The organism is Vibrio phycocola (assembly GCF_053850235.1).
In genome coordinates this window covers 1-115,343 of sequence record NZ_JBSQDJ010000012.1, presented here as the reverse complement: position 1 = coordinate 115,343, position 115,343 = coordinate 1, and the positions used below count along the sequence as shown (strand labels likewise).

The 115,343-nt window shown below is 41.9% G+C and carries 98 protein-coding genes, 1 other RNA gene and 1 pseudogene (1 of these 100 running past the window's edge); 58 read left to right on the top strand and 42 right to left on the bottom strand.

The window, feature by feature from the left end; translation table 11 throughout:
• The 13 genes from hscA to ACWU4D_RS15965 form a co-directional block, all read left to right on the top strand.
• Nucleotides 1-1,506: the 3' portion of a Fe-S protein assembly chaperone HscA gene (gene hscA, locus ACWU4D_RS16025; protein WP_456052453.1), read on the top strand. Its footprint begins 351 nt before the window's first position; the window shows 1,506 of its 1,857 coding nt (coding positions 352-1,857); its start codon lies off the left edge, out of view; its stop codon occupies nucleotides 1,504-1,506.
• 9 nt (nucleotides 1,507-1,515) lie between these two features.
• Entirely contained in the window at nucleotides 1,516-1,854 is a 339-nt protein-coding gene (gene fdx, locus ACWU4D_RS16020; protein ID WP_456052452.1) for an ISC system 2Fe-2S type ferredoxin, read from the top strand.
• A 60-nt stretch (nucleotides 1,855-1,914) separates the two neighbouring features.
• Nucleotides 1,915-2,109: a Fe-S cluster assembly protein IscX gene (iscX, locus tag ACWU4D_RS16015; protein WP_456052451.1), complete on the top strand. Its 195-nt coding sequence runs from the start codon at nucleotides 1,915-1,917 to the stop codon at nucleotides 2,107-2,109.
• A gap of 172 nt (nucleotides 2,110-2,281) precedes the next feature.
• Nucleotides 2,282-3,577, top strand: coding sequence for an aminopeptidase PepB (gene pepB / locus ACWU4D_RS16010; RefSeq protein WP_456052450.1), 1,296 nt, complete (start codon nucleotides 2,282-2,284; stop codon nucleotides 3,575-3,577).
• Nucleotides 3,578-3,646: 69 nt separating this feature from the next.
• Nucleotides 3,647-4,075: a nucleoside-diphosphate kinase gene (gene ndk / locus ACWU4D_RS16005; RefSeq protein ID WP_456052449.1), complete on the top strand. Its 429-nt coding sequence runs from the start codon at nucleotides 3,647-3,649 to the stop codon at nucleotides 4,073-4,075.
• Nucleotides 4,076-4,271: 196 nt separating this feature from the next.
• The gene (locus ACWU4D_RS16000) at nucleotides 4,272-5,393 is read left to right on the top strand and encodes a bifunctional tRNA (adenosine(37)-C2)-methyltransferase TrmG/ribosomal RNA large subunit methyltransferase RlmN (protein ID WP_456052448.1); all 1,122 of its coding nucleotides are present in this window, start codon (nucleotides 4,272-4,274) and stop codon (nucleotides 5,391-5,393) included.
• 301 nt (nucleotides 5,394-5,694) lie between these two features.
• Complete coding sequence (locus tag ACWU4D_RS15995) at nucleotides 5,695-6,657, top strand: RodZ domain-containing protein (protein ID WP_456052447.1); 963 nt, start codon at nucleotides 5,695-5,697, stop codon at nucleotides 6,655-6,657.
• 8 nt (nucleotides 6,658-6,665) lie between these two features.
• On the top strand, nucleotides 6,666-7,790 hold the full coding sequence (gene ispG, locus ACWU4D_RS15990) for a flavodoxin-dependent (E)-4-hydroxy-3-methylbut-2-enyl-diphosphate synthase (protein ID WP_456052446.1): 1,125 nt from the start codon (nucleotides 6,666-6,668) through the stop codon (nucleotides 7,788-7,790).
• 25 nt (nucleotides 7,791-7,815) lie between these two features.
• Nucleotides 7,816-9,084 carry a histidine--tRNA ligase gene (hisS, locus tag ACWU4D_RS15985; RefSeq protein ID WP_456052445.1) on the top strand — a complete coding sequence of 423 codons (1,269 nt, stop codon included), beginning with the start codon at nucleotides 7,816-7,818 and terminating at the stop codon, nucleotides 9,082-9,084.
• A gap of 56 nt (nucleotides 9,085-9,140) precedes the next feature.
• A complete protein-coding gene (locus ACWU4D_RS15980) occupies nucleotides 9,141-9,755 on the top strand; it encodes a YfgM family protein (RefSeq protein ID WP_456052444.1) in 615 nt (204 codons plus the stop codon).
• Nucleotides 9,756-9,764: 9 nt separating this feature from the next.
• Nucleotides 9,765-10,922 (top strand): outer membrane protein assembly factor BamB, encoded by a 1,158-nt coding sequence (gene bamB / locus ACWU4D_RS15975; protein ID WP_456052443.1) that lies wholly within the window; start codon nucleotides 9,765-9,767, stop codon nucleotides 10,920-10,922.
• Between the two features lie 210 nt (nucleotides 10,923-11,132).
• The gene (gene der, locus ACWU4D_RS15970; protein ID WP_456052442.1) at nucleotides 11,133-12,617 is read left to right on the top strand and encodes a ribosome biogenesis GTPase Der; all 1,485 of its coding nucleotides are present in this window, start codon (nucleotides 11,133-11,135) and stop codon (nucleotides 12,615-12,617) included.
• 414 nt (nucleotides 12,618-13,031) lie between these two features.
• Nucleotides 13,032-13,256, top strand: a complete 225-nt coding sequence (locus tag ACWU4D_RS15965) for a zinc ribbon domain-containing protein (RefSeq protein WP_456052441.1) — start codon at nucleotides 13,032-13,034, stop codon at nucleotides 13,254-13,256.
• A 2-nt stretch (nucleotides 13,257-13,258) separates the two neighbouring features.
• On the opposite strand, the gene xseA is transcribed toward ACWU4D_RS15965, so the two are convergent.
• Entirely contained in the window at nucleotides 13,259-14,590 is a 1,332-nt protein-coding gene (gene xseA / locus ACWU4D_RS15960) for an exodeoxyribonuclease VII large subunit (protein ID WP_456052493.1), read from the bottom strand.
• A gap of 212 nt (nucleotides 14,591-14,802) precedes the next feature.
• Between xseA and guaB the strand changes: the two genes are divergently transcribed.
• Nucleotides 14,803-16,266, top strand: a complete 1,464-nt coding sequence (gene guaB, locus ACWU4D_RS15955) for an IMP dehydrogenase (protein ID WP_456052440.1) — start codon at nucleotides 14,803-14,805, stop codon at nucleotides 16,264-16,266.
• A 107-nt stretch (nucleotides 16,267-16,373) separates the two neighbouring features.
• Entirely contained in the window at nucleotides 16,374-17,951 is a 1,578-nt protein-coding gene (gene guaA, locus ACWU4D_RS15950) for a glutamine-hydrolyzing GMP synthase (protein WP_456052439.1), read from the top strand.
• 188 nt (nucleotides 17,952-18,139) lie between these two features.
• Here the strand turns inward: guaA and ACWU4D_RS15945 are convergent, their stop codons facing one another.
• Together ACWU4D_RS15945 and ACWU4D_RS15940 are read right to left on the bottom strand one after the other, a co-directional pair.
• On the bottom strand, nucleotides 18,140-18,679 hold the full coding sequence (locus ACWU4D_RS15945) for a hypothetical protein (protein ID WP_456052438.1): 540 nt from the start codon (nucleotides 18,677-18,679) through the stop codon (nucleotides 18,140-18,142).
• A gap of 383 nt (nucleotides 18,680-19,062) precedes the next feature.
• Complete coding sequence (locus ACWU4D_RS15940; protein WP_456052437.1) at nucleotides 19,063-21,621, bottom strand: DUF294 nucleotidyltransferase-like domain-containing protein; 2,559 nt, start codon at nucleotides 21,619-21,621, stop codon at nucleotides 19,063-19,065.
• 366 nt (nucleotides 21,622-21,987) lie between these two features.
• Between ACWU4D_RS15940 and ACWU4D_RS15935 the strand changes: the two genes are divergently transcribed.
• Together ACWU4D_RS15935 and ACWU4D_RS15930 are read left to right on the top strand one after the other, a co-directional pair.
• Nucleotides 21,988-23,448, top strand: coding sequence for a DUF3360 family protein (locus tag ACWU4D_RS15935; protein ID WP_456052436.1), 1,461 nt, complete (start codon nucleotides 21,988-21,990; stop codon nucleotides 23,446-23,448).
• A gap of 563 nt (nucleotides 23,449-24,011) precedes the next feature.
• Nucleotides 24,012-24,608: an acetate uptake transporter gene (locus ACWU4D_RS15930; protein WP_456052435.1), complete on the top strand. Its 597-nt coding sequence runs from the start codon at nucleotides 24,012-24,014 to the stop codon at nucleotides 24,606-24,608.
• Between the two features lie 108 nt (nucleotides 24,609-24,716).
• Here the strand turns inward: ACWU4D_RS15930 and ACWU4D_RS15925 are convergent, their stop codons facing one another.
• On the bottom strand, nucleotides 24,717-26,237 hold the full coding sequence (locus ACWU4D_RS15925; protein WP_456052434.1) for an alanine/glycine:cation symporter family protein: 1,521 nt from the start codon (nucleotides 26,235-26,237) through the stop codon (nucleotides 24,717-24,719).
• A 587-nt stretch (nucleotides 26,238-26,824) separates the two neighbouring features.
• Between ACWU4D_RS15925 and ACWU4D_RS15920 the strand changes: the two genes are divergently transcribed.
• Nucleotides 26,825-27,598 (top strand): class II glutamine amidotransferase, encoded by a 774-nt coding sequence (locus ACWU4D_RS15920; protein ID WP_456052433.1) that lies wholly within the window; start codon nucleotides 26,825-26,827, stop codon nucleotides 27,596-27,598.
• A gap of 98 nt (nucleotides 27,599-27,696) precedes the next feature.
• Here ACWU4D_RS15920 and ACWU4D_RS15915 read toward each other — a convergent pair whose 3' ends face one another.
• Nucleotides 27,697-28,056 carry a rhodanese-like domain-containing protein gene (locus ACWU4D_RS15915; protein WP_456052432.1) on the bottom strand — a complete coding sequence of 120 codons (360 nt, stop codon included), beginning with the start codon at nucleotides 28,054-28,056 and terminating at the stop codon, nucleotides 27,697-27,699.
• A gap of 192 nt (nucleotides 28,057-28,248) precedes the next feature.
• Between ACWU4D_RS15915 and ACWU4D_RS15910 the strand changes: the two genes are divergently transcribed.
• On the top strand, nucleotides 28,249-28,611 hold the full coding sequence (locus ACWU4D_RS15910) for a PilZ domain-containing protein (RefSeq protein WP_456052431.1): 363 nt from the start codon (nucleotides 28,249-28,251) through the stop codon (nucleotides 28,609-28,611).
• Nucleotides 28,612-28,674: 63 nt separating this feature from the next.
• On the opposite strand, the gene ACWU4D_RS15905 is transcribed toward ACWU4D_RS15910, so the two are convergent.
• The 4 genes from ACWU4D_RS15905 to ACWU4D_RS15890 all read right to left on the bottom strand — a co-directional run bounded on the left by ACWU4D_RS15905 (nucleotide 28,675) and on the right by ACWU4D_RS15890 (nucleotide 31,957).
• Nucleotides 28,675-29,991 carry an MFS transporter gene (locus tag ACWU4D_RS15905; RefSeq protein ID WP_456052430.1) on the bottom strand — a complete coding sequence of 439 codons (1,317 nt, stop codon included), beginning with the start codon at nucleotides 29,989-29,991 and terminating at the stop codon, nucleotides 28,675-28,677.
• Nucleotides 29,992-30,071: 80 nt separating this feature from the next.
• On the bottom strand, nucleotides 30,072-30,485 hold the full coding sequence (gene arfB, locus ACWU4D_RS15900) for an alternative ribosome rescue aminoacyl-tRNA hydrolase ArfB (RefSeq protein ID WP_456052429.1): 414 nt from the start codon (nucleotides 30,483-30,485) through the stop codon (nucleotides 30,072-30,074).
• On the bottom strand, nucleotides 30,485-31,396 hold the full coding sequence (locus ACWU4D_RS15895; protein WP_456052428.1) for a DMT family transporter: 912 nt from the start codon (nucleotides 31,394-31,396) through the stop codon (nucleotides 30,485-30,487). The genes arfB and ACWU4D_RS15895 overlap by 1 nt, the downstream gene beginning before the upstream one ends.
• Nucleotides 31,397-31,516: 120 nt before the next feature.
• The gene (locus tag ACWU4D_RS15890; RefSeq protein ID WP_456052492.1) at nucleotides 31,517-31,957 is read right to left on the bottom strand and encodes an Lrp/AsnC family transcriptional regulator; all 441 of its coding nucleotides are present in this window, start codon (nucleotides 31,955-31,957) and stop codon (nucleotides 31,517-31,519) included.
• A 109-nt stretch (nucleotides 31,958-32,066) separates the two neighbouring features.
• Here ACWU4D_RS15890 and ACWU4D_RS15885 point away from each other — a divergent pair, with 109 nt between their 5' ends.
• From ACWU4D_RS15885 to ACWU4D_RS15865, 5 genes are all read left to right on the top strand, one after another.
• Nucleotides 32,067-32,654, top strand: a complete 588-nt coding sequence (locus ACWU4D_RS15885; protein ID WP_456052491.1) for a LysE family translocator — start codon at nucleotides 32,067-32,069, stop codon at nucleotides 32,652-32,654.
• A gap of 384 nt (nucleotides 32,655-33,038) precedes the next feature.
• Nucleotides 33,039-34,406, top strand: a complete 1,368-nt coding sequence (locus ACWU4D_RS15880; RefSeq protein WP_456052427.1) for a short-chain fatty acid transporter — start codon at nucleotides 33,039-33,041, stop codon at nucleotides 34,404-34,406.
• Between the two features lie 291 nt (nucleotides 34,407-34,697).
• Nucleotides 34,698-35,948: a hypothetical protein gene (locus tag ACWU4D_RS15875; RefSeq protein WP_456052426.1), complete on the top strand. Its 1,251-nt coding sequence runs from the start codon at nucleotides 34,698-34,700 to the stop codon at nucleotides 35,946-35,948.
• Between the two features lie 74 nt (nucleotides 35,949-36,022).
• A complete protein-coding gene (locus tag ACWU4D_RS15870) occupies nucleotides 36,023-36,373 on the top strand; it encodes a hypothetical protein (protein WP_456052425.1) in 351 nt (116 codons plus the stop codon).
• Nucleotides 36,363-37,964, top strand: coding sequence for a diguanylate cyclase domain-containing protein (locus tag ACWU4D_RS15865; RefSeq protein ID WP_456052424.1), 1,602 nt, complete (start codon nucleotides 36,363-36,365; stop codon nucleotides 37,962-37,964). The genes ACWU4D_RS15870 and ACWU4D_RS15865 overlap by 11 nt, the downstream gene beginning before the upstream one ends.
• Nucleotide 37,965: 1 nt before the next feature.
• On the opposite strand, the gene cuyB is transcribed toward ACWU4D_RS15865, so the two are convergent.
• On the bottom strand, nucleotides 37,966-38,679 hold the full coding sequence (cuyB, locus tag ACWU4D_RS15860; RefSeq protein WP_456052423.1) for a cysteate racemase: 714 nt from the start codon (nucleotides 38,677-38,679) through the stop codon (nucleotides 37,966-37,968).
• 97 nt (nucleotides 38,680-38,776) lie between these two features.
• Between cuyB and ACWU4D_RS15855 the strand changes: the two genes are divergently transcribed.
• Nucleotides 38,777-39,676, top strand: coding sequence for a LysR substrate-binding domain-containing protein (locus ACWU4D_RS15855; RefSeq protein ID WP_456052422.1), 900 nt, complete (start codon nucleotides 38,777-38,779; stop codon nucleotides 39,674-39,676).
• A 60-nt stretch (nucleotides 39,677-39,736) separates the two neighbouring features.
• Here ACWU4D_RS15855 and ACWU4D_RS15850 read toward each other — a convergent pair whose 3' ends face one another.
• The 3 genes from ACWU4D_RS15850 to ACWU4D_RS15840 all read right to left on the bottom strand — a co-directional run bounded on the left by ACWU4D_RS15850 (nucleotide 39,737) and on the right by ACWU4D_RS15840 (nucleotide 44,376).
• Entirely contained in the window at nucleotides 39,737-41,020 is a 1,284-nt protein-coding gene (locus ACWU4D_RS15850; protein WP_456052421.1) for a dicarboxylate/amino acid:cation symporter, read from the bottom strand.
• A gap of 274 nt (nucleotides 41,021-41,294) precedes the next feature.
• Entirely contained in the window at nucleotides 41,295-42,698 is a 1,404-nt protein-coding gene (locus ACWU4D_RS15845) for a sigma-54-dependent transcriptional regulator (protein ID WP_456052420.1), read from the bottom strand.
• 13 nt (nucleotides 42,699-42,711) lie between these two features.
• Complete coding sequence (locus tag ACWU4D_RS15840) at nucleotides 42,712-44,376, bottom strand: transporter substrate-binding domain-containing protein (RefSeq protein WP_456052419.1); 1,665 nt, start codon at nucleotides 44,374-44,376, stop codon at nucleotides 42,712-42,714.
• A 308-nt stretch (nucleotides 44,377-44,684) separates the two neighbouring features.
• On the opposite strand from ACWU4D_RS15840, the gene ACWU4D_RS15835 reads away from it, so the two are divergent.
• A complete protein-coding gene (locus tag ACWU4D_RS15835; protein ID WP_456052418.1) occupies nucleotides 44,685-46,634 on the top strand; it encodes a DUF2264 domain-containing protein in 1,950 nt (649 codons plus the stop codon).
• Between the two features lie 115 nt (nucleotides 46,635-46,749).
• Here ACWU4D_RS15835 and ACWU4D_RS15830 read toward each other — a convergent pair whose 3' ends face one another.
• The 4 genes from ACWU4D_RS15830 to hipB all read right to left on the bottom strand — a co-directional run bounded on the left by ACWU4D_RS15830 (nucleotide 46,750) and on the right by hipB (nucleotide 50,505).
• Nucleotides 46,750-47,634, bottom strand: a complete 885-nt coding sequence (locus ACWU4D_RS15830) for a glycosyltransferase family 2 protein (protein ID WP_456052417.1) — start codon at nucleotides 47,632-47,634, stop codon at nucleotides 46,750-46,752.
• A gap of 332 nt (nucleotides 47,635-47,966) precedes the next feature.
• Entirely contained in the window at nucleotides 47,967-48,680 is a 714-nt protein-coding gene (locus ACWU4D_RS15825) for a DUF1223 domain-containing protein (protein ID WP_456052416.1), read from the bottom strand.
• 275 nt (nucleotides 48,681-48,955) lie between these two features.
• The gene (locus ACWU4D_RS15820; RefSeq protein ID WP_456052415.1) at nucleotides 48,956-50,257 is read right to left on the bottom strand and encodes a type II toxin-antitoxin system HipA family toxin; all 1,302 of its coding nucleotides are present in this window, start codon (nucleotides 50,255-50,257) and stop codon (nucleotides 48,956-48,958) included.
• Entirely contained in the window at nucleotides 50,257-50,505 is a 249-nt protein-coding gene (gene hipB, locus ACWU4D_RS15815) for a type II toxin-antitoxin system antitoxin HipB (RefSeq protein ID WP_456052414.1), read from the bottom strand. Before hipB ends, ACWU4D_RS15820 begins: the two co-directional genes overlap by 1 nt.
• 306 nt (nucleotides 50,506-50,811) lie before the next feature.
• Here hipB and ACWU4D_RS15810 point away from each other — a divergent pair, with 306 nt between their 5' ends.
• From ACWU4D_RS15810 to ACWU4D_RS15795, 4 genes are read left to right on the top strand one after another with little or no spacing between them, the layout of a single operon-like run.
• Nucleotides 50,812-52,389: an N-6 DNA methylase gene (locus ACWU4D_RS15810; RefSeq protein WP_456052413.1), complete on the top strand. Its 1,578-nt coding sequence runs from the start codon at nucleotides 50,812-50,814 to the stop codon at nucleotides 52,387-52,389.
• Entirely contained in the window at nucleotides 52,373-53,623 is a 1,251-nt protein-coding gene (locus tag ACWU4D_RS15805) for a restriction endonuclease subunit S (protein WP_456052412.1), read from the top strand. The genes ACWU4D_RS15810 and ACWU4D_RS15805 overlap by 17 nt, the downstream gene beginning before the upstream one ends.
• A gap of 3 nt (nucleotides 53,624-53,626) precedes the next feature.
• On the top strand, nucleotides 53,627-57,424 hold the full coding sequence (locus tag ACWU4D_RS15800; protein ID WP_456052411.1) for a type I restriction endonuclease subunit R: 3,798 nt from the start codon (nucleotides 53,627-53,629) through the stop codon (nucleotides 57,422-57,424).
• 12 nt (nucleotides 57,425-57,436) lie between these two features.
• On the top strand, nucleotides 57,437-58,345 hold the full coding sequence (locus tag ACWU4D_RS15795) for a restriction endonuclease (protein ID WP_456052410.1): 909 nt from the start codon (nucleotides 57,437-57,439) through the stop codon (nucleotides 58,343-58,345).
• Between the two features lie 299 nt (nucleotides 58,346-58,644).
• Here the strand turns inward: ACWU4D_RS15795 and ssrA are convergent.
• Nucleotides 58,645-59,012, bottom strand: a transfer-messenger RNA (tmRNA) gene (gene ssrA, locus ACWU4D_RS15790).
• Between the two features lie 67 nt (nucleotides 59,013-59,079).
• Nucleotides 59,080-59,565: an SsrA-binding protein SmpB gene (smpB, locus tag ACWU4D_RS15785; protein ID WP_456052409.1), complete on the bottom strand. Its 486-nt coding sequence runs from the start codon at nucleotides 59,563-59,565 to the stop codon at nucleotides 59,080-59,082.
• 173 nt (nucleotides 59,566-59,738) lie between these two features.
• Between smpB and ACWU4D_RS15780 the strand changes: the two genes are divergently transcribed.
• The gene (locus tag ACWU4D_RS15780) at nucleotides 59,739-60,167 is read left to right on the top strand and encodes an SRPBCC family protein (protein WP_456052408.1); all 429 of its coding nucleotides are present in this window, start codon (nucleotides 59,739-59,741) and stop codon (nucleotides 60,165-60,167) included.
• A 4-nt stretch (nucleotides 60,168-60,171) separates the two neighbouring features.
• The gene (locus ACWU4D_RS15775) at nucleotides 60,172-60,483 is read left to right on the top strand and encodes an RnfH family protein (RefSeq protein WP_456052407.1); all 312 of its coding nucleotides are present in this window, start codon (nucleotides 60,172-60,174) and stop codon (nucleotides 60,481-60,483) included.
• 94 nt (nucleotides 60,484-60,577) lie between these two features.
• On the opposite strand, the gene bamE is transcribed toward ACWU4D_RS15775, so the two are convergent.
• The 3 genes from bamE to nadK all read right to left on the bottom strand — a co-directional run bounded on the left by bamE (nucleotide 60,578) and on the right by nadK (nucleotide 63,751).
• A complete protein-coding gene (gene bamE / locus ACWU4D_RS15770) occupies nucleotides 60,578-60,937 on the bottom strand; it encodes an outer membrane protein assembly factor BamE (protein WP_456052406.1) in 360 nt (119 codons plus the stop codon).
• Nucleotides 60,938-61,078: 141 nt separating this feature from the next.
• Nucleotides 61,079-62,746 carry a DNA repair protein RecN gene (gene recN / locus ACWU4D_RS15765; RefSeq protein WP_456052405.1) on the bottom strand — a complete coding sequence of 556 codons (1,668 nt, stop codon included), beginning with the start codon at nucleotides 62,744-62,746 and terminating at the stop codon, nucleotides 61,079-61,081.
• A gap of 120 nt (nucleotides 62,747-62,866) precedes the next feature.
• Nucleotides 62,867-63,751: an NAD(+) kinase gene (gene nadK / locus ACWU4D_RS15760; protein WP_456052404.1), complete on the bottom strand. Its 885-nt coding sequence runs from the start codon at nucleotides 63,749-63,751 to the stop codon at nucleotides 62,867-62,869.
• Between the two features lie 146 nt (nucleotides 63,752-63,897).
• Here nadK and grpE point away from each other — a divergent pair, with 146 nt between their 5' ends.
• The gene (gene grpE, locus ACWU4D_RS15755; RefSeq protein ID WP_456052403.1) at nucleotides 63,898-64,512 is read left to right on the top strand and encodes a nucleotide exchange factor GrpE; all 615 of its coding nucleotides are present in this window, start codon (nucleotides 63,898-63,900) and stop codon (nucleotides 64,510-64,512) included.
• Between the two features lie 112 nt (nucleotides 64,513-64,624).
• On the opposite strand, the gene ACWU4D_RS15750 is transcribed toward grpE, so the two are convergent.
• Entirely contained in the window at nucleotides 64,625-65,125 is a 501-nt protein-coding gene (locus tag ACWU4D_RS15750; RefSeq protein WP_456052402.1) for a MarR family winged helix-turn-helix transcriptional regulator, read from the bottom strand.
• A gap of 397 nt (nucleotides 65,126-65,522) precedes the next feature.
• On the opposite strand from ACWU4D_RS15750, the gene ACWU4D_RS15745 reads away from it, so the two are divergent.
• On the top strand, nucleotides 65,523-66,728 hold the full coding sequence (locus ACWU4D_RS15745; RefSeq protein WP_456052401.1) for an amidohydrolase family protein: 1,206 nt from the start codon (nucleotides 65,523-65,525) through the stop codon (nucleotides 66,726-66,728).
• 60 nt (nucleotides 66,729-66,788) lie between these two features.
• Here the strand turns inward: ACWU4D_RS15745 and ACWU4D_RS15740 are convergent, their stop codons facing one another.
• Both ACWU4D_RS15740 and ACWU4D_RS15735 read right to left on the bottom strand, forming a co-directional pair.
• Complete coding sequence (locus ACWU4D_RS15740) at nucleotides 66,789-68,687, bottom strand: TRAP transporter permease (protein ID WP_456052400.1); 1,899 nt, start codon at nucleotides 68,685-68,687, stop codon at nucleotides 66,789-66,791.
• Nucleotides 68,688-68,851: 164 nt separating this feature from the next.
• The gene (locus ACWU4D_RS15735; protein ID WP_456052399.1) at nucleotides 68,852-69,787 is read right to left on the bottom strand and encodes a TAXI family TRAP transporter solute-binding subunit; all 936 of its coding nucleotides are present in this window, start codon (nucleotides 69,785-69,787) and stop codon (nucleotides 68,852-68,854) included.
• Nucleotides 69,788-70,430: 643 nt separating this feature from the next.
• Here ACWU4D_RS15735 and dnaK point away from each other — a divergent pair.
• From dnaK to tadA, 7 genes are all read left to right on the top strand, one after another.
• Nucleotides 70,431-72,347: a molecular chaperone DnaK gene (gene dnaK, locus ACWU4D_RS15730; protein ID WP_456052398.1), complete on the top strand. Its 1,917-nt coding sequence runs from the start codon at nucleotides 70,431-70,433 to the stop codon at nucleotides 72,345-72,347.
• A gap of 208 nt (nucleotides 72,348-72,555) precedes the next feature.
• Nucleotides 72,556-73,695 (top strand): molecular chaperone DnaJ, encoded by a 1,140-nt coding sequence (dnaJ, locus tag ACWU4D_RS15725; RefSeq protein ID WP_456052397.1) that lies wholly within the window; start codon nucleotides 72,556-72,558, stop codon nucleotides 73,693-73,695.
• Between the two features lie 235 nt (nucleotides 73,696-73,930).
• Nucleotides 73,931-74,503 carry a pilus assembly FimT family protein gene (locus ACWU4D_RS15720; RefSeq protein WP_456052490.1) on the top strand — a complete coding sequence of 191 codons (573 nt, stop codon included), beginning with the start codon at nucleotides 73,931-73,933 and terminating at the stop codon, nucleotides 74,501-74,503.
• A complete protein-coding gene (locus tag ACWU4D_RS15715; protein WP_456052396.1) occupies nucleotides 74,484-75,113 on the top strand; it encodes a prepilin-type N-terminal cleavage/methylation domain-containing protein in 630 nt (209 codons plus the stop codon). Before ACWU4D_RS15720 ends, ACWU4D_RS15715 begins: the two co-directional genes overlap by 20 nt.
• Nucleotides 75,110-76,411 (top strand): hypothetical protein, encoded by a 1,302-nt coding sequence (locus ACWU4D_RS15710; RefSeq protein WP_456052395.1) that lies wholly within the window; start codon nucleotides 75,110-75,112, stop codon nucleotides 76,409-76,411. The genes ACWU4D_RS15715 and ACWU4D_RS15710 overlap by 4 nt, the downstream gene beginning before the upstream one ends.
• Nucleotides 76,395-76,829, top strand: coding sequence for a hypothetical protein (locus ACWU4D_RS15705; RefSeq protein ID WP_456052394.1), 435 nt, complete (start codon nucleotides 76,395-76,397; stop codon nucleotides 76,827-76,829). Before ACWU4D_RS15710 ends, ACWU4D_RS15705 begins: the two co-directional genes overlap by 17 nt.
• A 102-nt stretch (nucleotides 76,830-76,931) precedes the next feature.
• Nucleotides 76,932-77,468, top strand: coding sequence for a tRNA adenosine(34) deaminase TadA (gene tadA, locus ACWU4D_RS15700; RefSeq protein WP_456052393.1), 537 nt, complete (start codon nucleotides 76,932-76,934; stop codon nucleotides 77,466-77,468).
• 462 nt (nucleotides 77,469-77,930) lie between these two features.
• Here tadA and mltF read toward each other — a convergent pair.
• A pseudogene (gene mltF, locus ACWU4D_RS15695) lies at nucleotides 77,931-79,332 on the bottom strand (membrane-bound lytic murein transglycosylase MltF); the annotation flags it as partial.
• Nucleotides 79,333-79,618: 286 nt separating this feature from the next.
• Here mltF and purL point away from each other — a divergent pair.
• On the top strand, nucleotides 79,619-83,512 hold the full coding sequence (gene purL, locus ACWU4D_RS15690) for a phosphoribosylformylglycinamidine synthase (protein ID WP_456052392.1): 3,894 nt from the start codon (nucleotides 79,619-79,621) through the stop codon (nucleotides 83,510-83,512).
• A 122-nt stretch (nucleotides 83,513-83,634) separates the two neighbouring features.
• Here purL and ACWU4D_RS15685 read toward each other — a convergent pair whose 3' ends face one another.
• Nucleotides 83,635-83,826 carry a DUF4250 domain-containing protein gene (locus ACWU4D_RS15685; protein WP_456052489.1) on the bottom strand — a complete coding sequence of 64 codons (192 nt, stop codon included), beginning with the start codon at nucleotides 83,824-83,826 and terminating at the stop codon, nucleotides 83,635-83,637.
• 2 nt (nucleotides 83,827-83,828) lie between these two features.
• Nucleotides 83,829-84,032 carry a YaeP family protein gene (locus ACWU4D_RS15680; protein ID WP_456052391.1) on the bottom strand — a complete coding sequence of 68 codons (204 nt, stop codon included), beginning with the start codon at nucleotides 84,030-84,032 and terminating at the stop codon, nucleotides 83,829-83,831.
• Nucleotides 84,033-84,303: 271 nt separating this feature from the next.
• Here ACWU4D_RS15680 and ACWU4D_RS15675 point away from each other — a divergent pair, with 271 nt between their 5' ends.
• From ACWU4D_RS15675 to ACWU4D_RS15655, 5 genes are all read left to right on the top strand, one after another.
• A complete protein-coding gene (locus tag ACWU4D_RS15675; protein WP_456052390.1) occupies nucleotides 84,304-86,016 on the top strand; it encodes an ArnT family glycosyltransferase in 1,713 nt (570 codons plus the stop codon).
• A 35-nt stretch (nucleotides 86,017-86,051) separates the two neighbouring features.
• Nucleotides 86,052-87,047, top strand: a complete 996-nt coding sequence (locus ACWU4D_RS15670) for a glycosyltransferase family 2 protein (RefSeq protein WP_456052389.1) — start codon at nucleotides 86,052-86,054, stop codon at nucleotides 87,045-87,047.
• A 226-nt stretch (nucleotides 87,048-87,273) separates the two neighbouring features.
• A complete protein-coding gene (locus tag ACWU4D_RS15665) occupies nucleotides 87,274-88,383 on the top strand; it encodes a Coenzyme F420 hydrogenase/dehydrogenase, beta subunit C-terminal domain (protein WP_456052388.1) in 1,110 nt (369 codons plus the stop codon).
• On the top strand, nucleotides 88,380-89,633 hold the full coding sequence (locus tag ACWU4D_RS15660; RefSeq protein WP_456052387.1) for a polysaccharide pyruvyl transferase family protein: 1,254 nt from the start codon (nucleotides 88,380-88,382) through the stop codon (nucleotides 89,631-89,633). The genes ACWU4D_RS15665 and ACWU4D_RS15660 overlap by 4 nt, the downstream gene beginning before the upstream one ends.
• Before the next feature lie 14 nt (nucleotides 89,634-89,647).
• A complete protein-coding gene (locus ACWU4D_RS15655) occupies nucleotides 89,648-90,553 on the top strand; it encodes a lysylphosphatidylglycerol synthase domain-containing protein (RefSeq protein WP_456052386.1) in 906 nt (301 codons plus the stop codon).
• 135 nt (nucleotides 90,554-90,688) lie between these two features.
• Here the strand turns inward: ACWU4D_RS15655 and ACWU4D_RS15650 are convergent, their stop codons facing one another.
• The 6 genes from ACWU4D_RS15650 to ACWU4D_RS15625 all read right to left on the bottom strand — a co-directional run bounded on the left by ACWU4D_RS15650 (nucleotide 90,689) and on the right by ACWU4D_RS15625 (nucleotide 95,408).
• Complete coding sequence (locus tag ACWU4D_RS15650) at nucleotides 90,689-92,404, bottom strand: proline--tRNA ligase (protein WP_456052385.1); 1,716 nt, start codon at nucleotides 92,402-92,404, stop codon at nucleotides 90,689-90,691.
• 109 nt (nucleotides 92,405-92,513) lie between these two features.
• Nucleotides 92,514-93,212, bottom strand: a complete 699-nt coding sequence (tsaA, locus tag ACWU4D_RS15645; protein ID WP_456052384.1) for a tRNA (N6-threonylcarbamoyladenosine(37)-N6)-methyltransferase TrmO — start codon at nucleotides 93,210-93,212, stop codon at nucleotides 92,514-92,516.
• A 3-nt stretch (nucleotides 93,213-93,215) separates the two neighbouring features.
• Complete coding sequence (locus tag ACWU4D_RS15640; protein ID WP_456052383.1) at nucleotides 93,216-93,665, bottom strand: YaiI/YqxD family protein; 450 nt, start codon at nucleotides 93,663-93,665, stop codon at nucleotides 93,216-93,218.
• On the bottom strand, nucleotides 93,665-93,958 hold the full coding sequence (locus ACWU4D_RS15635) for a hypothetical protein (RefSeq protein WP_456052382.1): 294 nt from the start codon (nucleotides 93,956-93,958) through the stop codon (nucleotides 93,665-93,667). Before ACWU4D_RS15635 ends, ACWU4D_RS15640 begins: the two co-directional genes overlap by 1 nt.
• A gap of 95 nt (nucleotides 93,959-94,053) precedes the next feature.
• Entirely contained in the window at nucleotides 94,054-94,365 is a 312-nt protein-coding gene (locus ACWU4D_RS15630; RefSeq protein ID WP_456052381.1) for a DUF3301 domain-containing protein, read from the bottom strand.
• Nucleotides 94,362-95,408, bottom strand: coding sequence for a DUF3549 family protein (locus ACWU4D_RS15625; RefSeq protein WP_456052380.1), 1,047 nt, complete (start codon nucleotides 95,406-95,408; stop codon nucleotides 94,362-94,364). Before ACWU4D_RS15625 ends, ACWU4D_RS15630 begins: the two co-directional genes overlap by 4 nt.
• A gap of 168 nt (nucleotides 95,409-95,576) precedes the next feature.
• On the opposite strand from ACWU4D_RS15625, the gene ACWU4D_RS15620 reads away from it, so the two are divergent.
• Both ACWU4D_RS15620 and truC read left to right on the top strand, forming a co-directional pair.
• The gene (locus tag ACWU4D_RS15620) at nucleotides 95,577-95,888 is read left to right on the top strand and encodes a YqcC family protein (protein ID WP_456052379.1); all 312 of its coding nucleotides are present in this window, start codon (nucleotides 95,577-95,579) and stop codon (nucleotides 95,886-95,888) included.
• Nucleotides 95,888-96,616: a tRNA pseudouridine(65) synthase TruC gene (truC, locus tag ACWU4D_RS15615; protein WP_456052378.1), complete on the top strand. Its 729-nt coding sequence runs from the start codon at nucleotides 95,888-95,890 to the stop codon at nucleotides 96,614-96,616. Before ACWU4D_RS15620 ends, truC begins: the two co-directional genes overlap by 1 nt.
• A 106-nt stretch (nucleotides 96,617-96,722) precedes the next feature.
• On the opposite strand, the gene dxs is transcribed toward truC, so the two are convergent.
• Genes dxs through xseB form a run of 3 tightly spaced genes read right to left on the bottom strand, consistent with a single transcriptional unit; the run spans nucleotide 96,723 to nucleotide 99,758 of the window.
• Nucleotides 96,723-98,588 carry a 1-deoxy-D-xylulose-5-phosphate synthase gene (dxs, locus tag ACWU4D_RS15610; RefSeq protein ID WP_456052377.1) on the bottom strand — a complete coding sequence of 622 codons (1,866 nt, stop codon included), beginning with the start codon at nucleotides 98,586-98,588 and terminating at the stop codon, nucleotides 96,723-96,725.
• 23 nt (nucleotides 98,589-98,611) lie between these two features.
• A complete protein-coding gene (gene ispA, locus ACWU4D_RS15605) occupies nucleotides 98,612-99,496 on the bottom strand; it encodes a (2E,6E)-farnesyl diphosphate synthase (protein WP_456052376.1) in 885 nt (294 codons plus the stop codon).
• A 7-nt stretch (nucleotides 99,497-99,503) separates the two neighbouring features.
• The gene (gene xseB / locus ACWU4D_RS15600; RefSeq protein WP_456052375.1) at nucleotides 99,504-99,758 is read right to left on the bottom strand and encodes an exodeoxyribonuclease VII small subunit; all 255 of its coding nucleotides are present in this window, start codon (nucleotides 99,756-99,758) and stop codon (nucleotides 99,504-99,506) included.
• A 313-nt stretch (nucleotides 99,759-100,071) separates the two neighbouring features.
• Between xseB and pomA the strand changes: the two genes are divergently transcribed.
• From pomA to rlmM, 6 genes are all read left to right on the top strand, one after another.
• Nucleotides 100,072-100,836, top strand: coding sequence for a flagellar motor protein PomA (gene pomA, locus ACWU4D_RS15595; protein WP_456052374.1), 765 nt, complete (start codon nucleotides 100,072-100,074; stop codon nucleotides 100,834-100,836).
• Between the two features lie 41 nt (nucleotides 100,837-100,877).
• Entirely contained in the window at nucleotides 100,878-101,831 is a 954-nt protein-coding gene (locus ACWU4D_RS15590) for a flagellar motor protein MotB (RefSeq protein WP_456052373.1), read from the top strand.
• A 160-nt stretch (nucleotides 101,832-101,991) separates the two neighbouring features.
• Entirely contained in the window at nucleotides 101,992-103,440 is a 1,449-nt protein-coding gene (gene thiI / locus ACWU4D_RS15585) for a tRNA uracil 4-sulfurtransferase ThiI (RefSeq protein ID WP_456052372.1), read from the top strand.
• Between the two features lie 171 nt (nucleotides 103,441-103,611).
• Nucleotides 103,612-104,238: an alpha/beta family hydrolase gene (locus tag ACWU4D_RS15580; protein ID WP_456052371.1), complete on the top strand. Its 627-nt coding sequence runs from the start codon at nucleotides 103,612-103,614 to the stop codon at nucleotides 104,236-104,238.
• Nucleotides 104,228-104,626, top strand: a complete 399-nt coding sequence (locus tag ACWU4D_RS15575) for a DUF423 domain-containing protein (RefSeq protein WP_456052370.1) — start codon at nucleotides 104,228-104,230, stop codon at nucleotides 104,624-104,626. Before ACWU4D_RS15580 ends, ACWU4D_RS15575 begins: the two co-directional genes overlap by 11 nt.
• Nucleotides 104,623-105,714: a 23S rRNA (cytidine(2498)-2'-O)-methyltransferase RlmM gene (rlmM, locus tag ACWU4D_RS15570; RefSeq protein ID WP_456052369.1), complete on the top strand. Its 1,092-nt coding sequence runs from the start codon at nucleotides 104,623-104,625 to the stop codon at nucleotides 105,712-105,714. The genes ACWU4D_RS15575 and rlmM overlap by 4 nt, the downstream gene beginning before the upstream one ends.
• A gap of 29 nt (nucleotides 105,715-105,743) precedes the next feature.
• Here rlmM and xni read toward each other — a convergent pair whose 3' ends face one another.
• The 5 genes from xni to queF form a co-directional block, all read right to left on the bottom strand.
• On the bottom strand, nucleotides 105,744-106,526 hold the full coding sequence (xni, locus tag ACWU4D_RS15565) for a flap endonuclease Xni (protein ID WP_456052368.1): 783 nt from the start codon (nucleotides 106,524-106,526) through the stop codon (nucleotides 105,744-105,746).
• 71 nt (nucleotides 106,527-106,597) lie between these two features.
• Nucleotides 106,598-107,965: a nucleotide 5'-monophosphate nucleosidase PpnN gene (gene ppnN, locus ACWU4D_RS15560; protein WP_456052367.1), complete on the bottom strand. Its 1,368-nt coding sequence runs from the start codon at nucleotides 107,963-107,965 to the stop codon at nucleotides 106,598-106,600.
• A gap of 291 nt (nucleotides 107,966-108,256) precedes the next feature.
• Complete coding sequence (locus ACWU4D_RS15555; RefSeq protein WP_456052366.1) at nucleotides 108,257-109,837, bottom strand: diguanylate cyclase; 1,581 nt, start codon at nucleotides 109,835-109,837, stop codon at nucleotides 108,257-108,259.
• A 114-nt stretch (nucleotides 109,838-109,951) separates the two neighbouring features.
• Nucleotides 109,952-112,279: a tetratricopeptide repeat protein gene (locus ACWU4D_RS15550; protein WP_456052365.1), complete on the bottom strand. Its 2,328-nt coding sequence runs from the start codon at nucleotides 112,277-112,279 to the stop codon at nucleotides 109,952-109,954.
• Nucleotides 112,276-113,121 carry an NADPH-dependent 7-cyano-7-deazaguanine reductase QueF gene (queF, locus tag ACWU4D_RS15545; protein WP_456052364.1) on the bottom strand — a complete coding sequence of 282 codons (846 nt, stop codon included), beginning with the start codon at nucleotides 113,119-113,121 and terminating at the stop codon, nucleotides 112,276-112,278. Before queF ends, ACWU4D_RS15550 begins: the two co-directional genes overlap by 4 nt.
• A gap of 92 nt (nucleotides 113,122-113,213) precedes the next feature.
• On the opposite strand from queF, the gene syd reads away from it, so the two are divergent.
• The 3 genes from syd to gmhB all read left to right on the top strand — a co-directional run bounded on the left by syd (nucleotide 113,214) and on the right by gmhB (nucleotide 115,175).
• Nucleotides 113,214-113,759, top strand: coding sequence for a SecY-interacting protein (syd, locus tag ACWU4D_RS15540; protein WP_456052363.1), 546 nt, complete (start codon nucleotides 113,214-113,216; stop codon nucleotides 113,757-113,759).
• Nucleotides 113,760-113,763: 4 nt separating this feature from the next.
• Complete coding sequence (locus tag ACWU4D_RS15535) at nucleotides 113,764-114,540, top strand: Zn-ribbon-containing protein (protein ID WP_456052362.1); 777 nt, start codon at nucleotides 113,764-113,766, stop codon at nucleotides 114,538-114,540.
• Between the two features lie 86 nt (nucleotides 114,541-114,626).
• On the top strand, nucleotides 114,627-115,175 hold the full coding sequence (gmhB, locus tag ACWU4D_RS15530; RefSeq protein ID WP_456052361.1) for a D-glycero-beta-D-manno-heptose 1,7-bisphosphate 7-phosphatase: 549 nt from the start codon (nucleotides 114,627-114,629) through the stop codon (nucleotides 115,173-115,175).
• Nucleotides 115,176-115,343 lie beyond the last annotated feature (168 nt).

The window sequence follows — 115,343 nt, the reverse complement described above, 5'->3', positions numbered from 1 at the left end:
CAAACACCAGCCGGAGATAAGAATCCAGTTCAAGTCTCTGCCGATATATTAAGGGCGCTTGGCCAACGAGCTGAACGTGCGCTAGATGGTGAACTTGCTGGCGTTGTAATCACGGTTCCTGCGTATTTCGATGATGCTCAGCGTGCGAGTACCAAAGACGCGGCAACACTTGCTGGGCTGCATGTTTTACGTTTACTCAATGAACCAACGGCAGCCGCTATTGCTTACGGTCTCGATTCTGGTCAAGAAGGTGTTATTGCCGTTTACGATTTAGGTGGTGGTACCTTTGATATCTCGATTCTTCGATTATCCAAAGGGGTATTTGAAGTTTTAGCGACCGGTGGTGACTCGGCTTTAGGCGGAGATGACTTTGACCAACTTATTGCTGATCATATTAAAGAACAAGCTGGCCTCAGTGGTAAACTCGGTGCCAGTGAGTATCGAGCACTTGTTGATGCGGCAAATGAAGCTAAAGTGGCACTTTCAAGTGACACTTCCACTTCTGTTTCGGTATTGGGATGGAACGGTACGATTACTCGCGATCAAATGAATGAACTGATTACACCATTAGTGAAGAAGACACTACTTTCTTGTCGTCGTGCACTAAAAGATGCTGATGTAAGCAGTGATGATGTTCTTCAAGTGGTTATGGTCGGTGGTTCGACTCGTACTCTGTTGGTACGTGAAATGGTCGGAGATTTCTTCGGTCGAGAGCCACTTACTAGCATCAACCCAGATGAAGTGGTTGCGATTGGTGCTGGCATTCAAGCCGACATTTTGGTTGGCAATAAGCCCGATTCTGAAATGCTATTACTCGATGTTATCCCATTGTCACTTGGTATTGAAACCATGGGCGGTCTTGTTGAAAAGATCATCCCTCGTAATACCACGATTCCAGTTGCACGTGCCCAAGAATTTACCACATTCAAAGATGGTCAAACGGCAATGACGGTGCACACAGTGCAAGGCGAACGGGAGATGGTTGATGATTGTCGTTCATTAGCTCGCTTTGCTCTGAAAGGTATCCCACCAATGACGGCTGGTGCTGCTCATATTCGAGTGACCTACCAAGTGGATGCTGATGGGTTATTGTCGGTAACCGCGATGGAAAAAAGCACGGGCGTTCACGCAGAAATCCAAGTGAAACCTTCTTATGGTTTGAGTGACGATGAAGTGGCAAATATGCTCACCGACTCTATGACATTCGCTGAGCAAGACATGCAGCTTCGAGCACTAACTGAGCAGAGAGTTGAATCTGATCGGGTTATCGAAGGGTTGATCGCGGCGATGCAAGCAGATGGAGATGAGTTGCTCTCAGAACAAGAACGAAATGTCATTCTTGAATCCATCGAGTCCTTAATCGTCTTACGTAATGGTGAAGATGCCGATGCCATTGAGCAAGGTATCAAAGACATAGATAAAGTGAGCCAAGATTTTGCATCGCGTCGAATGGATAAATCTATTCGTGCTGCGCTCGCTGGCCAATCTGTAAATGAATTAGAGTAGAGAAAAAAGATGCCAAAGATTATTGTTCTACCTCATGAAGAACTTTGCCCAGAAGGTGCGGTACTTGAAGCAAAGACCGGTGAAACCGTACTAGATGTTGCCTTGAAAAACGGCATTGCTATTGAACACGCTTGCGAGAAATCGTGCGCTTGTACGACCTGTCATGTGATTGTTCGTGAGGGGTTTGACTCATTGCCTGAAAGTGATGAGTTGGAAGATGATATGCTCGACAAAGCATGGGGACTGGAGCCTGAATCTCGCCTTGGTTGTCAAGCTTCTGTCACTAATGAAGACTTGGTGGTTGAAATTCCGAAGTACACGTTAAACCACGCGTCTGAAGATCATTAATTCATTTACCCACGCGAGCGTTATTCGTGTAGGCGATATGCTGATAGATAGGATAAGACTATGAAATGGACAGATTCCCGAGACATAGCCATTGAGCTGTGCGAGCTATACCCAGATCTTGAACCAAAGAATGTACGCTTTACCGATTTACATCAATGGATTCTGGATTTAGAAGATTTCGATGATGAGCCAGAGCGATCAAATGAAAAAATTTTAGAAGCCGTCATTTTGTGTTGGATGGATGAGATGGATTAGGCCGCCAACATGGTGTTTTAAATCACAAATTAATGATTATTTAGAGAAAAAGCGGACGTTTGTTCGCTTTTTTTTATTCAGTTGACATATTTGTCGTTGATAATGCAACATCATTAAGTAATGGTATGAATCTAATGGTGAAAATAACACCACCTATGGACAAGGAGAAACCATGTCTCAACAAATGTCAGTGTATTTATCTCGTAAATCAGCCCCGACTCAATGGGGTGAAAAGGCAATCGTCTCATATTCAGAAAATGGCACCACTATTCACCTTAGCTCCATGCAACCAAGCCTTCAAACTATTCAGCGAGCAGCAAGAAAAATTGACTCTCAGGGACTACGCAATGTCATATTGGCAGGGGAAGGGTGGGATCTTGAATCGATTTGGTCTTTTTACCTAGGTTACCGGGAAGCAAAGAAACTAAATAAGCTTGAGTGGAGTGATCTTGACGCCAATGCAACGGTTGAACTTGAGTCTCGCATTAAAGCCGCAAATTGGACATGTGACATTATTAATCGCAGTGCTGAAGAAGTTGGGCCAAGGCAGCTCGCCACTATGGCAGCAGAATTTATTAAGAGTCTCGCGCCTGAGCATGTTTCGTTTAAAGTGGTGAAAGACAAAGATTTGTTGACCGAAGGTTGGGCTGGGATATTTGCAGTTGGACGTGGTTCAGAGCGCACGTCTGCGATGTTACAGCTGGATTACAACCCAACAGGTGATGAGAATGCTCCCGTTGCCGCATGTTTGGTTGGGAAAGGAATTACGTTTGATTCTGGTGGTTATAGCCTTAAACCGTCCAATATGATGACCGCAATGAAAACCGATATGGGAGGAGCTGCAACTGTAACCGGTGGTCTTGCACTAGCCATTATGCGCGGTCTGAATCAACGGGTGAAACTCGTTCTATGTTGTGCTGAAAATATGGTGTCTGGTCATGCGTTGAAATTGGGCGACATTATTACGTATAAAAACGGGAAAACCGTTGAAATAATGAATACAGATGCAGAAGGGCGTCTAGTTTTGGCAGATGGATTAATTTATGCGAGTGAGCAAAATCCAAAACTGATCATCGATTGCGCGACTTTGACGGGCTCTGCAAAACATGCATTAGGCAATGATTATCACGCGTTGTTTAGCTTCGATGAAAAGCTTTCATCGACTGCGCTAAAAGTCGCGAAATCAGAGAACGAAGGATTATGGCCTTTGCCACTAGAGCCATTCCATCGTGATATGCTGCCTTCGAATTTTGCCGACCTATCAAATATCAGTTCCGGTGACTATTCACCAGGAGCGACGACCGCTGCCGCATTTTTGTCATACTTTGTGGACAACTACCAACAAGGTTGGCTACATTTTGATTGTGCAGCGACTTACCGTAAGTCAGCTTCTGAGCGTTGGGCTGCAGGTGCTACGGGTACAGGGATACGAACTTTGGCTGGTATTCTCAACACCCTAGCTAAGTAAATTGGATAGATAAAAAAGAATAATCAAATAGTTAGCATTAAATAATAACGATAAAAAGGATAGAATAATATGGCTCTAGAAAGAACATTTTCAATTGTAAAACCTGATGCTGTAAAGCGTAATTTAGTCGGTGAAATTTATAACCGTATAGAAAAAGCTGGCTTGCAAATCATTGCGGCTAAAATGGTTCAACTTACTGAAGAGCAAGCGAGTAGCTTTTATGCTGAACATGAAGGAAAACCATTTTTTGAAGGTCTAAAAGAGCTGATGACATCTGGACCAATAATGGTTCAAGTGCTTGAAGGTGAAAATGCTATCAGCCGCTATCGTGAACTTATGGGTAAAACTAATCCAGAAGAAGCGGCTTGCGGTACTATCCGAGCTGATTATGCGATAAGCATGCGCTTAAATTCCGTTCATGGTAGTGACAGTACTGCTTCAGCAGCTCGTGAAATCGAGTTCTTTTTTCCACAATCTGAAATCTGTCCTCGCCAGTAACTCCTAAATCTTTACCTCGATTGAATGGGCTTTTGCTAGAAAAAGCAGAAGCCTATTTCTTCCTAAATTCACGTTTCTAATGAATTTATAGTTAAATCAATATCATGTTAATTCTCACCCAATCGAGCGCTTGTTGTCGGTGTTTAAAGGCTGTACAATTCGCGCCCTAATTTTGTGTTTGGTGTAGTGAGGTTTCATGACTATTCGTAAAGTCAATTTGCTTGATTTTGATCGAGAAGGAATGCGTACGTTTTTTTCTGAAGAGCTAGGAGAAAAGGCATTTCGTGCTGATCAAGTGATGAAGTGGATCTACCATTTTGGCTACGATGACTTTGAGCTGATGAGTAACATCAACAAAAAGTTACGTGAAAAACTGATGCGTCACTGCGAAATAATCGCTCCTACTGTTTCTGAAGCACAGCACTCCACAGATGGCACGATAAAATGGGCAATGAAAGTTGGCGACCAAGACGTGGAGACGGTTTACATTCCCGATGAAGATCGTGCCACACTCTGTGTTTCGTCACAGGTTGGGTGTGCGTTGGAATGTAAGTTTTGCTCGACGGCACAACAGGGATTTAATCGCAACCTTAGAGTGTCTGAAATTATTGGACAGGTTTGGCGAGCTGCCCGTGAAATTGGTCTACAGAAAGAAACAGGGCGTCGACCTATTACCAACATTGTAATGATGGGCATGGGTGAACCATTACTTAATATGAAAAACCTCATTCCGTCATTAGAAATAATGCTCGATGACTTGGGGTTTGGTTTATCAAAACGTCGCATTACCGTGTCGACATCGGGTGTGGTGTCGGGTCTTGACCAAATGACTGACCGTATCGATGTCGCGTTGGCAATCTCATTGCATGCACCGAATGACAAACTCCGTAGTGAGATTATGCCAATTAATGATCGTTGGGATATCGAAGACTTTTTAAGTTCTGTGCGCCGCTATATTGCAACGTCCAATGCTAATCGAGGCAAAGTAACGGTAGAATATGTACTACTCGATCATATTAATGATGGAACAGAGCATGCTCATGAGTTAGCAGAACTCATGAAAGATACACCATGTAAGATTAATCTTATTCCGTTTAATCCTTATCCAGGATCCCCTTATAAAAAGCCAAGCAATTCTAGAATTGACCGTTTTATGAAAGCATTGATGAGTCACGATTATACTGTCACAGTGAGAAAAACACGTGGAGATGATATTGATGCGGCTTGTGGTCAGTTAGTAGGAGATGTCATCGATCGGACAAAACGTACTAAAACACAGGTATCTGGTAGCGATATTTCAGTCAAAACTGTATATTAATCAATTAAATCCAGATTTAGACTTGGGTATTGCATAATCTAGGCAGTTGTTTAAATATACAACTGTCAATATAGTGAAAAAGATCTAATTCACCGACTTGTAAATGTCGGTATTCCTGTTGTGTAACGCTAATTAATCTTTAGAATAACCAAATATATTAAATTCAGCTATATTTAAAAGGTTGAAGCATAAACAGTTTAAGAAATTAATATTTTGAACTCATAAATATTCTCCGCATAAAAAAAATAAATAATCGATACAGAATACTTATGACGTCACCAATAAGAGATAGAAACTGCGAATGAATAATGAATTGCTAGATATGCAACCTGAGGTTATAAAGCCACATATTCATGTGGTTGAGAAACCGGGCACATTGCTTTTGCAAAAACGAGAGTCACAAAACTTAACTCGAAAACATGTGGCTGAAAAGTTACGTCTAAGAGAAGCGGTTATTCAATCGTTAGATGACAGTGACTTTGATAGTATTGGTAAAGAGAAGACGTTTATTCGTGGTTACCTGAGATCGTATGCGCGTGTTGTTGGTGCTGATGAAAATGTGATTTTAGCGGCGTACGATTCTTATTGTGGAGAAGTTCCACAAGAAGTAGACATGAAAATGAAAAGCTTTTCTGAACGTACTAAACATGAAGCCAACAATAACCGACTTAACTACATTACATTCGGAGTCATATTCGTTGTTATTGGGATCTCTTCAATTTGGTGGTATCAAAATCAGTCCAACGATTCTCTATTATCTGATACCAATGCCACTCAAACGGCCCAAGTTGAATTACCAGCCGTAGAAGAAGTAGATAACATTGTAAAAACGACGAATACCGAAGTATTAAACCCAGCAGTAGAATCTCAAGCTGTTACTGTTGAACAAACAGAAGGTAGTTTTGAAGGTCCTGTCCGAGATGAGTCATCGAATCCTCCGGAATCTGTTATTTCAGAACAAGCGACAGAAAGCCTTTCTACAGAAGCGTCAAATGATGCAGTTTTAAAGGAACTCACTGAAGCAAGTGATTCACGCATTGTGATGACATTTAGCGCCGATTGCTGGATTCAGATAATCGATGCGACAGGAAAAACGTTGACTGTTGGCACTAAAAAGCCGAACCAAGTGGTTAGCTTAGATGGTCAGGCACCATTTAAAGTGATTTTAGGTGCGCCAGAAACCGTTTCTATGACATATTCAAGTGAACCTGTTGACCTTTCTCGGTATACTTCTGGTAAAGTAGCAAGATTCACCTTACCCTAGATAAAATTATGTCACATAACTCTCCTATAAAACGTCGCCAATCGACACGTATATACGTGGGTGACGTGCCGATCGGTGATGGTGCTCCCATTGCCGTTCAATCGATGACCAATACTCGAACAACTGATGTTGATGCTACGGTTGCTCAAATTCGTGCTCTAGAAAAAGTAGGCGCTGACATCGTTCGTGTTTCCGTTCCGACGATGGATGCAGCTGAAGCATTCAAACAAATCAAGCAGCAAATTTCTATCCCGCTCATCGCTGATATTCATTTCGATTATCGAATCGCCCTTCAGGTTGCTGAATATGGCGTGGATTGTCTGCGGATTAACCCAGGAAATATTGGCAACGAATCTCGGATCCGTTCAGTGGTTGATTGTGCCCGCGATAAAGGCATTCCAATTCGCATCGGGGTTAATGGCGGTTCTCTTGAGAAAGAGATTCAAGTCAAATACGGTGAACCAACTCCTGAAGCACTCGTTGAATCGGCAATGCGACACGTTGATATTTTAGATCGACTTAACTTCGACCAATTTAAAGTCAGTGTCAAAGCCTCCGATGTCTTTCTCGCAGTCGACTCGTATCGTTTACTCGCTCAGAAAATTGATCAACCTTTACACTTGGGTATTACAGAAGCGGGCGGGGCACGAGCAGGATCGGTCAAATCAGCCGTTGGTCTTGGAATGTTACTTTCTGAAGGCATTGGTGATACGTTACGAGTTTCGCTCGCAGCCGATCCAGTGGAAGAGATTAAAGTGGGCTTTGATATTTTGAAATCATTGCGAATCCGTTCGCGTGGTATCAATTTTATTGCTTGCCCAAGTTGTTCTCGTCAAGAATTTGATGTAATAGCAACAGTAAATGCATTGGAAGAGCGACTTGAAGATATCGTGACGCCAATGGATGTTTCGATTATCGGTTGTGTTGTAAATGGCCCTGGTGAAGCAGAAGTCTCTCATCTTGGTCTAGCTGGTGGTAATCGAAAAAGTGCATTTTATAGCGATGGTGTGCGTCAAAAAGAGCGATTTGATAATAACGATCTGATCTCGAACCTCGAGGCAAAAATTCGCGCAAAAGCCGCGATGATGGATCAATCCAATCAAATTCCAGTTGACCAGATCGACGACAATTAACTCATTAATTTTACGGTAACTTTACGTGGCTAAAACTATTCAAGCAATTCGAGGCATGAACGATTGCCTCCCATCTCAATCGCCACTTTGGCAAAAAGTAGAAAATGTCGTTAAAGGCGTGATTGCGTCTTACGGTTACAGTGAAATGCGGATGCCAATTGTCGAAATGACAAACCTATTCTGCCGAGCGATCGGTGAAGTCACTGATGTGGTTGAAAAGGAAATGTATACCTTTGATGATCGCAATGGTGATAGCTTGTCCCTTCGTCCAGAAGGTACGGCTGGGTGTATTCGCGCAGGTATCGAAAACGGCCTTCTGTATAATCAAGAACAGCGAGTTTGGTATATTGGACCTATGTTCCGCCACGAGCGCCCGCAGAAAGGTCGCTACCGTCAATTTCATCAATGTGGCGCAGAAGTCTTTGGCGTAGAAAGCCCAGATATTGATGCTGAACTGATTATGCTAACCGCTCGAATTTGGAAAGAGCTTGGCGTTGCGGAACACGTTCGTCTTGAACTCAACTCGATTGGGTCCTCAGAAGCACGTCAAGAATATCGTGTCGCGTTAATTGCCTATTTAGAGCAACATATGGATGTTCTGGATGAAGACTGTAAGCGACGCATGTATACCAATCCACTACGCGTTTTAGACAGTAAGAACCCGGATGTTCAAGCCATATTAGGTGATGCTCCGCAATTGTGTGATTACCTTGATGCGGATTCTCGCCAGCATTTTTCTGATTTATGTGAACTTCTAGACTCTGCTGGTATCGAATACACAGTAAATCAACGTCTCGTTCGTGGTTTGGATTACTATAACCGTACCGTATTTGAGTGGATCACTGAAAGTTTAGGTTCACAAGGAACAGTATGTGGTGGCGGGCGTTACGACGGATTGGTAGAACAACTCGGTGGTAAAGCAACCCCAGGAATTGGTTTTGCAATGGGGTTGGAACGTTTGGTTCTCCTTATGGAAACGTTGAACCAAGCCAGTGTTCGTCGTCAAGTTGATGTTTATATGGTTACCGCGGGCGAAGGAACAACAGCGGCTGGGTTTAAACTGGCGGAAGAGCTGCGCAGTACGATTCCTGGCATTCGTATTATGAATCACTGTGGTGGTGGCAACTTTAAGAAGCAATTTAAACGTGCCGATAAAGTTGGATCAGCCGTAGCATTGGTTTTAGGTGAAAATGAAGTCGCCGATAATACAGTTGTGTATAAAGACTTGGTTGGTGGCCAACAAGAGACGATGCAACAAGCTGAGATCATCGTTAAGCTACAATCCATTATTTAATTTTCTGTTGTGGACAATAAGGTTCACAATAATCATTTGCGTAAAGAGGGCACCAAGTGGAACTCTACGATACCGAAGAACAACAAGTAGAAGCGATTAAAAGCTGGTGGGAAGAAAACGGCAAAGCCGTGATTATTGGCACTGTAGTCGGTTTAAGTGCGATTGGCGGTTGGAACTTTTATCAATCATCAACACAAGATGCGAGAGAAGCTGCGTCAAAGAGCTACGAATCTACAATTGCTGAATTAGGCAAAAATGGCGCGTCCGCACAGGAAAGTGTTCAGACATTTATTAACTCGAACAGTGATTCTGAATATGCGTCATTGGCTGCGATTCAGTTGGCTAAGGCTCAAATCGAAGCAAAAGAGCTCGATCAAGCATTGGTTCAACTAGAGTGGGTTAAATCAAACAGCGGTGATGAAGCATTGAAAACCATTGCTGGTTATCGTATCGCTCGTATTTCTGCTGAGCAAACTAATTACGATAAAGCGTTAGCAGAGCTTAAAGCAATAACTCATGAGGGATGGCAAGGACGAGTCTTAGAATTAAAAGGCGATGTCGTGTTGGCTCAAGGGGATAAAGACGCTGCGTATATTGCTTATACACAAGCACAGCAAGAAAATGATGCGAGTCAGTTGCTAAAACTAAAACTAGATGATCTCGCTAAATAAGGGCAAAGCATGACTAGATGGTTGAAACATCTATTCGTCGTCGCGACGATTACTGGCGCTGTAGTTGGATGTTCTAGTGAAACGGACACCGTTGTTATGGTTCCAGTACCAGAGGTTAATAGCAAGTTTTTGCCAACTGAGCTTTGGCACACTAGCATTAGTGACGGTGTCGAACACTACTATTCCAAATTGAAGCCAGTTTACGCCTATGAAAGAATTTATTTGGCAAGTAGAAACGGTGAGGTGAAAGCTATTTCACCAAGCGACGGTAAGACAATTTGGAAGACTAAGATCGATTCAGAGAGCGTCCCTCGGTTATCCGGCGGAATCAGTGTTTCCAGTAATACTTTATATATTGGAAGCGAAAACGGCGTGGTTTACGCCATTAACGCTCTGACTGGAGAGGCGACGTGGAAGAGTAAAGTTTCCGGCGAAGTTCTTTCTACTCCTGCAATTGACGCAGGTTTAGTTATTGTGAATACCAGTGAAGGTACGTTAATAGCTCTTGACCAAACGACGGGTGCTCAGCGTTGGACTATCGCATCTGAAGTGCCTAATCTGACTTTACGTGGTGACAGTTCACCTCTTGCTTTATCCGGTGGGATTTTCTGGGGAACACCAAATGGACGTTTAGCTGCTGCCATTTCATCGCACGGTCAAATGATTTGGCAACAAACGGTGGGAACACCAAAAGGTGCGACAGAAATTGAACGTTTAGTCGATGTAGACTCAAGCCCATTGGCTATTGGCGGAATATTATACTCTATTGGATACAACGGGCAGTTAGTTGCGGTTGATCTACGAAGTAGTAAAGTGTCTTGGAAACGTCCATATTCATCAGCATCCGATATGGCAACCGATGGCGGCAGACTTTTCATTGTGGCCGACCACGATCATCTAGTCGCGGTTGATTCGCGCAGTGGTGCTGAACTTTGGACGAATAAAGAGTTAGAAAACCGTTTATTGACCAATCCTGTTGTCCTCAACGATTATTTAGTTGTTGGTGATAGTGAAGGTTATCTATATTGGTTGGAGCGTTCGACCGGGAATTTTGTTGCTCGCCAGTTTATCGACGAAAGTGGATTAGCCGTGGCACCAATTGAATTGCCAGATGGTTACTTAGTGATTACCCGAAATGGTGATGTTAAGAAACTGACGATCGAATAATATTTCGTGATATACTCCCGATCTAGGCTCCTGGCTGTTAACAGTTAGGGGCCATTTTATTGATATGTATTTATCATTTATCATGTTGTTAAAAATTTAATTAGCATCACAGAGTATTATCTTATACCTGCGTCTGGTCCATTGATGGAATATAGCCGCATAGTTTAGGTCTAAGACATATTCAGATTTATAGATTTTCTAGAGGTTATTATGGTTCCTGTTATCGCACTCGTTGGTCGACCCAATGTTGGTAAATCAACACTTTTTAACCGATTAACTCGGACACGAGATGCATTGGTAGCAGACTTTCCTGGACTGACGCGAGATCGTAAGTACGGTCAAGCGAAGTTGGAAGAGCAAGACTATATTGTCATTGATACTGGTGGTATTGATGGTGATGAAGTGGGCGTTGAATCGGAAATGGCCAAACAATCGCTTCTTGCAATGGAAGAAGCGGATATCGTGTTATTTCTTGTTGATGGCCGAGCTGGTTTAACCGCCTCCGATCAAGCTATCGCACAACATCTTCGTCAAACCGACAAACCTTCTTTTCTTGTTATCAATAAAGTTGATGGTATCGATGCTGATCAGGCTGGTGCTGATTTTTGGCAATTGGGTATGGACCAGATGTATCATATTGCGGCCGCTCATGGACGCGGTGTTACGGCACTCATCGAACATGTACTAAACCCATTTATACAAGCATCACGTGCTGAAGAGCTTCAAGATTTAACCGGAATCGAAGACAGCGAATTCGATGATAGCCATGAATATACTGAAGAAGAAGCCGAAGCTGAGCATAAACGCCTACAAGATCAACCAATTAAGCTCGCTATTATTGGTCGTCCAAATGTGGGCAAATCAACACTAACCAACCGTATTCTCGGTGAAGAACGTGTCATTGTTTATGATATGCCGGGTACAACCCGTGATTCGATTTATATTCCTATGCAACGGAATGAGCGCGAATATGTCCTGATTGATACCGCAGGTGTTCGCCGTCGTAAGCGTATTAATGAAACGGTAGAAAAGTTCTCAGTGGTAAAAACGCTGAAAGCTATTGAAGATGCTAACGTTGTTTTATTGATTATTGATGCGCGAGAAAATATCTCTGATCAAGATTTGAGCCTGCTTGGGTTTACGTTAAACGCAGGGCGCTCAATAGTGATTGCTGTTAATAAATGGGATGGATTAGATACTGACGTAAAAGATAATGTGAAAAAAGAATTGGATCGCCGACTTGGTTTTGTCGATTTTTCTAGAATTCATTTTATCTCAGCACTACATGGTACTGGTGTTGGTCACTTATTTGAATCGGTTGAAGAAGCCTATAAATCTGCGACAACACGAGTCAGTACTTCGATCTTGACTCGAATTTTAACGATGGCCAAAGATGATCACCAACCACCAATGGTTCGTGGACGCCGAGTAAAGCTGAAATATGCTCACGCTGGTGGATACAATCCTCCTATTATCGTTGTTCATGGAAACTTAGTGAAAGAGCTACCTGACTCGTATAAGCGATATTTAATGAACTACTATCGTAAATCTCTGGAAATCATGGGTACTCCAATTCAGATTCGTTTCCAAAGCAGCGAGAATCCTTACGAAATGAAAACTGAGAAGAAGACATTATCGCAAGAGAGAAAGCGCAAAAAGCTGATGTCGATGATGCAGAATCGGAACAAAAAATAGTGAGAAAACCCAGACCAATTAGTCTGGGTTTTTTATTTTTAGGCTACTTTAGGAAGCATAATTCTGCTCTATCCAAGTTACATTGTTATGTTTTTTGATTGTGATCTATTTATAAAATATCGTTAAGTGTATATTTAAATAACCATTTAGGTTTTTATACCATGTAAAATACAAATACAGCACATGTAACTTATGCTTTCGGTATGTGGTTATATAAATGTTCTTTTTAGGGTAGATCGCTGATCAGTTGGTTGAAAGCAGAAGATCAGATTAGGATCTTATTTTATCACAATCCGATCTTTTTCTTCAATTTACTGATTAAACTGAGACCAACTGATAGAGATCATATTGGCTATTTTTCCGATGCAATAATATAAATACAGTTTTCAAAGGTAAAAGAGTAAAGGATAAAAAATGAGTGAGAATCATTGTCCTAGTTGTAACAAGGAACTTGAGTGGGATGGTGAATATCATTGCTCGAGCTGTGACAGCCACTTCAAGAAAATTGGTTATTGCCCTAAATGCGATGCTGAACTTGAGAAATTACAAGCGTGTGGTGCCGCTGGCTACTTTTGCAATAGTTGTAATGAATTGAAATCAAGATCAAAAATACATTTTAAGTTCAATAAGTTGGATTAAGCTTAATCTATGGTTGAATGAATTTCACCATCAATTAATCGTGTAATCAGTTTATCACCAGAAGAGACTTGGCTAGCTTGGGTAACGAGTTGGCCTTTTTCATTTTGGGTGATTGAATAGCCGCGTTTTAAGGTTGCAAGTGGGCTAACCGCATCTAAGGTTTCTACCGAAAGAGCGAGTTGATGTTTTGCATTGATAAGCTGAGTGTTCATCGAATCAATCAAGCGTTGTTCACGTTGAGTAAGTGAGTGGCTTTCTTGGTTCAAGCGCTTTTGCGGAGATTGAATTTTTAACTGATAGTTTAATCGATCTAAGCTTTGAGAATGTCGATTAAGGATCCGCTCGATAGCGCGACGTATACGTAGGCTAAGTTCGTCGAGCTGTTGCACTTGACGCTGTAAACGATATTTAGGGTGTTGTCGATCTAGTGTTGCTTGTAGACGCTGAGATTGGCGTAGTCGATTACTTAGGTAGTGGCGAACGGCAGAATTCAATTTCTGCTGATAATGCGTAAAGTTCGCATACTTGTGACTGTTGTCTCGGCTTACAAGTTCGGCAGCTGCAGAGGGTGTTGGCGCTCTAACGTCGGCAACAAAATCAGAAATGGTTACATCGACCTCATGTCCCACAGCACTAACGATAGGAATCTGGCTTGAAGCAATCGTGCGTGCAACAATTTCATGGTTAAAACACCACAAATCCTCTAAAGAGCCGCCACCACGCCCAACGATCAATACATCACATTCATTGCGCTCATTTGCTCTGCCTATGGTTTGCGCAATCGAAAAGGCGGCTTGCTCTCCTTGTACCATTGTTGGATAGATAATAACGGGAAGAGAAGGGTCGCGTCGTTTGAGCACATCGAGGATATCGTAGAGCGCCGCGCCGGTTTTCGACGTAATGAGACCAACACAATTTGGGTTCTCTGGTAATGGCTGCTTATTACCTTGAGCAAACAACCCTTCGGCTGCAAGCTTCATTTTTAACTCATCAAATTGCTGTTGTAATAAACCATCGCCTTCTGGTTGCATACTTTCGATGATCAGTTGGTAATCACCTCTTGGTTCATATAGCGATAACCGAGCTCTAACTAAAACTTGTTGTCCATTTTTAGGTTTTATAGTGACTGAGCGGTTATTCCCACGAAACATCGCACATTTCACTTGAGCACGAGAGTCTTTTAGAGTGAGGTACCAATGGCCAGAAACGGGAGCGGAAAAATTAGAAATTTCACCTATCAACCAGACGATGCCCATTTCATTTTCAAGGAGCAAACGCACTTCTGCATTGAGGCGAGAGACAGTAAAAATATTTTCGTTTCTTGAAGAAAGCACAGCGAGTATTGAGGCCGAAAGGATGGAAAGTAGCGGCAATATAATACATATCAAGGGGGGTAATGCAAATAAAAATTTAAAATATGTGTAGTAAAACTGATATTGCAAATGTATAATCCGTCCGCAATATCAAATCCAAAACGTATCGTTACTTTAGCGACATAGATTGGATTTTTGTTCTTTTTAACCCCCTTGGTTGTGAGATATTGCAAATGTTACGAATCGCCAAAGAAGCTCTTACTTTTGATGACGTGTTACTCGTCCCCGCTCATTCTACGGTACTTCCTAATACCGCGGAACTTCGCACACAGTTAACAAAAACCATTACGTTAAATATCCCAATGATTTCTGCATCGATGGATACAGTGACAGAGGCTCGTTTAGCGATCGCATTAGCTCAAGAAGGCGGTATCGGCTTTATTCATAAGAATATGTCGATTGAAGAGCAAGCTCATCAAGTTCACCAAGTGAAGATTTTCGAAGCTGGTATGGTGACCTCCCCAATTACCGTTAACCCTGAAGCAACTATTGCCGACGTTATCGCGTTAACTGAGAAAAATGGCTTTGCTGGTTTCCCTGTTGTTAATCAAAGCCAAGAACTTGTTGGTATTATTACGGGTCGTGATATTCGCTTTGTAACCGAACTGCAGAAAAAAGTTGCCGACGTTATGACGCCAAAAAAAGACTTGGTTACGGTAACGGTTGGTGCATCTCCAGAAGAAGTACAAGAGAAAATGCACGACGCTCGTGTTGAAAAAGTTCTTGTTGTGAATGAAGACTTCAAACTTGCCGGTATGATTACCGCGAAAGATTTCCATAAAGCAGAACGTAAGCCTAATGCATGTAAAGATGAGCAAGGTCGCCTTCGAGTTGGCGCTGCAGTTGGCGCTGCTGCTGGAAATGAAGAGCGAGTTGCTGCTCTTGCTGAAGCGGGCGTTGATGTTTTACTTATCGACTCTTCACACGGTCATTCAGAAGGCGTTTTACAACGAATTCGTGAAACTCGCGCAGCCTACCCAGATTTGCAAATTATCGGTGGTAACGTTGCGACAGGTGAAGGTGCTCGTGCACTGATCGAAGCTGGCGTAAGTGCTGTTAAAGTAGGTATTGGCCCTGGCTCAATCTGTACAACTCGTATTGTTACCGGTGTTGGTGTTCCACAAATTACTGCGATTTCAGATGCCGCAGAAGTGGCGAATGAATATGGCGTTCCTGTTATTGCCGATGGTGGTATCCGTTTCTCTGGTGATATCAGTAAAGCGATTGCAGCAGGTGCTTCGTGTGTCATGGTTGGTTCAATGTTCGCCGGTACTGAAGAAGCACCGGGTGAAGTGATTCTGTTCCAAGGCCGTTCTTACAAATCTTATCGTGGAATGGGCTCTTTAGGCGCGATGTCTAAAGGATCGTCAGATCGCTATTTCCAAACTGATAATGCAGCAGACAAATTGGTTCCTGAAGGAATCGAAGGTCGCATCGCATACAAAGGCCGCTTGAAAGAAATTATTCACCAGCAAATGGGTGGGCTACGCTCATGTATGGGCTTAACTGGCTCGGCTACGGTTGAAGATTTACGTACTAAAGCAGAGTTTGTTCGAATCTCTGGTGCAGGTATTCAAGAATCTCACGTTCATGATGTACAAATCACTAAAGAAGCACCTAACTACCAACGCGGCTAAGCAAGTAGCAAACGTTTGCTTTTTTGCTTGATGATGAATAATGAGGCGGGTAGACTCGCCTCAGATTTTATTTCTTTCCTTCTATCACTATTTAAAGATGGCCTCAAATGACTAAGAACATTCATGACCAACGAATTCTTATCCTAGATTTCGGTTCTCAATATACTCAACTCGTTGCTCGCCGTGTACGTGAGATCGGGGTTTACTGTGAACTTTGGAGCTGGGATGTTGAAGAAGCGGATATCCGCGAATTTAACCCAGACGGGATCATTCTTTCAGGTGGCCCAGAAAGTGTTACTGAGCAGAACTCACCACGTGCACCACAATATGTGTTCGATTCAGGTGTACCACTACTAGGTGTCTGTTACGGCATGCAAACCATGGCTGAGCAGCTAGGTGGCAAAGTTTCTGGTTCTGATGAGCGTGAGTTTGGCTATGCTCAAGTCGAAGTGGTTACTGAATCTTCTTTGTTGAAAGGCCTTCAAGACGCATTGACGGAGGAGAATTCTCCACTGCTCGATGTTTGGATGAGCCATGGTGATAAAGTTGTCGCAATTCCTGAAGACTTTTCTGTTGTTGGTCAGACAGACAGCTGTCCATTTGCGATTATCGCGAATGAAGAGAAGAAATATTATGGCGTTCAATTTCACCCAGAAGTCACACACACTAAGCAAGGTTTAGGATTATTAGAGAACTTTGTTCTTAGCATTTGTGGTTGTGATCGTTTATGGACACCAAGTTCTATTATTGAAGATGCCGTTGCTCGCATAAAAGAGCAAGTGGGCGATGATGAAGTCATTCTTGGTTTGTCTGGTGGTGTGGATTCATCGGTTGTTGCGATGTTGGTTCACCAAGCTATCGGTCCAAAACTGACGTGTGTTTTTGTTGATAATGGTTTGCTTCGCTTGAATGAAGGTGAGCAAGTGATGGATATGTTCGGCGATAAGTTTGGGCTGAATATTATCAAAGTCGAAGCTGAAGACCGATTCTTATCTGAGCTTAAAGGCGAAGATGAACCTGAAGCAAAACGTAAGATCATTGGTCGCGTTTTTGTTGAAGTATTCGATGAAGAGTCTAAAAAATTAGAGAATGCTAAGTGGCTTGCTCAAGGCACTATCTACCCTGATGTGATCGAATCAGCGGCATCTAAGACCGGCAAAGCGCATGTAATCAAATCTCACCATAACGTTGGTGGGCTTCCAGATGATATGGAAATGGGTTTGGTTGAACCGTTACGTGAATTATTTAAAGATGAAGTACGTAAGATTGGGTTAGAGCTTGGTTTGCCATATAACATGCTTTACCGCCACCCATTCCCAGGGCCAGGTCTAGGGGTGCGTGTTCTTGGTGAAGTGAAGAAAGAGTACTGCGATTTACTACGTCGTGCCGATGCTATCTTTATTGAAGAGCTGCACGCAGCTGATTTGTACAACAAAGTCTCTCAAGCCTTTACCGTATTCTTACCAGTACGTTCGGTTGGCGTTATGGGCGACGGTCGTAAATACGATTGGGTTGTCTCATTACGTGCTGTTGAAACCATCGACTTTATGACCGCTCATTGGGCGCACCTACCGTATGATTTCCTTGGTAAAGTGTCCAACCGCATCATCAATGAAATCGATGGTATTTCTCGTGTGGTTTACGATATTTCAGGCAAACCACCGGCAACGATTGAGTGGGAGTAGGGCTAGCGATAAATAGCTAATCCGCTTTTTCAGCTAAATAGAATGCCAGTCAGTTTTAAAATCTGACTGGCATTTTTTATGTTTTTTCTGATCATGATGAAGCTGTAACATTTTTCTGGACAGAAGCGAGCTTGGTTATGACAATGATTCTGAAAAACTAAAAAGTATCTTGAAATCTTAATCTCTTATTATGCATTTTGACTCGACTCAGAAGTCTTAGTTCCAATGTTCGGTTGCTTCATAACCTCAGCTAGAAACTCGAGTCTCATCTCAGGCTTACCTGAAGCGATGTTAATTTTACCAAAATACCTGTTTTGCCAATGCCAAAACTCTACTTCAAAGTATTTTGCTATATATTTAGAATCAGCTTCCTTTATGCTAACCATGAAATTTAACTTTTTATAGAAATGTTCAATTTTTGAAATTTTTTGCCACTCTTCTGTTGATAAATTGTGGTAAAGATTATCCCAAGAAGGACTCTCAATATCATTAAATGCTTTTCTTAACGCCTGCCCCGCATCGTTCCGAATTTGAATATAGTCTGGTGATGTATATTCTTGAATTAAATCAAGAGCTCTATTTTTCCTCTCTCGATTTGTTTCATGGAGAACAATAAGTGTTGCAGAAATTCCGGCACCTATTGCTGCACCTAATAATGCAGCACCAACACTTCCTGAAAGTGCACCGATTATTGCGCTAAAAACACTTGTAATTGTTATTGTTTCCATTTTCTTTCCATAAATTAATTGTGAACATTGTGCTATTGCATAACAGTTGTTATATGGACATTGTCCACGTGACAATGTCCATATAATTAAAAAACAGATCCACTAAAGTTCAGTATCACAACAATTTAGTGGGTCTGAATACCGAAAAATGACGACAATGCCCTTATAAATAAGAATGGTATTCTATTTCGATTAACTGTGCATCAAAATACTAGACTTAATGCATATTCTTAGACGTGTGTTAATTTGAGTAATGTGAGAATTAACACACAATGGGGCAAAAACCAGTTAGATTTAATGGTCACAAAGTTATTCAGTCGAGGATGTATTTAGCGATGAAACCTGCCACTGTCTCTCGGGCTTCATCATTCTCACCGCCTTGATTACAAAAAATCATCCTCAACTTTTTTATGAAACTGCGAAATACGCTTAAGTACATTGATAAGGTTATCGCGTTCTAAATGAGTTAAATCCTCAATCGCTAAAATATCATTCACTTGTCGAAGGTCGGTATATTCGATGATTTGATTCATAAATCGAAGGTGCCAAACGTGATCAAATATGTAGACCATTTCGCGGAAAGTCTTCTGGTCAATCTCCTTGAAGGCGAGCATCTGCTTTAACCTCGTCATGGTGTTGATTTCTCGAATATCATGTTTTAGTGCGTAGATACGACAAAATATCTCCATTGGTCGTAAACAGTCTTTTAAGTTTAACGATGCTCTACCTTCATATAACTCGGTGATTATCTGATTTTCGCTGTCCAATGGAATCTCATAAGACAAGCAGTTCTGCGCGTAAGTAGCGAGAAATTCGGGGTGTGTTGCGAGGCAAGTCTGTATGTGAGATTGAAGATTATCAACGAGCGCATCTTGACCATATGTAGAGCGAATATCGAAAAACACATTGAGCTCTAGAATAGAATCAGGGGAAGCTTGCTCTATCCAAAGGCTAAAGTTCTCCTCCCACTCCTTTTGGCTCAGGCACCATTGATGATTGGAAGCCATGATAAGCCCTTCGCAATAGCTGTATCCGGCTTGATCTAACATTGCGCAGACTTTCTCAGCAAGGTGTAAGAAGTAGCGCCTGATCGATTTGAGATCCGCTTGATCGGGTGTATCGAACACAATCGCATTATCTTGGTCGGAAAATAAGGTCATGTCGTGTCGAGCGTTACTGCCAAAAGAAATAAATGAAAAGGCGACGGGTGGCTCGCCAATATCGGCGATAGTCAATTCAATGAAACGACAAATAGCGGCGTCGTAGGTGCTTCCGATTAGGCGGCGAAGATAATCGGGGCGTGTGCCGAGTTCGATCATTTCACGAATCATATCCGGTAGCTGATTTAATGATTCAACGACATTACCGTGGCTATTCCCTTGCTGAATGTCTTCAACGATGTTCGCTCCCATTTTTTGGTAATTGGTCACTTGGTTTGCTGGGCCAAAGCTACTGCCATAAATCTTGCGCACGATGGGCCTAAAGGAAATCACATGACCAAGTTTTTCAGATAAAAATATTCGTGAAGTACTTAAGATAATATCAAGGGGTTTCCCCCCTTTGCTTTTCAGTTGGGCTTCAAATTCACCTGGCTCACAGGCGTGATTGAATAGCTCTAAAAGGTGATTGAGCACTTTGGTATTCTGTGGATGCTCAGTGAAGAGGTTCTTCCAGATAGAATGAGATTTAAGTTCGGTGTCGGAGTAGCCTAATAGTTGATGTAGGCGACTATTAGAGAAGACTATCTTGCCATCGGCTTCAAGAATATACCCTTCGTTTGAGGACTCAACGAGAGCTCGATAGCGGTCTTTCGCTTCATGTAAGGCTACTTCTGCCCGTTTTTTCCTAGTCTCAATGACTCTAGATTGATAGATAACATATCCCATCACGCCCACTAGACCGAGTGTAATCACTAGAAATACTCGATATAGCATGTTTTCAAAGCGCTTGATCCCTTGTTGTACATCTTCAAAATATACACCGGTGCCCACAATCCAATGCCACTCTTCGATGCCTTCAACGTACGTGATTTTGGGCGCTGTTGTGTTGGGTTCATCTTTCCACTGCCATTGATACTCAAGGTATCCATGTTGCTGTGCTTTAACCAACTTTGTTATTTCTAAAAATACAGGGAACCCAGTGGTATTTTCACTATCTCGATAATGGGTTAAATCCTGGCCAGTTAAATCGTTGCGGTAGGGGTGCATGACCATTTTTGGGTGCATATCTGTAATAAAGAAATAGTCTTTATTTTCAGGACCATAGCGCATCGCTTTAATGTCTGTTGCGGCTTGAGATTGCGCTTCTTCTAAGGTTAACAATCCTCTTTGCTCTAAGGCGACGTAGCTGTCAATGATGCTTACTGCGGTTGAGGTTAACTCTTCTAGCATTTGACGTTTTTGGTTCACCATCGACTCTTCTAGGAGAGGGACGATAATATAAATAACTGAGGTTATGAATAGGATGATCGCTGCGATGGTAGGGAATACAATCCGAAAACTGAAACTGCGAAATGAAGATTGGCTCTCCTGTTGAGATGCATGTAAACCACTGAAATAGTCCGCAAGCTCTTTAGCATCAAGCACTTCGCTTAGAGCCTGAGTATGAGTGGCATCATGGTATTTTGAGGTGAATGTGCCATTTCTGAAATCTGCTCGAGAAGGTAGATACCCTTCATAGTCATCGCGTATATGGGTTTCGAAAACATTCTTTATTTGTTGCGTTGTGTAACGGTCACCAAATTCTCTAACCGCTTCACCCAGAGCTTCCTTACAGTGGCGAAATTGGCGGTGGTCGTATGGGTCGTAATCCATATCCTCTGCCATTCTTAATGAGTGATCGTTTCCTTCATGATCGAAAAAACTGTCAATCCATTTGTGAATGTCTTCGCCGCGAATACCAAAGAGTTGTTCGGTACGATCTGCATGTTCAGTGATTTTCATAACGATTATTCATCTCAAATCTATTATTGATAAAACTCTCAAAAATGTGCGCTAGGTAACAACTCAAATCAAAATGTTAACACTACACCGATAGTTTTTTGATTAGTTATCCTAAATCAATAAGTCATATGAATGATTTAATAAGCTAGCCATGATTTTTTGAAAATCATTACTTGTGTGGAAGGTATTTCTTCCTGTTATTCATATTCGTGAAAAGCCAACCGTTCTTTTCCCTCTTTATTTTTTGATAGAGATGCTTGGTAGCGTCTGGGATGTCGCTTCTTACTGATCGAAGGTTAGTATACCAAGCTTAAGTGGAGAGTGAGCGTGTTAGGTTTGTTCCGTAATTCCAAAAGGAATGTTTAGATGTCTAAAAAAAGTAAGACTTTTTATAGAGATATGCGCCGTAAGGCAAAAGAGTTTGAGAGTCGAGAAGAGTTTCTCAATCATGACCTGAAAATTATGAACTTTCGCCGTTGGGGAGTACACCTTCCTTCACGCGATTACAGTATTGAAATAGAAGACTGGGTACCAGCACTTGCTGCAACAATCGGTAAAGTGGTTATGGTAACGGCAATGGTCGCAGTATTTGCCGCTCAATTTGGTTTATCGCCGGAATTCGTTGCTGAAAACGTACGTTACGAGCTACTCATTGCGGGTGTGCTCTTTGTTATTTTATTCTCTGCCATTTTAAACCCTAACGCTAACCTCGCGGGAACGCATGGGCCAATGATTCCACTAATTCCGTTGATTGCGGCTGCTGGTGGGCACCCATTGGCTCTCGGGGTTATGGTGTGTCTATTTGGTTTGATTCTGGCGTGGACCAAAGGTGGTTCGAAGCTCATGACACTAACGGGTGTTGGGGTGAGAGGCGGCCTATTGATTTACTTAGGCGCTGTCGGGTTAATTAGCCAAATTAATAAAACAGAAGCTTGGGCTTCGAGCAGTGATCAAGGTTATATTTCATTCGCTGTAATCGGAGTTACAGTGTTGATTTATGCGTATCTAGCAAAGGTTAATAAGCGTTGGTTAGCAATTCCACTGTGTTCATTAATTGCCGGAATTGTTGCGTATGTTATGGGCGCTGAATTTGCCTTTACCACAGAGCCTGGTCTACCACACTTCAGTCCATTTTATTGGTGGGGTGAAGATACAGGTTGGCAGTTAGGCTGGCCTAATCTAGAGCACTTCATTGCTGTGACACCATTCGCGATACTTGCTGTTGCTATGTGGTCTCCAGATTATCTTGGTCACCGAGTGTTCCAAGAGCTTAACTACCCGAAAGATGCTAAAGGTGTATTGATGGACGTAGACGATACCATGATGGTTGCATCGGTTCGTCAAGGTGTTGGTACACTGTTAGGTGGTGGTAACTTAGCGTCATCTTGGGGGACTTATATGATCCCAGCTGCGATTGCTAAACGTCCAATTCCAGGTGGGGCAATCCTGACGGGTATTATGTGTATTCTTGCTTCGGTGATTGGTTACCCAATGGATTTAGCAATGTGGGAACCTGTTCTTCGTGTAGCTCTAATTGTTGGTGTTTTCTTGCCGTTATTGGAAGCAGGCATGCAGATGATTCATAAACACAAAGACTCGCTAAGTGCCGGTATTTGTATCTTTGCGTGTGCTTTTGTGAACCCTGTGTTTGGTTGGGCAACGACTATGCTGCTTGATAATATGGGGCTGATTGGTGATCACGAGCGAGCAAAAACGCTGTCGGCGAAAGATAAGTATTTAATCCCTGGCTTAGCTTTTGTGATTTGTGTTGGTTCACTTGCCATTGTTGGACAGTTACCTGGCATCCCAGCACTAATAGGAAATTAAGTGCGGTGAATTTGTAAATAAAAGGGCGCCAAGATCGTATTGGTGCCCTTGTTAATTTAAGGGCTAAATAGTCGAGTATCTCTTAAATGTTATAGCCTTAACTTGCTTTAGTTATCCACTCTTCTCTAATCCATAAACAAAAACTGATTTCTTACAAATGCTTTGTTTCGAATACTTTGGCCATTTGCCCAAAGGTACTTTTGATCGACATAGCGGTTGATCACCATTCACTTATTCTCACCTAGATGTGCAATCTGTTTCTATAAACCCTTTATCTATCAATATATTATTTTTGCTTCGATGCAAGGTGGTAAATTCCGCTGCGGACTCTGCTATGTAATAAATATCAACGTATAAGCCACTCGGCTATATTGAGTCATTGCATAATATGAAACCGAATGGTTAAAAAATACTATTTGAGCAAAAATAACGCTAGCGCACATAACATATTGTCTTTATAATCCCGCCCGATTTTCAAATATACTTTAGTTTATTAAAAATTTTTTGCTTTCTGATGATGAGAGCATTCACTTAGGCTCTTTAACTTTTATAGGTAATTTACGATGTCGACTAATCTAGCCAATCCAGCTCCACTAGGTCTTTTGGGTTTCGGTATGACCACCGTTCTGCTTAACATCCACAATGCAGGCTTTTTTCCAATTGATTCTATGATCTTAGCTATGGGTATTTTCTATGGTGGCTTAGGACAAATTTTAGTTGGCATGATGTGTTTCAAACGTGGTGATACATTTGGTACCACGGCGTTTACATCTTACGGCCTATTTTGGTTAACGCTTGTTGGTTTAATCGTAATGCCTAAAATGGGTTTAGCAGCGCCAAGTTCTGCTAGCTTTATGGGATGCTACTTAGCACTATGGGGCATTTTTACAGGTTTCCTATTTATTGGTTCACTTCGTTACGCATTTGCAAAACAAGTTGTATTTGGTTCGCTAACTGTTCTTTTTGCTTTACTTGCTATTCGCGATTTCACCGGTAACGAAGAGATTGGTGTTATTGCTGGTTTTGAAGGTATTTTCTGTGGTTTGAGCGCAATGTATTTTGGTTTGGCTCAAGTACTTAACGCTGAGTACGGTCGTACTATTCTTCCGATTGGCGAAAAGAAAAAATTAGCTAAAGAAGTAGAAGCTGTTATTGCGTAATCCCCCTAATTCTTAGACCTTGCGTTAATTCTGAATAGAAAGGCTAGGGCGGGTAAAAACTAAAAAGGTTAGCGAATTCGCTAACCTTTTTTGATCGTGTGACCTTAGTTAATAGTAAAGATGTTTTTTATTTTTCTTACTCGCTTTGGATTTTTTAAGTCGCTCTTCCCAGTAAGTTGCACCTTTAATACCTAATTTTTGAGGATCAAAGGTGTACTCTTCAACCCCTCGGTTTTTCTGATCTTCATAATCCTTCAATGCAGACATTGCTGGTTTATTTAGGAAGAAGATAATCAGAATGCCAATAATATTAAGCCATGCCATTAAACCAACACCAACGTCACCCATTGCCCATGCAAGGTTAGCCGTTTTAATTGCACCGTAAAATACAGCGATTAACATAATGACTTTAAGGATAAAGGTTAATCCATCAATTTTAAATGTACGACGAATGTAGGCGATATTGGTTTCGGCAATGTAGTAATAGGCCAGTATCGTGGTAAATGAAAAGAAAAACAGTGCGACAGCAACAAATGTTTTCCCCACACCCGGTAATGCACTTTCGATAGCATATTGGGTAAAGATAGGGCTATTTGCTGCAATATCTGCTGGCAAGTGCTGAATTAAGAAGCTGCCTTCAGGACCATGTACGTTATATGAACCGGTAATGATGATCATAAATGCGGTTGCAGAACAGACCAGCAAAGTATCAATATAGATTGAAAATGCTTGGACTAGCCCTTGCTGAGCTGGGTGATCGACTTGAGCTGCTGCGGCGGCATGTGGCCCTGTACCTTGACCTGCTTCATTTGAATAGACTCCTCGTTTTACACCCCAACCAATGGCTGCACCAAAGCCTGCCATTGGGGTAAATGCGTCTCCAATTATCATCGCAAACACGTCTGGAACTTGACCAATGTGCAGCAAAATAATGACAAATGCCGTCACAATATACGCAAGAGCCATAAAGGGAACGATGATTTGCGTGACACTCGCAATTCGTTTTACACCACCAAAGATAATAAATGCCAACACGATCGAGATAATTGTACCGGTTAATACCTTCGCGAAACTGAAGGTTCCAATCGCGGTTTCAACGAGTTCGCCGCCACCAAACGCTTGTTCGACAGCATTACCTATACTATTTGATTGAACTCCAGGAAGCATGATTCCACATGCGATGATCGTAGCAATGGCAAAAATCCAAGCGTACCATTTTTGTCCCATGGCTTTTTCTATGTAGTAAGCTGGGCCACCACGATATTGGCCATCATCTTCTTCCTTGTAGATTTGAGCCAGCGTTGATTCTGCATACGCGGTTGCGGCTCCTAAAAAGGCTACCACCCACATCCAAAAAACAGCGCCTGGACCACCGAAACCGATTGCTGCTGCAACCCCAGCGATATTACCAGTACCAACTCTACCAGAGAGAGAAACGGCGAGTGCTTGAAAAGAAGAGATACCTTTGTCCGACTTCTTACCAACGAAGAGTAGGCGAATCATCTCTGAAAAATGGCGGATTTGCACAAACCGGGTTGCGATTGAGTAAAACAGTCCTGCACCCAAGCAGAGGTAAATCAACGCTGGGCTCCATATTATTCCATTAAGGAAATCGATTAGTGATTGCATTTAATTTTCCCTGTAACAATAAAATAAGTGTTAAATTTTTGTTATGTTTTTGTTTATCGATATATTCATCTTTATGAGAGTTGAATGGTAATATATTAAAATGCTAAGGGCTAATCGGTATGTTTTTGGTGTTTTTGTTTGTATTTAATTTATTTTTAAGCTTTATATACTGCTTTTGTGTTGTTTTTATGTATTATTTATCTTGTTAGTCCTTATTGTTTGGTTTTTATGTTTTTTTTGATTTTGTAGGGAGTAACAATAGAGCAACACCTAACTCACAAATTGATAATTTTCGTAATGAATAAAGTGAATGAATAGATAAGTTGAAGCTGAAATGTATGTGAACTGCCTTCAATTCAAGCAATAGCTGGGTAGGGTTGGTGCAACTTCAAGATCAAGTACTAGTGCAACTATGACTCAATTATTAAATTAGGGGGGCGAATGATAATGGAATGCGTGTTTATCGTATAAAAGAGCCGTGAAAAGTGATTCGCTAGATCTGCGGCGCACTATTTGCATTCTTTAATGATAGTATTACGTTTATTTTGACGAGTTATATGTCTTCCATTGCAGGAGCTCTATAAAGTATGTGTCGTTGGTTAGCCTATCAAGGGCAATCTATTTATATGGACGAGGTGATTTATAAGCCGGAGCACTCGCTTATTCATCAATGTCTCGAATCAAGAAAAGCGATAACCCGAGTTAATGCTGATGGGTTTGGTCTAGGTTGGTATACCGAAAGAAATACGCCAGGGCAATTTCACGAAGTTCTGCCTGCATGGGGCGATGAAAACCTGCGCTCACTGGCTCACCATATACGTTCTCATCGCTTTATGGCTCATATTCGCTCATCAACGGGAAGCCAAGTTTCTCGAGCTAATTGCCACCCATTTATTATTGGTCAATGGATGTTCCTTCATAATGGACAGATAGGTGAGTTTGAAAAAGTGAAGTTTGTGCTGGAGCGTTTGCTGCCGGAAGAGCTTTATATTCAAAAGAAAGGGTCGACTGATAGCGAACTGATTTTCTTATTGATGATTAAAAATGGCCTGTATCAAGCCCCAGTTAAAGCAATTAAACAGACAATCAAAGAAATTGAACAAGCCTGTCACGACAAGGGAATTGTGGACCCATTTAAAGCGTCAATATGCATTTCCAATGGACAAGTATTTTGGGTTGTTCGTTATTCAAGTGATGAAATTCCCCCTACGGTGTTTATTCGTTGTGATGATGGGAATATGACACTGGCTTCCGAACCTCTCGATAAAAATCAGTGCTGGAAAATCGTTGAACCTCAAACAATTACTCGAATCGATGGTTGTCATTGTGATGTAGAATCGATTGAGGCAGTTAAATTGTAACTTGCCAAACAAAAAACCGTAAAAGAGAAGGGTGACTTTACGGTTTTTTTCCAATCTATGCGCGCTAATCTTTATATACCCATAGATACAGGCAAAGGTTATTGAGGTTTTGACTGACGCATTTCGTTAATACCACCGCCATTGTGTACTTTTTCAAATCCAGCTTGCTTCAGTAATTTATAGGCTTGGCCAGAACGGTTCCCCGAACGGCAATAAACGACATAGGCGAGTGATTTGTCGAGCTTGGTTAGATGAGAAGGGATTTCCTGAAGTGGTAAATTATGTGAATTCTCTATATGACCAGACGCAAATTCACTCGGTGTTCTGACATCTAAAATTGTTGCTCCCTGCTCAATCCACTCCCACGCTGTTTGCCCACGTTCACTGGCTGCATTAGCCGAAAAGACCGCTAGAAAAAGAGTCAGACCCGATAGTATTTTGTTCGCTAAAGATTTCATTTGTGTCTCCTAATCAGGATTACAGTCTAGGTTTATTTGAATAGTGGCACAAGCCTCCGGTGGTGATGTTGAATTATTTGATAAGGTTATGAAATATTTACTTTAGTTTTTTCAGCTAATGTCGATATAACAGGTATTCAGATATGTAATTACCCAATAACTCAATCGTTGTTGAAGAAAGGAGAATATTGAATGACCAGCTTTGATGGAGTTCAGCGACGTCAGTATTACCGACTAAAATACCCTAAAAGAGCACGCCCAGTGATGAGAATTGAAGATCAATTCTTTCATGTTTGTGAAAGTTCGGAGCGTGGAATTCGAGTGGTAATGAATAATATTACTAACTTATATCGAGGATTGCGTTTGTCGGGTACGGTTCGTCTACATAGCAATCAAGAAGTCAGCATTGAAGGTTCGATTGTTCGCTTTGATAATGGAGAAGTGGTGGTTAAACTCGATAAAGGGCTGAGTTTCCGAGATATGGTTGCGGAGCAGCGTCATATTCGACAAAAGTACCCACTGTTTTTCTCTGATCAAGGAAGTTCGGCGGCATAACTTCCTCGATCGGCTCCCATACTCAGCGAAATACTGGATATGAGAATAACGATGGAGACTTGCCTAGCGTGATACGTCTGGTAAGCCTTTCGCCATTGCGACACCACAAAAAGTTATAAAAGAGAACAAGAGCACGAGTCCGTGAATACCAAGTATTGATACGAGTGCTCCCAATAAACTCACCAGTAGAAGCATGACTCCGATGACGGTATTGCTCACCGCCACATAGCTGGTTCGTTTATTCCCATCGGCAAGATCAACCAAATACGTTTTGCGTCCTACGCGTACACCATCATGTGCAATACAGACAACAAAATAAAGCAATGGCAACCAAAATGCGGTACTGAGTAAATTTGGTACTAATAAGTAGCTTAGAAAAAGAATGACACCGACGACCGCACTCAAAGATGAGCCAATGACCATCACTTGTTTACTTGAGCGGTCGGAAAAACGCCCCCAAAACGGTCCAGACACAAATGAAGCTAATCCACTTGCGAACATGAAAAATGCCAGCAGCCAAATTTGATTTCCAAGGGCGGTTTGTGACAGTACAACATAATACGGCGCACTAAGCGCGGTGCATAAAAACAGGGTACGTGTGGCAACAAAATGGCGAAAAGCACGGTCGGTTTTCAATAATGATAGCTGCTTTATGGCTTCTAATAAGCCGTTTTTGCCACCATCGACTTCTCCTGGGTATTCAGTAATTTGTGCAAAAACGAATGACGCGGCAAGCCATATGAATCCAGCCACAGCAAGGCTTATAGCATAGAAACTGTGACCTGCTTGCCAGTTAAACCATGTTGAAATCATCATCAATATTGCGAGGATGAGAGTCACAAAACCAGCTGAACTTGTCGAAAGGCCATTTACCTGCCCTCGTTGGCTCTTCGGAATCGTTTTGCCCAATACGTCTTTAGCCGCAACCGATGTTAAGCCTCGGGAAAAGCTAAATAAGATTAGAAAAACGATGATGGTCCAACCCGCTGTTGCCCCTTCAAGATAAAAGGCACTTAGGGCAATCGCAAACATGGCGAGGGCCTGAAGAACACTGCCTGCAATCCATGTCCATTTTCGGATTGGAAGAGTACGAATATAGCTGGCAATGGCCAATTGGGGTAATAGAGATCCGGCTTCTCTGATCGGGACAAGCCAACCAATTAAATAGGCGGGCGCACCTAAACTTTGCAAAATCCACGGTAGCGTGACTTTGGGGTTAATTAATGCATCGCCAATCTTAGTTAGGAATTGAGCGAGAATCATTTTTACAAAGTTACCCGGGACTTCTTTACAGGCAGATTCGGGGATCGATTTGCAGGCGCGAGCGTCATCGTCACTAATAATCTTGTCGTAAATAGAGCTTATTTGAAGCTTGCTCATAATAGGATCCTATACGGTTTAGACTCTAATTGAGATTTAAAATAGCAGTATGTATCGAGGGGTGCTTTGTAGCGGGTCAACTAATCGGTGACTCTTCTTCTTAGCGCTTTTTTCTGGCCTTGCTTCTTTTTCCCAGTCATTCGTTTTAATTTAGAAGAACGTGTTGGCTTGGTTGGGCGGCGAGTTTTTTGAACAACCATCGCTGCGGTAATGATCTCTTTGAGACGCGCTAACGCATCCATTCGGTTTTGTTCTTGAGTCCGATAAACCTGAGCTTTAAGAATGATCACGCCTTCCTTGGTTATACGAGAGTCATTTAATCCGAGTAGCCGACTTTTATATATCTCAGGCAGTGACGATGCGTGTATATCGAAGCGCAAATGAATGGCGGAAGCGACTTTTTGCACATTTTGCCCGCCATTTCCCATTGAGCGAATCGCGGTCATTTCAATCTCGCTATCGGGAATCGACACAGAGTTTGATATTTTCAGCATTACACATCTCTCCCAAGAAGAGTTCGGTGCAGTTTAGGGCCGAACACATTAATGAGAGCACCGATAATAATAAGTGCGCCTCCTAAGTAGGTCCACCCCACCGGAATCTCATTAAAGACCACGATACCAATGATTGTCGTGAATACAATTTGAATGTACCCCAATGCCGATGCATTACCAGCGGTGAGGGTTTTCATGGCTTTAGTCAGCCCGAACTGTCCCATTTGAGTAAACACTCCCACCAGAACTAGAAGTATCGTTAAGTTGAAATCTGGCATAACAAAACTGTCGCCCATCATGAAGAGCGAAAAGGGAAGTGCAACCAGCGGAAAATAGAAGATGATTACCGAGCTATCTTCTGTTTGACTGAGCTTTCTAACAATCACATAAGCAATAGCGCTACCAAACGCACCCATTAGTGCCATGCCAACACTAAAAAGCGGTAATTGATGAGCTGTTTGATGGTCAAGAGAAGGCTGAATAACACACCATAGACCAATGAATGAAACAGCGATGCATATTAACGTTGTCATTTGAATGCGCTCTTTTAAAAACACCACCGCGAGCAAAGAAGTAAATAGGGGATAGGTATATTGCAAAATGGTCGCTTCTGCTAATGGAATTGTCGTCAACGCATAGTAGACACACATCAGAGCGAGTGTGCCCACAGTCCCTCGAGCCAACAGAAGCAGTTTGTTATTTCCCCAAATAGAGATGCCTTTTCTCTTAACATCTAGGTAGCTAATGCAAAGAGAAACGAGCGCGCGGGCGGCGACAATTTCAAAAACTGGGATACCGTTAATGCTCACCCATTTAACGGCTGCTGACATAAAGGCAAATCCAAGGGTCGAAATTAAAATATATTTCAAACCCATTGGAATGTGAGTAAAGAGCGCTGATAGGGATTTCATAACAGACCGAAAGCGAGAATACTAAAGCCGCTACTTTAGCTCGATTTCAGAACATTGTCTTGGCAAATAGTGGTAAAAATGATCGATTAAATTCTCGCGGTTTTACTGGCTAGTCGAGTTTTAGCGCTCATCTTTGGTCGATTCCATTACAACCATAGTGGTAATGGAACGTACTTGAGGACATTCACCTAATACGTCGGCATGAAAACGCTTAAATGTGTGTAAATCTTTTGTTTCTACTCGAATCAGGTATTCGTTCATACCGGTAATATTATGGCACTCAACCACTTCAGGAATAAATTGAACATGCTCTTCAAATGCGACTTGCGCTTTCTTACCGTGATCAGATAAACCGATTGAAACATAAGCAACAAACCCGATTTCCAACTTCTGTTTGTCAACCACAGCACGGTAGCCCTTAATGATGCCACTTCGCTCTAGTTCTTGAACTCGCCTTAGCGTTGCTGAAGGTGATAAACCAACACGTTCAGATAACTCGACATTGGTTAATTTTCCGTTGAGTTGAAGCTCGTGCAAGATTCTTTCGTTAAACTTATCCATATCGACCATTTGTTGTTGAATATCAACTTTGTTAAACAATATAAACACGAAATTGCGTCATTTACTACGTATTCTTTATCTATCTTGATTACTTAAATAAAGGAACGTCATAATGTTCGACCATTTTATTGCTCTGGCTCTTTTCGTCTTTGTGTCTACTTTTTCTCCAGGGCCAAATAACATGATGTTATTGGCATCGGGTGCCAATATTGGTGTGAGCCGTACCATTCCTCATATTTTAGGGGTTGCTCTGGGCTTTGGGATGATGGTGTTTTTGGTTGGTATCGGAGTTCAAAATTTATTTGAGCATTTTCCAGCTCTGCATCAGATATTAAATAGCCTATGTATTGTCTATTTATTATATTTGGCGTTTAAAATTGCAACGAGCAAACCATCATTGGAAAATCAAGACTATAAGCCGATGACGTTTTTATCTGCTGCAATGTTTCAATGGGTGAACCCAAAAGGCTGGTCAATGGCGCTAACCGCAGTGAGTTTATATAATCCAGAAGCTTCGATGTATGGTTTGATTTTAATTACGCTGACATTTGTCGCGATCAACATTCCATCGTGTACGACTTGGGTTTTTGCTGGAAAGCAAATTAGTCAGTTACTTAAAAGCCCGACGCATATTCGTTTATTTAATGGGGTAATGGCGGCGTTATTGGTAGGCTCTACACTGCCTTTGGTGCTGTAATTTGAGATTGATCGAATAATAAATTGAGTTAAATGTAAATCAATATCATTTTATAGATAAGAACATGCTTTCCATATATGAAGGGTGTGTTACTAATATTTAGTGACTAAAACCCAGTTATTTATAATTCTAAAACTTTATGATGAATTTTGAATTGAATGATAATTTAATTCTAACCATCGCGATTCTTATTATGTTTACTTTGTTGTCTAAATACGTCTCTGTACGATCTCTCTATTCCTATATATGAGTAATCATGTGGGGGTTTTTGACGAGTTAAATATAGTTTTAACTTAACAAAAATTAGTAAAAATAATAAGTAAATTATAAATAGTAATAATAAATCATAAGAAATAAACCCTACATTTATATTATGGAGAGTGTATGAACACTACAACGTCGACACTTCAAAACAATGGATCGTTTCTCTGGAATTTTTCGAAAAAGTTTCAGTTTGCCGCCGATCGATATATTCCAGATTCATTCGTATTTTGCATCATTCTTAGCATTGTTATTTTTGCTATGGGATTGATTTCGGGTACTTCGGCCAATGATTTGGTTGATGGCTGGTATAGTAAAATATGGGCAATGAATGGATTTGCTTTTCAAATGTCACTTATGGTGATGGTATGTGGCGCTGCGGCGAAGTCACCTCTTATTTCTGTGGGGTTAGAAAAAGTCGCGCTTAAAGTAAAAAGCCGAGTGGCAGCCATTATTGTGTTGCTTGTATTTGGTCTTGCTTCAAGTGTGATTAACTGGTCATTTTCTTTAATTCTAACGCCAATCTTAGCAATGTATTTATCGAAAAGTGTGAAAGGGCTTCATTTCCCACTTCTTATTGCGGCGGGTTATTCGACAATGTTACTGGGTCAGTCTTGGTGTCCAAGTGCATCTGCATACGCCTTACTGGCGGGCTCGGATCATTTTCTTGTCGATAAAGTCGGAGTATTGCCGCAAAGCGAGACAACGTATAATCCAGTTAATACAGCTTTGTTCTTTTTGCTGGCGTTTGTCACCGTAATGATTACGCTTATGACCAAGGCGCCTGAATCTGATGTCATTTGCTATGAAGGCGAAATCAAAGCGCAGAAAGAAGAAGAAGTAGAAGATGAAACCCCTGCGGATAAGATGAATAACAACCGCGTTATTATGTATATTTTGGGCGCGGCAGGGCTATTTATTATTGGACAGTCAATTGCGAGTAAAGGCTTCCTAAATTCGTTGAACTTCAACTTTGTTATTTTTATGTTTTTGATTTTGAATGTATTTTTATACAGTACACCAGTCAAATTTACTAAGGCATTTGGCGATGCGATCAAGTCAGCCGCCCCCATCATGCTGCAGTTCCCATTCTATAGTGGCATTATGGGATTAATGGCCGCATCTGGTATTGCAACGGATATGGCAAACTTCCTTATTCAGTCAGCTTCGCCAGGTACACTTCCTTTATTCTCTTATATTTCGGCGTCAGTAGTGAATCTGTTTATCCCATCTCAAGGTGGGCAATGGATTATCCAAGGTCCAATTCTTATTGATGCGGCTCTAAGTATCGGTGCTGATATTCCGACTGTGGTTAATGCCTTTATTCTTGGTGATGAAGCCACCAACTTAATTCAGCCACTTTATGTGATTCCAGCGCTTGCGTTGGTAGGCATGAAACTGAAACATGTTTGGGGGTTCATGGCCTTCATTTGGTTTATCTGGACTATTATCACTTCATTAGGGTTGCTGATTCTTCCTCAGATAATGTAAACCGTTCTCTTGAAAAGGAAACCTCAGTGTTGATGAAGCACTGAGGTTTTTTTATGCAATGTATGGAGGTCTGGTTTAGGGCTTGGTTTAAGGACTTGGTCTAAAGGCTTGGTTTAAAGGGAATTGATGTGGCAATTTCTGGCGAAAAGAGAAATTTATATTATACTTTTTATAAACATAGCGCTTTAGGGTGCTATCTATTTATTCCTCTATTCAAGTAAGTGAGATTAAGCATATGGTTAGATTAAAAAATTGTTTAGGCTTACTTATGTTCGGTCGCCAAACTGCATTATGAGCCCTTTAAAATACTCATCCTTTAACATAACCAAAACGCAAGTTCTGCTGCTCGCCTCTGGCGCACTGTCGATATCTACATCTGTATTTAGTAGTGAATTAGATTTAGAGCGGTTTCGTGTACATGGTTTTGGCACGGTAGCAATAACTCAAAGCGGCAATGATGAAATATACACACCTGACTATTTATCCAGAGACATCAGTACCGATAAAGTATCTTGGGATGAGTCACTTTTTGGATTGCAATTAGATAGCTCGATAACCGACTCTCTTGAAGCCAGCGTGCAGCTCGTTTTTAGAAATCGATATGATGATGATCTTGAAGAAAATATTGAACGAGCTTTCCTTAAATATTCCCCAAATGAATTTTATGCGCGCATAGGTAGGCTTGGGCTTGATGTCTACATGCTATCAGAGTATCGAAACGTTGGTTACGCTTACCCTTGGGCCCATGCTTCATTGGAGTTTTATGGTGCGTTTGGTATGGATTATTACGACGGTGCTGAAATTGGCTATCGTGTTCCAACCGATCTTGGGCACCTTCAGGTGAGTTTATACGGAGGAAGTACGACTCAGACGTCAGAAATGGCAGGTTATGTGGTCAAGCTTGATTATGAATCACTAGTAGGAACTACACTGCGTTACAGCCAAGATAACTGGACGCTCCATGCTGCGTTAGCAAACGCGACGCTAGCGTCAGATGTCGATTTTATCAACGAGTTGAGAGATGCCTTAGATCAATCGTCAGCATTCTGGAATGAAGCTGACTCCATTTCTTCTGACTTAGAAGTTGACGGTACTTCGGTAACATATGCTTCTCTTGGTGGGTTATATGATAACGGGGATTGGGTCGCACAATCTGAACTGAGTTATGCCGATACCGAGAGTAAAGTGTTCCCAACATTTTACACCGGATATTTGAGTGTCGCTCGACGATTGGAAAGCATCACACCATTTATATTAGGAGGCTTTGTTGAACCCGTTGATGATAGAAGTATTTCATCAAATGCGCCTGTGTTTTTATCATCGTTACAAGATGCAGTCTCGAGCATCTACAGTTCAACATTCGATCAAAAAAGTTTATCTGTTGGTGCGAGTTGGGATGTAGTGAACAACCTTTCGCTGACAGTACAATGGGACCGCACGTGGGTAGAACCTTATGGAGGTGAGTTGTGGAATTTTGATTCCGTCAACACAACTTCGGTGACGCTCGATACTTATTCTCTCAACTGCAGCTTTATATTTTGATTATGAAAAAGTTAGCCATATTTTTGTTGATAGTGATCCACACATTTTTTCCGGTACAGGCCGGAGAGATTGCTGTGATTGTTAACTCTGAAAATAATGTATCAACGCTTTCAAAACGTGAACTTATCGATTTATATATGGGTAAAACTCATGCTTTTCCAAATGGATTAAAAACCATAACCTTGGATCAAAATACGGACTCTAAAGTGAGACAAAAGTTCTATCATTCACTGGTAAATAAAAGTGTTGCTCAAGTTAATGCGTACTGGGCTCGACTGCTATTTACCGGTAGAGCAACCCCACCAAGAATTGCAAATAGATCCGAAGAAATTAGACGGCTCGTTCAGGAGAATCCAAATGCAATCGGTTATATCGATAGTGATTTTCTCGATTCGTCGGTGAAGGAAGTTTTTCGTGTGGAATAGTCTTAAAAACACACTTGCGTACCGTGTCGCAGGCTCTGTGTTTCTATTGACGCTATTATTGACATTATTTCTAACTATTTTCTTTTATTTTCAACTGTATACAAAAGAAATCTCAGAGCAGAACTCTCGAATAACTCAGCTTGCTCACACCGTTGAAAGTAACGCAGCTATTTCTGCCTATCTCAATAATCAAGAACTCGCCCAAGAGGTTGTTAGTGGCTTAGCTAAAAATGATATTGTGGATATTGCGAGTATCGAAGATGATAATGATTTTTCAGAACAGAGTGGTACGTCAAATTCTAAGTCTTCGGTCTTACCCATCGTTTTTGAGTTACCTTCTCCTTTTCTAGTCGACGATATTGTTGGCCGACTAACCATTATTCCCAACCAAAGCTTGATTGAAAATAACGCGAAAGAGATCGCCATCCTGTATTCTGTGATCCTCTTTTTCTACTCTGCAATAGTGGTGTCCATGGTGACTTTTCTGGTGCACCGGCAGCTGACTCTCCCGCTCGTTAAAATGAAGAAGGCTGTTGATCAAGCTGCGCCAGGAACAGATAAAACTCTCACGTATATTCACCGTAATCCTAACGACGAAATTGGTCTGTTGGTTAATCACTCAAATAAGCTATTAACATCAATTTATGACACTTTAGAGCGGGAAAAAACACTTAGGAATAAAATTGAGAAAGTAGAGCGTCGCTACCGTTTGCTTTTTGAACAATCAAGTGTTGGGATTGCATTGGTGACACCAGAAGGGTATGTAGAGCTTTGCAATGAATCGTTCGATCACCTTGTTCAGCATTATGTAAATTCAAAACATAAAAGTATTTCGGCGATACCCTTGGCAGATATGTTCATTAACCCCGATAGAATGAATGAAACATTAACATTAGTGTGCCAGAACGACTGCGTAATGGCAGAAGATTTCCGGCTTAATAATAGTCGTTTAGAAGAGCGTCGATGGTTCCATTGTCTATTTTCATTAGCGTCAGAGGACCAAGGAAATCAGTTAATTGAACTGGTGATGTACGATATTTCAGAACGAGCAATGCGAGAGAAGCAACATCAATTTGAAGCTGAGTTTGATTCACTGACAACACTTTACAACCGACGAGCAGCAGAGCGAAATATGATCGACTTGCTTGCTGAGGCTCAAGATCCAGAACACCAATGCGCGCTGATACTTATCGATCTCGATCATTTTAAACCGGTGAATGACCAATTTGGCCATGAAGCTGGAGACTTGGTACTTATTGAAACCGCAATACGTTTAAAAGAATCGGTAAGCAGTGAAGATCTGGTATGTCGTTGGGGGGGAGATGAGTTTCTTGTTATTCTTCGACATGATGTCGATCCTCTATCCGTTGAAAACGTGATTTCGACCATATTGAGAAATCTCATTAAACCTATCAATATCAGCCAATCAGAGCCCGTGGTTATCGGGGCGAGTTTGGGCGTTGTGCTAACGTCAAGACATGGAAACGACCGTGATACATTGGTGAAAAGCGCCGATGAAGCCATGTATCTGGTGAAGCAAAATGGGCGTAACGGCTACTGTATTTCAGGAGAAGACCCTGTTTTTAGTTAACTTAGGCCGCTTCTACGTTTGTGTATGTTTCGTAATAATAGTATTGCACGCATTGGTCAGCTAAGAGATCCAAAGAGTCCAAAGACTTTTCCTTTTTATCACTAGAAAGAGAATCGAATGCTAGTGGTATCTCAGTACAACCCAATATTACGCCATCGGCACCGCGTGCGATCAGTGAATCAAAAATTGGCTCCATAAGTTGTCTGCCTTTCTCTACATCTCCAGATTTGACCGCATAAATGCCCTCCATCACCTGATTCTGTTCCGCTTCGGTTGGGGTAAGTACTTCCATGTCGTTTTCACGAATCGCATCGGCATAGATATCGGTTTTAATGGTCGCGTTGGTGGCGAGAATACCGATGCACTTCATTTGTCGTCGTATCGCTTCGTTTGTCACTGTATCTATGATGCTGATAAAAGAGGCATTGGTGGTGCTCAGTTTGTCCAACCAATAATGCGCGGTATTGCATGGAATAACGACTTTTGTTGCACCGGAATCTGTTAGAGAGGCAAGATTGTTTTTTAATACTTCCAGTGGATCTTCGCCCTGTTCGAGAATGCATCTTGTGCGATCTGGAATTGTTGGGTTATTCGATATAATCATAGGGATATGTTCTTGATCTGAATTTGCCGGGCTTTTGTCGACGATGCGTCTAACAAAATCAACCGTTGCCATTGGACCCATTCCGCCAAGTATGCCAAGTTTTTTATTCATAATAACTCCTTGCTTGAAACGAAATTTATCAAAGTTCGTCGTTGTTAAGAAATGAAATAATTGACATACTCATGCAATAAATGCATAGGGTGGTAGCATGACGAATATTGAAACGAAATGGATCATGGATTTTTTAAAGCTCGCGGAACTGCGTAACTTTTCAAAAGCCGCTGCAGAGCGAAATGTTACTCAGTCCGCGTTTAGCCGCCGAATTCAATCGTTAGAAAATGCTGTTGGCTGCTTATTGGTTAATCGAGATACCACACCGGTTTCATTAACCAGTAACGGTATCGAGTTTCGTACCAGTGCACGTAGCATACTGATTCAACTGGAGGACGAACTTGAAAGGTTGAACGACCTAACAGTGCTTGGAAATCAAAAAGTGAGTCTGGTTGCGGGGCATTCAATTGCGACAGATATTCTTCCCTTGATGCGCTTCAATTTGTTTACTGAGGAAAAAGCGGTTGTTCTGGATGTTAGAGCAATCGATATTGACGATGCGGTGAGTATGCTTCAAGAGAGCGCGTGCGATTTAATGTTGAGTTATAAAAACCCTCAACTTCATACTGAGTCTTATGTTGCTCATCGACTTGGGCAATCGAGAATCTACTGTGTTACCGGCGTGGATCAGAGTTCTGAGCCTATATATCGCCTTTCACGTGAGTCTATTACCCCTTGGGTTATGCACTCGAGTGGGAGTTTTATGGGAAGGCTTACAAAAGAGGTCAGTAACCAATATAAATTAAAGCCGATTTTTTCGTCATCGATGACCGAGCTGGTTAAAGAGTTGGTCTTACAAGGAGAAGGCATTGGGTGGTTACCTGAGCACTCCATTCGCAAGCAGTTAGAATCTGGGCAGTTGGTAGTCATTGATGAGTTAGATAGCGATAGCACGATGATCGCTGAAATATATGCGTATCGTTCGCAAGCGAAGTTGCCCCCTGCTGCGGAGCGAGTGTGGCAAAAATTGTGTGAATTTTCTAATGTCGAATGGTAGTAAAAATGAAAAAGCAGCCAAGTTCAATCTCGACTGCTTTTTTGGGGATTGTTTATAATATTAAACGTTTGCTACTTTATCGGTGCTAGCTTCAGAGTTATAGACAGATTCATCCAGTTCTTTTTCACTCTTCGCAATAAGTAGAGATACCATCATATCGCCACACACGTTAACAGTTGTACGAGCCATATCTAGAATACGGTCGATACCCGCAACGATTGCCAACCCTTCGATAGGAAGACCAACAGTTGTTAAGACTAGTGATAGCATAATTAGACCAGCACCTGGAACACCAGCTGTACCAATAGAAGCAAGTGTTGAGGTTAAGATGATGACCATATAGTCAGACATTTCTAAGTCAATGCCAAAGGCTTGAGCAATGAACAGCGCACAGACACCTTGGTAAAGAGCGGTACCATCCATGTTAATGGTTGCTCCTAGAGGCAGTACGAAACTTGAAACCCCTTTAGAGACACCGAGTTCTTCACGAGCCGCTTTGATTGTTGCAGGTAAAGTACCAGAGCTACTTGTGGTGGTAAACGCAACTGCTGCTGGATTAGTCAGAGCTTTGATGTAGCGAGTTGGGTTAAGGCGTCCAAATACTTTGACAACGCCAGAGTAGAATACGAGTACATGAAGAATCGATCCTAAGTAAGCAACCGCAATCACTTTAATTAGAGGAAGAAGGATATCGAGTCCATATTTTCCTGATACCCAAGCCATTAAGCCGAATACACCGTATGGAGCAAACTTCATCACGAGTTCGGTAAGCTTATACATTGCTTCTGCTAGGCTCTCAAATACAGCAACCGCTGGCTTCGATTTTTCGCCGATTAGGTTCAGTGAAATACCTAATCCAATTGCGAAAACAATAATCTGCAAGATGTTACCAGCAGCGAGTGCGCCAACAGGGTTTTTAGGAATAATATTGAGTAAAGTCTGAACAAGTGGTGGCGCATCTTTACCAGTAGCACCTGTATCTTGAGCGACCATATTTAGACCTGACCCCGGCTCTAAAATAGCGGCAAGCAGTAGACCGATGGTGATTGCGACGGCGGTCGTTCCAAGATAGAGAGCAATCGCTTTCGCGCCGATTCGGCCCATTTTACGAGAGTCTTCCATCGAGGTAACACCGACAACCAATGAACAGAATATCAATGGCACAATCAACATTTTGATGGCATTGATGAATAGGGTTCCAATTGGTTTTAGTGCTTCAGCATCTGGCCCCATGATTGCGCCAACGATGACACCTAATATCAAGCCGACGACAATTTTTTTCCATAACTCTAAATTTTTCCAAAAACCACCACTGGATTGTGGCAGTGAATTGTTACTGGTCATATTCAAATTCCTTTTCAAAGGTTAATCCGTTCGCACATTCGTTGCAGAATATGCGATGCCTATGACAAGAGATTGCAAGCGGAATGCCAGTTATTATATGGCTGTAATGTGTTGATTTTATGGGGGAAAGGAAAATAGCGATATTTAGAAAAGGTATAATAAGAGTTATACCCTATTGGCTAGTAATTGAATTATCAATTAAAAACAACGTCTTACCTAGTTATAACTTTGGTTATGTTATAACCAAAGTTATAGGGATTAGTTGTTGGGCGTTTTACTGTTTTTTAAGGCGCTTGCTTAACGCGGGTTGAGAAATACCCAGTAACCGAGATGCGAGAGATTGATTTCCCTGAGCGCGATTCATTGCTTCCTTAACCAAAAGTTCACTGATCTCTTGGAGTGTGGGCAATGGTTGGTTCGGATCAAATAATGCGCGGTGTTCAGTCTCATTTGAAAGTTCAAAATGATGATTATCGATGACTCGCTGAAACACTTTCATCGATAAGATATGACTTTTATGTTGGCTCACCGCATCATAGACCAAGGCTTGCAGTTCTCGCACATTTCCAGGGAAGTGGTAGTTTGATAGCAAAACTGGCAACTCTTTGGGAAACGTAGGGACTTCTTTCCCCAACTCTTTAGCGGCTAGAGCTAAAAAGTGTTCAAAAAGTAGAGGAACATCGCCTTTTCGGTTTCTTAATGCAGGGATATCGACATGATGGATGCAGAGTCGAAAATAAAGGTCTTTTCGAAACGAGCCATCTTCAACGAGCTGTTTTAAATCATGGTGAGTGGCGACAACAACTCTGGCGCGACTGCGTTTGGGTTTATCACTTCCAATCGGGTAATAGTCCCCTTCTTGTAACAGTCGAAGTAGTTTTGTTTGAGAGGCATAGCTTAAGTCACCAATTTCATCGAGAAATAGGGTGCCATCCGCCGCACTTTCTACCATACCAATTCGCTTCTTATCGGCTCCGGTAAATGCCCCTCGGCTGTGGCCAAAAAGGGTATCGGCGAACATACTGTCATCGATTCCAGCAATATTGACGCTCACCAGTTTGCCCGTGCGCCCACTTAGCGTGTGGATCGCCTCCGCAATTCGTTCTTTGCCCACGCCGCTTTCCCCGGTAATCATCACTGGTTGACGGCTTTTGGCGATTGACTCTAGATATTGAAATATCGAGCGTAGCTTTTTATCTTGAGTAATGATGCCACTAAACACTTCAGGCTGCTCTAATGTATCGGAGAGAAAGCGTCGCCGCATTGCTTCATTTTCACGACGCATTTCTTGCATTGTGATGGCGCGCTTTATTCCTTCCAGTAATCGATTTTCTTCGGTTGTTTTTACAAAATAGTCGTAGGCACCAAGCTTAATACAGTCTACTGCCATTTCTATTTGATTCATGCCGCTAATAATGATGACTCTTATATGCGGGTGCTTTTCAACAATCATCTCTAGCAATGAATCCCCAGACAGATAGGGCATATTGAGATCGAGCAGGATCAGCTCGATATCTGGGTGTTGCTCAAGCAGAGCCATAACGTCACGACTATCATTGGTTTGATATAGATGGTTGATGCCACCGTGCCTCTCCAATGTGCGCGACATGCTGCGAACAAATGCAGGTTCATCATCGACCAACATGATACCGAATTCAGGATAGAGCACGTCTTTCATTTTGCAGAGTTCCTTAACGTATTGCATTTAGCGGCAGACAAAGAGTAACTTCCGTGCCTTGTTGAAGTTGAGAATTAAAGCTGAGTTTGCCTTGGTGTTCTTCAACGATCGAGGATGATATTGATAAACCTAAGCCAGTTCCACCCTGTTCTCGTTTTGTGGTGAAAAAGGGATCCGATAATCGTTTAATATGGCTGGGATCGATGCCAACACCGGTGTCGGTCACGTGCATGAATATGGTGTTCGACTTGGTCTGGTAGTGGGTGTTAATCGTGATGCGCTGAGATTTAGATTCGAGTGCTTGGCAGGCATTCACGATCAGATTGATGATAACTTGTTGTAAACGTTGAGAACTGCCTTTAAACAGTGGCAAAGTATTGTCGTAATTTACCGTGAAGTTGTCGGTGGATGAACGAATGGTGCGATCCGTTAGGCGAATCGCCGCAGCAATCACCTGGTTCAGATCTACTTGATCAGAGAGTTCTAAAGGTTCTTGGCGAGCAAAGTCACGTAAATCGTTGACGATTCGTCGTATGTGATGAGTGCCTTCAAGCATGTCGCTCAGCATTGTGGGGTACTCGTCTTTCATTCGGCTGTATTTAAGCCCGGCGATATCAAAGTCTCCGTAGGTTTCATAGTGCGTGTCCAAAATTTCTTCGATATCTTCAAACGACTCTTTTAATACCGGTAGATTTAAAAGCAGTAAGCTCGTGGGATTATTTATCTCGTGAGCGACCCCTGATACTAATATCCCAAGTGATGCCATCTTGTCTGCTTGAATCAACTGTTGGTGCTGCAATTCTTGTGCTTTGGTTCGAATGGACACCTGCCTAGCTAGGCTGCGGTTCCATATGATTACTACGCCAAATATTAACGAGATGATCAGCGCTGAGCTCACCAGAAAAATCGTAACTTGCTGCCAATTGACACCTAATGAGGTGTAGGAACCAAACCATTTATTGTAGATCTCTTCTTGTTTGCCGGTATTTTTTAATATCGCGAGTCCTTCGTTAAATTTTGCCAGTAGCTCGTCATTTCCTTTTAAAACACCATAGCCATATCGCTGTGAACCAAAAATTTGTCCAGCAGTTTCAATATTGGAAAGCTCTAATTCTTTGCCGAGATAAAGTCCTGGCAGGTTAGCAACAAAGGCATAATCATGTTTTCCCGAGGCTAATTCTCTAAGGGCAGCAGCATGAGTATCGACATAAATAAATTGTGCATCCAGCCCAGAATTAGCGAGCTGCTCAGCCATGATGCCACCACGTTGTAGGAGCACACTTTTCCCCGATAGATCAGCGGTACTATTGATATGAGGACTGCCTTTTCTCGCAAATAGCGAGTGATGAATCAGTGAGTGGGGTGGGGTAAAATCAATAATTTTGGCTCGTGCTGCAGAGTAGGATATGCCCTGCAACATATTGATGCGCCCATCCTCAAGGCTCAGTTTCATCTCATCCCAACTCGCCAACCTGACTTCCACTTCGAGCCCCATAACATCCGCAATTGCGAGTGTTAACTCGGTGTTGTACCCATCTGGTTGCCCATCACTATTAATAAATTCATAAGGTGGAAAGTTGTGGTCACCGCCAACAATGATGACCTCTTCTTGCGCATAGAGAGCATGGGTAAAAAGCAGACAAAATAAGCAGCAGAGGTGGGTGACAAGATATTTCATTAAGAATGTTGCTCCTTTGTCGGCGGTTGGAAGTGATGTGTCAGCTTTGGGGTGTCGAGAGGGGATTTTACTCTATTTTTGATGCGGTGAATATTGAGCTTTAGAAGCATTAGATTGATGTAGGTTCAGATAGATAAAAACCGTATAAGTTAGACTATTCGGCTCAGAGCTGCGGAAAATTTTCGTGATGATAGACGGATATATTTAGCGGGTGACTTTATTGCTTTAGTTCCGTATTTCAACAGCTTAAACAAGCCAGAACAGCTGATTGGTAGATAGCGCCTTTAGGAAGATACGGAGAGTACATTATGAGTGATAAAGCGAAGTGGAGCTCAAGAGCCAAGCAATTACTTCAAGGTATCTTTGCCAACACCCAACATATTGACGATCCCATAACGATTATTGGCAATGAAAGCAAAATTGCCTACCCAAATAAAAGCAGCTCTCAGTTCAAGCTTTATGAATACAAAATGGAAACACTTGCTCGAAGCTTTTTAATTGCGGCGCCCGTTATGGTGAATGAGCAGGATTATTCAGTAAATGGAATTTGCTTAAAAGATTATTACAAACAGTGGATATTAAACTCGTGCTCTAAAGGGTGCGACGAATATTTAATGAATCGAGAGGACCTTTCAGAGCTGCGGTATAATGAGGAGCGGGTAAAGCTATTTATAAAAGGCGTGTTACATCGTAAAAAAATCAGCAAAAATGACTTCGTATTTCAACATATTGTGGAGTGTGCTCAGCTTGCACTAGGGCTCTATCACACTAAAGCGTTTATTTGGGATAGTTATACGGATTCGGAAAAAAACACGATATGTGACTTCTTTAATTCATTCGCCAGTGGGCCAACGCATGAGCATAATTGGCAATGTTTTAACGCATTAATTCTATCGTTTCTTCATTCTGTTGGTTATCCGATTGATCAGAGCAGAATAAAACAGCATCTGCAGAATATTGTAAATCTACATGTCGGTGATGGTTGGTATTCAGACCGTGGCCGCTTCGATTACTATACGGCGTGGATCTACAATTTCCTCGGCCCTCTCGTGAATGAATTATATGCCAATCAATATGAAAAAGAGTTAGCCTTACAAATAGATCAAAATGCCAATTTATTTATAAATAACTTCGTCCACTTTTTTGATGATGAATCACGAATCATTATGTGGGGGCGCAGCAGCAGTTATCGAAACGCGATTACTGTCCCTCTTATTTATAATTCAATCCAGAAAAATCGTGCAATCGAGCCTGAAAAAGCCAATCAAATCAGCTTTCAAGCGATGGAGCATTTCTTTGAAAATGAGAATATGCTTACCAATGGATTGCCTTCGCTAGGGTATTACCGAGCATTCGATGAGATTATCCAGCCGTATAGCTGCCCAGCCAGTCCATTGATGTTGGGATGGATATTCTGTGCGTTGTTAATTGATGATGACCATAGGTTTTGGGATGCGAGTAACGAAGGTATCTCATCAGATAGTGAGTGTTTAAAAGAAACTCAAATTACTAACGTGGAAGGGCCGGGCATCAGCTTATGGCGTTACCCAGAAAGTGGCACGGTCGAACTTAAGGTCTCAAAGGTTAACACCACCAAGACCAAGCTCTATACTCGGCATTACTCCAGGTTGGCATTCTCTTCACTGTTTCCTTATGAAATCGATGGCGAAGATTTTGCAACCATGCAATATGTTGTGAAGGGCAGTAAGCTTTATCATCCCAATATTATTGACGCTTTTGATCATTCTGATGGAATATTTCGCAGAGAGTTTAAGTATCAATATCGATTCCTAGAGAGCAAATCCATAAAAGCTCAAGAAGTGCCTGTGAAATATGGCACTTTGAGAGTCGATAACTACAAAGGTAAGGTCAATGATCGGGTGACTTTATCTTCTTATGGGATGCCTGAGTTTGAAGATAACATCATCGTATCGAAAGTAGAGAAACAGGACGCGGAAGCCCACATACTTGATAATGGTAAATACCAACTCGCCTTTATTCTTTACTATGGATTTGAAGAGACTCGCGTTGAACAGAGAAAAGGGACGAATCCAATATCTGAAAAGAGCAGCGTTATCGTCGCTAAATTGGCGACACACTGTGGTGATCCTGTCATCGCCATTAGTAGCATTTTAGTTAAAAAGTCTGGAGAAAAGTTTACCGAGAGTGAGCTGTTTCAAGTAAGCAGTTACAAAATCTATCAAGACCATGTAGAGCTTCAGTGGAACAGTAGTGGTGCCACTGTTTTTAATATTTAACTTCTAGCTTTTAATGGTTAGTGGTTAGTGGTTAGTGGTCATTAGTGTTGAGATAAGTACCGTGTGTGCTCGGTCATTTTAGTTACTTGGGTTTAGTTAGGTTTACTTAAGTTAATTATCTAGGTTTCGAGTGGGCCATGTCGGTATTGCAAGGAACATGGCTTACTTTCAATGAAAAACGTTTATAAAAGTGAGTGATGGTCATTCTAATTCCGGTCAATTGGATAGCTTTTAGAATCCAAGAGAGTTTGTTTTTCTTGTGCTTTAAGCAAAATAAGAGTTGTTCATTGATCCGTTGTTTATAGTAATAGTCACCTAAAAACTCTCGGTGCTTCTCCGCTGAGCGAAACCTCGGCTGAATATCTTCTACGTTCATCGTTACAACTTTGGTGCTGATCCCATCTGGTGTTTGATAACGGTAGAAGTATATGGATTCCGCGATATTGTGAAAGTCGATCCCTTGTTGATATAAGCGAACGTACATATCCCAGTCTTGGCCGTTGGTCAGAGTTTCATCAAATTTTAAGGATTCAAGTAGAACTCTTTTAGCACTAAAGCCGCTCATTCCACAGTAAGGGTTACCCGTTCTTAATCCATCACAGGTCACTCGGTTCGTTTTTTGAATGTGTATTGTGGTAGAGCTGCCAAAGTGATCAAACCCGGAAACGACCGCATCAGCGCCTTCTAGGTAAGATTTTTGGTGTTTTGCTAAGTAGTCCGGTTTCCAAATATCGTCATCATCGAGAAAGCAGATTACACTCCCTGAAGAGAGTGCAACACCGTGATTTCTCGCTTTGTTTGCTCCACCCGGTTCAGGTAAGCGAACGTAGACAATACGGTCTTGTGGTAATGAAGTCAGTACGTTTTCATAAGATGTGGTTGAGCAATCATCAATAACTATGATCTCATCTGCAGGTCGAGTTTGACGTAAAACACTTGAAACAGATTCATAGAAAAAATCTGGTCTATTGTAAGTGGTAATTACCGCGCTAATTTTCATAAAAGATTCAATCACTACACATACTGTCGGGGACTTTTACTCATCAATGAGTACTATTTATCTTTAGGAGTCCATCAGAAAACCCTCTAGATCACAGTTGCACTATTGAACCTAGTCCCTACTTATATTGTGGTTTTGTGGTGGAGGGTAAATATAGCACAAAAGTATTTATCCTATTTTGACAGTCGGTGTTATTAATGGTGAATCTCATCATTTGTACATGCGCAGATTGTGCCGCTCTTGGGCTCAAACTCGCGTTAAATGATAGGGCTTAACATGTGCCAGCAGTGCTATTGCTGACACAAGGCCCTGTGAACTACTTCAAGCAGAGGTTATTTAAGATACCCAGCAACGGTTTGAACTGGCAAAAATCCATCTTCTTTTGTCAGCCACACGGCCACCGCATCACTGTTTTCTGGTAATGACGGTAAATTAAATGCCCATTGTGACTCCGCCGTTTTTTGCTGCTTTTCCAACACCACAAAGTCATGTTCCAGCTTTTTACCCCGGTTTTCACCCGCTTTGACCTCGGTTTCCTCATCCATTGCGAGTATTGCAATATGGGCGATATAACGTTGATCAGAAGGGTAAGAAACTTCAAAGCGGTTACCCGACTGCTTTAGTGTTAGCTTTTCAGCTTTTATCTGCTGAGATTTGGGTAAGTCACGACGAGAAAAATAACCTTGCCACTCTTTTCCGTCGACTATAAATCCGGGAGTGTATACCGATGAGGTAGCGCCGAAACTCCGATAAATGCGCTGACGCTGAGAAAAAGATGGGTGAGCAAATTCATCGTCCCAGCCTAAGTAATTCCAGTAATCAACATGAAAGGCTAACGGAATCACCTCGGTCCATAATGTCGACTCTGACTGAAACTGGCTAAGGTATTTGTCTGCGGGCGGGCAGCTGGAACACCCTTCTGAGGTAAACAGTTCAACTAATTGTGCCGGTTGTCCTTCGTGCTGCCAAGTTTGATCCGCAAGTGCTGGTTGCAGAAGCCCGAGCGTAATAAACAGCGATAATGTCGTGCGAAGTTTCGTCTTCATAGAAATATCCTTCTGATGCATTGACTCCATTCAGACCCGCTTTCTCTTTATTTCAGGACAGAACAGTAACTACTTATATTAGTCAGCATCTATCGTCTCTAGTTCCGTGAAAGAAAGGTGTGAACTGTACCTTGTAAGCATCAAGGTGCTTAATGTTGGCAAGATTGATCAGCGAATTGCGGTGAGGGAATCTAAGGAATGCCTAGAACGAAAAAAAGGAACTGAACCCGCGTCCTTCTATATAACTTCCCTCGAAAAATCTGGTTTTTATATCGCTAAATTTTTTGAATTATCTTATTAGCATTGTCAAAAATTGAGTCTGAAATGTGCTCGGGAAAGTCTTCAGGCAGTTTCGCTCTTACTTGTAAAATAGCGTCAGGTAGCGAGCTTTTCATTTCATTCAGTATCTCTTGCATTTTATCCTGACTAAAGTTTACTGCTTTGGCGGTATCTAAAAAGTGACGAGGCAGGATTTTACTGATTTCATACTTCTTGCCTTTCGTTGCTTTCAATCCCATCGCCAGCTTTAGCTTTCTGATATTGAGTCCTTTTCCTCCCAGTAGTGGGTAGGCTGACAAAATATCGTAGAACGGAGTGAGTCGGTAGCTCCCGCCTTTATCAATATAGATCGAAAAGTTCTTAGCGTGCCCATCTGTAGCGCCAATGAGCCATTGAAATACTTGGAACCTCATGAAGTTATATCGATCTTCTAGAGCATGACTTGAACCCATTAACAGCTCCATGATCTGTGCTATTCCTGGGCCGCCTTGAGATTCGTATTTAATGGAGGATGGAATACCAAATACTTGGCACATATCTTCTTGAGGAAGGCGAAGCAAAGTTGATTTGTCTTTTGTCCAGCGTCGATCAAATCGTTCTACTGCTAGAGCTTTAAGGTTATCAATTTCTATTATATTGACGTTGGGAACTGCGAATCCCAGTGCTCTAGCTAGCTCAATACACAGGTATTCGTTTTCGACACTGTCCTTGAGATCAAGTGTCGCATTGGCTTGTTGTATCTCGCCTATCGGCAGTTTGATTATATGGATTGTTGGCGTATTTCCTTTCGGTATACACCATTGTCCGTTAATGAATAGGAGCGCCGTTTTCTCTTGAGCACCTGCTACAGAGATTCTAAAGTCATCTTCTTCTTCGAGCATACCGAGTGGAATATCAGACTTGTATGCAGAGAGTACGGCTTTTAACTTCTTATCATCCAATACTTCATAGTTGAGTGGTTCTTTTTTGTAGGGAAGATCGGGTGGAAGCAATACAATCGCACCGACGCTATCTTTACCGACTTCTTTAAGGAGGTCGAAGGGTTGTTTGGATGAGGTATTGTATCTTGAAACGATTCTCTCTCTGACTTGAGGGCTGTCTGGCAAGAGATTGTCAAAATAGTTTATAACCGCATCGGAAGTGATAGTGGGGAATTGAAGCTTTAAAGATAATGATAGTGGGCGAGTCTTAGCATTATTTATCCAGCTTTCATCATATTGAAAAGCGTGAGCACCATTCTTATGTTTCTCTAGAGTGCCAACAAGTTCACCATTCATGTATGCGATTAGCTTCTGCATTACCAACTCTCATCATCATTTTCATTTAACGAAGCTACCTGTGATTTTTCTTGAATGCTCAATGTTAGTTCCATTGCTTGGGCAAGCTTAAAGAAGGTCGAGAGGGTCGTTTTGTTAGGATTATTCTCAAAGTTTGAGATGGTTGCTTGTTTTATCCCCACTTTTTTTGCGAGCTCTGATTGCGTCCAGCCGTTCTTTTGGCGTACTAGGAGCATCATATCTGCGAGTTGTTTTGGACTATATATCATTTGTTCAGCTCTCAATAAGCAGGATTATCCCCTTCTAGGTATAAACTCTAGCATATCCCCTAGTGGGGGTAAAGATTGTTTTATCCTTTTGGGGGTATATTCAACTCAGTTATTAAATGCAGTATAGATACAATGAAAAGTAATAGAAATGGACAGAAGCGGCTCTACGCTGTATTAAAAATAGGATGTGTATTAAGTTGATATGACTGTAATTTCAATGGGATAATCAAGGTATTTTTGGTAGTATTTGGCCCAATAATTAATCAATGTGATTATTCTCGATAGAATCATATAAGGCTTTACTCAGTGGCTAAGAAACCTACAGCAAAGAAAAAAGAAAAATCATTTGAAGAAACACTCTGGGATGCGGCAAACAAACTGCGCGGTAGTGTTGAATCGTCAGAATACAAACACATTGTATTGAGCCTGATTTTCTTAAAGTTCATTAGTGATACCTTTGAAAAACAACGTCAAAAGCTGATTGATGCAGGGCTTGAAAAGCATATTGATATGGTGCCAGCCTATACCAAAGATAACGTGTTCTATTTACCGTCTGAAAGCCGTTGGAGTTTTGTTCAGCAAAACGCTAAACAAGAAGATATTGCGCTGAAAATTGATACTGCTTTGAGCACTATCGAGAAAACCAACAAAGCACTACAAGGTGCATTGCCAGATAATTATTTCTCTCGTCTTGGTTTGGATGTCAGCAAATTATCTGCGTTGATTGATGTGATTAACAACATCGACACGTTAGCGAATCCGCACGAAGATGTGGTAGGTCGAGTCTACGAATATTTCTTGTCTAAATTTGCGATTGCAGAAGGTAAGGGTAAAGGCGAGTTCTATACACCAAAAAGCATTGTTAACCTGATTGCTGAGTTGATTGAGCCATACAAAGGTAAAATCTATGACCCTTGTTGTGGTTCGGGCGGTATGTTTGTTCAGTCAATGAAGTTTATTGAGAACCACAAGGGCAACAAGAAAGACATTTCTGTGTATGGTCAAGAGTACACAGGCGCAACCTACAAACTAGCGAAAATGAACCTCGCTATTCGTGGTATCTCTGCCAACCTTGGCGCAGCCGCAAAAGATACCTTTGCCAATGATCAGCACGAAACTCTTAAAGCTGATTTCATAATGGCAAACCCGCCATTTAACCAAAAAGACTGGCGAGCTTCTGATGAGCTGGTTGATGATCATCGTTGGGACGGCTACGAAACACCACAAACAGGCAATGCCAACTATGGTTGGATTTTGCATATGGTGTCGAAGCTGTCTGAAAACGGTGTTGCAGGTTTTATTCTGTCAAATGGTGCGCTCTCTGGCGATGGTACGGAAAAAGCGATTCGTAAGAAGCTAATTGAAAATAATCTTGTTGAAGCGATTATCCTCTTGCCTCGCAATATGTTCTACACCACCGATATCAGTGTGACTTTGTGGATTCTGAACAAGAATAAAAAAGCGCATATTGTTCCTCACGAAGATGTTACTCGTAACTATCGTGACCGTGAAGACGAGATTTTGTTTATGGATCTACGTCAACGTGGTGAACCGTTTGAGAAGAAGTTTGTCCAGTTCTCTGAGCAAGACATTCAAGACTTCGCTGATACGCTTCATAGTTGGCAACAAGTAGAAGCTGAAGACAATTACAAGAATGTTGCTGAATATTGTTACTCGGCATCAAAAGAAGAGATTGCCGCAAAGGATTATTCTTTAGTACCAAGTAAGTACATTGAGTTTACTAACCGTGACGAGAATATTGATTTTGACCAGAAGATGAACTGCCTAAAAGAGGAATTTAGCGATCTTCTTGCTCTAGAAGAAAAGTCGAAAAAAGAGCTTCTAAACGTTTTCAAAGAGTTGGGCTATGAGATCAAACTATAAAAAACTAGGTCAGTTCATTAAAGAAGTCTCGGTTAAGAACAAAGATCTAAGCGTTGAGTTGCTGCTCGGCGTTAGCATTACTAAACAGTTTATTCCTTCAATTGCTAATACTGTCGGCACTGATATGTCGAAGTACAAGGTTGTTGAGCACCATCAATTCGCATATGGACCTGTTACCTCTCGAAATGGTGAAAAGATATCAGTTGCGCTCCTTGGTGAAGAGAAGTGTATTGTTTCTACTTCTTACACAGTATTTGAGATAGTCGATACTGAGCGACTTGATCCTGAGTATTTGATGATGTGGTTCAGACGTTTAGAGTTTGATCGATATGCTCGTTATATGTCTCACGGAACGGTGAGAGAGCTATTTGGTTGGCAAGAAATGTGTGATGTTGAACTACCAGTCCCATCTATCGAAAAGCAGCGTGAAATCGTGCGAGAATACAATGTGGTGAATGACCGTATTGCACTCAACGAACAACTTACTCAAAAGCTAGAAGATACCGCTCAAGCTATTTACAAACAGTGGTTTGTCGATTTTGAGTTCCCTATCTCAAAAGAATACACAGAGTCCATCGGTAAACCCGAGCTAGAAGGAAAGCCTTACAAGTCTTCAGGTGGTGAGATGGAATATAGTGAAGACTTAGAACGTGATACTCCCAAAGCGTGGGGAGCAGTACCAATAAAAAGCTTTACCAAAGAAATGAAAAGTGGTGGTACGCCTAAAAGAGATGTTGAGGAGTACTGGAACTCAAAAGATGTCCCTTGGATTAAAACTGGAGAAGTGGCGAACTGTGTCATTACCGATGCTGAAGAATATATTTCAGAGTTAGGGCTGAGTGAGAGTTCGGCTAAAGTTTACCCCAAAAATACAGTTTTAATGGCGATGTACGGTGACGGGAAGACTAAAGGTCAGGTTGGCTTTCTAAGAGTAGAAGCTGCAACAAATCAAGCTTGTTGTTCTATGCAGTGTAAGAGCGTTAAAGATGCCAGCTTCCTTTTCTATTATTTGAGATTTAACTACCAAGAAATAGTTCGTAGTGCAATTGGTGGAGCACAAGAAAACCTAAGTAAGGGTTTGATTGAAAACATCAATATTTTGAATGTCGATAAGGATGTAATTAATAGGCTTCCATTTGAGAAATTCATTGATTGTAGTGAAAACTATGTAAGAGAGAACATTGTTCTAAAAGCATTACGAGAAGTTATATTGCAAAAAGTTTCTAAGGCTTAGGGAATGAAATTTACAGAAGAAAGGCTTGAACAAGCCATTATTGAACTGCTAGGGAAAGAAGGCTATCCACATACTCGTGGTGAGGTGATTGAAAGAGCACCTGAAGATGTGCTGATTAAATCCGATCTTCGTGAGTTTCTAGCCAAACGTTATCAAGCAGAAGGTATTACAGCCTATGAGATAGAGCAAATTATCCATAAGCTTGAATACCTTCCAGCTTCAGATCTCTACGATACCAACAAAGCCATAATGAAGTTTGTTTCTGATGGTTTTTTGTTAAAGCGTGAAGATGCAAGTCAGAAAGATTTATACATTCAGCTTATCGACTACGTTGACCTAGAGAACAACAGCTATTGCATCGTTAACCAAATGGAGATACAAGGCTATGAGCTGCGTATCCCTGATGGGATTTTTTACATCAACGGTTTGCCTCTTGTGGTGTTTGAATTTAAGAGTGCTATACGTGAAGAAGCAACTATCTATGATGCGTATAAACAGCTAACCACTCGTTATGATCGAGATATTCCTGAACTATTCAAATACAACGCTCTATGTGTGATTAGTGATGGAGTGAACAGCAAAATGGGGTCGTACTTTGCCCCATACGAGTTCTTTTACTCTTGGCGTAAAATTACGGGTGAAGAGAAGCTAGACAAAGACGGTATTGATTCATTGTTTACAATGATCAGCGGCTTGTTTAACAAGAAACGACTTACTGATGTGATTCGTCACTTTATCTTTTTACCTGACACCTCAAGCAAACAAGAAAAGATTGTTTGTCGTTATCCTCAGTATTACGCAGCAACAAAGCTTTTTGCCAATATCAAACAGCATATGAAGTGCTTTGATGAGCACGGAAAGTTGATGAGCGGTGATGGTAAGGGTGGTACGTATTTCGGTGCGACTGGTTGTGGCAAGAGCTACACAATGTTGTTCTTATCTCGTCTACTGATGAAAGATGTCGAACTGGGCAGCCCAACTATTATTCTCATCACTGACCGTACTGATCTGGATGACCAGCTTTCAGGTCAATTCACTAATGCAAAAGGTTATGTGGGCGATCAAAACATCATTAGTGTAGAGAGCCGTGCTGAACTTCGTGAACACCTGAAGGGGCGTAAAAGTGGTGGTGTATTCCTGACTACCATCCATAAATTTACGGAAGATTTGGAGCTGTTAACGGAGCGAACCAACGTCATTTGCATCTCGGATGAAGCGCACCGCAGCCAAACCAATTTAGAACAGAAAATTACCGTTACTGAAGGCGGAGTGAAAAAGACTTACGGTTTTGCTAAGTATCTTCACGACTCTTTACCAAACGCTACTTATGTTGGCTTTACTGGCACACCGATTGACGCAACGTTGGATGTATTTGGTGCGGTTGTCGATAGCTACACAATGACAGAATCGGTTTACGATGAAATTACTGTTCGCATTGTGTATGAAGGTCGAGCAGCAAAAGTGCTTCTTGATGGTCGCCAGCTTGATGAAGTCGAAAAATACTATAAAGAGTGTGAAGACGCTGGGACAAACGAATATCAAATAGATAAAAGCAAAACGGCTATGGCGAGTATGTCTACTATACTGGGCGACCCAGATCGTATCAAAGCTATAGCGAAAGACTTTGTTGAGCATTATGAGAATCGTGTTGAAGAAGGCACGACTCAAAAAGGCAAAGCAATGTTCGTTTGTAGTAGTCGTGAAATCGCTTATCAGTTCTATAAAGAACTGATTGAGCTTCGCCCTGAGTGGGATGAAGTAAAAATCTGTGAAGACGGTGCAACTCTATCAGAAAGTGATAAGAAGAAAGTGAAGCCAATGGAGCGAGTCAAGATGGTTATGACTCGTAACAAAGACGATGATAAAGCTCTGTGGAACAAGCTCGGCAACAAAGAGTACCGTAAAGAGCTGGATCGTCAGTTTAAAAATGGCAAATCAAATTTCAAAATCGCTATTGTGGTTGATATGTGGTTAACGGGCTTTGATGTGCCGTTCCTCGATACCATCTACATTGATAAGCTTTTGCAAAAGCATAATCTGATCCAAACCATTTCGAGAGTAAACCGTAAATTTGAAGGTAAAGAGAATGGTCTAGTAGTCGATTACATCGGCATAAAAAAACAGATGAAACTTGCACTTTTCCAATACACAGCAGGGCAAGATCGGAACTTAGAAGACATTAAACAGTCAGTCATTATCGTTAAGGATCACCTAAGCCTGTTGGATGGGCTTTTCCATAAGTTCGACTCTCAGCCTTACTTCAATGGTACACCACTAGAGCAGCTACATTGCTTAAATGCTTCGGCTGATTTTGCACTCAGAACCAAGAAGTTTGAAAAGACGTTTATGGATCTGACCAAACGCCTTAAATCAGCTTATGACATTTGTGTGGGTAGTAGTGAGTTGACCAAAGAGCATAAGGACAAGATTCACTATTATCTAGCGGTTCGAACCATCGTATTTAAGATCACTACGGGTGGTGCGCCAGATGTTGACCAAATGAACCGTAAGGTGCGTGATTTGGTCAAAGACGCGCTAATGAGTGATGGTGTGGAAGAGATCTTTAAACTGGGTGAAAAAGACGGTGGCGAGATTGATATTTTTGATGATGATTATCTTGCCAAGTTGGAGATGGTCAAACAGCCAAACACTAAACTTCAACTTCTTCAGCAGATGCTTGCCAAAGCGATTGGCGAGTTTAAAAAGACTAATAAAGTGAAAGGTGTCGATTTCACCAAGAAAATGAATATGTTGGTTGAGAAGTACAATGAGCGTGATGAAAAGGATGTACTTCGCTCGGAAGTCATCAATGATTTTTCTGATGAAATTATCAACCTCTATAATGAACTACGTGCTGAGATGACCTCGTTTGGTGAAATGGGGATAGATTTTGAAGAAAAAGCCTTTTACGACATTCTCATTTCACTGGCTCACAAGTATGACTTTACCTATCCCGAAGAGAAGCTGCTTGACCTATCCAAAGAGGTGAAGAAGGTCATTGATGATAAAGCTAAATACACCGATTGGAACAAGCGAGACGATATCAAAGCTGAATTACACTTTGACCTGATCATTTTGCTCGATGAGTGGGGCTACCCACCGATTGATCGTGATGAAGTGTATAAAGAGATTTTTGAGCAGGCGGAGAATTTCAAACGTAATGCTCCAGATAATGCAAATAACGATGAACGACTATCAGAGCCGATGCCTATTATATTGGGTGAAAAAAAGCTTTATCGTGCCTCACAAATATCTCGATTAGCCAATGCTCAGGAGCTAGCAACAATCACGTTCAAAGCAGATTTGCCTTACGAGAGAGATTTTGCAGGATTATTCGCAACTGGTTATTACACAGAGCTAAAAGAGCTAGGAATTGTATCTTCATTGATATTAGATACTACAATAGCTGCGTTATCTGAGCTTGAACAAGCGACAAGAGAGTTAGATTTACCTTTGTACGAAGAAGGTAAGAGCGGTATTGTTTGGGCATTACGCTCTGCTAGAGATGGAAGCATTTATGATGAATTTGTTGCTTATATCATACAAGTCGCTGGAGATGAAAATATCCAAAATATGGTTATTGCTGGCGTTGTTGGTGGAGGTGCTCATGACCTCACAAAGAAATCATTTTGGAAAGTATTTATTCAGATTCCAAATGTAATTAAGAAAAAGTTTCAAACTTATCGTAAAGAAAAAAACACTCAGAGTGAAATTGACGAAATAATTGCTAGCAGCTCAAATGTTGTGGACTTTAGAAAACATAGCAAGTGGCGAGATAGCCCTAAAGACTCGATTCATTAAAGGCATATATTTATGATAATACCCAAGCACAATGAAATTCGATTTGTCGTTTTAACTCACTTACTTGATGGTGAGGCGAAGAAACTTAAAAAACTGGTTAAGCCTTTGGCGCAACATTTTCATCTCTCAGATGCAGAGATTGAGCAAATGTATGAATCTGGCAATGGCCCTGTATTTCTAGATCGGATCTCTTGGGCGATGAGCTTTTTAAATTTAGCTGGATATATCGACAAACCAAGGCGTGGAGTTTATCAGATCAACGATTCTGGTCGGTTAATGCTACAAAGAAAAGATGCTGAAACATATTTGTATAAAGCCAATGCAAAGAAAAAATCAAAGCCTCTGGTTGTTGATGAAACAGCGAATATTGAAACGGAAGATAAAACACCCCTTCAGCTCTTTTCTGAATCATTCGATGAAATAAAAAAATCCATCTACGATGAGATTTTAGAGACAGTTCTGAGAAAATCGCCACGAGAGTTTGAACATCTTGTCGTGTCTCTGCTTGAGCGAATGGGCTATGGTGGACAAGTTAAAAACGCTGGTGAAGTTACTCAAGCCTCTAACGATGGTGGAATAGACGGGATTATCAAAGAAGATTTGTTGGGGTTAGGGCGAATCCACATCCAAGCAAAACGTTATGATATTGGTAATACGGTTGGTCGAGACGAGATTCAGAAGTTTGTTGGTGCATTAGCTGTAGCTCAATCGAACAAAGGGATTTTCATTACCACTTCATCTTATACGAAAGGTGCTCAAGAATACGCCAATAATTTGAATGGCATTACCGCACTGGTTTTGATCGATGGTCAGCAACTCGCTCAATACATTTATGATTTTAACTTGGGAATGCAAGTTGAAAAGGTCATTGAAATTAAAAAGTTAGACAGTGAGTTTTGGGACTTAATGCAAGACGCATAATTCAATAATTTTCACTCAGAGGCAGAAAAATCTCTGATTCATCAGCCTTATGTTCACGAGCGGTGATCATTGCTATGGATCGACATTTGGTTTGGAAGCTGATTTTTAGCTTTTTCTCTCAGTATGGTACTTAGAATATCTAACGGGGGGCGTTGGCGAAAGAAAAACTGAGATAGAGGAAATTATTTGTGGTTATTGTGTAGCTCACCTGATAAATATGCCTTGCATAGTGGAGAATAATAGGAAGTAAGATACAAAAATGGCTTGAAAATCATTGATTAACAAGCCATTTCTTTAATTGGTGGAGCTGGCGGGAGTTGAACCCGCGTCCGAAAACCATTGATCATTGGTACTACATGCTTAGTCGATCTTTACATTCACCAAATACCTGCGAACCGACACGCTAGTAAGTGACTATCCTGAATTAAAATTCGCCGTTCACCTCTCAGGCGGGAGAATCCGGGCTAGCTAGTTTGGGTTTGATCTCTTGTTATTCCCCGTCTTACAAGCGGAAGCTAGGGCAAGAGAGCTCTGAGCAGGGTATTAAGCTGCTAGTGCGTAGTTTTCGTCGTTTGCGACTATTTTTTTGCGGTTTATTAACGAGGCCTACCGCACCTCGGCATGCACCTCAGACTTCAGCATTCCCGTCGAATCCTGGATCAGCCCCAAGGTAGAGCGTGCATAGTAACAGAAAACAACGTCCTGTCTACCTTTGCACAATCAAGTGGTTAGTTTTAACGCAGTGAACCTTTCATCACACGCGCTTTCTCACGTTGCCAGTCTTTTTCTTTTGAATCGTCACGTTTATCGTGAAGTTTCTTACCTTTCGCCACACCAATCTTGATTTTCACCCAAGAGCGTGACCAGTAAAGAGAAAGAGCTGCCAGAGTCATACCCTCACGGTTGATACGACCAAACAAGTTGTCGAGTTCACGGCGAGATAATAGAAGCTTGCGCACACGAGTAGGGTTGGCAACCACGTGAGTCGACGCTTGTGTTAGTGGGGTAATTGTCATACCCGAGACAAACGCCTCTCCGTCTCGCATGAAAACGTAACTCTCTGCGATATTTGCTTTTCCTTGGCGAAGAGATTTTACTTCCCAGCCTTGGAGTTCTAGACCCGCTTCAATTTCATCATCGATGAAGTATTCGTGACGAGCCTTTTTATTGGAAGCAATGGTATTACTTCCTACTTTTGATTTTGATTTTTTCTTAGCCATAGTGGCGCATTATACGACTTGAACTCTCGATAGGAAATCCTTTTATTTGCGTCGGATAAGAATATACCCAAGTGATCTCAAGATGCAGGATTGATAGCTGCATATTGAGGTTACTTGGGTATAAAAGTACAATTGGCGCAGCCTTTTACTTTAGGCGTGATACAGGAGTGATTATGAAGCAGGTCAGTCGTTCAGCATTAGTGCCATTTAGCGCTGAACAAATGTTTAACTTAGTGAATGATGTGCCAAAATATCCAGAGTTTCTTCCTGGGTGTTCGGGAAGTAAAGTATTGGAATCATCGTTAAACAAAATGGTGGCCTCTGTAGATGTATCGAAAGCAGGAATCAGTAAGACGTTTACTACTTCAAATACGCTCAACGCAAACCAATCTATTTTGATGGAACTTGTAGACGGCCCGTTTAAATCACTTGGTGGTGGGTGGTACTTTACCGCACTTGATGAACAGGCTTGTAAAGTCGAATTGAAACTGGAATTTGAGTTTTCTAGTAAAATGGTTGAATTGGCATTTGGAAAAATTTTCAATGAGTTAACCAGCAACATGGTTAATGCGTTTACTCAACGAGCAAAGCAGGTGTACTAGAACGATGAGTACTGAAGCAGAAATGATACAGGTCGAAGTGATCTACGCATTGCCAGATGAGCAGCGCGTATTGGCTTTGATGGTGGATAGCGAATCCAGTGTCGAAGATATTATTCAACAGTCAGGTGTACTTGCGATGTATCCTGAAATTGATTTGGCAAAAAATAAAGTCGGTGTATTCAGCCGTAATGTGAAGCTTAATACGACAGTTAATAATGGCGATCGTATTGAGATATACCGACCATTATTAGCGGACCCTAAAGAGATCCGCCGTAAACGCGCTGAGCAAGCCAAACAAGCCGCAAAACAAAACTGATAGCGATGATCATGTGGTTTTTTCCAACGATCATAAAGCGAAAAAGCAACCTTTTAGAAGAGGTTGCTTTTTTTGTTTTGGGAACACCGTAGAGTTATAGCAGGCCGTCGTTAAAGTTACTGCTCACTGGGAAGTCGCCCTCGACTTTGGTTAACTGGCTTGAGTTATCAAAGTGAACAATCAAATCTTTCTGATCGGTCTCTTCATGCCCTGGAGTATGGTGGTAGATATAATACCAAGTATTGGGATAACCGGTTTCTACTAGCATGGGTGAGCCGAGAACGAAGCGCACCTGTTCTTTCGTCATACCCACTCGCAGACGCTCGACAGCGGGTTGTTCTACATAGTTACCCTGATTGATATCGATTCGATAGACTAAACGTTCAACAAGTGAACAACCACTTAGCATCGTAAGCGAAAGGGGAACAACAATAAGCCATTTCTTTAACTGCATAATTGGACATCTAATTTAAAAATTAACTGGACTGATAATAAACAAGCTCAGACCAGAAGTAAAAACACTCTTCATCATCTGAGCCAGCTAAGACCACAATTTTCACAGTTTGTTGCAAGCTTTCGCGTAATTGTTGATAAATTAAGCGGCGATTTGCAAAAGTTCTTTGGCATTGGCCAGCGTTGTTTCGGTAATTTCGCTGCCGCCAAGCAAGCGAGCCAATTCTGCTACTCGCTCTTGAGTATCCAGTGTCGACATTTGTGTTTCGGTTTTTCCTGCCTTGATATGCTTACTAACAAAGAGTTGCTGATGACCACAACCGGCAACTTGAGGAAGGTGGGTCACGCAGATCACTTGTGTTGATTCTCCCAATTGACGCAATAATTTTCCGACCATGGCGGCGGTTGGTCCGCTAATACCGACATCGACTTCATCAAACATTAGACTCGGGGTATCTACTTTCTGCGCGGTAATGACTTGTATCGCCAATGAAATTCGTGATAACTCGCCACCCGATGCAACTTTAGCAATCGACTCTAATGGTTGCCCCGGGTTGGTTGAAACAGTGAAAACGGCAGAGTTACAACCTAAAGGTGACATATGTTGAGCATCAAAGGTGAGGTCAATATGGAACTTTGCGTTCTCCATACTTAATTCATGCATACTTTGAGAAATAAGCTTGTCGAGCTCTTTGGCGTAGCGCAAACGGGATTTATGCAGTTTCTCGGCTTGTTGAATAAAACTGGCATGTTTCGCGTCGACATCTCGCTTCAAATCATCAATTTTTTCATCGGAGTAATCGAGCTTTTGAATTTCTGCCAATAGTGATTGATGATGGTTATACAGCTCTTCAGGTAAAATTCGATGCTTCTTCGCCAGTGAAATTACTTTGCTGTAGCGTTCTTCAATGTAGGCCATTTGAGCGGGATCGACTTCGATATTATCAAAGTAGCCGCGTAATTCGCTGTTGGTCTCTTCGAGTTGAATTATCGCTTCATTTAGCATGGAAGGCAGCGCATCTAAGCTATTATCAAGCTCGGCAAGGTTCACTAACGATTGGTTAATATTTTGCAGTAAACTCAGAGCGTTCACATCATTATTGTCGGATAAGAGTTCGAGTGCTTGCTGGCAGTTTTGCGCTAATTCACCGCTATTAGACAGGCGTTTATGTTCTATCTCGAGTTCTGTAAATTCTTCTTCGCCAATCGCGAGCTCATTGAGTTCTTTGATTTGATATTCGAGCAGTTGTAACTGAGCTTGGTTGGTTTCACTATTCTCTTTGACTTGTTGGAGTTCATTGCGAGCTAAGCGCCATTGCTGATAAGCATCGCGGGTTTTCGCAATAAGAGAGTGATGACCAGCATATTGATCAAGCATCGACATTTGATGCTCTGGCTTTAACAATTGCTGATGCGCATGTTGACCATGAATATTAATCAGCAGTTGACCAAGGGCCTTTAGTTGGGCAAGTGGAACAGGACTGCCATTAATGAAAGCTCGTGAGCGACCTTCGCGGGTGATTACTCGGCGTAATATACATTCGTTGCCATCGAGCAATTCATTGTCTTCTAACCAGCGAGAAGCATGAAGATTATTTTCTAATAAAAATGCTGCGCAAACTTCCGTTCTTTCTTCACCTTGACGTACCATGCTTGCTTCAGCACGGCCTCCAAGGCACAGCCCAAGAGCATCAATAGCAATGGATTTACCTGCGCCGGTTTCTCCAGTAATGGTGGTCATCCCTTGAGATAACTCTAACTGTAATGACTTAACGATAGCAAAATTATTGACACTTAGATGTGCTAGCATGTTCTCACCCTGTATATAATAACAATACTGTATAAGTAATCAGTATATACTGTTTGCTTATACAGTAAAGAAGGTGAGTGAAATTTATTCTATTTTGCGATTAATATGGGATTGCTGTCTCTAAAAGAGTTTGTTTGACCACCCGAGTTTATTTCGTAGAACATGGTAATAACTGTAGTTTTCAGGATGGACCAAATGCAGGCTATTTGGACTTTGATATACATGAACTTCATCGCCCGGAGTCACAGGAAGAGAGACTTGACCATCACAACTCACTTGCTGAATACCCGGGTTATCTGGAGAAACTACCAACTTGATTCGCTTATTTCCGTCTACCACTAATGGTCGACAAGATAAGGTGTGTGGAAACATAGGAACCAATGACAGCGCGTTTAAGCTAGGGGAAAGAATCGGGCCGCCACCAGATAGCGAATAGGCCGTTGAACCGGTTGGTGTGGAAACAATGATGCCGTCAGAGCGTTGAGAGAATGCGAATACATCATCAATATAGACTTCGAATTCGATCATTCGAGCTATTTGGCCGGGGTGCAATACCGCTTCATTGAGTGCTGTATTATGACTTTTCACCTCGCCGTGACGATGAACTTCGGCTTCGAGAAGAAAACGTTGCTCATCGGTATACTTCCCTGAGAGAACCAACGAGAGCTCGTGATGAAATTCCTCAGGATTTAAATCGGTAAGAAAGCCTAAGTTACCGCGGTTAACGCCAATAACTTTCACATTAAAACGAGATAACACACGAGCAGCGCCAAGCATGTTACCATCACCGCCAACCACGATGGCAAGATCGGCTTTTTCTGCTAATTCGAGTAAAGGCGTAAAGTGAGATTGAGGAATATTTTTGAGTAAGCCTTGTAATCGTTCATCGATAATGACCTCATAACCCTGCTCGGTTAGGTAGTCAAATAACTCTTTGTGAGTTTGAATTGCGACTTTATTACGGGGTTTGCCAATAATGGCGATAACGTTGAAGGCTTTTTTCATAGTTTTTCCAATCAAGTCGGCTTGAATCGAGAGTCATCGCCCCCATAATAAAGGCAAGTTATGCTTTAAAGCGAATTTTTATGTGTTTCGTGTAAAATAATTTTGAAATACTAGACACAAAAAGAACATGCAACTCTGGAGATATCATGAGCAACGAAGAAAACAAAATCAAAGATGAAGAACTACAGCAAGACGCCGTGGAGCAAGAGCAAGCAGAGGCCGACGTTGTTGGTAGTGACGCTGATATCGATTGGAATGAAAGCGAAGAACTAGAGCTCGACGAGCAAGCGAATAAGATTGCTCAACTGGAAGCTGCACTGCTGTCTAGTGAAGCAAAAGTAAAAGATCAACAAGAAGGCGTGTTGCGTGCGAAAGCGGAAGTCGAAAATATGCGCCGCCGTAGCGAACAAGAAATTGATAAAGCGCGTAAATACGCATTAGGTCGCTTTGCAGAAGAGTTGTTGCCAGTTATTGATAATCTAGAGCGCGCAATTCAAGCCGCAGACGGTGAAAACGAGGTGATTAAGCCTATTTTAGAAGGTATTGAGCTAACGCATAAAACGTTTGTTGATACGATTGCTAAATTCGGTTTAGCCGTGATTAACCCAGAAGGCGAAGCGTTCAACCCTGAATATCATCAAGCGATGTCGATTCAAGAAAGCCCTGATCATGAACCTAATACGGTTATGTTTGTGATGCAAAAAGGCTATGAATTGAATGGTCGAGTGATTCGCCCTGCAATGGTTATGGTATCGAAATAATCTTTCGCCTAGCAAACTAGATAGAGAGTGATAACGGCTCTATTTTGCTCATATAGACAAATCCCCGAACCTAATTGGTTCGGGGATTTTTTATTTGGATTATGGGGTAATGCTAGCCGTTATTTGAATTTGAATGCTGAATCAGCTTTCTGAGAAGCGTTACCAGCGTGGCAAGCTCTGATTCATCGAGACCACTTAATTCTCTTTGCTCACACTCGAGTTTTTGTTTGTGAATTGATTCGATTGTCTCAAGTCCTTTCTGAGTAAGGTGAACCAGCTTACTTCTACCATCCTCTGGGTTGTCGATGCGATCAATGAGCCCTAATTTACCCAGTCTATCGATTACTTTACTTACTCCACCTGCCGTGAATAGCATGGCGCTATTGATCTCTTTTGCAGTCAAAGTAAAAGAAGGCTTATTTGAGTGAAGGGCGGTGAGTACCAACCACTCAGAAAACTGCACGCCATAAGGATTAAGAACCTGAATAAAACTGGTTTTTAGAGTTTCATGCACCGAACGAATCAGCAGATCGACCGGAGGAGCCGACGAGTCACTGTTATACCAACTTCGTTCAGCAAAAAGAGTTTCAATTTTATTCTTCTTTGGCTTCATACATTTCCTTATTTTCGAACAGCAATAGTAGCCTTTATTCTTAAGTCATCTCAAGTTGAAGTTTTTATCCGAAGGCTATTTAACCACTAAGAACGACCAAAATTAATAACAAAAATCAGCCCACATTTTGATTAGGATCAATGCCTTAATATTCATGGTAAAGAGGGGCGTTCTCTCCTGTGTTTTGGCTCACAACTTGACTAAATATAAAACAAATTGACCAAAAGATATATATGTTCCATGGAAACTATATAGTATCCTTGGAACATAGTTTGTTAATCTTGTTTATCCATGGTGATGCCTCATTGCCCACTTGATATGAACTCGATTGAGCGCAGAACTGCAAGATTTTCCCTGCTGGGAACAATGTCATTATTAAATCAAATTGGAGTAAATCATGAGAAATATCGCACGCTTTGTCGTAGATACCCATTGTCATATTACGTCTCTCTATCAGCCTGCAACTCAAGAAGGTTGGGACAGTGTCGACAATCACGAATGGAATGGTCTTTCACAAGAGATCGCTTGTTTCGATAACAGCCCGTTAACTTTGTACGATATGGATCGCTACGGTGTTGATATGGCGGTTTTATTGCCAAGTATTCCAGGCACGACTAACGCTTCTCAAGCAAAATTAGTTAAGCGATTCCCTGATAAATTCCGTGCGTGTTGTTGTGATCAAGAAGAAGTATTGAAAGCAATTCGCGGCGAAAAACAGTACAGCTTCAAAGATGCAATGACTGAAGTGGAAACGGCTCTAAAAACGAACATGTTTGTTGGTATCGGTGAATTTGCACCGGGTTCTTCTGCTTACCACCGTCAGCTACCTGGTTTTGAAGGTAACGTTTCATTTGAAAAGCGCTTTGAAGAGTGGTGTGCGATTGCAGAACTCGCCATTAAATACGATGTACCTGTAATTAACCATGACCAGTTTATTCATTTTAAAGACTGGAAAAACGTTGATATGTTGCGCAAAGTTGCAGAGACTTTCCCAACTCTTAAATTGATTCAATCTCACGGTTGTGTTGAAGATGAAAACGTCCGTGGTATGGAAGCAATCCGTGAAATGTATGAAATTGTTGGTAGCATCAAGAACATTTACATGGAAACCGGTGGTTGGGGTGTTGAACAGTTCCGCATCGCATTTGAAGCTGGTGTTACTGCTAACCAATTAATGTGGGGTCACGATTACGGTAACGTTCCTCAACATATTGTTACTAAGAAGATTGAACAGTATGGACCTAAAGTTAAAGAGCTTGAGTATCGTGATACCTTCTCAATGATGTGTTTTGGCTACGAAGGTTGGCCAGCTGTTCCTACTTATCAACCAGATTTTTATGGTTGGGGTATGCGCACTATCGACCGTGTTGGTGACTTCATCACTCAAGATGAGATCAACATGATTATGGGTGGTACTGCTGCTAAGCTTTACAAACTACCAGTACCATTCCCTCGCATGTTCCCTGAAGGTCGTCCTGATATCTTTGGTGATAAGTGTGCTGAGAGTGTTCCATTCTTACCAGATGATCAGATCAAGTACCCTGAAGATGTTCGTATGTCGAATTCATCGTTTAACATGACGAAGAAAGAAGCGAAGATTTAATCTTTTCAGGACAGTTAATTAAAAAAGGTCTAGCGTGATGCTAGACCTTTTTTTTGGCTGTTAAACTGCCTTAGATAACGTTCGGCTATTTCGATATTCCAGCAGCACAAAGACAAAGATAAGTCCTATCGTGAGTAAGCGGAATGGATTCGGAAGCAATAATGTCGTTAATGCTAACCCAAGTAGAGCAATGCGTTTTGGCTGCGATAGCGCTTTGAATAAATAGCCTTCAATTGCACCGGCAAATGAAACAATCAGTGCCACACAAGCAACAATCGATTCAATGAACTCAAACGATGACTCATTTTGGCTCCAAATCAAGCCTGAGAAAGCCATCATCGCTGGAATCAAAAAGAACCCTTGCGCCAGTTTAAACGCTTGTACCGACGATTTCATCGGCGAGGCATTGGCTATCCCAGCACCAGCAAAGGCTGCGAGAGCAATTGGAGGGGTGACGTTTGAGGTTTGCGATAGCCAGAAGACAATCATATGTGCAGTGAGTAACGGTACATTTAAATCCATCAAAGCCGGAACCGCCATAACGGAAAGAACAATATAGGCCGCGGTTACGGGAAGTCCCATACCTAAGATTACCGCTGCAAAGGCGATAAATAACATTGCTGACCATAAATGCCCACCGGATAGCGTGGTAAGGAACTGAGTGAACTGTAAGCCAATTCCTGTTTGTCCAACCACACCAACCACGATTCCTGCTGTTGCACACGCGATAGAAATGGGTAACGCAAGAATTGCTCCTTCTTTCATACCTTGAAGCACTAAAGCGAAAGTCATTTTACTGCCTTTTCGAGAAACTGCGGCAAGCAATATAGCAGCACACCCAGCAATACCGACCAAAATAGGCGAGTAGGCCATAACAAGGAGTATTGTGATCATTACCAGAGGCAGTAAGTAGTGCCAACCTTGTTTCAAGATAACGCTGATTTTTTCTGTTTCGCTCATGCCTTGAAGGTTAAGTTTGCAAGCCATTAAATGGACATACAGTAAAGTACAGCCAAAATAGAGAATCGCTGGAGCGATCGAAACGAGAATAATCTCGCTATATGGAATACCTGTGAACTGAGCCATAACAAAAGCACCAGCACCCATAACAGGAGGCATAATCTGACCACCTGTTGAGGCTGCTGCTTCAATACCAGCGGCTTGCTCAGGTTTATAGCCGAGCTTTTTCATCATTGGAATGGTGAGCGATCCCGTCGTTACGGTATTCGCAATGGCTGAACCTGAAATAGAGCCTAAAGCTGCCGACGCAAGAACACTTGCCTTTGCTGGGCCGCCACGAGACTTTCCTGCAATCGCAAAAGCACTATCAATAAAGAACTGACCTGCGCCCGTGACTTGGAGAAATGCACCAAATAGAACAAAAATAAAGACCACACCGGCGGCGATAGCAAGCGGCGCACCAAACACACCATTGGTCGAGAAAATATGGAAACGGACCATTTCTTCAATGGAAAACCCTTTGCTGGCAAAGGAAGCAGGTAAGACATCACCAAACAGTGCATAACAAAGGAATATTAATGCAACGCCTACCATAATCATTCCAACGGAGCGTCGGGTCGCTTCTAGCAACACTACCATCAGTATCAAACCTGCTAGTTGGTCTTGGGCCTGCAAACCGTCGAGGAGGAAACTGATATCGTCGTAGTCAAATTGAACGACGCGGTAAGCTGCCCAGCATGTTGCCACGATTAAAATTAAATCAACAGATCGAGCTAAAAAGTAAAAGAATGAACTATTGCGATTAGGCCCTACGAGAGGAAACGCGAGAAAAATAAGGACCAAAACCCAACCTAAGTGAGCGGGGCGAAAAACCGTTGCGGAGAGATCGGCCGTGATGCCTTGCCAAATTTGAAATACAGTTAGTGCCACTGCAACCAAACTGACGATCCAGGTAATGAGATCCGTCAGTTTTTCTTGACTGGATGAAACTTGAGTCATGCAAAACTCCATTTTGCTTACGTACTAATTTTGCCTATGTACTCATTCGCCGATGTACATAAGAGAAGAACAGCGCTTACATCAATGTAAACGCTAGGGGGTGTTAGCTTGTATAAGGCGGGAGGAGAATGTCCTCCCAGTTAACTTAATATACAACTTATGGGTTACTTTGCTTGTTCGTCAAAATATTTTTGAGCGCCAGGGTGAAGTGGAACACCAGACAGCTTGTTCATGTTTTCCACAGTAGTAAAGCGCGCGACACCCACAGCTTGACGTACTTGATCGATATTTTCGAATGCCGTCTTCGTTAGGTTATAAGCCATTTCATCGCTCATTTTTTCACTCGCAACTAAGACGTTCCAAACTGCAGGCGCATTAAACGCAGGAACGTTTTTGTAGCTATCTGCCGGTGCTTCAATTTTTTGATAAGCTGGCGTTTGTCCAGTAATTGTGGCGATTTCTTCGTCGCTAAACGATAAAATGCGGATATCTCTTGTTAATGCAAGTTCAGTGATAGCACCAACACCTAAGCTACCTACGATAACGCCTGCATCAATTTGACCATTTGCAATCGCACTGGTTGTTGCCGTGTAATTCAATGACTGCGCTTCGATATCATCTTCATTGATTCCAAGAGCAGATAAAATGGTTTGTGCGCTTACTCGAGTACCTGAACCCGGTGCGCCTAATGATACTTTCTTACCTTTTAGTTGTGATACAGACTGAATATCTGAATCTGCTGGAACAATGAATTGAACCACATTCGGGTAAAGAGCAAATAGAACATTTGCTGGCATTTGGCGTGGGAAAGGTTTAATACCATTGTGGGCTTTTTGTACAACGTTACCCATTGCAATTCCAACCAGCTGTTTTTCGGAAGAAACTTTGATGATGTTCTCTACCGATGCTGCGGTAACTTCGGCGCGCATAGTAAAACCAGGGATATTCTCATTCCAAATTTTGGCTAGTGTTCCGCCAAATGGATAGTAAGTGCCGCTTTGACTTCCAGTTCCGATGGTGTAGTTATCAGCGATGGCTGTCGCTGGAAGGGTCAAGCCTAGGCTAAGCACGATAAGTGCATGTTTTACAACCTTGTACATAGTAGAACTCCATTAGTGTTTATTGTTCCGATTGATGAGTGACAGAGTGCCGAATACCAAATTCCATTTACGCCCAATTTTTAGTTAACCACCCTTGATATAACAAAGATGGAAAATAGTGATGTTAAAGAAGGTTATTGATTGGCTTTGTTATTGATAATATTGAAATTAATAGTTAAGGCACTCGCTTTTTGTACCACACCTTGGCGTAAAGTAAGAAATGTGTTGTTCGCACTTTTACAAAATAGTCTTTAATTGGTTGCAAAAATAGTGTGGTTGACGGCAGTGTTCCTTACTAATAAAAAGAGGTGTCCTGTTAAGTATAAAAGTTGATTTGACTTTAACTTTTTGAATTTAAATACCTTTGTCGATATTCAAGTTATTACTTAAAGCCTTACTGGTGTGAGGTTATAGCCTGTTTAGTCTTTTCTTCTCGTAGGCGTTTATTTGCTTAATTTTTGGGAAAATAAAATGGATTTTTTTTCGTTTTACCCTTGAAAAGGGTTTTTATGCCCTTATCTATGGGGCATAGAGAAGCAAACATCGTTTGTTAATCAAAGAGAATAAGGGTTGATACCTTGTTCTCCAGCCCCCAAATCGGGGATATGCAAAACGAACATAGAATTAATTCGGAGATAGCCTGATGGGTAAGATCATTGGTATTGACTTAGGTACTACAAACTCATGTGTTGCTGTATTAGACGGTGACAAACCTCGCGTAATTGAAAATGCAGAAGGGGAACGTACCACTCCTTCTATCATCGGTTATACCGATGGTGAGATCTTGGTGGGTCAACCAGCAAAACGTCAAGCTGTAACTAACCCAGAAAATACGCTTTTTGCGATTAAGCGTTTAATTGGGCGTCGCTTTGAAGACGAAGAAGTACAGCGTGATATCTCAATCATGCCTTACAAAATTGTAAAAGCAGACAATGGCGATGCATGGGTTGAAGTAAAAGACCAAAAATTAGCCGCGCCACAAATTTCTGCTGAAATCTTGAAAAAGATGAAAAAAACAGCTGAAGACTTTCTTGGTGAAGAAGTAACTGGTGCTGTTATCACTGTTCCTGCTTACTTTAACGATGCTCAACGTCAAGCAACCAAAGATGCTGGTCGTATTGCTGGTTTAGAAGTTAAACGTATTATCAATGAACCAACAGCTGCTGCTCTAGCTTATGGCTTAGACAAGCAAGGTGGCGATCGCACTATCGCAGTTTATGACCTTGGTGGTGGTACATTTGATATCTCAATCATTGAAATTGACGAAGTAGATGGCGAGAAGACTTTCGAAGTACTTGCAACTAACGGTGATACTCACCTAGGTGGTGAAGACTTTGATACTCGTTTAATCAACTACTTAGTAGACGAATTTAAGAAAGACCAAGGTATCAACCTAAAAACAGATCCTTTGGCAATGCAACGCCTAAAAGAAGGTGCTGAGAAAGCGAAAATTGAACTTTCTTCAACTCAATCTACTGATGTGAATCTACCGTACATCACTGCAGATGCAACAGGTCCTAAACACCTAAACATCAAAGTATCTCGTGCGAAACTAGAATCACTTGTTGAAGATTTGGTTCAACGTTCTCTTGAGCCTATGAAAGTGGCACTTTCTGATTCAGGCCTAGCGGTAAGCGAAATTACTGATGTAATCCTTGTTGGTGGTCAGACTCGTATGCCTATGGTTCAATCTAAAGTGGCTGAGTTCTTCGGTAAAGAAGCACGTAAAGATGTAAACCCTGATGAAGCGGTAGCTGTTGGTGCTGCAGTTCAAGGTGGTGTTCTTGCGGGTGACGTTACTGACGTACTACTTCTTGATGTTACTCCTCTATCTCTTGGTATCGAGACGATGGGCGGCGTAATGACTAAACTTATCGAGAAAAACACGACTATCCCAACGAAAGCGAACCAAGTGTTCTCTACCGCTGAAGATAATCAAAATGCGGTAACGATTCACGTACTTCAAGGTGAGCGTAAGCAAGCGACATATAACAAGTCTCTTGGTCAGTTCAACTTAGAGGGCATTCAAGCGGCTCCTCGTGGAATGCCACAGATTGAAGTAACGTTTGACCTTGATGCCGATGGTATCTTGCATGTTGGCGCGAAAGATAAGCAAACCGGTAAAGAGCAAAAAATCACTATCCAAGCGTCTGGTGGTCTAAGCGACGAAGATATCGAGAAAATGGTTCAAGAAGCGGAAGCGAACAAAGAAGCAGACAAAATGTTTGAAGAACTTGCTTCTGCACGCAACCAAGCAGACCAAATCGTTCACTCTACTCGTAAGCAAATCGAAGAAGCGGGTGACGCACTTCCTGCCGACGAAAAAGAGAAAATTGAAGCTGCAGTTACTGAGCTAGAAACGGCACGTAAAGGTGACGACAAAGCAGAAATCGATGCTAAGACTCAGTCTCTAATGGAAGCGTCTAAAGTGTTGATGGAAATCGCACAGCAAAAAGCTCAAGCGGCTCAAGCTGAAGAGGGTGCTGAAGAGCAACCAACATCAGCTGATGAGGACGTCGTTGATGCTGAATTTGAAGAGGTTAAAGAAGACAAGAAATAATCGTTGAATACTTTTCATCGATTAACTTGTTAACCTTTTTAGGTGTTTGCGGGCGTTTGAGGAAACTCTAACGCCCGTTCATTTGTCCAAACGTTTCGATTTAGATAAATCGTTTTTTTGATTAAGAGATAGACGAATTTTCTAAATCGATACATTTTGAAAGCGACGCTAGGTCGTTTAGCAGTAGATAAAAGTGGTGACGACGACTATGTCAAAACGTGATTATTACGAAGTATTAGGTGTAGCTAAAGACGCTTCTGAGCGTGATGTTAAGAAGGCGTATAAGCGCCTGGCGATGAAGTATCACCCAGACCGTAACCCTGATGATGATTCAGCAGAAGCGAAATTCAAAGAAGTAAAAGAAGCCTATGAGATCTTACTCGATCCGCAAAAGAAAGCGGCATACGATCAGTATGGCCATGCGGCATTCTCTCAAAATGGCGGCGGTGGTTACGGCGGTGGCGGCGGTGCTGATTTTGGCGATATTTTTGGTGACGTATTCGGCGATATCTTTGGTGGTGGCCGACGAGGTGGTGGTCAAGCTCGAGCTCAACGTGGTGCCGACCTTCGGTATAACATGGAACTGAGTCTTGAAGATGCGGTTCGTGGTTGTTCAAAAGAAATCGAAATTCCAACCTTAGTTCATTGTGATAGCTGTAATGGAACAGGTGCGAAGAAAGGTACATCTGCAGATACCTGTGGAACCTGTCATGGGCACGGCCAAGTACAGATGCGTCAGGGCTTCTTTGCTGTTCAGCAAACTTGTCCAACTTGTAATGGCAAAGGTAAGATCATCAAAAACCCTTGTAATGAGTGTCATGGTCAAGGGCGTAAGAAGAAGAGTAAAACCCTTAACGTTAAGATTCCGGCTGGCGTTGATACTGGCGACCGTATTCGTTTGTCTGGTGAAGGTGAAGCAGGGGATATGGGAGCACCAGCGGGTGACCTATATGTTCAAGTTCATGTGAAAGAGCACCATATTTTCGAACGAGATGGCAACAACTTGTACTGTGAAGTTCCAGTGAGCTTTGCACTCGCCGCTCTTGGTGGCAATGTTGAAGTTCCGACATTGGATGGCCGTGTTAACTTAAAAGTTCCAGAAGAAACCCAAACTGGCCGCATGTTCCGCATGCGTGGTAAGGGTGTGAAAGGGGTGCGCGGCGGTGCAATGGGCGATCTCATTGTTAAGCTATTGGTTGAGACACCTGTAAAATTAAGCTCGCGTCAAAAAGAACTATTGCGTGAATTTGAAGAGTCATGTGGTGGCGAAGCGGCAGGTAAGCATAGTCCTAAATCAGAAGGTTTTTTTAGCGGTGTTAAGAAGTTTTTTGATGACTTAACTAGCTAATTTGAATTGAACTGTCATTCAAATTTTAAGGTCTGCATTATGCAGGCCTTTTTGTTTTTAAGTGCTTTTTTCAACTAAATCAGTATCAGTCCTTAAGTCAGTATCCAACCAATCGACCACCAAATGCGAGAGCAATCACCCAGTCATGAAATGTACAGTCGTGATGTTTTACATTTGTTTTAGAGACCTCTTTTCACCCTAATTCCCTCTATTTTTTCTTTATTAGCTTGCTACTCTGGATTTAGCTTTCTGTTTTTATGGGGGGAGTGTTATCAGTCATTATCTAATAGCGAGCCATAAAAAAGGCCATAATAATGGCTTTACTTTGATTGAAGTGTTGACTGTTATGGCAGTCATCATGATTTCTTTGTACGCCGCAATTCCGCAGATGGCACCAAGTCTTGAAGTTGAAAAGGTCGCATCGACGGCGCGAGGTGTGATGCAGTTTATTGATGATGCCAAGTCATTGGCACGGATGCGCAATCAAGCGTTATGGATAGAAGTTTATGAAGGTAATACAGACTCAAGCTCACGCTGGTATTTACGCTTGCGAACGTCAACTGATACGACAACGATGGGTAACGTTCTTCAGCAACTAGTAGGAGAGCATTCTTTAAAACTTGATTCAGGGTACCTCAACGATAAGATCTTGATTGATGGGCTGAAAGGAAAGGTCAGTAATGGTTCCTTAAAGTTCAGCAGTGCCTCATCTAACAGCCCTGTTTTAAAAGTGATTACGTCGTATGGTGCTGGGAGAATCCGATTGTGTTCGCTAGAGGAGAAGCTGGATGGCATTCCATTATGTTAGACGACAGCGAGGGTTGACATTAATCGAACTACTCATTGGTTTATCTTTGGGTAGTATCGTGATTCTATGCGGATTTTATATATTAATGAATAGCTTACATACTTCAAGGCAACTAGATCAAGTAACATTAGTAGCACGAAAATTGAATGACACTCATCAACTTATGTATCAAGAATTACGGCGTGCCGGGCATCAAATTAACCAGCAATTGGCTATTCATTTTAGTGATAGCGATAACGTCATCGATGTTAGAGAGAGTGGAGCGCAACTTGGTATGGTTTACCAAGTAGAACCATCTGGTGATGAAGCGTTTCGAAACTTGGTTTTCCTTTATGATTCATCCAATAAGAATATAAAGCTGTGTGATAAGTTTACCAGTGCGCCTCTTAGTACCGAGAGTGCAGTAGAATCAACACGTTCAGCGCCGTGTTTTACGCTTTTTGATCGTAAACAGATTAAAGCCGATAGCTTTAAAGCTGATATATTAACGTTGAATAGTGATGGTACACGGAGCCAAGTTGTTAGTGTTGAACTCACTCTGTCATCGGTGATGGATAATACGGTGAGTCAGAGTTTATCGTTTCAAGTGACGATTAGGAGTTGGATGTGAAAAGCGTTCGCGGTTACACGACTCTGCTGTTAACTACCGTTGTTTTGCTGATTATTTTGGTTGTCACCATGAGTACTTCTCGAAGCATGTATCAGTATCTGCGCATCGTCGAGCATAGAATTACGACAATGCAGCAAGACTGGGAAGTGGAAGGGGCGATTGAGTGTGTGTTTGCTAAGTCTCGAATCGGCCACTTATTTCCACTGGATGTAAAAGAGTGCACCGATGGCGTGGATACTCTTGATGTAACAGGGCAAGTCGTCAGAAAAATTAAGGCAACGAATGGTTTTTCGACGCTAACTCGACATTTTAGTTTACCTTCTGCAGATAGTTTTGGCGCAATCAAAACCAGCGCAAATTTGGTGCTAACCGATAAATCGACTTTTGCTCCCGACCCCGGCGAGCTAAATGAAGATCTAGATTGGGAGTGTATTTCAGTTCGGTATCGGCATGATTTGTCGGCCTCTTCTATCACGACGTTACACCCTTATGAATTAGGGCTTTTACCTTATCAAGGCTTCCCTGAGAGCAGTGTTCGACAGCAGCGCTGCACCGATAGTCATCATAGCGTTGACCGTACTATAAGCAATGCAAAGAGTGATTTCTATCATGATAGCGAACTCAACCCATTTGAGGACTTATTTGGTGTATCAGAATCAAATTGGTTTGACGTATTTTCTAATACAGCCGTCGGTCGAGTTCCTCACTCGCTAGACAGTCACAATGTTCTTTCGGTTCCATCTGCCGAAAAGCTACCAATCGCTCAAATGAATACCCATTGTGCCAGTGATATTGAAGCTCGTATCAACCAAGGAAAAGATCTTGTCTGGGTCTATGGCGGCTGTGAACTAAACGAAAGTGATGTCTCTCAAATCAGCGACGCCATTGAAAATCAATTTACTGACTCTGGAATTATCTTAGTGGTTCATAACGGGATCTTAGCGGTCGAAAGTCAGCAAACTTTTCCTGGACTGGTTATGCAATTCACGTCACCAGGTAGTACATTTTCAACCGCTTTGGATTGGGCATCGACTCAAGTAAATCAAGATATTATCGATTTTATGGCACATTCCTCCAATCCTGACTTAATCGGGCCGGATCAGATTAGTTATTTTCAAGTGGGGCGGTTCAATCCTGTGGGTGGTTTAGTCCTAAGTTCAAACAATACTTATGCGGTTATTAAAGGCCAACTGCATTTTCAATATCAGCGAGACTTGATTGCAAGGCCTTTGGCTCATATCCGCCCTGTTGGTTGGGTATTTGGTTCATGGGGAGATGAATATGCCACCAGTGAATAGATATAGACCTCGCTCCAGTTACGGTGTTGCCTTACTTGAAGTTGTTGTTTCACTGATGTTATTGAGTCTTGTTGTGGTAGGGCTAATTCAAGTTGAACAGGGTTTATTGGTTAAATTTGAACACGGCCAGTATAAAATGAAAGCCGCTAACCATATCGATAATTATTTTGAATCTCTGCGAACGCGTGGCGCCAATTCAGAAATATCAGAAGCCGCGGTTATCGATTTTGACACCGGTATTGGTTCAAAAACAATATCCTATCCTGATGGTATTGAGCTCGAAAGCAAAGTGATTGAGCTATTGGTTGCAGGTAACGTCAAGAAAGTTGAAGCGACAGGGCGCTGGCAATTAAGCAGCGGTGAAACTGGCTCAATATCCGCGACAACCATGATCGCGAAATACAGTGAGTTTTATTAACGCTATTCAACATACGATAAAATGAATAGCCGATGAGTACCTTGACCATTATTATAGTGGTTGTGTTTTAAATAGTGACCCAACAAATTGAGAGAGAACATAGTGTCTACAGAGTGTAAAGCGACAGAAGATATCCGTTTTATGCAGCGCGCATTAGAGCTAGCACACCAAGCTGAATTGGAAGGTGAAGTTCCAGTTGGCGCCTTGCTAGTGAAAGATGGCAAGGTGATTGCCGAAGGGTGGAATCAGTCGATCTCAAAGCACGATGCGACAGCGCACGCTGAAATTGATGTGTTGCGTAAAGCTGGACGTGTTCTGGAAAATTATCGTCTAACAGATACCACTCTCTATGTGACCTTAGAGCCTTGTCCAATGTGCGCTGGAGCCTTGCTTCATGGGCGGGTTAAACGCATTGTGTATGGTGCTCCAGACCTAAAAGCAGGCGCGGCAGGAACCGTGATTAACTTGTTTGGTAGTGAGGCTAGTTACCACCATGCTGATATTGTGGGAGGAGTTCTAGAGCAAGAATGCCGAGCGCAACTGCAGGCGTTTTTTAAGCGCCGGCGTAAAGAGAAAAAAGAACAAAAACGTCAGGTCAGAGCGACAACCAACAGCGATGAAAGTAGTAATGAATCCTAGCCATTTTAACTTTGGCTAGGATCATAAGTTCAATTCTCGTCTCTTATTTTGAGTTTTCTGAAGCGGTGCTTTTAGCTTCTTCTTTTGTTTCTTCAACTTTGTCTTGTACTTTTTCTACGGCTTCTTTTTTTTCAGCTTTCTTCGAGTCTGTTTGTGCTGCCGCTTTTTTAGTAGCACTGTCCTTAGTTGCCTTATCTGTTATCTCTTTTTTCTTTGTTTTTTGAGTTGCTTCTGATTTGGGCTTACTAGCATCGGTTGATGCTTTGCTCTCTTTAGCTTTCTCTTCTTTTTCTTGTGACTCAGATGCAGCCGAATCATCTGGGGCTGTAGATGTGCTCTCTGTTTCGTTTGTTACTAATGTAACAGAAGCATCTTTCGGGACACTCGTCGCATAAAATGGCGCTACGACAGGAATAACGGCGATATCGTCGGTGTTATTGTCACTGTTACTTTTTTGCTTCTCATCAATATGACCAATAATACTTTGGTAATAGCGACGAATGTTTTCGACATAAGAGAGAGCTTCATCACCCCGAGCAAACCCATATTTCGTTGTGCTGTAATATTTCTTTTTTCGCAAAAGTGGTAAACGTTCTTTTACATCGTTCCATGCATTCGGATCGCCACCCAGTTCCTTAGTTAATTTACGTGCGTCAATCACATGCCCAAGGCCCATATTATATGACGCGAGAGCAAACCACGTTTTTTCGTGATGAGGAACTGAGTCAGGAATCGCTTTAAACATACGGCGGAAATAAGCAACACCACCACGTATTGATTGCTCTGGGTCGAGTCTATCGTCAACACCGACACTTTTCGCTGTAGGAAGTGTCAACATCATAAGGCCTCGAACACCGGTGGGCGATTTTGCTTTGGGATCCCAATGAGATTCTTGATACCCAATTGCTGCAATAAGGCGCCAATCAAATTCATCTGAATACTTTTGGAATAAATCTTGCCATTCTTCAAGTGTTGAATCGAGTGCCCGAATAAAGGCTCTGGTATCAACATAATCAAATGTCCCAATATGCCCAATGTATTTTTCCTCAAGAGAAGCGAGAGAACCTGATTGCTTTAGCTGCCCAAAAAACTCAACCATCATTGCATAAAGGCTTTCATCATCTGACCGACGGATAAACCAAGAAACTGACTGATCTTCGGTTAATTCAAATGCAGGCGCGATGTCAGGGTGTACGCGTTGAGCCAGAGAAATTTCAACAGAGTCTGCCATGGTATAACGCAATGTTCCCAATGAGACTTGCTTTAAAAGATCGTTAACATCGGCGTTACGATCTAGGGCATAACTCAGTTCTGGGTTGCTTTGATGTAATGGCTCTAAGGTCTGTTGAAAATGGCTATTTTCTACGATGCGAAAGATGTCTTTTAATTTATGAGATTCAGCTAATGACTCTTTCTGGATTTTTATAAGGTCGGCCATATTCCGTGGTCTTAATGTGCCTTTTTTATACACCAATTGCTGACTGACATAGTAATAAGCAGGGCCGGGTCTAAATTCCTTGATTCGCTCCGGTGTTTGAATTTGTCCAGCGGCAACGAGATCAATTTCATCATTTTTTAATGCAGGAAAGAGCGAAGAGACTCGATAGATTGGCGTGATTTCAAGTTTAACGCCTAGTTGATTAGCAAACTCACGCGCTAATTCGTAATCTAAACCCGAAGGACCATCGGGACTGATAAAATAAGAGAGTTGATTGTTCAGAGTCCCGACTCGTAATACGCCACGATCTCGTATTTTATCGAGTTCACTTTTGGGCTTTGAGTCAATTTGACACCCTGCTAGAAGCGTGACAATCCCTGCGAGTACAACGAATTTTCTCGCATAGTTTCGAACTATTTTTGTCATCAATTAGTCATCTCGAGGTTAGATTATTATTTTTCAGTATAGAGTCATTCTACTGACAACTATATCTTCGAGCAAATAAAGCTGAAAAACTCGATTTACGTACTGATATTCTGTTGCCACTGTTTTCAAAAAAAAATGACGCAAACGGTTGCGTTGGGTGTTACATCACACTCGCAATTCCTTTATAATGCGCCCCAAATCCGAGATGAGATTGGAATGAAGCCTTGGCTGCCGTTAAAGTCATTCCAATGTCACCTTAATCAACATTAAATAGAGACCTAAGCACATGAGAATTTTGCGCGGTTCCCCAGCTCTTTCAGAGTTTCGTATTAACAAACTTCTTGAACTTTGTCGTGAACAAAGCTTACCCGTTACTGGTATCTATGCAGAATTTATGCATTTTGCCGATCTTACGGCTGAGCTTACTAGTCAAGAGTTAGACAAGCTTGAAAAGTTACTGACTTATGGACCGAAGATTGAAAGCCATCAACCAGAAGGTTTACTGCTTCTTGCGACACCGCGTCCTGGGACTATTTCCCCTTGGTCTTCTAAATCATCTGATATCGCTCACAATTGTGGCTTGGTTAGTGTAAAGCGTCTAGAACGTGGTACTGCTTACTATATAGAAAGTGCTTCTGAGTTAACTCAAGCGCAAGTTGAAGCGGTAAAAGCCTTAATTCATGACCGTATGATGGAAACCGTGTTTACGGATATGGAAGCAGCATCGGCACTGTTTACCGTTGCAGAGCCTGCGCCGTTTACACCAGTGGATATTCTTGCCGGTGGCCGTGAAGCACTTGAAGAAGCGAACGTCGCTTTGGGTTTGGCGCTTGCTGAAGATGAAATTGATTATCTTGTGACCAGCTTTACAACTTTAGGTCGTAACCCTACCGATATTGAGTTGATGATGTTTGCTCAAGCGAACTCAGAGCACTGTCGACATAAAATCTTTAATGCAGATTGGACGATAGACGGTGTCGACCAGCCAAAATCGCTATTTAAGATGATTAAGAATACGTTCGAAAATACGCCAGATTATGTGTTGTCTGCGTATAAAGATAATGCCGCTGTTATGACTGGTTCGAAAGTTGGGCGCTTCTTTGCTGACCCTGATTCTCGTCAATATACTTATCATCAAGAGCCAGCCCATATCTTGATGAAGGTGGAAACACATAACCACCCAACAGCAATCTCTCCATGGCCAGGTGCTGCGACTGGTAGTGGTGGTGAAATTCGTGACGAAGGCGCAACTGGAATTGGTGGTAAACCGAAAGCAGGTTTGGTTGGATTCTCTGTATCGAACTTGCGTATTCCTGGTTTTGAACAGCCTTGGGAAACTGATTTTGGTAAGCCGGGACGAATCGTTAATGCGTTAGATATTATGCTGGAAGGACCATTAGGTGGCGCTGCATTTAACAACGAATTTGGTCGTCCTAACTTGCTTGGTTATTTCCGTACTTACGAAGAAAAAGTCACCTCACATGCAGGTGAAGAAGTTCGTGGCTACCATAAGCCAATCATGATTGCCGGTGGTTTAGGTAACATTCGTGAAGAGCATGTAGAGAAAAAAGAAATCCCAGTTGGTGCTAGCCTGATTGTATTGGGCGGTCCAGCGATGAACATCGGCCTTGGTGGCGGTGCAGCCTCTTCAATGGCTTCTGGTCAATCTGCAGAAAACCTAGATTTTGCTTCAGTACAGCGTGAAAACCCAGAAATGGAACGTCGTTGTCAGGAAGTGATCGACCGTTGTTGGCAGCTTGGCGACGATAACCCAATCGCCTTTATTCACGATGTCGGTGCTGGTGGTATTTCTAACGCATTACCTGAATTGGTGAACGATGGTGAGCGTGGTGGTAAATTCCAATTACGCGATGTACCTAATGATGAGCCGGGTATGAGCCCTCTTGAAATTTGGTGTAACGAGTCGCAAGAGCGTTATGTTATGGCTGTCGCACCAGAAAATATGCCAGTGTTTGATGCTATTTGCCAGCGCGAGCGCACACCTTATGCCGTGGTAGGTACGGCAACAGAAGAGCGTCATTTATCGTTAGATGATTCGCACTTCGATAATCGTCCTATCGATATGCCGTTAGATATTCTGTTAGGCAAGCCGCCGAAAATGCATCGTGATGCGACGACATTAAAAGTGCAAGGTAGTGAGCTAGAGCGTTCAGGAATTGAGTTGAATGATGCGGTTGATCGTGTTCTTCGTTTACCAGCTGTTGCTGAAAAAACCTTCTTGATTACCATCGGTGACCGTTCGGTAACCGGGCTTGTCGCTCGTGACCAAATGGTAGGGCCATGGCAGGTTCCTGTGGCGAACTGTGCAGTGACCGCGGCGAGTTTTGATACTTACCATGGTGAAGCGATGTCGATGGGTGAACGTACACCTGTTGCATTGTTAGACTTTGGTGCGTCAGCACGTTTGGCGGTTGCAGAGTCATTAACCAATATTGCGGCGACCGAAATTGGCGATATTAAACATATCAAACTCTCTGCAAACTGGATGTCTCCAGCGGGTCACCCAGGTGAAGATGCGGGTTTGTACGAAGCGGTAAAAGCCGTTGGTGAAGAGCTATGTCCTGCACTTGGGCTTTCCATCCCGGTAGGTAAAGACTCGATGTCGATGAAGACCAAGTGGGAAGAAAACGGCGAACAAAAAGAAGTTACGTCTCCGCTTTCTTTGGTTATTACGGCATTTGCGCGCGTGGAAGATGTTCGTAAAACGGTCACGCCACAGCTTCGCACCGATAAAGGTGATTCGAGCTTAATAGCCATTGATCTTGGTAACGGCAAAAACCGTTTAGGTGCGACAGCACTTGCTCAAGTATACAAACAGCTTGGTGATAAACCCGCTGATGTCGATAGTGCTGAACAGCTAAAAGGCTTCTACGATGCAATTCAAGCATTGGTGGCTCAAGACAAACTTGTTGCTTATCACGATAAAGGCGACGGTGGTTTGTTCGTAACATTGGCTGAAATGGCTTTTGCTGGTCACTGTGGCGTTAATGTCGCGATTGATGCATTCGGTGATGATGCATTAGCGGCTCTGTTCAATGAAGAATTGGGCGCGGTTGTTCAAGTTGCTAACAGCGATGTGGATACGGTTCTTTCCGTATTGGCGGATAACGGCTTAGCGGCATGTTCACATGTTATCGGTTCGGTTGCAGCAAGCGATTCGATCGTGATTACGCAAAATGGAGCAACGATTCTTGAGCGTAATCGTACTGAGCTTCGTACTATCTGGGCAGAAACAACGCACAAGATGCAAGGGTTACGTGATAATCCAGCGTGTGCAGACCAAGAGTTTGAAGCGAAGAAAGATAACTCAGATCCAGGTTTGAACGTTAGCTTGAGCTTTGATGTCAACGAAGATATTGCGGCGCCATATATTGCCAAAGGCGCGAAGCCGAAAATGGCGATATTACGTGAGCAAGGTGTTAACTCTCACGTTGAAATGGCAGCGGCATTTGATCGCTCTGGTTTTGAAGCGGTTGATATTCACATGAGTGATATTTTAACTGGCCAAGCGGCACTTGATGAGTACCAGGGCTTAGTGGCTTGTGGTGGCTTCTCGTATGGTGACGTATTAGGTGCAGGTGAAGGTTGGGCGAAATCAGTATTGTTTAATGCTCAAGCTCGCGATCAGTTCGAAGCATTCTTCAACCGCCAAGATACGTTCTCTTTGGGTGTGTGTAACGGTTGTCAGATGTTATCAAACCTAAAAGAGCTGATTCCAGGAGCTGACCTATGGCCTCGTTTCGTACGCAATGAATCAGAGCGTTTTGAAGCACGCTTCAGCCTTGTTGAAGTACAGAAGTCAGATTCTATCTTCTTCAATGAAATGGCGGGTTCTCGCATGCCAATCGCTGTCTCCCACGGTGAAGGCCGCGTTGAGGTTCGTGATGATGCTCATCTATCGTCTATCGAACAATCAGGTACGATTGCACTTCGTTATGTCGATAACCTTGGTAACGCGACTCAGCAATATCCAAACAACCCGAATGGTTCACCAAATGCAATCACTGGTTTAACTACAGCTGATGGTCGTGTGACGATTATGATGCCGCACCCTGAGCGTGTATTCCGCACGGTTGCAAACTCATGGCACCCAGATTCATGGGGTGAAAACGGTGCTTGGATGCGTATGTTCCAAAACGCACGCAAAAATGTGGGTTAATCGCTAATCAGCGTATTTTGGAAGATGGTATAGCGTAAAAAAGAAGGCCTGACAGAAATGTTAGGCCTTCTTATTATTTGTACTGAAGATGATTTTACAACGAATGCAATGTCTAATCTTGATTAACGAAACTGGCCAACTTCAGAGAGAAATTCAAATCCAGCTCCAGCGAGGCGCTCAATCAGTTTCGCCTTGTCTAAATCGAATGAGGATACGAGGCGATCTAAGTCACCATCAAAGTCATCACGTAGTTTAGTATTCACTAGGCTAAACAACATGATGGGATCCATTTTCAAATAGTTGGCTAAATCCATCATTAATCCTCAAAGTCAGATATTAATAGGTTGGCAGCAGCAAACGCAGCACGATCACGCGTATCTTTTGGTAAGCCTTCATTAGCGGCGATATCGTTTAAGGTCTTTACGACACAGGTTATCGCTTGCGGGATGTACCCTTGGTCACCACTCCCAATTTGTGAGTAGAGCTCTTTTATTAGTGGACAGCAATCGTATACTTTCATGTTAGTTTCCAAATACATAATAATAACTACTATCGATACTACATTGAGGAAAAAGTAAAACAAAGAAAAATCTGGGCGCTTAATTGTCTTAGTTTTTGTATGAAGAGAGATTATGTCACTAGCAATATCATTTATTTTTCCTCATTCAAGCTTTCGCATGAGTTAGATTTGATCTTAAGAGTTATTCAACTATCATATTTGTAGTACGTGAGAGTTAAATGATTGATTATACTTCACTTTCGATTTCTTTTATCACAGAGGGAAAATATTCATGTTTGCAATCAATTTAAAGCGAATTATGTCAAATTATGACCCTGTGGTTTTATGTGCGTTGTTGGTTTTTGCTGTAGTTGCGAGAGTAACAGTCGCATTGTCGTATGAGGTGAATTGGGATGAATTTTATTACTTGTCCGCTGTGCATCGTTTTATCAATGGTGACACGCTTATAAATAGTTTTCAGACTTTTCATATTCATTTTTTTACGTGGCTGGATTTGATATCCAACAATGAAGTTGGACAAATCGTAGCGGCTAGATTTGCCATGTTAGCTCTTCAGATAATTACTGGGTTTTATATTTTTAGGATTTGTCGCCGCTATCTTAGTTTCTCTGCTTCCATCTTTGCCGTTTTGTCTTATTTCTCTTTCTCCTATGTTATCCGGATGGGGGCAAGCTTTCGCACTGATCCTATTGCAAGCTGTTTTTTGATTATCGTATTAGATTATTTTCTTAGTAATAAACTTTCCGTCATGAAATCCTTGATCGCTGGAGTGTTAACCGCTTTTGCCTTATTAATTAGTTTAAAGGCTTCACTTTATATCCCAACTTTTTTGTCGATAGTGTTAATTACACTGTATTGCTCTGAGTCTCGTCGCAATTATATTCGACAGCTTTTATTCTATGGAGTATCAATTCTAATAGGATTTTCGGCTTTATATATATGGCATTATTCAAGTATTGGCGGGAGCAGTTTACTTATCGATATATTTTCGATGACTGGGGCTGCAGATAAAACTCTTAACGAACGAACTTTCTTTCATGGAGAGGCATTTTTTATTCAAACACTTACTTCCGATAGTATATATTGGCTTATATTACTTGTTGGATCTGTTTTTGCTGCGGTTTCTGCCTTCAATCAATCGCTACTGAGTCGAGATGTTTCTCTTAAATATCTTAGTGTGGTACTGCTATTAACGACATTGTTATATTATCGAAATTCATTCCCTTACTACTATGCGTTTATGCTTGCGCCGGTAAGTATTTTATTTGCTGTTTTTTGGGATGGGCTATTCACTTTTATAAGAACTAAGCTAGCTCATTTTGTCTCATTGACCATTTTACTGTTATTTTCTTTCTCAATTGTGTTAAATGGTTTTGTTGTCCCTCTCTCCAAAGATAGAAATCTAGATTATCAACGCTATTTTATAGAGACTGTGCATGAAATTTTTACTGAACCTGTTTCATATATCGATCGCTGCTCTATGATTGCCAGTTATACTAAAACCGGGTTCTTTATGAGTACTTGGAGATATGAAAACTATGTTCGAGATCAACAACCTGTTATTCACAATGCAGTTCTAAATGACAATCCCGTATTTGTTGTAGCAAATACCCCGTTTTTAAGTGCTTTATATCAAGCTTCGTCTGACAATTGGCTTATAACTCAAGATCGCTTCACTTTACAACAAAACTATATTCATCATTGGAATGAACTTTTTGTCGCCGGAAAACAGTTTGAACTTTCAATAAATACACCTAGTGTTGAGTTTTCGTTGTACGTTGAAGGTATTTACACCCTTGAAGGAGATTCAAATGCGAAGATTAACGGTTCACTTCTGAGTCCCGGGCAAACTATCTTCTTATCTAAAGGAGTCCATGTGATAACGTCCGATCAATTGCCAGGAACGTATACCATACGTTGGGGAGATAATCTTTTACGCCCAACTGAGCGAATCAAATCGAGGGCGTTATTTACAGGGTTTTAGTATTAATCACAAGCTAATTGCTTAAGGCATTATTAATGAAATTGATTGTTCAGATTCCATGTTATAACGAAGCTGATAACCTAGCAGATGTGGTAAATTCCATACCGACTACGATACCTGGAATTTCTAAGGTTGAGGTACTGGTCATCGATGACGGCTCAACTGATGGAACTGCAGATATCGCGCGCCAGTTGGGCGTAGATCATGTCGTTGTCAACAGATGGAATCGAGGATTAGCTCATACCTTTCGTACTGGTATTGAAGAATGTATTCAGCGAGGTGCCGATATCATCGTGAATACGGATGGTGATAATCAATATAATGGGGAAGATATTTCGCTGTTGGTTGAGCCTATTGTTAATGGCAGCGCTGAGATCGTTGTCGGAAATCGAGGTGGGTATAATAACCAGCACTTTTCTTTTTTTAAACGTTCACTACAAGTGTTCGGCAGTTTTATCATTGCCAAAGCTACAGGACTAGCAGTAAAGGATGCCGTTAGTGGGTTTAGAGCAATAACTAGAGACGTTGCTCAGCAACTTAATATTGTATCGGATTTTAGTTATACGATTGAAATGTTGGTTCAAGCCAGTGCGAAAAAGCTAAATGTAGTTTCGGTCCCAATTCGCACCAATGGTAAAACAAGGGAGTCTAGACTCTTCAAAAATATTCCACATTTTTTGAAAATGTCGATTTCTACATTAGTCCGTGTTTATACAATGTATCGCCCTCTGCGAGTATTCTTAAGTATTGGAACCTTCGCGATATTGTTAGGACTCATTCCGATATTACGATTTTTGTATTTCTATTTTAATGGAATCGGAGATGGCCACGTTCAATCATTAGTACTAGGTACGATGCTGATTGTTCTAGGTGCTGTCTCACTGTTGATAGGTATGGTAGCGGATCTGGTCGGATTTAACCGGAAGCTCACTGAAAAAGTCTTGCTACGCATGGAGTTACTAGAAGAAAGGTTAGTTAAAAATGACCAAATATCCATGTCAGATAGCACAAAAAAAAACGAGAAGAAATAGGATTGAACTCTGTGTGAAATATTAGCATTGATGGAATAGTGAAGTGGAATTTACAGCTTTCTTAAGGGCATACCTTTTGGGGAACACAGAAATTTTCCTAGTTTTTAAAAAGGTATTGCTGGTTTGTTAACTCGTAGGTGGTAATAGCACTCATTTATAATGTTTCACCCAATTGAAATTAATTCTTAATAAATTGGTATAAAAATTTAGATATAAAGAGGTAGGGATGGTTGGGAAGTTTATCGATCGCTTATTTAAAAAAGTCTGGTCAGATACTGACATAGAAAAATATGTTGGGAAAAACATTCAGTCATATTTAACCTATGCTCAAGATGATAACATTCGAAAGTTTTCAGCATCTGGAGGCTCAACAACAGCTATATTAATTCATGGGTTGGAGCATGGATTTTTTGATGGCGCGTTAGTGTGTAAAACAGTAATGGTGTCCGGAAAAGTTCGTACTAAATTTGAGGTGGCTGTAACTAAGCAAGATATACTAGAAGCCCGCGGTAGTAAGTATGTAGAGTCAAACTTTACTCGAGATGCTATACCCCAAATCAAAAATTTCTCAGGGAAAGTAGCCGTTGTTGGGCTACCTTGTGATTTAAGTGCTCTTACAAGGCTCTGTAGAAGAGATCGCGTGTTAGCGAGTAAAGTTTCGTTAACTATAGCTCTAGTTTGCGGACATAATTCTCGAACGGATTTAATAGATGAAATTAGTACACGTTTAGAGAAAGAGTCAGGGAAGAAAATCGTTGATTACCGCTTTCGAGTGGGGCATTGGCGCGGCTTTCTAGAAGCTGATTTAGATGATGGATCTACAATTCGTAAACCTACTAAGTTTTTCAATGATTATCAAAATTTGCATTTTTTTAGTGAAAGAAAGTGCATGTCTTGTCATGACCATTATGGGTATGTTGCAGATATTACCGTAGGTGATGTTTGGTTATTCAAATTAAAAGATAATCCTATCAAGCATACTGGAATAATTGTTCGTACTAATCGAGGGAAAAGTATTTTAGATAGTTCTACGTTTTCTGGCGATATTCATTCAGAAGGGCTGGATGTTCGAGAAATTATGGACGGCCAGTCTCGAATTGGTCCATCTCATTATAATGTAACAGCTCGTCATAAAGTCGGAAAAATTTTAGGGATAAAAGTGAAAGACACTGTCAATGAAAAAGTTTCTGTAGCGACATATATTAATACGTTCTTATCGTTACTAAATATTAAAGTTAGTAGTAAACCTTGGGGAAAAAAAATCATATTTTCGATGCCAAGAATAATCTTAAAAGCTTATTTATATTTTAAAAAAGCCTTGGAGTCATATAAATGAAAAGCCTATCATTTATTGCCGCTACATTTTATGGCAACCGTGGAGCAGAAGGTATGCTCAGTACTGTATTGGGTAAGTTAAAGGAAGATGCGTCAGAGGACATTGAATTCAATGTTTATAGTTATTACCCAGATGCAGATCGAAACCTTGTTAGTGACGAATCTATAAACATATTTTCTGCTACGCCAGCTTACTTGGTCCTAGTGCTGGTCCCCTGTGCTTTATTATATCGTCTATTCAATCTGTTATTACTAAAAAGTGCCTTAAAAATACTCCCATCATCAATTCTCTCGCTCGCGGAATCAGACGCATTGGTATGTTTAGCAGGTGTATCTTTTGTAGAAGGTCGGACTAAGTTTATACTTTTTAATATAGCGACCATTTTGCCTGCTCTGATAGTTGGTGTTCCGGTAGTTAAATTGTCTCAGGCGATGGGACCGTTTAATACTCAGCCAAATAGATTGGCAGCGAAGATATTTTTAGGAGCCTGTGACCAAATATTTACACGAGGTGACAAAACTCACTCATATCTTGTGGATCTCCTAGGAGATTCAAAGAACTATCAGCGAGCAGATGATGTTGCTTTTCATTTTAAACCTCGTTGGAGTTTTAGTTCCCCAGCTTTAGACCTATCCACTAAACTCAAAGCGCTAGACAAGGCCAAGCAGCTAGGTCAAGTAGTAGTCGGCGTTTGCCCGAGTATTGTAATTAGCAGGAATGCAGCTAAAGCAGGATGGGACTATCACTCACATATGCAGGAGTTAGTAAGTGGATTGGTAGAGAATGGTTATATTGTTGCATTATACCCGAATGCAACACGAGGAAAGGATATGGATAAATCTCATAATAATGATTTACCTTTATTACGCGATATTATCGATGGCTTTAGTGATGATCTTAAACAAAATGTAATCTGCTTTACTGATTCATATAATGCGGCTCAAGTCCATAATATTATTAACGCTTGCAATGTTAATGCTGTATCTCGCTTTCACGCTATGGTTGCATCGCTGTCATCTTGTGTTCCTGTCATGGTCATTGGATGGAGTCATAAATATCTTGAAGTTATGGAGCGGTTCGAGCAACAAGACATGGTCCTTGATTACCAAATTGGTAATGTTGAGCCAATAATAAAATGTATCAATACTTTAGTTGAGCAAAGTACACAGCGTATTGATCAGATATCAGAACGATTGCCCGAAGTTAAAAATCTTTCGAATAAGCAATTTTCTTACTTATGCCACATATGACTAGACTACTGAACTTGAATTCTATAAAAACGATTATTAAATGGATTTGGATAGTCGCTATTTTGGTTTTTTTTTCTATCTATGCTTTTCAAAAGAAAGAGCTGATATTTCAAATTAAATCGATTATGCCAGTAATGCTAGTGTTGCAGTCGATGGTTTTTGTTTGCTTTGCCAAGTATCTTCTTGTAATTAATATGAAGGTCGCTTGTGAGAAATTTGATATAAAGCTTAGCTTCTTTGATTCATTTAAGATTTATAGTTTAACTCAATTATCTAAGTATGTTCCCGGCTCTATTTGGCAGTTTGTTAGTCGATTTTTAATATTACACAATAGAGGATATGACCGCGATAAGATTAAAAAATCTCTCCTAGCAGAGTATATGTGGTTATTAGCTTCCGCGATTCTTATTGCTTTTACTGTAGAGCTCGTTGGGTCTTTTGGTTTTGTTATATTCTGGGCTGATAAGATTGATGTTAATTTAAGCTTACCTTTTATTGCTTTTATCGTTATCACTCTAATAAGTCTAGCTTTATATTTATTCGGGAGAAATTTGTATTGCTGGCTTCTCGAACTACGACCACCTCTGAAGACTATTCTTATTATGTTCATTATGTGGTGTGCATTAAGTGGCTCTCTCTGGGTTACCCTAGAACCATTTACTGATAATTCTCCGTCATTTATCTATATTTTAGGTATTTACTGTTTTGCGTTTTCGGCTGGTTTTCTTGTTCCAGTGGCTCCAGCTGGATTGGGCATTCGAGAGGCTGTACTGATGACTGCTTTATTTCCATATGTCGATTCTGATGTTGCTCTGCTATTAGCGGCTTTGAATCGTGTGATTTATTCATTTGTTGAAGTAATTATGCCTTTGTTAATAATAGTAGTTTCGGTGAGAACGAAGCGAGATAATAATGGCTAATATCGCTGTTAGATTATTTGTCTAGGAAGTTAAAGTGAATATTTAAGAAATTGATATTTAATATTATAGTTAACTAGTTTAAAAAAGAGCAGCTTAAATACTGCTCTTTCCAAATGATTAATTTATTATCTAAAATTACGCTAAAGCGCCCTTAACAAACTCAACAACCTCATCCATCTTAACTACCGATTTCTCACCGCTACGACGGTTTTTATATTCGAAGTTTCCTTCGTCCATACTGCGGTCGCCAATGATGATGGTGTGTGGAACGCCGATCAATTCCATATTCGAGAACATAACACCTGGGCGCTCTTTACGGTCATCAAATAGAACATCAATGCCAAGAGCCTTTAATTCTGCATAAAGGTCGTTAGCGGCTTGTTGAACGCGTTCAGATTTATGCATGTTCATTGGCACAATAGCCACCTGGAATGGCGCGATTGCATCTGGCCAGATAATACCGTATTTGTCGTTGTTCTGCTCGATAGCAGCCGCAACAACACGAGAAACACCAATACCGTAACAACCCATTTCTAGGATGGTATTTTTGCCATCAGGCCCAAGGACACCACAGTTCATTTTCTCTGAGTAGTTTTTACCAAGCTGGAAGATGTGACCGACTTCGATACCACGCTTTAACATCAGAGTGCCTTTTCCACATGGACTTGGGTCACCTTCAACGACATTGCGAAGATCTTCAACTTGGCCTAACTCGACGTCACGACCCCAGTTAATGCCGAAGTAGTGCTTATCGTCAACGTTTGCGCCTGCGCCGAAGTCACTCATTACAGCAACAGTGCGGTCGACGATAAACGGTAGGGTTAGACCAACGGGACCAAGTGAGCCTGGGCCTGCGCCAATTAGAGCACGAATTTCTTCTTCTGTTGCCATTTCGAGAGGTGCAGCAACTTGCGCTAAGTTTTCCGCCTTCACTTCATTTAACTCGTGATCACCACGGATGATAAGCGCAATGATGTCGGCATCGACGTCATCAGACGCTTTAACAAACAGTGTTTTAACGGTTTTTTCAATTGGAAGATCGAATTGCTCAACCAGTTCTGCAATGGTTTTGGCGTTTGGTGTATCGACCATTTCCATTGTTTGAGTTGGTGCTGCGCATTCATCAGTCGGAGCCGTTGCTTCGGCTTTTTCGATGTTGGCAGCGTAGTCAGATTCGGTCGAGAAGGCGATAAGATCTTCACCGCTTTCGGCTAATACATGGAACTCTTGTGAACCGCTGCCGCCAATTGCGCCACTATCGGCAAGCACTGGACGGTAATCTAAACCCATACGGTCGAATGCTTTACAGTACGCGTCGTGCATGATGTCGTAGGATTTTTGCAATCCATCTTTGTCGATGTCGAAACTGTAGGCATCCATCATCGAGAACTCACGTGCACGCATTACGCCAAAACGTGGGCGTCGTTCGTCACGAAATTTAGTTTGGATTTGATAAAGGTTGAGCGGAAGTTGTTTATAAGAACTGACTTCGTTGCGTACAAGACTTGTGATCACTTCTTCCGCCGTTGGGCTAAGAACAAACGGGCGCGAATGGCGATCAGTAAGACGTAATAACTCAGGTCCCATTTTTTCAGAGCGGCCTGTTTCTTCCCATAGCTCAAACGGTTGAACCACTGGCATTAAGGTTTCAACGGCCCCTGCATTGTCGATTTCTTCTCGAACGATATTTTCTACTTTACGCAAAACACGCAGGCCAGTAGGCAGCCAAGTATACAAACCAGATGCAAGTTTTCGGACCATTCCGGCACGCAACATGAGCTGATGGCTTACGATTTCGGCATCGTTTGGTGTTTCTTTTAGCGTAGAAAGAAGATATTTACTGGTACGCATGGGTTCTATCCGTTGATTAAGTTATTGAGTAATCCCGTAGGTGAGCATCTCTGGTGAGGAAGCGTGACTAGGGAGTTTAGCCGCTAATCATATCAGCCATTTGGCTTTGTCAAAAGTCCTCTATTGTTGTGATGAGAACCTTTCTGCCTTCGACACGAAATTTGATATTGAAGTCGAACAAATTTACCGCATATTCTCGGTTATCATGCTGTGATTTTTTATACGCGGGTCGAGGGTCTTGAGCCAGTACTTGTTCAATCACGCGGTAAAGATAATCGTGTTCAGGGTGGTTGCTTAAAGAGTGCTTAGCGGAATCAGAAAAGATGACTTCTAATAACTCGGGAACATTCTGGGCGTAGCCCGCGAGCGCATCAGGAATCGCATCGCTGTAGGGAATATAAGGTTTGATATCAATGATGGGAGTGCCATTCACCAAATCAACGCCACCGAGCTCGAGATAAAAGTGATTGCCTTCTTTGCTGACACCTTTTAGTTCGACGGCTGACATACCAATCCCGTTCGGTCGAAAAGTCGCGCGAGAAGCAAACACACCAATGCGTTCATTGCCGCCGAGACGAGGAGGGCGCACTGTTGGTTTCCATCCAGCCGCGAGATTTTGGTCGAACAGAAATAGTAACCAAAGATGACTAAATTGCTCGATACCTCGAATGGCTTCAGCACAATTCGATTCGCCTAATAATTTGAGACGAGATTTAGCGGCAACTAACCCTGGCTGGCGTGGTACCGCAAACTTCTCTTTATAAGGCGATTCAATTTCTGCAATCGGTGTGATAGAGAATGAAGACATGAATTAACGGTGGTGTTTCGCAAGAAGTCGGTCAAGGTGATTGGCAAACTCGCGTCGGTCAGTTTGAGATAAACTGGCTGGACCGCCCGTTTGCACACCACTGGAGCGCATTGTTTCCATAAAGTCACGAATATTCAATCGAGATTTTATGGTTTCTTTGGTAAACAGTTCACCTCGAGAGCTTAATGCCATGACGTTTTTGGTGATCAGTTCATCTGCCAAAGGAATATCGGAAGTGATAACAAGATCACCCGCTTCAGTACGGCGGACAATTTCGTTATCTGCAATATCAAATCCGCTTTGGACCTGCTGAAAGTGGATATTATTTCGTCGTGGCAAAGGAATTGTATGATTGGCGACAAAAATACACTCTATTCCCGTGCGTTCAGCCGCACGTACAATCACTTCTCTGATGACCTTAGGACAGGCATCGGCGTCAACCCAAAGCTTCATTATGATTTCTCACTTAATTGCGTTTCAAGTTGTGTGATCCGCGCTAATAACTGTTCAACCTGAGTTTCTAACTGTTCAACGCGAGTATCTAAAGAGGTTGTTACTTCGGCTGCAACTTCAATTTTTGGCACGCGCTTCGATGCTTTCCAGCTTTTGATCGTGGAAATGATCGCAGGCATTGGAATTGATTGAGATAACCGAGCTTTAACCAGTGCAACAGAAGGTTCTTTCCCTTCGTTGGTTAACTGGGTTAGTACCGCTTCTAACTCTTCAGTTACGTCTTTGGTAATCATATGGTGTCCTTACTTCATTATTCGGGAATTCTACGCTGAACGGTGTTAGAACGAAAGCGTCCTCGTGCTACGTTAACGATCATACGGTATGAATGTTATTCCTGTTCAACATATCGATGAGGAGGGAGGTTAAATTTACTGATGTAGAACCCTCGCATAATTAATTCACCTTGGTAGCAATCGTCTCCTAATGAAGAAAACTCAAAATGGTAGATGGTGTGCCAGCGCCACGTTTTTTCCTTGGTGCGAAACTTATGGGTCGAAAAGGCAACACTGACCAATTGCAAGTTCATCTGTTTGCATTTACGTTGGATCGCTTGTTTCGCTAATTCAGATTGCTTGCGCTGTTGCCAAAATAGAAAACAGACCAATGCTGCAAATATAATGGCATACAAATCGGTAATCATTGAGTTTGCCCTAAAGTACTTTTCTGCAAATTAGTGAGTGCGTCGACCAATTGTGGTGATGGTGTTGAATGTAACAGCGGTAACATAATCATCCGTAGCTGTGGAATCATCACCAGATCGGCAAACAATTGATTAAACAAATTTTGATCTTGGGTTTGAGCAAGTCGAACTAGAAATAACTCCGCCTTAGCGGTTTCTGCAAGGGCTTGCCAGCTTCGGCCTGCCAGAGCGACCAATATTTCTGGGTGACATAACTGAGCCTGAGACAATAGCTGTTGAACAACATCGGTTAAATGCTGGTTATCGCCACCTGATAATGCTCTGATCAATGCTGAGAGTAAAAACAAATCAGGTTCATCACCTTGCATCTCATCCAAGGTAAATTCAGCCAGTTTATTGCTGAGATCACTGGTTAGAGAGACATGTTCCAATGCGCCAAGTAAACCGTATAGAGGCTGGCTTGGTAGGTGCTTGAGTGAGCGTATGAAATGGCGATGATTTTGTTCATCAGATAATCGAGCCGCCATATCAGTAATACCTTGTAAGCCGACACTTTGCCATTTGTCCCATCCGAGTTCGCCTTTAAAGTAGTGTTGGGCGTGCTCGTAATATTGGCTTGCTGGATGTGATAGCTTCGCACGCACTAGGCTGTGGAGTACCGCCATTTTTTCTTCGTTTGGCTTAAACGTGAAAGGGTTGTTTGCCAGTTTGTTTTGTTGTTCTTCGCTTAAATTATTGGTTAAACGTGTGCCCATCGCTTCTAACACATAGCGAATGAATTGTCCCACGTTGGCAGGCATCAGTAATCCACGTTCATCCAGTTCGAAGTTAAGAAACCAGAACCAAGGCTGCTTAGATTCATTCCAATAGACGATAGCAAACTTAGCATGGCGTTGAAGCGGATAAGGATAGGGTTGCTGCCCTTGTTCAACGCTGGCGAATTGCTGGTTGTCGATAAGCTGAATACGGCGGCCTAAGTCGAACACCATGTAGTCGCATTCACTTTCGCTAACGAGTTGGCTAAGAGTATCTATGGTTTGCATATATCATCCGATGAAAAGGGGTAATTTGAATCAGTTAGTTCCTAAGGCCATGTACGTCTATGATTGGGTTTGCACACACTTTAGGGAGTTTGACTCTATCAGTTATTCTTCAATAGATGGTACTCTATAGCACGTTTTCAAGTCCGACAAAAAAATTAAGCACGCTCGATGACCAGAATTGTTTCCCTTATCTCGCTTTTAGACCAACTCGAAATGAAATTGAATGGCCTAAATTTATGGCAAACGACCCCTCCTAATGAAGAAGCATTAAGCAGTTTGGTTCCTTTCGCCATGGATACACTAGCCCCCGAACAATGGCTGCAGTGGATTTTTATTCCCAAAATGCGTCACGCTTTGAATGAGAATAACCTTCCTCGAGGTTTTTCGATAGAACCTTATTTCGCACAAGTTTGGCAAGGAAAGCCGGCTTATTCGTCTTTACTCAATATCATTCAGCAGATCGATAAGGTGTGCCAATAATGTTAGAAATACTCTATCAAGATGACTACTTGGTCGCGGTGAATAAGCCAGCAGGAATGTTGGTACACCGCTCTTGGCTGGATAAACACGAAACCCAATTTGTAATGCAAACCTTGCGGGACCAAATTGGCCAGCATGTGTTCCCGTTACATCGCTTAGATAGGCCTACGTCTGGTGTGTTAGTGTTTGCATTGTCGAGCGAAGTGGCTGCTAAGGTGATGCCGATGTTTGCAGAGCATCAAATGGAGAAAACCTATTATGCTGTGGTCCGAGGTTGGATTGAAGAAGAAGCAAGGTTGGATTATCCGCTTACCCAAGAGCTCGATAAAATCGCGGACAAATTTGCCAAACAAGATAAACCTGCTCAAGAGGCTGTGACCTATTATCGACCAATAGCCCATATTGAAGTGCCGTTTTCAACTGGACGTTTTCCAACCAGCCGATATTCGCTAGTCGAGATGAAACCAGAGACTGGGCGAAAGCACCAATTGCGACGTCATATGCATCATATTAGCCATCCGATTATTGGTGATACCAATCATGGTGATGGAAAGCATAATCGATTGTTTAGAGAGCATTTTGACGCTCACCGATTACTGCTGCATGCGGCTGAACTAAGCTTTATACATCCCTATACCGAACAAGAATTGGTGTTAAAAGCGAACTATGATGAGGTATGGTTGCATTTATTTGAACAATTTAAATGGCCGTTAGATAAATGCTCATAGATTTTTGAGCTGGATAATATTTGAAAAGGGACTCAATAAAAAAGCGCCAGACACGGCGCTTTTTTGTAGGGTTAATACGACAAGTTATGTCGGGGTTCGATGGTCACTATCTGTTGAGGTAGCTGTTGATGGCGTTGATAATGCCATCTGCATCTAATCCCAATTCTTCGTACAATTCATCTTGTGTTCCCTGATGAATAAACTCATCTGGTAAACCCAGTGTCAGGGTTGGCTTAATGCACTTTTCTTGCATCATAAACTCGATCACCGCCGAGCCAGCTCCTCCAGCGATCGCGTTTTCTTCGAGTGTGACAATCACATCGTGCGTTTGGCACATCTCTTTGATAAGTTCTTTATCTAGTGGCTTAACAAAACGCATATCGATAACGGTCGCGTCCAGTTGTTCCGCTGCGACAACCGCATTGTGAAGTAACGGACCGAAGCTGAGAATGGCACATTGTTTTCCTTCGCGAATGACGCGGCCTTTACCAATTTCAACAGCAGTAAATTCGTTAGTCGCGACGGTGCCATTACCAGAACCACGAGGGTAACGAACCGCACTTGGCCCTTGATGTTGATGGCCGGTATATAGCATTTGACGACACTCATTTTCATCGCTTGGAGCCATAATCACCAAGTTAGGGATGCAACGCATAAAGCTAAGGTCGAATGCACCTTGGTGTGTTTGTCCATCAGCTCCAACTAATCCAGCACGGTCGATGGCAAACATTACCGGTAGGTTCATGATCGCAACATCGTGAATAAGCTGATCATAGCCTCGTTGGAGGAAGGTAGAATAGATAGCCACGATCGGATGATCGCCCGCTATCGCCATGCCTGTTGCCAAAGTCACTGCATGCTGTTCAGCAATCGCAACATCAAAATATTGGCTTGGGTATTCTTTGGAAAAACGCACCATGCCAGAGCCTTCACGCATGGCTGGCGTGATTGCCATTAGCTTAGGATCTTGTGCGGCCATGTCACATAAGAAATCCCCAAAAATGTTAGAAAAAGTTGGGGGATTATTGTTACTTTTCGGTAATGACGAATGGCTCGGATCGAATTTAGGTACGCCATGGTAGCCAATTGGATCTTTCTCTGCTGGCTCATAACCTTTGCCTTTTTTGGTCATAATATGCAGAAATTGAGGCCCTTTGAGGTCTCTCATGTTACGGAGCGTTTTTTCTAGCTCAAGAACATCGTGACCATCGATTGGACCGATATAATTGAATCCCAGCTCTTCAAAAAGAGTGCCGGGTACTACCATGCCTTTTATGTGCTCTTCTGTTTTCTTAACCAATTCTTTAATTGGTGGAATACCAGAAAGTACTTTCTTGCCACCTTCCCGAATTGTGGTGTAGAGATTTCCTGAAAGCAGTTGTGCTAGGTGATTATTTAATGCGCCCACGTTTTCAGAGATCGACATTTCATTATCGTTGAGCACGACAAGCATATCGTTGTGGATGTCTCCAGCGTGGTTTAGGGCTTCAAATGCCATGCCTGCGGTGATGGCTCCATCACCAATAACACTCACAACACGGCGAGATTTTTCTTCTTTGGCAGCACTGATTGCAATACCTAATGCGGCACTAATCGATGTTGAAGAGTGTCCGACAGACAGCGTGTCATACTCGCTCTCTTCACGCCAAGGGAAAGGGTGAAGTCCCCCTTTTTGCCTTATCGTCGGCAGCTTATCGCGTCGGCCAGTTAAAATTTTATGAGGGTATGCTTGATGACCTACATCCCAAATCAAGCGATCATGAGGGGTATGATAGACGTAGTGTAAAGCCACCGTCAGTTCGACAGTACCGAGTCCAGAGGCCAGATGTCCGCTTGATTGACTGACACTATTGAGTAAATACGTTCTCAGTTCATCGCATAGTTTAGGCAACATCTCCTTTGGCAGAGAGCGAAGCTCATCTGGGGTATTGGCCAAAGCTAATGTTGGATATTTAGAAATATTCAGAGTCATAGTTACGCGCTTATAAATTCTTTTTAATTCTTGCGCTCGATGACATATCGGGCGAATTGTTCAAGTTTACTGGTATCAAAAGGAATGGCATCAAGAGCTTCGAGAGCATCTTCGAGAAGCAAATTCGCTTTTTGTTGAGCACCGGCTAGTCCTAGAATAGCAGGATAGGTGCTTTTGTTGAGTTTAGTATCGGAACCTTGTGGTTTACCTAGCGTTTTTGTATCACTTGTTATGTCCAAAATATCATCTTGAACTTGAAACGCCAACCCGACAGCGGCGGCATAGCGATCTAAATAAGGTAATAACTTAATACCTTTTTCACCCGCTGAAAGTGCGCCTAAGCGAATGGCACATCCTATCAGTGCACCTGTTTTATTGCGGTGAATAGTTTCAAGTTCATTGAGTTCGACGAGTCGATTTTCTGCTTTTAGATCGAGGGATTGTCCTAAACACATGCCATTTGCACCTGAAGCATTGGCAAGCGTTTGAATCATTTTGATACGCTGAGGTTCAGCATCTGCGCTTAACATACCCTCAGATAAGATCGTGAACGCTAGGGTTTGCAGAGAGTCGCCCGCTAAGATGGCGGTAGCATCATCAAACTTAATATGACAAGTTGCATGACCTCGACGTAGTTCATCATTATCCATAGCAGGAAGATCATCATGGATCAGTGAATAGGCATGAATACATTCGATGGCACTTGCAGGGGTATCCAGTTGTTCTAAACTGCACCCAAGCATTTCTCCGGTAATATATACCAGATAAGGTCGTGCTCGTTTACCACCCAACAATAGCCCGTAGCGCATTGCTTGAGTTAGCGAGTCTTGCTGCATTGGCAGCTGATCTAACCAGCTATTTAATTGCTGACTGTTTCTTTCCTGATAGAGTGCTAAATCTGAAATCATGGCAATCTTATTTATTTGGCTCAGATAGTGAAGGTGTAAAATCATCGAGTGGAGCTTCATCACTTTCACTCAGCAATATTTGGACTCGTTGTTCAGCATTGCTTAATTTCACTTGTCCTGCTCGGGCTAGGGCGATGCCACGCTCAAACGTTTTTAGTGCATCTTCAAGCGCAAGCTCTCCTTGCTCTAGCTGATTAACCAAACTATCGAGTTCTTCAATTGTCGCTTCATAGGACATATTTTCTGGTTTTTTACTGGCCATAATCATTTCATCATTAAGATAATGGTGGGAAGTTACCCTAGGGCGCTATCTTGGTCAAATTTAACGAGGATAATTTCATTCAAATAGCCATTTTTATGACTAAGCTATTAAACGTATAAAAAAATTGTTGCCAATATTCTTACATTGATGAGAAGGGTTCACGGTGAAGTAGGAATTTTTGACCTACAATAGAGTTATATTGAATTTATTTACGATGTGAACCAATAATTTAACTAAAGCTTTTTCGGCTCAGCCGATACAAATTATGGTTAGGTTAATCTCGAAGAATAATGAATAGCATGAGGAGTGCTTTGTGGATCTAGCAACACTAGTCGGTCTTTTAGGCGGCTTTGCCTTCGTAATTATGGCGATGATCTTAGGCGGAAGCTTAATGATGTTCTTCGACGTCACCTCAATTTTGATTGTGGTAGGTGGTTCTATCTTTGTCGTAATGATGAAATTTACGCTCGGCGGATTCTTAGGATCGGCAAAAGTCGCGGCCAAGGCGTTTATGTTTAAATCGGACAGCCCAGAAGATTTAATCGCAAAAGTGGTTGAAATGGCAGATGCTGCACGTAAAGGGGGCTTTCTTGCATTGGAAGAGATGGAAATTACCAATAGCTTTATGCAGAAAGGTATCGATATGCTGGTTGATGGGCACGACAGTGATGTGGTTCGTGCCGCGATGCAAAAAGATATTGTACTGACTGATGAGCGTCACAATTCAAGTATTGAAGTTTTTCGTGCATTTGGTGACGTTGCACCCGCGATGGGGATGATTGGGACACTGGTTGGTTTGGTTGCGATGCTATCAAATATGGATGATCCAAAATCAATTGGTCCTGCAATGGCGGTGGCACTCTTAACCACACTTTATGGTGCAATATTGTCAAATATGGTCTTTTTCCCACTTGCCGATAAATTATCCTTACGTCGTGGAGAAGAAACATTGAATCGTCGTTTGATAATGGATGGTGTTTTAGCGATTCAAGATGGTCAAAACCCACGTGTTATTGATGGATTCTTGCAAAACTACATCAATGAAGGCAAAAGAGCTGCAGGTGTTGATGGTGAATAATCTAACCTCAGCCAGCACTCCTAACCTAAAGGAGCCAAGTCATGTCTGATGAAGAAAACTGTACCTGTCCTCCTCCCGGTTTACCTCTATGGATGGGTACGTTCGCTGACCTGATGTCACTACTCATGTGCTTCTTCGTGTTACTGCTTTCATTCTCTGAAATGGACGTGTTGAAATTTAAACAAATTGCAGGCTCGATGAAGTTTGCATTTGGTGTGCAAAATAGACTCGATGTAAAAGATATCCCAAAAGGGACCAGTGTTATTGCGCAAGAATTTAGACCAGGGCGACCAGAGCCGACGCCGATCGACGTGATCATGCAGCAAACAATTGATATCACTCAGCAGACTCTGGAGTTTCAAGAAGGCGATTCTGATCGTGCTGGTGGAAATCAAAAAGAAGATGGTGATGCAAACGGTGGTCAATCACCTCAGGATTCCACTGAGCAAATGGCAGAATCGGAAACGCAGCAACAGGCTCAACAAATGGCCGAAGCGATGACCGAAGAGATGGAGACGGTGCTCGAAAGTATCAGAAAAGCGCTAGACAGAGAAATAGCACAAGGAGCGATTGAAGTTGATAACTTAGGTCAGCAAATCATTATTCGATTGCGAGAGAAGGGAGCGTTTCCTCAAGGTTCAGCATTCTTACAACCTAAATTTCGTCCTTTAGTTCGTCAAATTGCCGATTTAGTTAAAGACGTACCAGGAGTTGTTATGGTGTCAGGTCATACTGATAATCAGCCAACGGAATCAGAGCTTTACCGCTCGAATTGGGATCTATCTGCGCAAAGAGCGGTATCTGTTGCTCAGGAAATGGAACGAGTTCCCGGGTTTAATCATGCAAGATTACGAGTGAGAGGTGTCGCAGATACCGAGCCAGTATCGACCAATGAGACGCCGCTTGGCCGAGCACAAAACCGTCGAGTTGAAATTAATATTCTCCAGGGTGAACCGCTTCTTAGTGATGAAGTCTCGATTGCATCACCTCAATAAATAGGCAGAAAATGAAATAAAAAGGTAAGCTTCGGCTTGCCTTTTTTGTCCTTTCCTTAGTGTTTCAATCTCGTGTATAATCTTGCGCCTCCACGCTGGTCGCTATTAGATCGTGTCTACTATTGTTAATTTGATTAACCGGAACATTGCGAATACTCCTATGAAGTTTATTGTTAAGCCCCATCCAGAGATTTTTGTTAAAAGCGAATCTGTTCGCAAACGTTTTACCAAGATTCTTGAAGGTAATATTCGTAATATCGTCAAACGTCGTACTCAATCGGTGTCGGTATTTAATCGTCGCGACCACATTGAAGTTACCTCTGAAAGTGATGAGTTTTTTCAAGAAACGTTAGAGATATTGACGCATACGCCGGGTATCGCTCAGGTACTTGAAGTTCTGCAGTCTGAATTTACCGACCTTCACAATATATACGAACAAGTCCTAGCGCATAGCCAAGATAAAATCGTAGATAAAACGTTTGTGGTTCGGGCAAAGCGCCGTGGTAAACATGATTTTACGTCGATTGAACTTGAGCGTTATGTTGGTGGTGGGCTTAACCAAGCGGTAGAAAGTGCCAAAGTTAAGCTAAAAAAACCCGATGTGACCATCAATGTTGAAATAGCAGAAGGCAAGCTTAATCAAGTGATTGCGCGCTACAAAGGGTTAGGTGGCTTCCCATTGGGCACACAAGAAGATGTATTGAGTTTGATTTCCGGTGGCTTTGATTCCGGTGTGTCGAGCTATCTACATATCAAGCGTGGTTCGAAAGTTCACTACTGTTTCTTTAATCTTGGTGGGCCTGCGCACGAGATTGGTGTTAAGCAAGTAGCGCATTATTTATGGAATAAATATGGGTCATCGGCAAAGGTGCGTTTTATTTCTGTCGATTTTGAACCGGTTGTTGCAGAAATCTTAGAGAAAGTCGATGACGGCCAAATGGGTGTTGTGCTCAAACGGATGTTTATGCGTGCTGCGGGTATGATTGCTGAAAAGCTTGGCGTACAAGCTTTAGTCACTGGTGAAGCACTGGGGCAAGTTTCTAGCCAAACCTTAACGAACTTGCGCATGATCGATAATGTCACTGATACATTGATTTTACGTCCTCTGATTAACTGGGATAAAGAAGATATCATTAATGTGGCGAGACAAATCGGCACTGAAGATTTCGCTAAAACCATGCCAGAATACTGTGGTGTGATTTCAAAAAATCCAACCGTGAAAGCAGTTAAAGCAAAACTAGAGAAAGAAGAAAATAACTTCGATTTCTCCATTCTTGAGAACGTCGTATTTAGTGCTCGTCAGATGGATATTCGTAAGATTGCCGAAGAGAGCCAGGAGCAAGTTCCTGATGTCGAATCGGTCGATCAAGTGGAAGTGAATGCGGTCGTATTGGATATCCGTAGCCCAGATGAAGAAGACGATAACTCTCTTGTGATTGATGGTGTTGAAGTTCAACATCTACCTTTCTATAAATTGGCAACGAAGTTCGGTGATTTGGACCAATCAAGAACCTATCTTCTCTATTGTGCGCGTGGTGTGATGAGTCGTTTGCAAGCTCTGTATCTTAAAGAGCAGGGTTTTAATAACGTAAAAGTTTATCGTCCTTAGTCATCAATAGTGTTGATGGTTAGAACGTAATCATTGTTGAAGCCGCCTTAAATTAGGCGGCTTTATTGTTTATATACTTGATAGGCGACAGTCTTGGCGTTAATGCATTAGTATTTATCTGGTGCGAGATGGAAAGGGTAGGAAGTCTATGGCGTTAATAGAAGGTGAGATATGACAACAACCGAGATTAATGGAGAGCAGAATCGAGCAACGTTTATTTTTGCTCATGGTGCTGGCGCAGGTCTGGATCACCCATTTATGGAGGCGATCGCATCACAGTTAGCGCAGAGCAATATTCGGGTTATTCGGTTTAATTTCCCCTATATGGTTAGGCAAAAAGAAGAAAATAAAAGGCGACCCCCCGATCGCGCCCCCAAACTGCTTGAAGCCTTTGAAAGTGTGATAAACGAGTTTGCAGTTGATGGGCCGGTTGTGATTGGTGGCAAGTCGATGGGAGGTCGTATGGCCTCGTTGTTGGAAGAACATAACCGCGTCGCCGGTATCGCCTGTCTTGGGTTTCCATTTCATCCCCCGGGAAAGCCCGAGCGATTCAAAGGCGAGCATTTATCCCAATTAACCAAGCCGTGCTTAATTTTGCAAGGTGAGAGAGATACGTTTGGCCCCCGTGTTGAAGTTGAAGAGATGAATCTGAGCTCTTCAATCACTGTCGAGTATATCTCCGATGGTGACCACAGTTTTAAGCCGAGAAAAAAATCGGGTTTAACCGAAGAAGAAAACCTCAGCCATGCTGCAAAAAAGCTGAGTCATTTTATTCTTGAGGTGTTGGATGAAAAGTAGAAAATTGCTTAGCGTCGCAACACTCTATGGCGGAGTCGCGGTCGCTTTAGGGGCTTTTGCAGCACATGGTTTGAAATCGTATCTTTCGGCTTATCATCTTGATGTCTTTAATACTGGCGTTGACTATCAGTTTATTCATACATTAGCGCTTTTGGCTTGTGCTATTTTAATGCGGTTGACCAAAAGCGAAAAAGCGCAAAATTGTTTTTATCGTGCAGGCATTTGCTTTATTATCGGCGTCTTTTGTTTTAGTGGCAGTTTGTATGCACTGGCGCTAACAGGAATCAAATGGTTTGGTCCGATCACGCCTTTTGGTGGTCTGTTATTTATTATAGGTTGGGTGTTTATGGCACTTGGCGTAACAAAACTTGATGAGGTGAACGAGTGAAGCAATTAATGCTCTACTGTCGTACTGGATTTGAAAATGATTGTGCTAGCGAAATCCAAGAAAAAGCCACTCGGTTAGAGGTGTTTGGTTTTCCTCGTGTGGTTAAAAAAAGTGGTTACGTTATCTTTGAGTGCTATCAAGATGGCGACGCAGAGAAGCTTGTTAAAGAAGTCGATTTTTCATCATTGATTTTCGCACGCCAAATGTTTGCGATATGCGCTGAATTTGAAGATTTACCTAAGGACGATCGTATTTCTCCTATTCTTGATGATCTAAGCGAAGTAGAAGGACTGCCGAATTGTGGTGACCTTCGTATTGAGACACCTGATAATGAAGAAGCAAAAGAGCTGCTTAAATTTTGCCGTAAATTTACCGTTCCACTTCGCCAAGCGTTACGTGGCAAGGGGATTTTGTATAAAAAAGAAAACCTAAAGAAACCGGTATTACATTTGTGCTTTATTAAACCAGGCCATTGTTATGCAGGGGTTTCTTACGCGAATAATAATTCCCCGTTTTATATGGGTATCCCACGATTGAAGTTCCCAGCGGATGCACCAAGTCGCTCAACACTCAAATTGGAAGAGGCTTTTCATGTTTTTATTCCTAAAGAAGAGTGGGATGAGCGGTTGGCATCGGGAATGTGGGCTGTTGATCTAGGCGCTTGCCCAGGTGGATGGACTTATCAGCTCGTGCAGCGCTCTATGTTCGTCCATGCGGTTGATAACGGCATGATGGCAGATAGTCTGATGGATACTGGGCAAGTTAAGCATCATCAAGTGGATGGTTTTAAATTTGAACCACCTCGAAAAAATGTCACTTGGATTGTGTGCGACATGATAGAAAAGCCAGCACGTGTTGCTCAATTGATGGGGGAATGGTTAATTGCAGGCTGGGCTCAAGAAGCGATCTTTAATTTGAAGTTACCGATGAAAGGGCGCTTTGATGAAGTGTGGCAAGATATTGAGAACTTAAAAACCTTCTTGAATGAGCATAACGTTAAATTCAAGCTGCAGGCGAAACACTTATATCACGATAGAGAAGAGATCACAGTTCATATTCAGTCACTGTCGAACATCTCTCCTCACTAACATCTCATTGCTATTTTCTAGTGATAGTTTTATGTTGTTGAACTTGGTTTCAAGCGCAAATCTTGTAAATTGAAGCCAAGTTCAATGTCTGTTTTTAATGACGCTACCTGACGACATATTCTTGCAATTTCAATGTGTTCATCAAGTTTTTTACGATATTTAGCGGCAATTTCATCACTGGCATACGCCGCTTCAATAGTCGGAAATTGAGTTAAAATCTCTTTTGCGGCTTTTGGGCCAACGCCCGGAATTCCACTCATTTGGCTAGAGCTAATTCCAGTTAGTCCCCAGTAATCGGCAAGTTGCTCTGGCTTAACGCCGAACTCCTTTTCTATGAATGGAGCATCTAACCAACGATGTTGAAAGTAGTCCCGGATTTGCAGTGTCGGTGATAGGATCTGACAGTATCCTTTATCGGTCGATATAATGGTCACTTTCTCATTATGAGAGGCAACTTTTACCGCTAGAGTTGCGACCAAATCGTCCGCTTCGTCTCCTTCGGAAAGCAGAGAATCTATACCTAACTCCCACCATGCGTCTTGAATGCTTTCAAGACCTTCTTGTAGAGCAGAAGGCATAGGTTTACGTCCTTCTTTATAGCTTGGTAGTAGCTCAGCACGCCATCCTCTGTCTTCGTGGTTATGGTCAAATACAGCAACAATATGAGTCGGTTGGGCTTCATTGATAACACGCGTGAGGGTTCGAATGGTGGTTGTCGTGGTACGTGCGATATCATTGGGATCTGGCTGAGCGGAATGAACCCGACGGATCAAATTCAATGCATCGATAATCACGAGATGAATGTTAGACATAGTAATCACAAAAAAGGGGCTGAGCCCCTTATTGTAATCAAATCGATTGTTTTTGACAGCCTAAGCTTTGGCTAATCTTGATTCATTATCCGGTAACAGGGCTGATAGGCTTGTCCACCTGGTAGCTTCATTCGATCTTGATCAACAAAGTCCTGCAGTAACTTATCCATTTTGGCCATTAATGACTTATCTCCATCAATCATAAAGGGGCCATGACGTTCAATTTCCAGTATACCTTCTGCTTTCACATTACCAGCAACAATTCCTGAGAACGCCTGACGTAAGTTTGCTGCCAATTGTTCCGGTTGTTGATCATAGTGGAGATCGAGCTCTGCCATATTTTGATGGCTTGGGTCAAAGGGTAATTGGAACGGCTTATCGATTTTTAATGACCAGTTAAAGCTGTATGCATCGCCATCTGCTTTACGGTAGGCGCGCACTTTAGGCATCGCTTCGGCCATTGCTTTCGCAGCTGCTTCAGGATCATCGATAATGATTTGATAATGTTTACGAGCATCTTCTCCCAGCGTATCGAGAATAAACTGATCGATAGAGTGGAAATAGGCTTCGCTCTCTTTTGGACCTGTAAGCACAATTGGAAGAGGTTGATCAGCATTGTCTGGATGCATCATGATGCCAAGAATATACAACAACTCTTCTGCGGTACCTGGGCCCCCTGGGAAGATAATAATACCATGACCTAAACGAACAAATGCTTCGAGCCTTTTTTCTATGTCCGGCATGATAATCAGTTCGTTAACGATCGGGTTTGGTGGCTCAGCGGCGATAATAGAAGGCTCTGTCAATCCAATGTAACGAGCACTTTTAGAACGTTGCTTAGCGTGACCAATTGCAGCCCCTTTCATTGGACCTTCCATTGCTCCTGGTCCACTTCCCGTACAAACGTTGAGCTCACGTAACCCAAGTTCGTGACCAACAGAACGCGTATATTGATACTCGATTTCGTTGATTGAGTGGCCACCCCAACACACGACCAAATTAGGTGTTACCCCCGGAATTAATGTACCGGAGTTGCGTAATATGGAAAAAACCAGATTGGTAATATGTGCAGGATTGGTTAAATTCAGTCTTTGGTTTTCGGCAATTTGCATGTTGACGTAGACAATGTCACGCAACACCGAAAAAAGCAGTTCTTGAATTCCTTTAATGATATTCCCATCGACGAAGGCATGGCTCGGTGGGTTAATCAGTTCAATCTTAATTCCTCGCTCTTTGCGTAATACATCTACATCAAAATCTTTGTACTTATCGAGGAGTTCTTTTGAATTGTCGGTATGAGCACCCGAATTTAGGACGGCGAGAGTGCAGTTGCGATAGAGTTGATATAAGGTATCACTCGATGCTGTTTTTTTAAGGCGCTCAACTTCAATTTGAGAGAGCAGGTCCATACTGCCCATTGGGCTTATTATAGTATTCATACATTCCTCCCCACTTATGTCTCATTTTATCGGTTAATTCCGAGCTTATTGGTTACCCGATTGCTTCTCGAACTGCATAAGCAATAGGCAGTACAGCAAATTGATCAAATGAGAGATAAACAAGTATTGATTGTTATAGTGAATATAACCTGATTTACGATTAAATCAGTGTCCACGATTATTATTATAGCAAGATTAAATTAACACTTTGATTTTTCAGTATCAATCAGGGGGTAATTTAATATAGGGCAGGTGTTCAGAGGCAAGTTTTATCGAAATAATATACTGCCTCTATTTCCAATTGATAGTGTTGTGACCTTGTTTTTTTGTTTCCGACATCGCTCTAAATACGCGCTCTAACACATCTTCAGGAGTATCATTTTCCTTAAACCCAACGCTAGAAGCACTAAGAGTAATCGAGAGACTTTGCTGTTTAAATTTAAAGGGTAATTTAGCAATGGTCGACTGTACTCGCTCAATTTGTCGATAGGTTTCATCATGGCCATGCTCGGGCATGATGACAATAAATTCTTCACCAGAGAAGCGAGCGATGGTGTCGTTACCCGACATTTCTTTGCTTAGAGTTCGAGCGATTATTTTTAACGCTTTATCTCCGGCAGTAAAACCAAACTTTTCGTTAACTTCTCGGAAATTATCGATATCGAACAAGATGATTCTGAGATCATGCTGAGACTTTATCCAACGATGATATTCAACTTCCAAACGCTCATGGAAAGCCGTTCGGTTGTATACCTTGGTTAAAGGGTCTTGGAGCATGCGCTCGGCTTGATCATTAAGACGACGACGATAATCTAACGTGGTTTCTTGCAGTGCTTCCATTTGGTTTTGGGTATATATCATGCGCTCGATTAACGCTTGTTCTCTTGTTTCTGCGTGCATTAACCGTTCAGCTAGCGATTGAAGCTCATTGAACATGGGATCAATCGTTTGTTTGATTTGAGTAAGGTCCGTTCCCTGATTGAGTACTGATTGGCTTTTGGTGACGAGTTGGCTGAGTTCTAAATTCATTTCCTGGCGGTGAATCGAATAACTTTGGCTTTGCTCGACACTATCTGCTGTACTTTTAAGGTTTGTTTTGAGTGATGTATTAATTTGTTCTAAAAGCTTTTCTGATGATTTTCGCTCATGCTTGGTTCCTTCAATGACTAAACGTAGTACATCCAAGGTTATTTCTATGAGGTGGTTTGCCTCTACTCCAATCAATAACTTAGCGCGAATATCCAGTAATTGATCGCCTGCGTCACCATCGAAATCAAGTTCGGTGATTAAACTCTGCAACTCTTCACAAAGGCGAAGAATTAACTCTTTCTCAGCCGCTTGTTCGATTTCTGAACAGGCGAGATCTGGATTGGTTGAAATGATTTTAACTGAACGTTCAAACAACCCTAGTAAGCGGTAGGCTTGATCACCTTGTGGCAAGCGTGTTGAATCAGAAAGACTTAGGAGATCGCGCACATCCCGTTTTACCTTTATAGGCAAACCGGGTATGCGAAGCAACGCTTCGCCACTGTGACGGATCTGATTGTCTAAGTTGATAGTCTGCTTCTCCATTGTTAACGCCTGCTTTTTTAATCCTCGTTCTATAACGGCCATTTGCGAAATAGCTGAACCTAATTCGCCATTTTTTTCTAGAGAATTATTTTCGAGAGATTTTCGCAGCTCACTTAGTTGGAGGTTCAGATCTTTGTTATTACTTTGATAAACGGTAGTAAACGAGCTTAAAAGGCGTTTTAAGATATTGCGCTCTCTAGTAAATTTGAGCGATGAATCGCGATGTGTCAAACGCACTTTCGCCAATTGACGTCTTAGCGTAAGTAATTCGTCCTGAGTCGTATTGTCGGAGGCGATCATAATGAACCAAATGAATGGATTAGCAGAAAACAGGAATTCCTATTAATGAATCTATCGATAATAGCAAATAAACACTCTACGTCACGCGGTCACGTTTAATTTCGACTAATTTCTCTACATTTTTAATGAATGTTTGATGTTCTCCTCAATCTTGCAAGAAGAGTGAACTTTTATTATTCCTTGATCAATCGCTTGTTGGCATGCGGTTCGAATATTGTCCGAAGCAAAGCTTGCAGCGGGCGCATTATCGATCGCTTTAAAGTAAACCCAATGACTTGCTTCTTCATTGTCGCTAAGGTGACATGATGTACTTGTTGCCATTAAGAGAATATCTAACAGCTCCCTTTCATTTATCATCATGTACGCTCTTGGAAGGAAGGGGTAATCAGCAATCCCCATTCGAATTACTCGATTGATATCTCGCGACGGTTGAAATTCGTCTATCCACATCTTTATTTGTTCGAACAGTTGGTGTGGTGGGGTATTGGTATCTCGATTTTTTTCAATATAGAGTAAGTTCGCATCGGTAAAGTGAAATAAGCGCATATCGTCATTCAGTTTGTCAGTTAGAAACTGACCAAAGCTTTGTTCTAACTCAAGCCCAGCGGTGTAGCCATATTGTAAATACATATCTCGAAGAAAGGGCACATCAATGATGGCAAAGCGCAGTCGATCAGAAAGAGGCTCATGGATAAGTTCTCCGATGTGCCACTGCTCGTAGGTTCGACTGGTTTTATGAAGCGAGGACGGTAAGTTTGCATTGAGCATTCTTAAATTACTTAAATTGGAACGAGAGTGAGCAAAGAGTCGATTATTGATCCCATCGATTTCGCTTTCTTGAAGCCTAATAATGTGACCGCGTCGAAATATAATTATCAGGAAAGCAACAGCAGCAATAGTTAAAGCAACGGTTACGTGCTGTAAGGTGTTAGTACGTTGAGTGATAGAGTTAAGCTTTTTCTCTTGCTCAGTGAAGTGTAATGTTTGTTCGACAAACTCTTTTTGCTGGCGGAATGTATCTTCGCCAATTTGATTTAACTTTACCTGATTAAGCTGGTTTAGTTCATTGTAACGTTTGGCAAAACTAAGGGCTTGTTCGTTCTCACCCATCTGTTCATTAACGTCGGTTAAGAGAACATAGGTTTCTAACTCAAGGTCAATCTGTTTGGTTGTTTTTACAAGCGAGAGTGCTCTTGTGCCATAGGTTGCCGCTTGTTTAAGTTTTCCCTGATAAAAAGCTAACCCACTTTGCAGTAACGTAGCTCGTGCTCTAAGCGAAGTATCGTTATGTTTATCAAGTAACAAAAATGAATTATCTAAATACTGCTTTGCAAGCTCATAATTTTCTAACTGATAATAGGTACCCGCTAGTTTGATTTGCATTTCTATATATTGGTTAATATGGGAACTTAACTCATCCTGATCGAGCACATTAAGGTAGTGAACGAGTGCAAGGTTGAATCGTTTCTGCTCATAGTAGCTGTCTCCCATGAGTTTCAGTATCTCCGCTAGAGCTGGGGTATCCTGATAACCATTGTAAAAATCAGCAGCTTGGCGAAGATAAATCAGAGCCTGATCGTAAACTTTACGTTGATAAAATACTTTTGCTAGCAAGGTGTTCGCTTTCGCAAGCTGAACACTAGAGTTTGAGTCTACCGCGCTCCAATAGGCGATGAGCAGATCAGGCAGTGCTTTATTGTAACGCTTATTATTTAGGTAGTGTTGACCTACAGCGAGGTGATAATTGATAAACCTTTGTTTCTCTAGTTGATCTTCAGTATATTCTTTTGCAATCACGAAATATGCATGCGCCAGTGTCATATCACCATCGTGAGAGGCTACTTCTGCTTGTATCATTGCTGCTTGGTAATGCAGTCGGCGAGTGAACGTTTTAGAGTTATCAAAGTTGTTTAGCTGTGCTGCTAATTGACTTAATCGTTCAAGTGCGCGTTCAGAATTATAAGAGTTCAACCATTGAAAACGTGCGTCTAGAAGGTCCAATTCAAGCTTTTTAAATGGAAGGGAAAAACGTTGAGCAACTTCTTTTGCTTGCTCTAAGTAACGTTGAGATTTGTTTTTGTCACCAAGCTGCCACCAAGCTTGCGTCAATATCTCAAGTGCTTCAATGCTGTTGTTTGGCGTGCGAATTGGGTTCGTCGATGAGCTATTTACGCCATCAGAAGCGTTTTGTTTGATCCGACCTGAAATTCTTCTATTGTCGAGAAAATCTTGACTTAACCTTTGTGCTTGCTTGGGCGAAATATCAAGCATCAAACGCGCTTCTTCTATACTCGGCGAAGCAAACTCAACGGCGAATACTTTCGGTAAGAAAGACATCAACAGTAAATTTAGTACTAATATGAGTGCTAAATTTCGACTAAGTGTTCGCAACACGGCACTCAAGTTGATTGTTGGAGCGGTGGATAAGGCGCTTTGCTTCACTGGCGTGCCATTCTTGCTAAGTTAGCTGGATGCGTATTTTCAGACGAACGATATGGGTTAATATCCAGGCCTCCACGGCGTGTATACCGTGCATAGACGACGAGGAATTCAGGTTGGCAGTAACGTTGGATATCAGTAAATATTCGTTCAACACATTGCTCATGAAATTCATTGTGTTCACGAAACGAGATGATATAGCGTAACAATGATTCTCGATTGATTTTATGACCGCGATATTGAATTTCGACACTGCCCCAATCGGGTTGATTGGTAATTAAGCAATTTGATTTGAGTAAATGGCTGTGTAAGGTCTCTTCGACAATTTCGCCACTGATGGCATTTTCTAGCAACGAAGCATCGAATTGGTAATTTTTGATGTCGATATCTTGGTAGTCGATGCAATCGCCTTCCATAGTTCCAATACGTTGATGAGCAAAATCTTCGATTGCTTTGAGCTCAACGTCGACTTTTTCACCTGCGCAATTCGATAGATCACTGATCAGGCGATCTGTCACGTCGATCCATGAATCAAACGTTGTTTGGTTGAAGCTGTTTAGGTAAAGCTTGAACGATTTGGATTCAATTAAGTTTGGACTCGTAGCGGGTAATGTAACGTGCCCCACAGCAACTTGAGGCAAACCTTTGGAATTTAGCCAAGAGATCTCATACAGTGTCCAAATATCACACCCTTTGAATGGCAACACTTCGCCAAGGTTCAAATCATCTCTATTGAGGCTACGTGGAACCGACTGTAAAAGACTTGCGTCGTATTTATTCACGTAGCTAACATTTTTTCCGAGTGTTAGACCGTCGAGTTGTTGTGATTTGGAATATTTGCTCATAATCGTGACAGTTTTCGTTTAGAATGCAGTGAATTTTACGCAATCCTATCCATCGTGTCATTAAAGACTCGATGACTATTTTCGGAGAAGAGATGAATCACGTGGTTAAGCAAGCATTAGAAGCATTAAGTGAACGGTATCGAATTGCTTATCAAGCGAGCCATAACTCAAATCCAATCAATCCTGAACTTAGTGATATGCCATCTCCATGTATTGTTAAACAGCACGATGATGGTGTTGAATGGCAATGTGTTAGTCGAGAGGTTCAAGCCAATTTCGCTAATGTCGAACAGGCAATTGAATTGACTTTACATGATGATATTAAAGCATTTTACGGATCGGTCTTTAGTGCGGATCTGGAATGCAGTTGGGATGAAAATGAGTTATCCCTGCTCCAAGTTTGGAGTGAAGATGATTTCCCAATGTTGCAAGAGAATATTCTGGGTCATCTTTTAACTCAACGCCGACTAAAACTGAAGCCTACGGTCTTTATCGCGGCAACCGATGCAGAGCTTGATGTTATTTCGATTTGCAATCTCAGCGGCGAAGTGATTTTAGAACGTTTAGGTACCGATAAACGAGATGTATTAGCGCCAGATGTTGTTCATTTCCTTAACCAACTTGAACCGAGAGTCTAATTAGATGTATTTAATGGAGCTTCAGTTTGAGTGTTTTGATAACACCACATTGACAGCCGTCGATAAGGCGATCAATGGATTACTCGAGGCGTTGCGCTACAATGGCCAGATTCTAGGTCGAGAATTTCCTATCATTATGGGAGATGCTGAGTTCTTTGCTCGAGTTATCTGCCCTGAGAAAGACAGCTTACACCCTAGATACCATTCTGATTATGTCAAAGTCTGTTTGAGCCGGGTGAACGAGGCTTCATTGATTGGCCCTAAGGTGAAAATGCTGGGACGAGACTTGAGTTCTGAAGAAACCGCATCCGATTTAACGCCTTCATGGCAAATTCTATATACTACGTATGTGCACAATTGTTCTCCGCTTCGAAGTGGTGACACTTTTCAGCCAATCCCTCTCTACCGTAATCAACCAACGTTAAATGGTGATCATAAAGCCGTCATTAAATGGCAAACTGAATGGCAAGCTTGTGATGAATTGCAAATGGCAGGAGGGTGTCGTGCTGAGCATGCCGCGCTAGATGAAATCACTGATGCGAACAGTGACTTGTTTCGTCGAGGATGGGACTTACGAGGACGAATTGAATATATCACTAAGATTCCAACCTATTACTATCAATATCGTGTTGGTGGTCAAAGCTTGACGAGTGAGCAAGCGAGATGCTGTCCGAAATGTCATGGTGAATGGCGGTTAGAAGAACCAATTCACGACATTTTTCATTTTAAGTGCGATTCGTGTCGTATTGTTTCAAACCTGTCTTGGGATCACTTAAAGTAGCTATGTTCAAAGGGGAGAAACTTTTGAATATGTAATCTCAGTAAATGGATAGGTCATTTTAATTAAACTTAAGAGAATTTTTAACCATGAAACCTGCCGTATTTTTAGATCGTGATGGTGTAATAAACATTGATCATGGTTATGTACATAATGAGGATGACTTTGAGTTTGTCGAGGGTGTATTTGAAGCTACTCGAGAGCTACAAAGTCGCGGTTATCTTTTGGTCTTAGTGACCAATCAGTCTGGTATTGCTCGAGGCAAGTTTAGCGAAGATCGCTTTATGAGTTTAACTCAATGGATGGATTGGAACTTCGAAGATAATGGTGTGGAGTTCGATGGTATTTATTACTGTCCGCATCATAGTGAAGCAGGCATTGGTGAATATAAGCAAGATTGTGATTGTCGCAAACCGAAACCAGGGATGTTCTTATCTGCTCGAGACTTTTTGAAAATCGATATGGCGAAATCCGTCATGGTTGGAGATAAAGCGGAAGATATGATGGCTGCACAGGCTGCTGGAGTCGGGACGAAAATCTTGGTTCGTACCGGAAAACCAATCACTGAACGCGGGACGGAGCTGGCAGATGCCGTGTTAGACAGCATTGCAGATGTACCGAAGTATTTGTTAGCGTAATTCGAGTGAAATGAATTTCGGTTAAGTTAATCAATAAATATTCAGACAATAAAAAAATCCTGCTCATTGAGCAGGATTTTTTTATTTAAATAAGATGGTGGAGGGGGACGGATTCGAACCATCGAAGGCGGAGCCGGCAGATTTACAGTCTGCTCCCTTTGGCCACTC

Coding starts and splice junctions, on each gene's coding strand:
- truC (WP_456052378.1), top strand. CDS start 95,888: ATGTTAGAAATACTCTATCAAGATGACTACTTGGTCGCGGTGAATAAG.
- ACWU4D_RS15930 (WP_456052435.1), top strand. CDS start 24,012: ATGTCGACTAATCTAGCCAATCCAGCTCCACTAGGTCTTTTGGGTTTC.
- ACWU4D_RS15925 (WP_456052434.1), bottom strand. CDS start 26,237: ATGCAATCACTAATCGATTTCCTTAATGGAATAATATGGAGCCCAGCG.
- ACWU4D_RS15795 (WP_456052410.1), top strand. CDS start 57,437: ATGATAATACCCAAGCACAATGAAATTCGATTTGTCGTTTTAACTCAC.
- ACWU4D_RS15705 (WP_456052394.1), top strand. CDS start 76,395: ATGCCACCAGTGAATAGATATAGACCTCGCTCCAGTTACGGTGTTGCC.
- ACWU4D_RS15715 (WP_456052396.1), top strand. CDS start 74,484: ATGGCATTCCATTATGTTAGACGACAGCGAGGGTTGACATTAATCGAA.
- dnaJ (WP_456052397.1), top strand. CDS start 72,556: ATGTCAAAACGTGATTATTACGAAGTATTAGGTGTAGCTAAAGACGCT.
- dnaK (WP_456052398.1), top strand. CDS start 70,431: ATGGGTAAGATCATTGGTATTGACTTAGGTACTACAAACTCATGTGTT.
- fdx (WP_456052452.1), top strand. CDS start 1,516: ATGCCAAAGATTATTGTTCTACCTCATGAAGAACTTTGCCCAGAAGGT.
- ACWU4D_RS15805 (WP_456052412.1), top strand. CDS start 52,373: ATGAGATCAAACTATAAAAAACTAGGTCAGTTCATTAAAGAAGTCTCG.
- ACWU4D_RS15920 (WP_456052433.1), top strand. CDS start 26,825: ATGTGTCGTTGGTTAGCCTATCAAGGGCAATCTATTTATATGGACGAG.
- ACWU4D_RS15620 (WP_456052379.1), top strand. CDS start 95,577: ATGACCAGAATTGTTTCCCTTATCTCGCTTTTAGACCAACTCGAAATG.
- queF (WP_456052364.1), bottom strand. CDS start 113,121: ATGAGCAAATATTCCAAATCACAACAACTCGACGGTCTAACACTCGGA.
- pepB (WP_456052450.1), top strand. CDS start 2,282: ATGTCTCAACAAATGTCAGTGTATTTATCTCGTAAATCAGCCCCGACT.
- ACWU4D_RS15880 (WP_456052427.1), top strand. CDS start 33,039: ATGAACACTACAACGTCGACACTTCAAAACAATGGATCGTTTCTCTGG.
- ACWU4D_RS15740 (WP_456052400.1), bottom strand. CDS start 68,687: ATGACTCAAGTTTCATCCAGTCAAGAAAAACTGACGGATCTCATTACC.
- ACWU4D_RS15820 (WP_456052415.1), bottom strand. CDS start 50,257: ATGCAGAAGCTAATCGCATACATGAATGGTGAACTTGTTGGCACTCTA.
- ACWU4D_RS15660 (WP_456052387.1), top strand. CDS start 88,380: ATGAAAAGCCTATCATTTATTGCCGCTACATTTTATGGCAACCGTGGA.
- ACWU4D_RS16000 (WP_456052448.1), top strand. CDS start 4,272: ATGACTATTCGTAAAGTCAATTTGCTTGATTTTGATCGAGAAGGAATG.
- ACWU4D_RS15780 (WP_456052408.1), top strand. CDS start 59,739: ATGAAGCAGGTCAGTCGTTCAGCATTAGTGCCATTTAGCGCTGAACAA.
- ACWU4D_RS15945 (WP_456052438.1), bottom strand. CDS start 18,679: ATGGAAACAATAACAATTACAAGTGTTTTTAGCGCAATAATCGGTGCA.
- ACWU4D_RS15830 (WP_456052417.1), bottom strand. CDS start 47,634: ATGAAAATTAGCGCGGTAATTACCACTTACAATAGACCAGATTTTTTC.
- ACWU4D_RS15670 (WP_456052389.1), top strand. CDS start 86,052: ATGAAATTGATTGTTCAGATTCCATGTTATAACGAAGCTGATAACCTA.
- ACWU4D_RS15745 (WP_456052401.1), top strand. CDS start 65,523: ATGAGAAATATCGCACGCTTTGTCGTAGATACCCATTGTCATATTACG.
- ACWU4D_RS15840 (WP_456052419.1), bottom strand. CDS start 44,376: ATGAAATATCTTGTCACCCACCTCTGCTGCTTATTTTGTCTGCTTTTT.
- ACWU4D_RS15735 (WP_456052399.1), bottom strand. CDS start 69,787: ATGTACAAGGTTGTAAAACATGCACTTATCGTGCTTAGCCTAGGCTTG.
- gmhB (WP_456052361.1), top strand. CDS start 114,627: ATGAAACCTGCCGTATTTTTAGATCGTGATGGTGTAATAAACATTGAT.
- ispA (WP_456052376.1), bottom strand. CDS start 99,496: ATGATTTCAGATTTAGCACTCTATCAGGAAAGAAACAGTCAGCAATTA.
- ACWU4D_RS15905 (WP_456052430.1), bottom strand. CDS start 29,991: ATGAGCAAGCTTCAAATAAGCTCTATTTACGACAAGATTATTAGTGAC.
- ACWU4D_RS15535 (WP_456052362.1), top strand. CDS start 113,764: ATGTATTTAATGGAGCTTCAGTTTGAGTGTTTTGATAACACCACATTG.
- ppnN (WP_456052367.1), bottom strand. CDS start 107,965: ATGAATACTATAATAAGCCCAATGGGCAGTATGGACCTGCTCTCTCAA.
- guaA (WP_456052439.1), top strand. CDS start 16,374: ATGACTAAGAACATTCATGACCAACGAATTCTTATCCTAGATTTCGGT.
- ACWU4D_RS15850 (WP_456052421.1), bottom strand. CDS start 41,020: ATGACCAGTAACAATTCACTGCCACAATCCAGTGGTGGTTTTTGGAAA.
- ACWU4D_RS15750 (WP_456052402.1), bottom strand. CDS start 65,125: ATGAAGCCAAAGAAGAATAAAATTGAAACTCTTTTTGCTGAACGAAGT.
- tsaA (WP_456052384.1), bottom strand. CDS start 93,212: ATGTCTTCATTCTCTATCACACCGATTGCAGAAATTGAATCGCCTTAT.
- ACWU4D_RS15675 (WP_456052390.1), top strand. CDS start 84,304: ATGTTTGCAATCAATTTAAAGCGAATTATGTCAAATTATGACCCTGTG.
- ispG (WP_456052446.1), top strand. CDS start 6,666: ATGTCACATAACTCTCCTATAAAACGTCGCCAATCGACACGTATATAC.
- ndk (WP_456052449.1), top strand. CDS start 3,647: ATGGCTCTAGAAAGAACATTTTCAATTGTAAAACCTGATGCTGTAAAG.
- xseB (WP_456052375.1), bottom strand. CDS start 99,758: ATGGCCAGTAAAAAACCAGAAAATATGTCCTATGAAGCGACAATTGAA.
- bamE (WP_456052406.1), bottom strand. CDS start 60,937: ATGCAGTTAAAGAAATGGCTTATTGTTGTTCCCCTTTCGCTTACGATG.
- ACWU4D_RS15625 (WP_456052380.1), bottom strand. CDS start 95,408: ATGCAAACCATAGATACTCTTAGCCAACTCGTTAGCGAAAGTGAATGC.
- ACWU4D_RS15665 (WP_456052388.1), top strand. CDS start 87,274: ATGGTTGGGAAGTTTATCGATCGCTTATTTAAAAAAGTCTGGTCAGAT.
- arfB (WP_456052429.1), bottom strand. CDS start 30,485: ATGCTGAAAATATCAAACTCTGTGTCGATTCCCGATAGCGAGATTGAA.
- ACWU4D_RS15935 (WP_456052436.1), top strand. CDS start 21,988: ATGTCTAAAAAAAGTAAGACTTTTTATAGAGATATGCGCCGTAAGGCA.
- ACWU4D_RS15995 (WP_456052447.1), top strand. CDS start 5,695: ATGAATAATGAATTGCTAGATATGCAACCTGAGGTTATAAAGCCACAT.
- hipB (WP_456052414.1), bottom strand. CDS start 50,505: ATGATATATAGTCCAAAACAACTCGCAGATATGATGCTCCTAGTACGC.
- ACWU4D_RS15855 (WP_456052422.1), top strand. CDS start 38,777: ATGACGAATATTGAAACGAAATGGATCATGGATTTTTTAAAGCTCGCG.
- ACWU4D_RS15590 (WP_456052373.1), top strand. CDS start 100,878: ATGTCTGATGAAGAAAACTGTACCTGTCCTCCTCCCGGTTTACCTCTA.
- ACWU4D_RS15630 (WP_456052381.1), bottom strand. CDS start 94,365: ATGATTACCGATTTGTATGCCATTATATTTGCAGCATTGGTCTGTTTT.
- ACWU4D_RS15940 (WP_456052437.1), bottom strand. CDS start 21,621: ATGAAAATCACTGAACATGCAGATCGTACCGAACAACTCTTTGGTATT.
- ACWU4D_RS15875 (WP_456052426.1), top strand. CDS start 34,698: ATGAGCCCTTTAAAATACTCATCCTTTAACATAACCAAAACGCAAGTT.
- ACWU4D_RS15685 (WP_456052489.1), bottom strand. CDS start 83,826: ATGGATTTAGCCAACTATTTGAAAATGGATCCCATCATGTTGTTTAGC.
- ACWU4D_RS15555 (WP_456052366.1), bottom strand. CDS start 109,837: ATGATCGCCTCCGACAATACGACTCAGGACGAATTACTTACGCTAAGA.
- ACWU4D_RS15835 (WP_456052418.1), top strand. CDS start 44,685: ATGAGTGATAAAGCGAAGTGGAGCTCAAGAGCCAAGCAATTACTTCAA.
- ACWU4D_RS15775 (WP_456052407.1), top strand. CDS start 60,172: ATGAGTACTGAAGCAGAAATGATACAGGTCGAAGTGATCTACGCATTG.
- iscX (WP_456052451.1), top strand. CDS start 1,915: ATGAAATGGACAGATTCCCGAGACATAGCCATTGAGCTGTGCGAGCTA.
- ACWU4D_RS15965 (WP_456052441.1), top strand. CDS start 13,032: ATGAGTGAGAATCATTGTCCTAGTTGTAACAAGGAACTTGAGTGGGAT.
- ACWU4D_RS15650 (WP_456052385.1), bottom strand. CDS start 92,404: ATGCGTACCAGTAAATATCTTCTTTCTACGCTAAAAGAAACACCAAAC.
- bamB (WP_456052443.1), top strand. CDS start 9,765: ATGACTAGATGGTTGAAACATCTATTCGTCGTCGCGACGATTACTGGC.
- smpB (WP_456052409.1), bottom strand. CDS start 59,565: ATGGCTAAGAAAAAATCAAAATCAAAAGTAGGAAGTAATACCATTGCT.
- ACWU4D_RS15845 (WP_456052420.1), bottom strand. CDS start 42,698: ATGAAAGACGTGCTCTATCCTGAATTCGGTATCATGTTGGTCGATGAT.
- thiI (WP_456052372.1), top strand. CDS start 101,992: ATGAAGTTTATTGTTAAGCCCCATCCAGAGATTTTTGTTAAAAGCGAA.
- nadK (WP_456052404.1), bottom strand. CDS start 63,751: ATGAAAAAAGCCTTCAACGTTATCGCCATTATTGGCAAACCCCGTAAT.
- ACWU4D_RS15895 (WP_456052428.1), bottom strand. CDS start 31,396: ATGAAATCCCTATCAGCGCTCTTTACTCACATTCCAATGGGTTTGAAA.
- ACWU4D_RS15635 (WP_456052382.1), bottom strand. CDS start 93,958: ATGATTACCAAAGACGTAACTGAAGAGTTAGAAGCGGTACTAACCCAG.
- der (WP_456052442.1), top strand. CDS start 11,133: ATGGTTCCTGTTATCGCACTCGTTGGTCGACCCAATGTTGGTAAATCA.
- grpE (WP_456052403.1), top strand. CDS start 63,898: ATGAGCAACGAAGAAAACAAAATCAAAGATGAAGAACTACAGCAAGAC.
- ACWU4D_RS15575 (WP_456052370.1), top strand. CDS start 104,228: ATGAAAAGTAGAAAATTGCTTAGCGTCGCAACACTCTATGGCGGAGTC.
- dxs (WP_456052377.1), bottom strand. CDS start 98,588: ATGACTCTGAATATTTCTAAATATCCAACATTAGCTTTGGCCAATACC.
- guaB (WP_456052440.1), top strand. CDS start 14,803: ATGTTACGAATCGCCAAAGAAGCTCTTACTTTTGATGACGTGTTACTC.
- syd (WP_456052363.1), top strand. CDS start 113,214: ATGAATCACGTGGTTAAGCAAGCATTAGAAGCATTAAGTGAACGGTAT.
- ACWU4D_RS15890 (WP_456052492.1), bottom strand. CDS start 31,957: ATGGATAAGTTTAACGAAAGAATCTTGCACGAGCTTCAACTCAACGGA.
- ACWU4D_RS15825 (WP_456052416.1), bottom strand. CDS start 48,680: ATGAAGACGAAACTTCGCACGACATTATCGCTGTTTATTACGCTCGGG.
- recN (WP_456052405.1), bottom strand. CDS start 62,746: ATGCTAGCACATCTAAGTGTCAATAATTTTGCTATCGTTAAGTCATTA.
- ACWU4D_RS15640 (WP_456052383.1), bottom strand. CDS start 93,665: ATGAAGCTTTGGGTTGACGCCGATGCCTGTCCTAAGGTCATCAGAGAA.
- ACWU4D_RS15800 (WP_456052411.1), top strand. CDS start 53,627: ATGAAATTTACAGAAGAAAGGCTTGAACAAGCCATTATTGAACTGCTA.
- cuyB (WP_456052423.1), bottom strand. CDS start 38,679: ATGAATAAAAAACTTGGCATACTTGGCGGAATGGGTCCAATGGCAACG.
- ACWU4D_RS15580 (WP_456052371.1), top strand. CDS start 103,612: ATGACAACAACCGAGATTAATGGAGAGCAGAATCGAGCAACGTTTATT.
- purL (WP_456052392.1), top strand. CDS start 79,619: ATGAGAATTTTGCGCGGTTCCCCAGCTCTTTCAGAGTTTCGTATTAAC.
- ACWU4D_RS15910 (WP_456052431.1), top strand. CDS start 28,249: ATGACCAGCTTTGATGGAGTTCAGCGACGTCAGTATTACCGACTAAAA.
- xni (WP_456052368.1), bottom strand. CDS start 106,526: ATGTCTAACATTCATCTCGTGATTATCGATGCATTGAATTTGATCCGT.
- ACWU4D_RS15680 (WP_456052391.1), bottom strand. CDS start 84,032: ATGAAAGTATACGATTGCTGTCCACTAATAAAAGAGCTCTACTCACAA.
- ACWU4D_RS15915 (WP_456052432.1), bottom strand. CDS start 28,056: ATGAAATCTTTAGCGAACAAAATACTATCGGGTCTGACTCTTTTTCTA.